Source organism: Cupriavidus taiwanensis (assembly GCF_900250075.1).
In the GTDB taxonomy this organism is placed as follows: domain Bacteria; phylum Pseudomonadota; class Gammaproteobacteria; order Burkholderiales; family Burkholderiaceae; genus Cupriavidus; species Cupriavidus taiwanensis_C.
The window spans coordinates 2,049,819-2,163,152 of the sequence record NZ_LT977070.1; the positions used below are offsets into that span (position 1 = coordinate 2,049,819).

At 68.2% G+C, this 113,334-nt stretch carries 101 protein-coding genes and 1 tRNA gene (2 of these 102 running past the window's edge); 37 read left to right on the forward strand and 65 right to left on the reverse strand.

The genetic code is table 11. From position 1 onward, the window contains the following. Both CBM2588_RS09475 and CBM2588_RS09480 read left to right on the forward strand, forming a co-directional pair. Positions 1-379, forward strand: partial view of an undecaprenyl-diphosphate phosphatase gene (locus CBM2588_RS09475; protein WP_115680325.1) — the 3' end only. Its footprint begins 437 nt before the window's first position; the window shows 379 of its 816 coding nt (coding positions 438-816); the start codon falls outside the window, past its left edge; its stop codon occupies positions 377-379. A gap of 195 nt (positions 380-574) precedes the next feature. After that, entirely contained in the window at positions 575-1,501 is a 927-nt protein-coding gene (locus CBM2588_RS09480) for a transcriptional regulator GcvA (protein ID WP_115680326.1), read from the forward strand. Positions 1,502-1,553: 52 nt separating this feature from the next. Here CBM2588_RS09480 and CBM2588_RS09485 read toward each other — a convergent pair whose 3' ends face one another. From CBM2588_RS09485 to CBM2588_RS09505, 5 genes are all read right to left on the reverse strand, one after another. Beyond that, complete coding sequence (locus CBM2588_RS09485) at positions 1,554-1,964, reverse strand: thioesterase family protein (RefSeq protein WP_115680327.1); 411 nt, start codon at positions 1,962-1,964, stop codon at positions 1,554-1,556. A gap of 17 nt (positions 1,965-1,981) precedes the next feature. After that, the gene (locus tag CBM2588_RS09490) at positions 1,982-2,908 is read right to left on the reverse strand and encodes an amidohydrolase family protein (protein WP_115680328.1); all 927 of its coding nucleotides are present in this window, start codon (positions 2,906-2,908) and stop codon (positions 1,982-1,984) included. A 4-nt stretch (positions 2,909-2,912) separates the two neighbouring features. Then, positions 2,913-3,893, reverse strand: a complete 981-nt coding sequence (locus tag CBM2588_RS09495; RefSeq protein ID WP_115680329.1) for a Bug family tripartite tricarboxylate transporter substrate binding protein — start codon at positions 3,891-3,893, stop codon at positions 2,913-2,915. Between the two features lie 47 nt (positions 3,894-3,940). Next, positions 3,941-5,173, reverse strand: coding sequence for a CaiB/BaiF CoA transferase family protein (locus CBM2588_RS09500; RefSeq protein ID WP_115680330.1), 1,233 nt, complete (start codon positions 5,171-5,173; stop codon positions 3,941-3,943). Positions 5,174-5,242: 69 nt separating this feature from the next. Beyond that, the gene (locus tag CBM2588_RS09505; protein ID WP_115680331.1) at positions 5,243-6,022 is read right to left on the reverse strand and encodes an enoyl-CoA hydratase-related protein; all 780 of its coding nucleotides are present in this window, start codon (positions 6,020-6,022) and stop codon (positions 5,243-5,245) included. A gap of 277 nt (positions 6,023-6,299) precedes the next feature. On the opposite strand from CBM2588_RS09505, the gene CBM2588_RS09510 reads away from it, so the two are divergent. The 9 genes from CBM2588_RS09510 to CBM2588_RS09550 all read left to right on the forward strand — a co-directional run bounded on the left by CBM2588_RS09510 (position 6,300) and on the right by CBM2588_RS09550 (position 15,348). Further along, on the forward strand, positions 6,300-7,439 hold the full coding sequence (locus CBM2588_RS09510; RefSeq protein WP_115680332.1) for an iron-containing alcohol dehydrogenase: 1,140 nt from the start codon (positions 6,300-6,302) through the stop codon (positions 7,437-7,439). Between the two features lie 46 nt (positions 7,440-7,485). Beyond that, positions 7,486-8,451, forward strand: a complete 966-nt coding sequence (locus CBM2588_RS09515) for a Bug family tripartite tricarboxylate transporter substrate binding protein (protein ID WP_115680333.1) — start codon at positions 7,486-7,488, stop codon at positions 8,449-8,451. A 1-nt stretch (position 8,452) separates the two neighbouring features. After that, complete coding sequence (locus tag CBM2588_RS09520; RefSeq protein ID WP_115680334.1) at positions 8,453-9,643, forward strand: fumarylacetoacetate hydrolase family protein; 1,191 nt, start codon at positions 8,453-8,455, stop codon at positions 9,641-9,643. Positions 9,644-9,716: 73 nt separating this feature from the next. Further along, positions 9,717-10,709 (forward strand): DctP family TRAP transporter solute-binding subunit, encoded by a 993-nt coding sequence (locus CBM2588_RS09525; RefSeq protein ID WP_115680335.1) that lies wholly within the window; start codon positions 9,717-9,719, stop codon positions 10,707-10,709. Positions 10,710-10,719: 10 nt separating this feature from the next. Continuing rightward, complete coding sequence (locus tag CBM2588_RS09530; RefSeq protein ID WP_115680336.1) at positions 10,720-11,661, forward strand: amidohydrolase family protein; 942 nt, start codon at positions 10,720-10,722, stop codon at positions 11,659-11,661. Positions 11,662-11,688: 27 nt separating this feature from the next. Next, complete coding sequence (locus CBM2588_RS09535; RefSeq protein ID WP_115680337.1) at positions 11,689-12,189, forward strand: TRAP transporter small permease; 501 nt, start codon at positions 11,689-11,691, stop codon at positions 12,187-12,189. A 16-nt stretch (positions 12,190-12,205) separates the two neighbouring features. Continuing rightward, positions 12,206-13,483, forward strand: a complete 1,278-nt coding sequence (locus CBM2588_RS09540) for a TRAP transporter large permease (protein WP_115680338.1) — start codon at positions 12,206-12,208, stop codon at positions 13,481-13,483. A gap of 40 nt (positions 13,484-13,523) precedes the next feature. Continuing rightward, a complete protein-coding gene (locus CBM2588_RS09545; RefSeq protein WP_115680339.1) occupies positions 13,524-14,681 on the forward strand; it encodes an alpha-hydroxy acid oxidase in 1,158 nt (385 codons plus the stop codon). A gap of 55 nt (positions 14,682-14,736) precedes the next feature. After that, the gene (locus CBM2588_RS09550) at positions 14,737-15,348 is read left to right on the forward strand and encodes a PPC domain-containing DNA-binding protein (protein WP_115680340.1); all 612 of its coding nucleotides are present in this window, start codon (positions 14,737-14,739) and stop codon (positions 15,346-15,348) included. A gap of 111 nt (positions 15,349-15,459) precedes the next feature. On the opposite strand, the gene CBM2588_RS09555 is transcribed toward CBM2588_RS09550, so the two are convergent. From CBM2588_RS09555 to CBM2588_RS09570, 4 genes are all read right to left on the reverse strand, one after another. Next, positions 15,460-16,401, reverse strand: a complete 942-nt coding sequence (locus tag CBM2588_RS09555) for a cyclase family protein (protein ID WP_172583614.1) — start codon at positions 16,399-16,401, stop codon at positions 15,460-15,462. Between the two features lie 20 nt (positions 16,402-16,421). Next, entirely contained in the window at positions 16,422-17,537 is a 1,116-nt protein-coding gene (locus CBM2588_RS09560; RefSeq protein WP_115680342.1) for an alkene reductase, read from the reverse strand. A gap of 96 nt (positions 17,538-17,633) precedes the next feature. Continuing rightward, positions 17,634-18,440: a 2,5-didehydrogluconate reductase DkgB gene (dkgB, locus tag CBM2588_RS09565; protein WP_115680343.1), complete on the reverse strand. Its 807-nt coding sequence runs from the start codon at positions 18,438-18,440 to the stop codon at positions 17,634-17,636. A gap of 153 nt (positions 18,441-18,593) precedes the next feature. Next, positions 18,594-18,917: a MoaF-related domain-containing protein gene (locus CBM2588_RS09570; protein WP_115680344.1), complete on the reverse strand. Its 324-nt coding sequence runs from the start codon at positions 18,915-18,917 to the stop codon at positions 18,594-18,596. A gap of 719 nt (positions 18,918-19,636) precedes the next feature. Here CBM2588_RS09570 and CBM2588_RS09575 point away from each other — a divergent pair. The 3 genes from CBM2588_RS09575 to CBM2588_RS09585 all read left to right on the forward strand — a co-directional run bounded on the left by CBM2588_RS09575 (position 19,637) and on the right by CBM2588_RS09585 (position 22,983). Beyond that, complete coding sequence (locus tag CBM2588_RS09575) at positions 19,637-20,746, forward strand: alkene reductase (RefSeq protein WP_115680345.1); 1,110 nt, start codon at positions 19,637-19,639, stop codon at positions 20,744-20,746. A gap of 23 nt (positions 20,747-20,769) precedes the next feature. Continuing rightward, positions 20,770-21,930 carry an MFS transporter gene (locus CBM2588_RS09580; protein ID WP_115680346.1) on the forward strand — a complete coding sequence of 387 codons (1,161 nt, stop codon included), beginning with the start codon at positions 20,770-20,772 and terminating at the stop codon, positions 21,928-21,930. A 114-nt stretch (positions 21,931-22,044) separates the two neighbouring features. Beyond that, the gene (locus tag CBM2588_RS09585) at positions 22,045-22,983 is read left to right on the forward strand and encodes a LysR family transcriptional regulator (RefSeq protein ID WP_115680347.1); all 939 of its coding nucleotides are present in this window, start codon (positions 22,045-22,047) and stop codon (positions 22,981-22,983) included. Here the strand turns inward: CBM2588_RS09585 and CBM2588_RS09590 are convergent. Both CBM2588_RS09590 and CBM2588_RS09595 read right to left on the reverse strand, forming a co-directional pair. After that, positions 22,976-23,290, reverse strand: a complete 315-nt coding sequence (locus CBM2588_RS09590) for an NIPSNAP family protein (RefSeq protein ID WP_115680348.1) — start codon at positions 23,288-23,290, stop codon at positions 22,976-22,978. The two genes, CBM2588_RS09585 and CBM2588_RS09590, sit on opposite strands and share 8 nt — an antisense overlap. A 55-nt stretch (positions 23,291-23,345) precedes the next feature. After that, a complete protein-coding gene (locus tag CBM2588_RS09595; protein WP_115680349.1) occupies positions 23,346-24,509 on the reverse strand; it encodes an iron-containing alcohol dehydrogenase in 1,164 nt (387 codons plus the stop codon). Between the two features lie 266 nt (positions 24,510-24,775). Between CBM2588_RS09595 and CBM2588_RS09600 the strand changes: the two genes are divergently transcribed. Together CBM2588_RS09600 and CBM2588_RS09605 are read left to right on the forward strand one after the other, a co-directional pair. After that, entirely contained in the window at positions 24,776-26,083 is a 1,308-nt protein-coding gene (locus CBM2588_RS09600; protein ID WP_115680350.1) for an MFS transporter, read from the forward strand. Positions 26,084-26,140: 57 nt separating this feature from the next. Beyond that, a complete protein-coding gene (locus CBM2588_RS09605; protein WP_115680351.1) occupies positions 26,141-26,929 on the forward strand; it encodes an SDR family oxidoreductase in 789 nt (262 codons plus the stop codon). 186 nt (positions 26,930-27,115) lie between these two features. Here CBM2588_RS09605 and guaA read toward each other — a convergent pair whose 3' ends face one another. The 3 genes from guaA to guaB all read right to left on the reverse strand — a co-directional run bounded on the left by guaA (position 27,116) and on the right by guaB (position 30,963). Continuing rightward, on the reverse strand, positions 27,116-28,735 hold the full coding sequence (gene guaA / locus CBM2588_RS09610) for a glutamine-hydrolyzing GMP synthase (RefSeq protein ID WP_115680352.1): 1,620 nt from the start codon (positions 28,733-28,735) through the stop codon (positions 27,116-27,118). Further along, the gene (locus CBM2588_RS09615) at positions 28,710-29,321 is read right to left on the reverse strand and encodes a hypothetical protein (RefSeq protein ID WP_115680353.1); all 612 of its coding nucleotides are present in this window, start codon (positions 29,319-29,321) and stop codon (positions 28,710-28,712) included. Before CBM2588_RS09615 ends, guaA begins: the two co-directional genes overlap by 26 nt. A gap of 178 nt (positions 29,322-29,499) precedes the next feature. Continuing rightward, positions 29,500-30,963: an IMP dehydrogenase gene (gene guaB, locus CBM2588_RS09620; protein WP_115680354.1), complete on the reverse strand. Its 1,464-nt coding sequence runs from the start codon at positions 30,961-30,963 to the stop codon at positions 29,500-29,502. Between the two features lie 123 nt (positions 30,964-31,086). Here guaB and CBM2588_RS09625 point away from each other — a divergent pair, with 123 nt between their 5' ends. Beyond that, positions 31,087-32,046, forward strand: coding sequence for a DMT family transporter (locus tag CBM2588_RS09625; protein WP_115680355.1), 960 nt, complete (start codon positions 31,087-31,089; stop codon positions 32,044-32,046). Positions 32,047-32,235: 189 nt separating this feature from the next. Then, positions 32,236-32,760 (forward strand): DUF4124 domain-containing protein, encoded by a 525-nt coding sequence (locus CBM2588_RS09630; RefSeq protein WP_115680356.1) that lies wholly within the window; start codon positions 32,236-32,238, stop codon positions 32,758-32,760. Positions 32,761-32,950: 190 nt separating this feature from the next. On the opposite strand, the gene CBM2588_RS09635 is transcribed toward CBM2588_RS09630, so the two are convergent. Then, positions 32,951-33,298 carry an RnfH family protein gene (locus CBM2588_RS09635; RefSeq protein WP_115680357.1) on the reverse strand — a complete coding sequence of 116 codons (348 nt, stop codon included), beginning with the start codon at positions 33,296-33,298 and terminating at the stop codon, positions 32,951-32,953. After that, the gene (locus CBM2588_RS09640) at positions 33,285-33,722 is read right to left on the reverse strand and encodes a type II toxin-antitoxin system RatA family toxin (protein WP_062800100.1); all 438 of its coding nucleotides are present in this window, start codon (positions 33,720-33,722) and stop codon (positions 33,285-33,287) included. Before CBM2588_RS09640 ends, CBM2588_RS09635 begins: the two co-directional genes overlap by 14 nt. Before the next feature lie 179 nt (positions 33,723-33,901). On the opposite strand from CBM2588_RS09640, the gene smpB reads away from it, so the two are divergent. Continuing rightward, positions 33,902-34,354: an SsrA-binding protein SmpB gene (smpB, locus tag CBM2588_RS09645; RefSeq protein WP_062800102.1), complete on the forward strand. Its 453-nt coding sequence runs from the start codon at positions 33,902-33,904 to the stop codon at positions 34,352-34,354. 50 nt (positions 34,355-34,404) lie between these two features. Here smpB and CBM2588_RS09650 read toward each other — a convergent pair whose 3' ends face one another. The 3 genes from CBM2588_RS09650 to ppsA all read right to left on the reverse strand — a co-directional run bounded on the left by CBM2588_RS09650 (position 34,405) and on the right by ppsA (position 38,417). Beyond that, complete coding sequence (locus CBM2588_RS09650; RefSeq protein ID WP_115680358.1) at positions 34,405-35,337, reverse strand: SPFH domain-containing protein; 933 nt, start codon at positions 35,335-35,337, stop codon at positions 34,405-34,407. 108 nt (positions 35,338-35,445) lie between these two features. After that, on the reverse strand, positions 35,446-35,880 hold the full coding sequence (locus CBM2588_RS09655) for an NfeD family protein (RefSeq protein ID WP_115680359.1): 435 nt from the start codon (positions 35,878-35,880) through the stop codon (positions 35,446-35,448). A gap of 152 nt (positions 35,881-36,032) precedes the next feature. Further along, positions 36,033-38,417 (reverse strand): phosphoenolpyruvate synthase, encoded by a 2,385-nt coding sequence (gene ppsA, locus CBM2588_RS09660; protein WP_115680360.1) that lies wholly within the window; start codon positions 38,415-38,417, stop codon positions 36,033-36,035. 406 nt (positions 38,418-38,823) lie between these two features. Between ppsA and ppsR the strand changes: the two genes are divergently transcribed. Beyond that, on the forward strand, positions 38,824-39,627 hold the full coding sequence (gene ppsR / locus CBM2588_RS09665; protein WP_010809585.1) for a posphoenolpyruvate synthetase regulatory kinase/phosphorylase PpsR: 804 nt from the start codon (positions 38,824-38,826) through the stop codon (positions 39,625-39,627). 56 nt (positions 39,628-39,683) lie between these two features. Here the strand turns inward: ppsR and CBM2588_RS09670 are convergent, their stop codons facing one another. The 16 genes from CBM2588_RS09670 to rpsB form a co-directional block, all read right to left on the reverse strand. Continuing rightward, the gene (locus CBM2588_RS09670) at positions 39,684-40,466 is read right to left on the reverse strand and encodes a TrmH family RNA methyltransferase (RefSeq protein ID WP_115680361.1); all 783 of its coding nucleotides are present in this window, start codon (positions 40,464-40,466) and stop codon (positions 39,684-39,686) included. Then, positions 40,463-41,236: a ribonuclease HII gene (gene rnhB / locus CBM2588_RS09675; protein ID WP_115680362.1), complete on the reverse strand. Its 774-nt coding sequence runs from the start codon at positions 41,234-41,236 to the stop codon at positions 40,463-40,465. Before rnhB ends, CBM2588_RS09670 begins: the two co-directional genes overlap by 4 nt. Next, a complete protein-coding gene (gene lpxB / locus CBM2588_RS09680; protein ID WP_373429540.1) occupies positions 41,236-42,378 on the reverse strand; it encodes a lipid-A-disaccharide synthase in 1,143 nt (380 codons plus the stop codon). The genes rnhB and lpxB overlap by 1 nt, the downstream gene beginning before the upstream one ends. Positions 42,379-42,465: 87 nt before the next feature. Then, positions 42,466-43,269, reverse strand: a complete 804-nt coding sequence (gene lpxA / locus CBM2588_RS09685; protein ID WP_111517880.1) for an acyl-ACP--UDP-N-acetylglucosamine O-acyltransferase — start codon at positions 43,267-43,269, stop codon at positions 42,466-42,468. Positions 43,270-43,414: 145 nt separating this feature from the next. After that, positions 43,415-43,864 carry a 3-hydroxyacyl-ACP dehydratase FabZ gene (gene fabZ, locus CBM2588_RS09690; protein WP_010809590.1) on the reverse strand — a complete coding sequence of 150 codons (450 nt, stop codon included), beginning with the start codon at positions 43,862-43,864 and terminating at the stop codon, positions 43,415-43,417. Between the two features lie 12 nt (positions 43,865-43,876). Continuing rightward, on the reverse strand, positions 43,877-44,968 hold the full coding sequence (lpxD, locus tag CBM2588_RS09695) for a UDP-3-O-(3-hydroxymyristoyl)glucosamine N-acyltransferase (RefSeq protein ID WP_115680364.1): 1,092 nt from the start codon (positions 44,966-44,968) through the stop codon (positions 43,877-43,879). Positions 44,969-45,021: 53 nt separating this feature from the next. Further along, positions 45,022-45,549, reverse strand: a complete 528-nt coding sequence (locus CBM2588_RS09700) for an OmpH family outer membrane protein (RefSeq protein WP_115680365.1) — start codon at positions 45,547-45,549, stop codon at positions 45,022-45,024. Between the two features lie 22 nt (positions 45,550-45,571). Beyond that, on the reverse strand, positions 45,572-47,905 hold the full coding sequence (bamA, locus tag CBM2588_RS09705; RefSeq protein ID WP_172581741.1) for an outer membrane protein assembly factor BamA: 2,334 nt from the start codon (positions 47,903-47,905) through the stop codon (positions 45,572-45,574). A 99-nt stretch (positions 47,906-48,004) separates the two neighbouring features. Beyond that, positions 48,005-49,408 (reverse strand): RIP metalloprotease RseP, encoded by a 1,404-nt coding sequence (rseP, locus tag CBM2588_RS09710; protein ID WP_115680367.1) that lies wholly within the window; start codon positions 49,406-49,408, stop codon positions 48,005-48,007. Between the two features lie 104 nt (positions 49,409-49,512). Continuing rightward, positions 49,513-50,694, reverse strand: a complete 1,182-nt coding sequence (gene ispC / locus CBM2588_RS09715) for a 1-deoxy-D-xylulose-5-phosphate reductoisomerase (protein ID WP_115680368.1) — start codon at positions 50,692-50,694, stop codon at positions 49,513-49,515. A gap of 11 nt (positions 50,695-50,705) precedes the next feature. Further along, positions 50,706-51,527 (reverse strand): phosphatidate cytidylyltransferase, encoded by an 822-nt coding sequence (locus CBM2588_RS09720; RefSeq protein WP_115680369.1) that lies wholly within the window; start codon positions 51,525-51,527, stop codon positions 50,706-50,708. A gap of 36 nt (positions 51,528-51,563) precedes the next feature. After that, the gene (locus CBM2588_RS09725; RefSeq protein WP_012352950.1) at positions 51,564-52,334 is read right to left on the reverse strand and encodes an isoprenyl transferase; all 771 of its coding nucleotides are present in this window, start codon (positions 52,332-52,334) and stop codon (positions 51,564-51,566) included. Positions 52,335-52,380: 46 nt separating this feature from the next. Beyond that, positions 52,381-52,941, reverse strand: coding sequence for a ribosome recycling factor (frr, locus tag CBM2588_RS09730; protein WP_018005692.1), 561 nt, complete (start codon positions 52,939-52,941; stop codon positions 52,381-52,383). A 141-nt stretch (positions 52,942-53,082) separates the two neighbouring features. Then, positions 53,083-53,793 carry a UMP kinase gene (gene pyrH, locus CBM2588_RS09735; protein WP_012352952.1) on the reverse strand — a complete coding sequence of 237 codons (711 nt, stop codon included), beginning with the start codon at positions 53,791-53,793 and terminating at the stop codon, positions 53,083-53,085. Positions 53,794-54,091: 298 nt separating this feature from the next. Next, positions 54,092-54,970, reverse strand: coding sequence for a translation elongation factor Ts (gene tsf, locus CBM2588_RS09740; RefSeq protein ID WP_115680370.1), 879 nt, complete (start codon positions 54,968-54,970; stop codon positions 54,092-54,094). A 284-nt stretch (positions 54,971-55,254) separates the two neighbouring features. Beyond that, positions 55,255-55,998, reverse strand: a complete 744-nt coding sequence (gene rpsB, locus CBM2588_RS09745; RefSeq protein WP_012352954.1) for a 30S ribosomal protein S2 — start codon at positions 55,996-55,998, stop codon at positions 55,255-55,257. 338 nt (positions 55,999-56,336) lie between these two features. On the opposite strand from rpsB, the gene map reads away from it, so the two are divergent. The 3 genes from map to CBM2588_RS09760 all read left to right on the forward strand — a co-directional run bounded on the left by map (position 56,337) and on the right by CBM2588_RS09760 (position 61,602). Continuing rightward, complete coding sequence (gene map, locus CBM2588_RS09750) at positions 56,337-57,155, forward strand: type I methionyl aminopeptidase (RefSeq protein ID WP_115680371.1); 819 nt, start codon at positions 56,337-56,339, stop codon at positions 57,153-57,155. A gap of 78 nt (positions 57,156-57,233) precedes the next feature. Then, a complete protein-coding gene (locus CBM2588_RS09755) occupies positions 57,234-59,816 on the forward strand; it encodes a [protein-PII] uridylyltransferase (protein WP_115680372.1) in 2,583 nt (860 codons plus the stop codon). Between the two features lie 22 nt (positions 59,817-59,838). Next, positions 59,839-61,602: a pseudouridine synthase gene (locus CBM2588_RS09760; RefSeq protein ID WP_115680373.1), complete on the forward strand. Its 1,764-nt coding sequence runs from the start codon at positions 59,839-59,841 to the stop codon at positions 61,600-61,602. A 234-nt stretch (positions 61,603-61,836) separates the two neighbouring features. Here the strand turns inward: CBM2588_RS09760 and def are convergent, their stop codons facing one another. From def to smc, 4 genes are read right to left on the reverse strand one after another with little or no spacing between them, the layout of a single operon-like run. Beyond that, complete coding sequence (gene def, locus CBM2588_RS09765) at positions 61,837-62,370, reverse strand: peptide deformylase (RefSeq protein WP_115680374.1); 534 nt, start codon at positions 62,368-62,370, stop codon at positions 61,837-61,839. A gap of 15 nt (positions 62,371-62,385) precedes the next feature. Next, positions 62,386-64,515 (reverse strand): NAD-dependent DNA ligase LigA, encoded by a 2,130-nt coding sequence (gene ligA, locus CBM2588_RS09770; protein ID WP_115680375.1) that lies wholly within the window; start codon positions 64,513-64,515, stop codon positions 62,386-62,388. A gap of 12 nt (positions 64,516-64,527) precedes the next feature. After that, positions 64,528-65,868, reverse strand: coding sequence for a cell division protein ZipA C-terminal FtsZ-binding domain-containing protein (locus CBM2588_RS09775; RefSeq protein WP_115680376.1), 1,341 nt, complete (start codon positions 65,866-65,868; stop codon positions 64,528-64,530). After that, the gene (gene smc / locus CBM2588_RS09780; protein WP_115680377.1) at positions 65,865-69,380 is read right to left on the reverse strand and encodes a chromosome segregation protein SMC; all 3,516 of its coding nucleotides are present in this window, start codon (positions 69,378-69,380) and stop codon (positions 65,865-65,867) included. The genes CBM2588_RS09775 and smc overlap by 4 nt, the downstream gene beginning before the upstream one ends. Positions 69,381-69,820: 440 nt before the next feature. On the opposite strand from smc, the gene CBM2588_RS09785 reads away from it, so the two are divergent. Beyond that, positions 69,821-70,648, forward strand: coding sequence for a ferritin-like domain-containing protein (locus CBM2588_RS09785; protein WP_115680378.1), 828 nt, complete (start codon positions 69,821-69,823; stop codon positions 70,646-70,648). Between the two features lie 12 nt (positions 70,649-70,660). Here CBM2588_RS09785 and CBM2588_RS09790 read toward each other — a convergent pair whose 3' ends face one another. After that, on the reverse strand, positions 70,661-71,629 hold the full coding sequence (locus CBM2588_RS09790) for a DMT family transporter (RefSeq protein ID WP_115680379.1): 969 nt from the start codon (positions 71,627-71,629) through the stop codon (positions 70,661-70,663). A gap of 207 nt (positions 71,630-71,836) precedes the next feature. On the opposite strand from CBM2588_RS09790, the gene dapC reads away from it, so the two are divergent. The 10 genes from dapC (at position 71,837) to CBM2588_RS09840 (ending at position 81,455) form a co-directional block, all read left to right on the forward strand. Beyond that, entirely contained in the window at positions 71,837-73,051 is a 1,215-nt protein-coding gene (gene dapC, locus CBM2588_RS09795) for a succinyldiaminopimelate transaminase (protein ID WP_115680380.1), read from the forward strand. A 202-nt stretch (positions 73,052-73,253) separates the two neighbouring features. Next, entirely contained in the window at positions 73,254-74,081 is an 828-nt protein-coding gene (gene dapD, locus CBM2588_RS09800) for a 2,3,4,5-tetrahydropyridine-2,6-dicarboxylate N-succinyltransferase (protein ID WP_012352965.1), read from the forward strand. Between the two features lie 89 nt (positions 74,082-74,170). Then, on the forward strand, positions 74,171-74,554 hold the full coding sequence (locus CBM2588_RS09805) for a hypothetical protein (protein WP_115680381.1): 384 nt from the start codon (positions 74,171-74,173) through the stop codon (positions 74,552-74,554). Between the two features lie 99 nt (positions 74,555-74,653). Further along, entirely contained in the window at positions 74,654-75,001 is a 348-nt protein-coding gene (locus CBM2588_RS09810) for an ArsC family reductase (RefSeq protein WP_115680382.1), read from the forward strand. 19 nt (positions 75,002-75,020) lie between these two features. Next, the gene (dapE, locus tag CBM2588_RS09815) at positions 75,021-76,172 is read left to right on the forward strand and encodes a succinyl-diaminopimelate desuccinylase (RefSeq protein WP_115680383.1); all 1,152 of its coding nucleotides are present in this window, start codon (positions 75,021-75,023) and stop codon (positions 76,170-76,172) included. Positions 76,173-76,197: 25 nt separating this feature from the next. Then, positions 76,198-77,091, forward strand: coding sequence for a 50S ribosomal protein L3 N(5)-glutamine methyltransferase (gene prmB / locus CBM2588_RS09820; protein WP_115680384.1), 894 nt, complete (start codon positions 76,198-76,200; stop codon positions 77,089-77,091). Positions 77,092-77,260: 169 nt separating this feature from the next. Beyond that, on the forward strand, positions 77,261-78,532 hold the full coding sequence (locus tag CBM2588_RS09825; RefSeq protein ID WP_115680385.1) for an MFS transporter: 1,272 nt from the start codon (positions 77,261-77,263) through the stop codon (positions 78,530-78,532). A gap of 182 nt (positions 78,533-78,714) precedes the next feature. After that, positions 78,715-79,713, forward strand: a complete 999-nt coding sequence (locus CBM2588_RS09830; protein ID WP_115680386.1) for a tripartite tricarboxylate transporter substrate binding protein — start codon at positions 78,715-78,717, stop codon at positions 79,711-79,713. A 30-nt stretch (positions 79,714-79,743) separates the two neighbouring features. Beyond that, the gene (locus CBM2588_RS09835) at positions 79,744-81,294 is read left to right on the forward strand and encodes a class I adenylate-forming enzyme family protein (protein ID WP_115680387.1); all 1,551 of its coding nucleotides are present in this window, start codon (positions 79,744-79,746) and stop codon (positions 81,292-81,294) included. Between the two features lie 84 nt (positions 81,295-81,378). Continuing rightward, a tRNA-Val gene (locus tag CBM2588_RS09840) sits at positions 81,379-81,455 on the forward strand. A 63-nt stretch (positions 81,456-81,518) separates the two neighbouring features. Here the strand turns inward: CBM2588_RS09840 and CBM2588_RS09845 are convergent. The 3 genes from CBM2588_RS09845 to CBM2588_RS09855 are packed head-to-tail and all read right to left on the reverse strand — an operon-like array spanning position 81,519 to position 84,727. Next, positions 81,519-82,670, reverse strand: a complete 1,152-nt coding sequence (locus CBM2588_RS09845; protein ID WP_115681451.1) for a CaiB/BaiF CoA transferase family protein — start codon at positions 82,668-82,670, stop codon at positions 81,519-81,521. Between the two features lie 25 nt (positions 82,671-82,695). Further along, a complete protein-coding gene (locus CBM2588_RS09850) occupies positions 82,696-83,709 on the reverse strand; it encodes an NADPH:quinone oxidoreductase family protein (RefSeq protein WP_115681452.1) in 1,014 nt (337 codons plus the stop codon). Between the two features lie 10 nt (positions 83,710-83,719). Then, complete coding sequence (locus CBM2588_RS09855; protein ID WP_115680388.1) at positions 83,720-84,727, reverse strand: Bug family tripartite tricarboxylate transporter substrate binding protein; 1,008 nt, start codon at positions 84,725-84,727, stop codon at positions 83,720-83,722. A gap of 183 nt (positions 84,728-84,910) precedes the next feature. On the opposite strand from CBM2588_RS09855, the gene CBM2588_RS09860 reads away from it, so the two are divergent. Continuing rightward, on the forward strand, positions 84,911-85,810 hold the full coding sequence (locus tag CBM2588_RS09860) for a LysR family transcriptional regulator (RefSeq protein ID WP_115681453.1): 900 nt from the start codon (positions 84,911-84,913) through the stop codon (positions 85,808-85,810). 25 nt (positions 85,811-85,835) lie between these two features. Here CBM2588_RS09860 and CBM2588_RS09865 read toward each other — a convergent pair whose 3' ends face one another. The 16 genes from CBM2588_RS09865 to CBM2588_RS09940 all read right to left on the reverse strand — a co-directional run bounded on the left by CBM2588_RS09865 (position 85,836) and on the right by CBM2588_RS09940 (position 103,234). Continuing rightward, the gene (locus tag CBM2588_RS09865; RefSeq protein WP_018005716.1) at positions 85,836-86,798 is read right to left on the reverse strand and encodes a phosphatidate cytidylyltransferase; all 963 of its coding nucleotides are present in this window, start codon (positions 86,796-86,798) and stop codon (positions 85,836-85,838) included. Next, entirely contained in the window at positions 86,795-87,421 is a 627-nt protein-coding gene (locus CBM2588_RS09870; protein WP_115680389.1) for a lysophospholipid acyltransferase family protein, read from the reverse strand. Before CBM2588_RS09870 ends, CBM2588_RS09865 begins: the two co-directional genes overlap by 4 nt. 6 nt (positions 87,422-87,427) lie before the next feature. Continuing rightward, complete coding sequence (locus tag CBM2588_RS09875; RefSeq protein ID WP_115680390.1) at positions 87,428-87,871, reverse strand: hypothetical protein; 444 nt, start codon at positions 87,869-87,871, stop codon at positions 87,428-87,430. After that, entirely contained in the window at positions 87,861-89,231 is a 1,371-nt protein-coding gene (locus tag CBM2588_RS09880) for a phosphatase PAP2/dual specificity phosphatase family protein (protein ID WP_115680391.1), read from the reverse strand. Before CBM2588_RS09880 ends, CBM2588_RS09875 begins: the two co-directional genes overlap by 11 nt. Next, entirely contained in the window at positions 89,228-90,997 is a 1,770-nt protein-coding gene (locus CBM2588_RS09885; protein ID WP_115680392.1) for a bifunctional alpha/beta hydrolase/class I SAM-dependent methyltransferase, read from the reverse strand. Before CBM2588_RS09885 ends, CBM2588_RS09880 begins: the two co-directional genes overlap by 4 nt. A gap of 6 nt (positions 90,998-91,003) precedes the next feature. Then, positions 91,004-91,630, reverse strand: coding sequence for a CDP-alcohol phosphatidyltransferase family protein (locus CBM2588_RS09890; RefSeq protein WP_115680393.1), 627 nt, complete (start codon positions 91,628-91,630; stop codon positions 91,004-91,006). 196 nt (positions 91,631-91,826) lie between these two features. Then, the gene (locus tag CBM2588_RS09895) at positions 91,827-92,897 is read right to left on the reverse strand and encodes a M14 family metallopeptidase (protein WP_115680394.1); all 1,071 of its coding nucleotides are present in this window, start codon (positions 92,895-92,897) and stop codon (positions 91,827-91,829) included. Positions 92,898-92,960: 63 nt separating this feature from the next. Next, positions 92,961-93,725 (reverse strand): hypothetical protein, encoded by a 765-nt coding sequence (locus tag CBM2588_RS09900; RefSeq protein WP_115680395.1) that lies wholly within the window; start codon positions 93,723-93,725, stop codon positions 92,961-92,963. Positions 93,726-93,801: 76 nt separating this feature from the next. Further along, positions 93,802-94,620, reverse strand: a complete 819-nt coding sequence (locus CBM2588_RS09905) for a M55 family metallopeptidase (RefSeq protein WP_115680396.1) — start codon at positions 94,618-94,620, stop codon at positions 93,802-93,804. Position 94,621: 1 nt separating this feature from the next. Further along, the gene (locus CBM2588_RS09910; RefSeq protein ID WP_115680397.1) at positions 94,622-95,665 is read right to left on the reverse strand and encodes a DmpA family aminopeptidase; all 1,044 of its coding nucleotides are present in this window, start codon (positions 95,663-95,665) and stop codon (positions 94,622-94,624) included. 2 nt (positions 95,666-95,667) lie between these two features. Further along, positions 95,668-96,582: a glutathione ABC transporter permease GsiD gene (gene gsiD / locus CBM2588_RS09915; protein ID WP_115680398.1), complete on the reverse strand. Its 915-nt coding sequence runs from the start codon at positions 96,580-96,582 to the stop codon at positions 95,668-95,670. A gap of 7 nt (positions 96,583-96,589) precedes the next feature. After that, positions 96,590-97,510 (reverse strand): glutathione ABC transporter permease GsiC, encoded by a 921-nt coding sequence (gsiC, locus tag CBM2588_RS09920; protein WP_012352988.1) that lies wholly within the window; start codon positions 97,508-97,510, stop codon positions 96,590-96,592. 237 nt (positions 97,511-97,747) lie between these two features. Further along, the gene (gene gsiB / locus CBM2588_RS09925) at positions 97,748-99,304 is read right to left on the reverse strand and encodes a glutathione ABC transporter substrate-binding protein GsiB (protein ID WP_115680400.1); all 1,557 of its coding nucleotides are present in this window, start codon (positions 99,302-99,304) and stop codon (positions 97,748-97,750) included. A 28-nt stretch (positions 99,305-99,332) separates the two neighbouring features. Continuing rightward, positions 99,333-101,237, reverse strand: coding sequence for a dipeptide ABC transporter ATP-binding protein (locus CBM2588_RS09930; RefSeq protein WP_115680401.1), 1,905 nt, complete (start codon positions 101,235-101,237; stop codon positions 99,333-99,335). Between the two features lie 48 nt (positions 101,238-101,285). Continuing rightward, positions 101,286-102,257, reverse strand: a complete 972-nt coding sequence (locus CBM2588_RS09935; protein ID WP_115680402.1) for an isoaspartyl peptidase/L-asparaginase family protein — start codon at positions 102,255-102,257, stop codon at positions 101,286-101,288. 14 nt (positions 102,258-102,271) lie between these two features. After that, the gene (locus tag CBM2588_RS09940) at positions 102,272-103,234 is read right to left on the reverse strand and encodes a MurR/RpiR family transcriptional regulator (protein ID WP_115680403.1); all 963 of its coding nucleotides are present in this window, start codon (positions 103,232-103,234) and stop codon (positions 102,272-102,274) included. A 299-nt stretch (positions 103,235-103,533) separates the two neighbouring features. Here CBM2588_RS09940 and CBM2588_RS09945 point away from each other — a divergent pair, with 299 nt between their 5' ends. After that, the gene (locus CBM2588_RS09945; protein ID WP_115680404.1) at positions 103,534-105,465 is read left to right on the forward strand and encodes an ATP-binding cassette domain-containing protein; all 1,932 of its coding nucleotides are present in this window, start codon (positions 103,534-103,536) and stop codon (positions 105,463-105,465) included. A gap of 231 nt (positions 105,466-105,696) precedes the next feature. Here the strand turns inward: CBM2588_RS09945 and CBM2588_RS09950 are convergent, their stop codons facing one another. The 4 genes from CBM2588_RS09950 to alr all read right to left on the reverse strand — a co-directional run bounded on the left by CBM2588_RS09950 (position 105,697) and on the right by alr (position 109,544). Continuing rightward, positions 105,697-106,182, reverse strand: coding sequence for a disulfide bond formation protein B (locus CBM2588_RS09950; RefSeq protein WP_115681454.1), 486 nt, complete (start codon positions 106,180-106,182; stop codon positions 105,697-105,699). A gap of 158 nt (positions 106,183-106,340) precedes the next feature. Then, positions 106,341-106,904 carry a GNAT family N-acetyltransferase gene (locus CBM2588_RS09955; protein WP_115680405.1) on the reverse strand — a complete coding sequence of 188 codons (564 nt, stop codon included), beginning with the start codon at positions 106,902-106,904 and terminating at the stop codon, positions 106,341-106,343. 3 nt (positions 106,905-106,907) lie between these two features. Beyond that, a complete protein-coding gene (radA, locus tag CBM2588_RS09960) occupies positions 106,908-108,269 on the reverse strand; it encodes a DNA repair protein RadA (protein WP_012352996.1) in 1,362 nt (453 codons plus the stop codon). Between the two features lie 153 nt (positions 108,270-108,422). Beyond that, the gene (gene alr / locus CBM2588_RS09965; protein WP_115680406.1) at positions 108,423-109,544 is read right to left on the reverse strand and encodes an alanine racemase; all 1,122 of its coding nucleotides are present in this window, start codon (positions 109,542-109,544) and stop codon (positions 108,423-108,425) included. A 601-nt stretch (positions 109,545-110,145) separates the two neighbouring features. Here alr and lplT point away from each other — a divergent pair. Continuing rightward, complete coding sequence (gene lplT, locus CBM2588_RS09970) at positions 110,146-111,465, forward strand: lysophospholipid transporter LplT (protein ID WP_115680407.1); 1,320 nt, start codon at positions 110,146-110,148, stop codon at positions 111,463-111,465. A gap of 42 nt (positions 111,466-111,507) precedes the next feature. Here the strand turns inward: lplT and CBM2588_RS09975 are convergent, their stop codons facing one another. Together CBM2588_RS09975 and CBM2588_RS09980 are read right to left on the reverse strand one after the other, a co-directional pair. After that, entirely contained in the window at positions 111,508-112,635 is a 1,128-nt protein-coding gene (locus CBM2588_RS09975) for a DUF1853 family protein (RefSeq protein ID WP_115680408.1), read from the reverse strand. Then, positions 112,616-113,334, reverse strand: partial view of a uracil-DNA glycosylase gene (locus CBM2588_RS09980; RefSeq protein ID WP_115680409.1) — the 3' portion only. The gene runs 148 nt beyond the window's last position; only the last 719 of its 867 coding nucleotides appear in the window; its start codon lies beyond the right edge, outside the window; its stop codon occupies positions 112,616-112,618. The genes CBM2588_RS09975 and CBM2588_RS09980 overlap by 20 nt, the downstream gene beginning before the upstream one ends.

The window sequence follows — 113,334 nt, forward strand, 5'->3', positions numbered from 1 at the left end:
CGGCTGGAAACAGGCCATCGGCATCGGCTTCGCGCAGTGCGTGGCGATGATTCCCGGCACGTCCCGCTCCGGTGCCACCATCATCGGCGGCATGCTGTCGGGCGTGTCGCGGCAGGCGGCGACCGAGTTTTCCTTCTTCCTTGCCATCCCCACCATGCTTGGCGCCGCCACCTACGACGCCATGCGGCACTACCACCTGCTCAGCCTACAGGACATCTGGTCCATTGCCGCCGGCTTCACCGCCGCGTTCCTCTCCGCGCTCTTTGTGGTCAATGCGCTGGTGCGGCTGGTGGCGCGGCATTCGCTGCGGGTGTTTGCGTGGTATCGGATCGGGTTGGGGGTGGTGATTGGGGTGGTGAGCCTGGGGTGGTCGGTTTGACCCAAGTGCCGTCGCGACGCATGGCGGCACCGCTGTCTACCGGTGCTCCCCAGGGTTGGTGGTGCACCAAGTGAAGTCACTACATCGGGATAGGCCCTATTCCCCCGCCCCGGCGTGAATGCTATCGTGCAGCGGCTTGCCGGTCCCGCCGCACCTCACGTCGGCAAGGCGTCAATAGGATTGCGTACCACCGCTATGTCGAGACAGATTCCCCCACTGAACCCGCTCAGGGCGTTCGAAGTGGCTGCCCGGCATCTGAGCTTCACGCGGGCCGCGGAGGAACTGTTCGTCACACCGTCGGCGGTCAGCCACCAGATCAAGGCACTGGAAGAAAGCCTGGGCGTGCAGTTGTTTATCCGCGACGCCAAGGCGCTGGTCCTGACCCCGGCCGGCACCGCCTACCTGCCCAGCGTGCAGCTGGCCTTCAAGCAGCTCGCCGATGCCACGCACCGCCTGCACAGCAAGGACCGCCCCGCGCTGAAGGTCAACATGCCGCCCACGTTCGCGGTCAAATGGCTGATCCCGCGCATGGACCGCTTCATGAAGGCGCACCCGGACATCGACCTGAAGGTATCCACCTCGAACCATCGCATCGACTTCGAGCGCGACGATTTCGACATGGCGATCCGCTATGGCCGCGGCGACTACCCCGGCCTGCACTGCGAGCTGTGCATGGCGGTCGAAGTCATCCCCGTGTGCAGCCCGGCGCTGCTGCGAGGCCCGCAGCCGCTCGAAACACCGTCCGACCTGAAGCACCATACGCTGCTGCACGACGACAGCACCTATACGGACGTGAGCAACCCCGACTGGGCGATGTGGCTGGAGCATGCGGGCGTGACCGATGTCGACGCCAGCCGCGGGCCGTCGTTCTGGCCTAGCCACCTGGTCATCAACGCCGCGCTCAATGGCCTGGGCGTGGCGCTGGTGAAGAAGAACTGGATCGAGCAGGACCTGGCTGAAGGCCGCCTGGTGCGCCTGTTCGAAGCGATCCGGCTGCCGGTCGAATTCTCTTACTTCGTGGTGTTCCCGAAGGAGCGGCTGGAGGATCGCCGCATCCGCAGCTTCACTGACTGGATCCGCGCTGAAGTGTCGGCGGAACAGCAGCAGCCGTCCCCCGTCTGAGCACAGCTTGCGGGGCGCGTCCCGCAAGCTGCACGCGCCTGGCCGCGCGAAGTCAGGCCGCGGCGGGCATCGATGCCGTCTTTTTCTGCACGCGTGCGCGCAAGCGCTCGACATCGACCACGAAGCGGCGATGCGTGCCGCTGCAAACCCGCTCCACCGCATCGTCGGCCGTCACGCTGAAGGTGACACTGCGGCCATCGATGGCCGTGACCTCGGCGTGGATGCGCACCTCGCCGCCCAGCGGCGTGGCACCGGTGTGTTGCACCGACACCTCAGCGCCCACCGAGCTTTCGCCATCCTCGAGAAAGCCTTGCAGGAAGTCGAGGCAGGTCTGTTCGATATCGCGTACGAGCTCGGGCGTGGCATAGATGCGCAGGCTCTCGCCAAGAAAATCGATGGTGCGCTGGCGGTCCACCGTCAGCGTGCGTGCGCAGGTTGCGCCAGGTTGCAATCCGTTATTCATCAGGGGTTCCTTTCAGGCTACAGGCGATAAAAGCGAGCGGCGTTGTCGTGCCACAGCGCGCGCTGCTGTTCGGGCGGATAGATGGCGATGGCGGCGCGGAAGCCCGCGACGATGGTGCCGTAGCTTGCCACCAGGCTGTCTACCGGGTAGTTGCTGGCGAACATGCAGCGTTCCGCGCCGAAGATGGCGATGGCGTCGCGGATCACGGGCACGTTGTCAGCCTGCGTCCACGGCTTGCCCGGCAATCCCAGGCCCGAGATCTTCACGGCGACATTGGGCTGCCCGGCCAGCTCGGCCATCGCGGCGCGCCAGCCGGCCAGGCCGGCTTCACTGCGATCGGCCGGCAGCCCGGTATGGTTCAGGATCAGCTGCGTGCCCGGGAAATCCCGTGCCAGCGCGGCCGCCTGATCCAGGTTCCACCACGGCGCCTGCAGGTCGAAGGACATGCCGTGCCGGGCCAGCAAGGCATAGCCACGCCGCCAGCGCGCATCGTCCATCGATCCCGGCACGCCGCGCCGCGCATCCTCGCGCCGCGCCGCGGTCACCGGCTTGTTGCGAATGCCGCGCATCATGGCGCAGGCGGCATGGCCCGCAAGCACTTCCTCGACATCGCCGCGGTCAAGCTGGGCATGGCCGACGATCACCGTTGGCCGTCCCGTCCGTGCGGCGAGCTGCGCCAGCCAGGCGGTCTCGTCGACGGGATTGGCGCGCGCCCATTCGGCCTCGACATGCACCGTCTTCACCGGCGCGCAGCCAGCCGTATCGCGGGCGAGATCCTCGGGCAGATAGCTCCTGCGCAGCGCCGAGTAATCGCCATAGCGGAAGTTCCGCACCGTTTCTTCCTGCAGCCACGGGTACGGGTTGCGCTGCAGGTCCCAGAAATGCTGGTGCGCGTCGATAAAGGGCTCGACGGACGCCGTGCCCTCCGCGGGTGTGTCGCGCATGGGCCTACTCCTTGACGCTGATGCGGCTGGCAAGCTGCCTGAACTGCGCTGACTCCTTCACCATGGCGGCCTGCAGCGTCACGTCATCGGCATAGGTATCGGTGCTGAAATGCAGCTTCTCCAGCGTCTGGCGCATCACCGGCTCCTGCACGGATTTCGCGATCGCCGTCTTCAGCACCGCGATCACCTCCGGCGGCGTGCCCTTCGGTGCCGAAATACCGCGCCAGATGCCCATCGACAGGTCGATATTGCGCTCCTTCAGCGTGGGCACGTTGTCGAAGCCGCTGACTCGCTTGTCGGCCATCACCGCCAGCACCTTGAGCTTGCCCGCGGCCACGTGCGTGAAGACCTCCGCCGTGCTGACCGTGACCGCATCGATATGCCCGCCCAGCAGCGCGAGCGTGGCGGGAGCGCCGCCGGCATAGGGGATATGGTTGAACTTCGCGCCAGTCTTGTCGGCCAGCGCGGCGGCCGCCATATGCCACGCGGAGCCCTGCCCCGCGTTACCCACGCGGATATTGGCGTCCGGCTTGCGCGCATCGGCGACAAACTGCTCGATCGTGGTCCACGGTGCATCGGCCCGCACCGCCACGGCGGCCGGGTCCGCGTTCAGGCGTGCGATGGGAACGAGGTCCTGGTAGGTGAACTTGGCCAGCCCGAGGTAATTCAGGAAGGTCAGCTCGCTGGACGACAGCACCAGCTTGTACCCGTCCGGCTTCGCGTTGACCACTTCGCCCAGGCCTACCGAGCCAGTGGCACCCGGCTTGTTTATCACGACGATCGGCTGTGGCAGGTGTTTCGCGGCCGCGGCAGCCAGCGCGCGCGCCACCACGTCCGCCCCGCCGCCTGTCTGCCACGGCACGATCAGTTCAATGCGCCGGCTGGGGTAGGTTTCCGCACTCGCCGTGGCCGTACCACCCAGCAGTCCGAGCACCACGGCCGCCGGCATCGCCCAGCGCCGCATCCGCGAACATGACATCGTCATGGTTGTCTCCTGTCTCTTATCGGTATAGATGATGACCGCGGCTGCGCTCAGGCAGCGCCGCGTTCCAGTTCCTTTGCGCGGGCCGGTGCGCCGAACGCCCCCTGCGCACGCAACCGCGTGACGGTGGCCGCGTCCAGGCCAAACTCGCCCAGCACCTCATCGGTATGCTGGCCAAGCAGCGGCGCCGGATAGCGCACCTGCTGCGGCGTGCCGCTCAGCTTGACCGGGAACCCGAGCGCCTTGACCCGCCCTTCGACCGGGTGATCGATCTCCAGCACCATGTCCCGCGCCACCGCCTGCTCGCTGGCCAGCGCTTCGTCGTAGGTGAAGATCGGCGCCGCCGGCACACCGGCCGCCAGCAGCGCATCGACCCACTGCGCCGCCGGCTTGCGCGCGAATTCTGCCTCAATTTCAGGGATCAGCGCGGCGCGGTTGCGGATGCGGGCGGCGTTGTCGGTAAAGCGCGGGTCGGCCAGCAGGTCGGGCCGCCCGATCACCTCGCACAGCGCGGCCCACAGCTTGGGGTTGGCCGCGCCGATGACAAAGTGCCGGTCGGCGGCGCGCACCGCCTGGTACGGCGCGCTCATGCGGTTGGCGCTGCCGATCGGCACCGGCACGTCGCCGGTGCCCCAGAATTCGGCCGACTCCCACACCGACAGCCCCAGCGCCGTCTCGAACAGCGACGCATCCACGTATTGCCCCTGCCCGGTATGCTCGCGCCCCATCAGTGCGCTCAGGACGCCATAGGCGGTGAACAGCCCCGCCCCCAGGTCGGCGATCGGCACGCTGGCCTTGACCGGCGGCGCGTCCGGATGGCCCATCACGCTCATCACGCCCGACATGGCCTGCGCGATCAGGTCCAGCCCAGGGCGCCGCGACCACGGCCCGGTCTGGCCGAAGCCGGAGATGCTGGCATAGACCAGGCGCGGGTTGATCTCGCGCAGCACCGCATAGTCGATCTTCAGGCGGGCAGCCACGCCTGGACGGTTGTTTTCCACCAGCACGTCGGCACCGCGCACCAGTTCATAGAAGGCCTCGAGGCCCGCCGGGTTCTTCAGGTCGATCTCGACACTGCGCTTGTTGCGGTTCAGCGCCAGGAAGCCGCCGCTGTCTTCGCCCTTGAGCCGGAAGCCCATCGACTTGCGGGTCTGGTCGCCGGCACCCGGCGCCTCGACCTTGATGACGTCGGCGCCCATGTCGCCCAGCAGCATGCAGCAGAACGGACCCGCCATGATCTGGCTGACGTCCAGGACCTTGATTTTCGATAACGGCAAATTCATGGATACCACCTGAGGTTGAGGCGGCCGCATTGGAATGGCGGCGCCGCGGTGTCTGGAAAAAAGGTGCTGTCAACGGCCCACGAACTGCGGCCGGGTCTTGTCGATAAAGGCGCGGTGCCCGATGCGGAAATCCTCGGTATCGAAGCAGGCATAGGACTCGGCATGCTCTTCCGGACGCAGCGGCGCGGGATCGAGCAGCCGGCGCACGAACTGCTTGTGCCAGCGCGCCACCAGCGGCGCGCCGGCGGCAATGCGCCGTGCCGCCGCGTAGGCTTCGTCCGGCACGGCCTCGTCCGCCACCACGCGGTTGACCAGGCGCTTGTGCAGGGCCTCGTCGGCGTCGAACACGCGGCCTTCCAGCACAATCTCGAGCGCGGTCGCGGGTCCCGCCAGCGCCACCAGCCCGCCGAGTTCGCCATACGACATCACCAGCCCAAGCCGGTTCACCGGCACGCCGAAGCGGCTCGACCTGCCGCAGATGCGCAGGTCGCACATCGACGCGATCTCCAGCCCGCCGCCGACGCAGGCGCCCTGGATCAGCGCGACGGTCGGGTGCCGGCATTCGGCGATGGCGCGCATGGTGGCGTTGGTGATCTCGCCATATTGCTGCGCCTGCGCGGCGTTGGCGCGCATGGTGTCGAACTCGGCGATGTCGGCGCCGGCGGCGAAGGCCTTGTCGCCGGCGCCGCGCAGCACCACGCAGCGCAGCGTGTCGTCGGCCGACAGGCCCTGGATGGCTTCGGTCAGCCCCTGCCACATGGACAGGTCCATGGCATTGAGCTTGTCCGGGTTGTTCAGCGTGATGGTGGCGACCTGCGCGTCGCGTTCGATCAGAATCGGTTGTCTCATGGTTGTCGTTGGTGTGGAGGAGGCCCGGATGGTGCGGGCGATGGTCCGGAGTCCGGCTGGTCTGCGCCAGTCTAGGGCCCGCGCCGCGCGCCGCAAAACGAGAAAATCTCAGCGCCGTTTCAAGAAAAACTAGGCGTCCGCTGCTGTGAGTTTTTCTTGGGCTGCCTTCAAGTAAATCCACGTTGTGACCCGCGGGCCTTGTTCCTAGACTTCGTCACCAATGCAGCCGGCCCGCCCCCCGGGGCACACGGCGCACCCCACACAGCATGGAGACAAGATGGCCCTGATCAACTACATCACCCAGATCCAGATCGACTTCGGCGCGATCGGGCTGCTGGCCCAGGAATGCGAGCGCATCGGCATCACGCGCCCGCTGGTGGTCACCGACGCCGGCGTCAAGGCCGCCGGCATCGTGCAGCGCGTGCTGGAGCAGCTGCGCCCCGGCTGCGAGGCAGTGATCTTCGACGGCACGCCGTCCAACCCGACCGAAGCCGCCATGCGCGAGGCCATGCGCCTCTATGGCGAGTACCGTTGCGACGGCATCATCGCGGTGGGCGGCGGCTCACCGATCGACCTGGCCAAGGGGGTGGCGGTCTGCGCCACCCACGACGGCCCGCTGCGCCAGTTCGCCGCGATCGAGGGCGGCGTGGCACGCATCACGGCTGCCACCGCTCCGGTGATTGCGATCCCCACCACCGCCGGCACCGGCAGCGAAGTCGGCCGCGGCGCCGTGCTGATCCTCGACGACGGCCGCAAGGTCGGCGTGCTGTCGCCGTACCTGGTGCCGCGCGTGGCAATCTGCGATCCGGAGTTGACACTGGGCCTGCCGCCGATACTGACGGCGGCCACCGGCATGGATGCCATCGCGCATTGCCTGGAAACCTTCATGGCCCCGGCCTTCAACCCGCCCGCCGACGGCATCGCGCTCGATGGCCTGCGCCGCGCCTGGCTGCATATCGAGCGCGCGCGCCGGGATCCGCAGGACCGTGCCGCGCGCCTGGCCATGATGAGCGCATCGATGCAGGGCGCGCTCGCGTTCCAGAAGGGGCTGGGCTGCGTGCACAGCCTGAGCCACGCCCTCGGCGGGCTGATGCCCACGCTGCACCACGGCACCCTGAACGCCGTGCTGCTGCCGGCGGTGATCCGCTTCAACGCCGACGCACCGTCGATGCGCGCCGACGACAAGCTGGGGCGCATCGCGCAGGCCATGGGACTGCCCGATGCCAGCGCCGTCGGCACGGCCATCACCGATATGAACCGGCGCCTGGACCTGCCCTCGGGCCTGCGCGAAATGGGCGTCGATCCGGCGCTGTTCCCGCGCGTCATCGACTACGCGCTGGCCGACCACTGCCACAAGACCAACCCGCGCGAGGCCAGCGCCCAGGACTACCTGGCGCTGCTGCAGGCGTCCTTGTAAGGCGCCGCCGTTTCCCTACACCAACAACAACCTCAGGAGACTACGCATGCGACGTCGCACCTTCCTTTGCGCGGGCGCGGCCACATTGGCCACGCCGCTGGCAGCCCGGTCCCAGGCACTGCCGACCAGTCCGATCCGCATCATCGTCGGCTTCCCGCCCGGCGGCGGCACCGACGTGATGGCGCGCGTGCTCGCGCAGCAACTGTCGGCGCTGTGGCGCGTGTCGGTCATCGTCGAGAACCGGCCGGGCGCCGCCGGCGTGGTCGCCGCCGAGTACACCGCGCGCCAGGCGCCGGACGGCACCACGCTGCTGATGACCAATATCAGCAACCATGCCATCGCGCCCAGCCTGTACCCCAAGCTGGGCTACTCGGTGGAAAAGGACTTCACCCCGATCATGCTGGTCGGCGTCACGCCCAACCTGCTGATCTGCCCTACCGGCGGGCGCGCGCGCTCGGTGGCCGACGTGGTCGCGCTGTGCCGCGGCCAGCCGGGCAAGATCACCTTCGGCTCGTCCGGCGCCGGCGCGGCGCAGCACCTGGCGCTGGAAATGTTCAAGCTCCGTGCCGGCGTGGATGCGCTGCATGTGCCGTATCGCGGCTCGGCGCCGATGCTGACCGACCTGATCGGCGGCCAGATCGACTTCAGCTTCGAGACCATGACCTCCGCCACGCCGCAGATCCAGGGCGGCAAGGTGGTGGCGATCGCGCAGACCCGCCCGCGCCGCGCGGCCAGCTATCCCAACGTGCCGACGCTGGCGGAATCCGGCTTTCCCGGCTTCGATGCCGGCACCTGGTACGGGCTGGTCGGCCCCGCCGGGCTGCCCACGCCCATGGTCCAGCGCATGAACGCGGACCTGAACAAGGTGCTGGCGCTGCCCGACGTGGCGGGCAAGCTGGCCGGCTTCGGTGCCGAGGACGGCGGCGGCAGCGCGGCGCGCTTCGCGCAGTTCATCGCCACGGAGCGCGCCAAGTGGGCGCGCGTGGTCAAGGACGCCAACGTCAAGGTGTGACATGACACGACGCATCTCGGTTGAGGAAACCCTGCCGCGCGACGCGGACCGCGCCTTGCTGGTGGGCCGCGCGTGGCTGCCCGGCCCGCACGGCGGCCCCGTGACGGTAGTCGTGCGCGGCGCGGAGCTGTTCGATATCACGGCCACCGCGCCCACGATTGCCGGCCTGCTCGCACTCCCGGAGTGCGCCGAACGCGTGCGGCAGGCCGTCGGGCCTTCGCTGGGCCCGCTGCAGGGCTGGCTCGACGCGACCTGCGCGCATGGGCCGGACCCGGAACACCGCCACCTGCTGGCGCCGAACGACCTGCAGGTGGTCAAGGCCGCCGGCGTGACCTTTGCCGCCAGCCTGGTCGAGCGCGTGATCGAGGAGCGCGCGCGCGGCGACGCGGCCAGCGCCGCCGCGGTGCGCGAGAGCGTCAGCGCCATCATCGGCACGGGCCTTGCCGCCATTCGCCCGGGTTCGCCCGAAGCCATGCGCATCAAGGATGTGCTGGTCGCGCAAGGGTTGTGGTCGCAATACCTGGAAGTCGGCATCGGCCCGGACGCGGAGATCTTCACCAAGGCCGCGCCGCTGTCATCGGTGGGCACCGGCGTGGATGTCGGCCTGCATCCGGCATCGACCTGGAACAACCCCGAGCCGGAGGTGGTGCTGGCGGTCTCGCCGCGCGGCAAGATCGTCGGCGCGGCGCTGGGCAACGACGTCAACCTGCGCGACTTCGAGGGGCGCAGCGCGCTGCTGCTGGGCAAGGCCAAGGACAACAACGCGTCCTGCGGCATCGGCCCGTGGATCCGGCTGTGCGATGCGCATTTCGGCATCGACGAGATCGCGCGTACCGAGATCGGCCTGACCATCGAGGGCGAGGATGGCTTCGTGCTGCATGGCGCCAGCGCCATGACGCAGATCAGCCGTTCGCCGCAGGAACTGGTGGCGCATGCGATGGGCGCGCACCACCAGTACCCCGACGGCATGATGCTGTTCTGCGGCACGCTGTTCGCGCCGGTGCAGGATCGCGACGCAGCTGGCGCCGGCTTTACCCATCACCTCGGCGACCGCGTCAGCGTCTCCGCGCCGCGCCTCGGCGGCCTGGTGAACTGGGTCGGCACCAGCGACGCGCTGCCGCCGTGGACCTTCGGCATCGGCGCACTGATGGACAGTCTGGCCCGGCGTGCCCTGCTGCATCCGCCGCCCTGATATCCGCCCCCGCACGGGGCACCGAGAGCCCGGCGCACATCGACCGGGCCGCATGACAAACCCAGGAGACACCATGAAACACGTTATCCCGCATATCGTGCTGGCAGCGCTATTGTCCGTTGCCGGCGTGGCACAGGCACACGCGCAGACACCGGCACCGGTAAAGCTGCGCTTCGCCCATACCGTTCCGGAAACCGATTCGCAGCACCTGGCCGCGCTCGCCTTCAGCAAGAAGGTCAGGGAGCGCACCCAGGGCGGCGTCGAGATCCAGGTCTTTGCCAACAGCCAGCTCGGCAACGACACCACGCTGGTGACCGGCGTGCGCAGCGGCACCATCGATATCGGCGCCACCGGCAATCCCTTTGTCACGGGCCTGGCGCCACGCCTGAACGTGCTCGACCTGCCCTACCAGTTCGAGGATGGCCCGTCGGCCTACAAGGTACTGGACGGCGCGATCGGCCGCTCGCTGCTGGACGAGCTGGGCGCCCACCGCATCAAGGGACTGGCCTTCTGGGAGATCGGCTTCCGCAGCCTTGGCAACAACAAGCGCCCGGTCAACAAGGCCGAGGACATCCGCGGCCTGAAGATCCGCACCACGCCCAACCCGTCGCATATCAAGGCCTTCCAGTTGCTGGGCGCGAGCCCGCAGCCGATGCCGTTCGCGGAAGTATTCGGCGCGCTGGAATCCGGCGCGGTCGACGGGCAGGAGAATCCGCCCACGCTGATGGTCTCGGCCAGGATGTACGAGGTGCAGAAGTACGTGTCGATGACGCGCCATGCCTATACCGCGCTGGTGGTGCTGATGAACAAGGCGAAGTTCGACGCGCTCAAGCCCGAGTACCAGAAAGTGCTGCTGGAAGAGGCCGCTGCCGCCGCCACCTACCAGCGCAAGCTGAACGCTGACAACGAGGCCACGGCGATCGCCGCGCTGCGCGCCAGGGGCGTGCAGGTCAACGAGCATCCCGACAACGCCGGCATCCGCAAGGTGGTGCGCGAGGAGACGCGCCAGCTGTTCGTGCAGAAGAACGGCGACGCCGTGCTGCGCGCCATGGACGCCCAGCGCTAGGAGGCCGGCCATGCCCGCATCGTCCACATTGCCAGCTGCCATCGTCGATGCCCACCACCACCTGTGGCGGCTTGGCCCGGCACGCTATCCCTGGCTACAGGAGCGGTATGACGCCGCCGCGTTCTTTCTTGGCGACTATGCCGCGCTGCGGCAGGACTTCGATCCTGCCGACTACCTGCGCCAGTGGGATGGCCTGCCCTTCGCTGCCAGCGTCCACGTGGAAGCCGAGCGGCATGCAGACGAGTCGGTGGCCGAGACCGCATGGCTGCATCAGGTCCACGCGCGCCATGGCTTTCCCAACGCGGTGGTGGCGCATGCCGACTTCAACAGCGACACGCTGGCGGAACAGCTGCGCGCGCACCAGGCCTTCCCGCTGGTGCGGGGCGTGCGGTGCAAGCCGCGCACCAGCCAGGCGGCGGATGGCAGCGTGCGCGGCCAGCGCGGCACGCTGCAGGATCCGCGCTGGCTGTCCGGGTTGCAGCGGCTGGCGGAGCACGGCCTGGCGTGGGACCTGCGGGTGCCGTGGTGGCACCTGGAGGAAGCCGCCGAGGCGATCGCGGCGGTGCCGGGCCTGGCCGTGGTGGTGGAACACACCGGCCTGCCGTGGGACCGCACCGAAACGGGCCTGTCCGGCTGGCGCCGCGGGCTGGCGGCCCTGGCCAGCCTGCCCGGCGTGCACCTGAAGCTGTCCGAGTTCGGCTTGCCGGGCGCGGCATGGGATCGCGCCGGCAATGTCGCCGTCATCCGCCAGGCGCTGGAGATCTTCGGCTGGCAGCGCTGCATGTTCGCCAGCAATCTGCCCGTGTCGGGGCTGCGCGCATCGCTGCATGAAATCGTCAATACCGTCGCCGCCGCGCTGGAAGGCCTGCCCGACGCCGCCGCGCAGGCGGTGTGGCACGACAACGCCATGCGCTTTTACCGGATCGGGACGCCCGGGGCGAGCCGGCGCTGAACCCCGTCCACCCAGGAGTCCTCAATCATGAACCGAATTACGCTGCGCCTGATCCAGGGCGCGATGGTCGCCATGATGGCCGCCATGATCGTGCTGGTCTTTGGCAACGTGGTGCTGCGCTACGTCTTCAATTCCGGCATTGCCTTTTCCGAGGAAGCCTCGCGCTTCATCTTCATGTGGCTGACGCTCACAGGCGCCCTGCTGGTCATGCATGACAAGGCCCACCTCGGCATGTCCACCCTGGTATCGCGGCTGGGCGAGACCGGGCAGCGTGCCTGCCGCCTGCTCGCCGACGCGGGCGCGCTGGGCTGCTGCCTGCTGCTGGCCCACGGAGCCTGGCAGCTGGTGGCGATCGGCATGGACGACCGCGCTCCCGTCACCGGCGTGCCGCTGGGCGTGGTCTATGCCTGCCTGCTGGTGTGCAGCGTCGGCATGGCAGCGATGCTGCTGCACGGGCTGTGGCGCCTCGCCAGCGGACGCATGGCGCAGCATGAACTGGTGCCGCAGTCCGGCGCCTCCGGCGAATAAGCGCAAGGAGCCTGTCATGACCATCTTTGTCTTTGTCGGCTCGCTGCTGGGCGCGATGTCGCTCGGCATGCCCATCGCCTTTGCGCTGCTCGCATCCGGGGTTGCGCTGATGCTGCACCTGGGCAACTTCGATACGCAGATCCTCGCGCAGAACATGCTCGAGGGCGTCAACAACTATCCGCTGATGGCGGTGCCGTTCTTCATGCTGGCGGGCGAACTGATGAATGCCGGCGGCCTGTCACGGCGCATCGTGGGCGTCGCCGACGCGGCGGTCGGGCACGTCCGCGGCGGCCTGGGCTACGTGGCGATCATCGCGGCGACGGCGGTGGCCAGCATCTCCGGCTCGGCCGTGGCCGATACCGCCGCGGTCGCCGCGCTGCTGATCCCGATGATGCGCAACGCCGGCTACAACGTGCCGCGCGCGGCGGGACTGATCGCGGCGGGTGGCATCATCGCCCCGGTGATCCCGCCGTCGATCGCCATCGTGGTGTTTGGCGTGGTCGCGCAGGTGTCGATCACCAAGCTGTTCCTCGCGGGCATCGCACCCGGCGCGATGATGGCGCTGACGCTCGCCGTCACCTGGCACTTCTGCGCACGCAAGGAAAAGCTGGCGCCCACCGAACCCTTCGATGCCCGCCGCCTGGCCAGAGCCGCGCTCGACGGCATCTGGGCCCTGGTGCTGCCGGTGGTGATCATCGGCGGCATGAAGATCGGCGCGTTCACGCCGACCGAGGCGGCGGTGGTGGCCGTGGTCTACGCGATGGTGGTCGGCCGCTTCGTCTACGGCGAACTGAAGCTGCGCGCGCTGCCGGAACTGATCGTCACCGCGGCCAAGACCTCCGCCACGGTGCTGTTCCTGGTGGCCTGCGCGCTGGTGTCGGCCTGGCTGATCACCATCGCCAATATCCCGGCGCAGGTGACCGACCTGCTCGAGCCGTTCATCGACAACAAGATCCTGCTGATGTTCGTCATCATGGTCCTGGTGATCGTGGTGGGCACCGCGCTCGACCTGATGCCGACGGTGCTGATCATGACCCCGATCCTGATGCCGGTGATCACCAAGGCAGGCATCGACCCGGTGTACTTCGGCGTGATGTTCGTGCTCAACAACGCCATCGGCCTGCTGACGCCGCCGGTGGGCACGGTGCTCAACGTGGTGGCGGGCACGTCGCGCTGCAGCCTGGACAGCGTGATCGGCGGGGTCTGGCCGTTCCTGCTTAGCCTGACCGCGCTGATGTTCCTGTTCGTGCTGTTCCCGCAGCTGATCCTGGTGCCGGCCGCATGGCTGCACTGAGGCCGGGCGCGCTCCATCTTCCTTCCTTGCAGGACACAAGATGCCATCCATCAACGAGATCGAGGACCTGCGCCGGCTCGCCCGGCAGCGGGTGCCGCGCATGTTCTATGAATACGCCGACTCCGGTTCGTGGACCGAGTCCACGTACCGCGCCAACCAGCGCGAGTTCGGTCGCATCCTGCTGCGCCAGCGCGTGGCCGTGGATATCGGCGAGCGCCGCGTCACCACGCGCATGCTGGACCAGGATGTCGCCATGCCGGTGGCGATCGCCCCGACCGGGCTGGCCGGCATGCAGCACGCCGACGGCGAGATCCTGGCCGCCCGCGCCGCGCGCGATTTCGGCGTGCCGTTCACGCTGTCCACGGTCAGCATCTGCTCGATCGAAGACGTGGCCGAGGCCACCGGCGGCCATCCGTTCTGGTTCCAGCTCTATGTGATGCGTGACCGTGCCTTCGTCGAACGCCTGATGGACCGCGCCCGCGCCGCGGGCTGCCCGGCGCTGGTGCTGACGCTGGACCTGCCGGTCAGCGCACAGCGCCACAAGGACCTGCGCAACGGCCTGTCGGCGCCGCCGCGCCTGACGCCGCGCAACCTGCTCAACATGATGGGCAAGCCGCGCTGGTGCCTGGGCATGCTGGGCACGCGCCGCCGCACCTTCGGCAACATCATCGGCCATGTGCAGGGCGTCGACGACATGAGCTCGCTGGCCGACTGGTCGAGCCGCCAGTACGACCCGACGCTGGACTGGGACGACGTGGCGTGGATCCGCCGCCGCTGGCCCGGCAAGCTGGTGCTCAAGGGCATCCAGGATGCCGAGGATGCGCGGCTGGCATGCCGGTCGGGCGCGGATGCGCTGATCGTGTCTAACCACGGCGGCCGCCAGCTCGACGGCGCGCCGGCATCGATCCGGGCCCTGCCCGCCATTGCCGAGGCCGTGGGCGACCGCATCGAAGTCCATATGGACGGCGGCATCCGCTCCGGGCAGGACGTGCTGAAGGCGGTCGCACTTGGCGCCAGGGGCGTCTATATCGGCCGCCCGATGTTGTACGGGCTGGGCGCCATGGGACAGGCCGGCGTGACGCGGGCGCTGGAGATCATCCGCAAGGAACTCGACCTGACCATGGCCTTCTGCGGCCACACCGACATCCGCGCGGTCGGCACGGACATCCTGCTGCCGCCGCATCCGCCTGCCTCGTAGTTTTCCTGACGTAGCCACCCACCCAACCGCAAACAAACCAGACCGGAGACAACAGATGACCATCGTTCGCCAAACCCTGCGCGCCCGCCGGGCGCTCGCCAGCCTCGCCGCGGCCACCGCCGTCGGCGCCATCGCCCTGATGCCCGCCCCAGCCGCGGCACAGCCCACGCCCTCCGCCGAATGCAAGGCGGCCCTGGACGCCCGTGCGCAGAACCCCAACTACCCGCGCGAGCGCGTGCCGCGCTACATCAAGACGCCCACCGGCTACCTGCTGGTGCTGCGCATGGGCGACAACGTGTTCGAGCAGATCGAAGCCTTTGCCCTCTGCGAGAAGGTGCCCAGCGCGAGCCTGTCCGCGATCGGCTTCGCCAACGTCACGTTCGGCTTCTGGGATGCCGCGAAGAAGCAGTTCAACCCGCGCACCTTCCGCAACGTGGAGATGGCCAGCATCGTCGGCAGCCTGGCGTGGAAGGAAGGCAAGCCGTCGATCCATGCGCATGGCGTGGCCGGCGACAGCAGCTTCGACACGTACGGCGGCCATATCCTGTCGATGGAGGTCGGCACCGGATCACTTGAGGTAACGGTCATCACGCATCCACAGCTACTGGAACGTGCGACCGATCCGCGTATCGGTGCCAATGTGCTTGGATTGCACGATACGCACTAAGTACGCTTCTGCGCGGCCTGGCAGATGCAAACTGCAAGTCCGACTCCACCGAAGGCAGGGCGGCGCGTCCTCAGGACTCGCCGCAGTGGCTTTTGCAAGCCGTATTCGAGTTCATCGGATGGCTACAGGATTGACGTTGACTTGCGTGGAACCCACGTACAGCGGCTGACCCAGCACAAAGAGGAACTCCCACGCCTTGTCACGTACGAGTGCGCGGCTGTCGATCAATTCCAGGTTGTAGATGCCGCGCTTGGCGAGCATGTACTGGTTAACCGGGAACTCCTCATTGCCGCGCGGGTTCGGATAGACTTCGGACGCCCATGTGTCGCCGCCGAACGCAACGATGCCCTGGTCGGCCAGCCACTGCGCGGCTTCCATGCCGATCCCGGGTTCCACTTCCAGGAACTGCTTGTTGTCCTTGCCGACCAGCTCCAGCCACCCCGTGTTGAACAGCACCACATCCCCTTTGCGCAGGGTCAGGCCCTCTTTCCTGAGAACCGCCTGGATGTCGGCGACGGTGAACTCGGTGCCGCCGGGGACGATCGCCTTGCCATAGTGCGCGGTCATGTCGAGCACGACGCCGCGGGTGACGATCGGCGGCACCTTCTCGACACCGAGCTTCTTCACGCCATCGACGCCGACAAAGTCGGCCGCCTTGTTGCCGTTGTAATAGACGTTGTCGATGCCGATGTGGCCGATGCCGTTGAGCTGCGTGCCGACACCCGTCCACGCGTTCACGAGTTCGTCGTTGAAGGTGAACTTGTTGGGCCCCAGCGACTTGCCAGCCTGCTGGCCCACCTGCACGTTGTAGAGCCGGAAGCTGCGGTGGCGGAATGCGGGCAGGTCCTTGTCCACCGGTACGGCCAGCGGGTAGGTTTTGCCGGTCTTCACCAGCGTGACGGCCTGCCTGACCACATCCGGGGTCAGCAGGTTCGCCGCGCCGATTTCATCCTTCTGCCCGTAGGCGGACGGATACCAGTCCGCCGCGGAGGCAGCGTGCATGGCAAGCGGCAGCATGGCAGCCAACGCGAGTTTCGCGAACGTCGTCTTCATCATCGATCTCCGGGTTCCGTTCAGGCTGCGGCTTCGGCCAGCGTAGGGTAGTCGGTCAGGCCTTGTGCACCGCCGCCGAAGAGCGTGCCGCGGTCATGCTGCGCGAGCGGCGCGCCAACGCGCAGGCGCTCGGGCAGATCCGGGTTCGCAACGAACGGACGGCCGAAGGCAATCAGGTCGGCCCAGCCCGCGGCGATGGCTTCGCGCGCGCGTTCCGCGGTGTACTTGCCCGCATAGATCAGCACGCCGGGGAACGCTTCACGCAGCTTGCGCTTGAATGCCGCCGGCATCAGCGGCGCATCGTCCCAGTCCGCTTCCGCGATATGGAGGTAGCCGACGCCGAGCTCACCGAGCAGCCTGGCCGCGGCAAGGTATGTCGTTTCGGGATCATCGTCGACGCAGCCGTTCAGCGTGGTCAGCGGCGCCAGGCGGATACCGACGCGCGACGCGTCGCCCGTGCCTTCGACCAGCGCCTGCGCGACTTCGCCCAGGAAACGCAGGCGGTTCTCCAGCGACCCGCCGTAGGCGTCGGTGCACGTGTTCGCGTTCGAGTCGATGAACTGGTTCACCAGGTAGCCGTTGGCGCCGTGCAGCTCGACGCCGTCAAAACCCGCCTCGATCGCGTTGCGCGCGGCGGCGCGGTACTGGTCCACGACTTCGCGGATCTCGTCGACGTTCAGCGCGCGCGGCGCGGAGGCCTGGACGAAGCCGGGCGTGCTGCCGTCCTCGCCGGCGATGAACACGTTTACGCCCTGCGCCTGGATCGGCGACGACGACACGGGTTGTTGCCCGCCGAGCAGGCTCTCGTGGCTCAGCCGGCCCACATGCCAGAGCTGCGCGAAGATGTGGCCGCCGGCGGCGTGCACGGCCTCGGTCACCTTGCGCCATCCGGCCACCTGCGCGGGCGTGTGGATGCCGGGCGTCCAGGCATAGCCCTTGCCGAGCGGGGCGATATAGGTGCCTTCGCTGACGATCAGGCCTGCGCCCGCGCGCTGCGCGTAGTACGCGGCCATCAGCGCATTGGCCTCGTCGCCGGGCTGGCTGGCGCGCGAGCGCGTCATCGGCGGCATCACGATGCGGTTCGGCAGCATCAGCCCGCCAAGTTGAAGCGATTGGAACAGCGGATCCTGGGTCATGGTGCGTGTGCTATCGGAGCCGCGGCCTGCGGGCCGCGGAGGGATCGATGAAAGACGGGTCGAAGAAAGACGGAACGAAAAAGGGGCGCTGCGGGTTCAGTCCCATTGCGGCGCGAGGCCGTCGGGGCTGACTTCGCGGCCGTTGCGCTCGAGCGCGGCGATCTGCGCCATGTCTTCGTCGCTCAGGCGCAGCGTCTGCGCGAGCAGGTTGCTGGCCAGGTTCTCGCGCTTGGTGGACGACGGGATCACCGAGTAGCCGAGCTGCAGCGCCCAGGCCAGCACCACCTGGGCCGGCGTTGCCTGGTGCCGCTGCGCGATCGCGCCGATCACCGGGTCGCCCAGCACCTTGCCGTATGCCAGCGTCATGTACGACGTGACGTGGATCACCTCTTGCTGCAGGAAGTCCACCAGCTTGCGGCCCTGCAGATAGGGGCTCAGCTCGATCTGGTTGGTCGCGATCGCGTCCTTGCCGACCGCGGCGATCGCCTGCCTGGTCAGGTCGATGTTGAAGTTCGAGATGCCGATCTGCCGCGTCAGGCCTTTTTCCTTCGCCTCGGCGAGTGCGGTCATGTAGGCCTCGAGCGGCACGCCGTTGCCGGGCGCGGGCCAGTGGATCAGGGTCAGGTCGACGTAGTCCGTGCGCAGCTTCGCCAGGCTTTGCTCGAGACTGGGCACGAGCTTGTCGCGGGCGTAGTTGTCGACCCAGATCTTCGTGGTCAGGAACAGGTCGTCGCGGCGCACGCCGGACGCGGCGATCGCCTCGCCCACGTCCGCTTCGTTGCCGTAGATCTGGGCGGTGTCGATCGCGCGGTAGCCGAGCTCGAGGCCGTTGCGGACCGAGTCGATGACAAGCTGGCCTTGCAGGCGGAACGTGCCGAGGCCGAAGGCGGGGATATTGCGCATGGTGTGCTCCTTGATGGGGACCGGTTTGATCTGGAGGAGATTCTGCCGGTAGAAACTGATGAAATAAACGCCGTTACTGGACAAAAATATTTGATCCAAAATCAAGTATTGATGCCGACCGCAACGGGTTCGAACCCGGTTCGATGGCGCCGTTCACAGGGCGCGCAGGCTGCCTTCGAGCCTGTAGAAGTCCAGCGACGGCGCGGTGAAGAACGAACGCGAAGTGCCGGCGGCAAAGTCGTCGAGGTGGACGACCGTGGCACGGTCGGCTTCCTGCCATGAGATCGCATAGATCTCGCCGGCTACGTGCCGCCACGTGTAGGCGACTTCGCCGGTGGCACCGGCGAAGTCGCCTTCGGTGATCTCGTAGCGCATGTGGATGCCGTCTTCGGCATAGGCGTTGATTGCGGTCAGCCCGGCGTAGCGGACTTCGAACGTCTTGCCGGCAAACGGCGGGCGACGGGTCGGTTCGTGCATGGATGGTTTCCTGCGAAGGCGTGAAACAACAAGCAATGGACCGCAGTGTGCCCGCTTAACTCTTGCTCAAAAAGTGGTCTATGAACCAAACTGTCTTGATTCAAGATCAACAATGAACGCAGCCGGGTTGGCCTCTTGCACGCGCGTTCTTCCTGGCGTGTCGCGCCTGGACAGTAAGAGAGCGTGAGCACGCCTCGAGACGCCTAAACCGACGACGCCCGCGTCACCAATCGGATGGCTACGTTGCCACCCGCAAGGTCGACCCCTACCTGGACGGTGCGCGCGGCAATGACCGTCGCAACCCGTTCTACGACGGCGCCAACGCAGCTGATTCGCATCCCGACCTGCAAGTGGTTGCCGGGCTAGACCGAACCGGTGTCTCGGCCAGTCCTGCGCGCAAGGCAGACCCGTACCTGGATGGCGCACCCGGCAACAGCCCGCGCGCCCCCTATTCAGAACGGGCCCGCGACGCCAATGGCTCCGCTGAGCACGTTTCGGCATAACCGCCGGGTTTATCGCGAGCACCATGCCTGGTCTGGGCGGTGGCCTCCGCTGCTACCTCCTGGGTCATGACACTTGAGATGAAATCAAAAGTATTTGACCCATACACGGCTTAATCAACAAATATAAACCGCGCAAACTACGGTCCATCGACGAACTTCCCGAGCCCGCGGCCACTACCCCCGGTGGCCGCACCCCTCCCTGATCAAGGTCCAAAAATGAGTCTACTGTTCAAGCCCTTCACCATGGGCGAGCGCCAGCTCGCTAACCGGATCGCCATGGCCCCGCTGACCCGTTCCCGCAATCCGGACGGGGTTCCCAACGACCTCAACGCGCTCTATTACAGCCAGCGCGCCGACGCCGGCCTGATCGTGACCGAGGGCACGGTGATATCGCCCAGCGCCCAAGGCTTCCTGTTCAACCCGGGTCTGTACACACCACAACAGGTCGATGGCTGGCGCAAAGTCACTGACGCCGTCCACGCCAAGGGCGGCACGATCTTCACCCAGCTCTGGCATGTCGGCCGTGTGAGCCATGTTTCGATCCAGCCCGGCGGCATTCAGCCGGTCAGTGCCACCGGCCAGACCGCGAAGAACACCAAGGCCTGGGGTTACACCGCCGACGGCACGCCGGGTGCGGTCGATGTGTCCGCGCCCCGCGCACTGACGACCGGCGAGGTCTATGGCGTGATCGCCGATTTTGCCGAGGCCGCCGCCAATGCCATGGAGGCCGGCTTTGACGGCATCGAGCTGCACGGCGCAAATGGTTACCTGATCGAACAGTTTTTGAACCCGACGGTGAACGATCGCACCGATGAATTCCGCGGCGACACCGTGGAGAGCCGCACCCGTTTCGCCCTGGCAGCCATCGACGCGGTCGCGGCGCGGATCGGTGCGCAACGCACGGCCATCCGTTTGTCGCCCTATGGCGGCCTCGGCGACATGGCCGCCTACCCTGAGCTCGAGGAAACGTACCTCCATCTCGCCGATGAACTCTCAAAGCGCAATATCGCTTACGTCCACCTGATGGATCAGAGCACGCGGGGCAGTTCGGCCACGCCAGGTGACTTCCTTGCAAAATTCCGCCGCCAGTTCACGGGCGTGCTGATCCTTGCCGGAGGCATGACGCGCGCACGCGCCGATGGCCTCATCGCCGATGGCCTGATCGATATTGCGGCATTCGGCGAGCCGTTCATTGCCAACCCCGACCTGGTCGCACGCCTCGAGAATGACTGGCCCCTGGCCATGTCCGATCGCGCGCTCCACTATGGCGGCGGCGCCGAAGGCTACACCGACTATCCCGCCTACGACGGCAAGGCCGCGGCATAAGGCACCTGCCAGGATCTGCCACGATGAAATCCAATACCGCACTGCTAGCGCTCGCCATCGGCGCCTTCGGCATCGGCACCACCGAATTCGCCCCGATGGGGTTGCTCCCCGTGATCGCCGAAGGCGTCGACGTCAACATCCCAACCGCTGGCATGCTGATTACCGCGTACGCGGTTGGGGTGATGGTCGGCGCGCCGGTGATGACCCTGCTGTTCAGCCGCTTCGGCAAGCGCACCGCACTGATGGCGCTGATGGCCATCTTCACCGTCGGCAACCTGCTGTCGGCGCTGGCGCCGGGATACGCCACGCTGCTGGCGTCGCGCCTGGTCACCAGCCTCAACCATGGCGCCTTCTTCGGCCTTGGGGCCGTGGTGGCCGCCAGCGTGGTGCCGAAGGAAAAGCAGGCCAGCGCCGTGGCAACGATGTTCATGGGACTGACCATCGCCAACATCGGCGGCGTGCCGGCGGCGACCTGGATCGGGCAGCAGGTCGGCTGGCGCCTGGCGTTCGCCGGCACCGCAGTGCTGGGGCTGGTCGCCATTGCCGCGCTTTGGCTGGCGTTGCCGCAGGGCGAGCGCGGCACCCCGCCCAATGTGCGCCGCGAACTGGCGGTGCTCACCCGCCCGCCGGTGTTGCTGGCGATGGCGACAACGGTGCTGGGCGCGGGCGCCATGTTCACGCTCTACACCTATATCGCGCCGGTGCTTACGGATCTCACCGGGGCATCCGACACCTTCGTCACCGTCTCGCTCGTGCTGATCGGCATTGGCTTCACGGTCGGCAATCACGTGGGCGGACGGCTCGCGGACTGGTCGCTCGATGGCGCGACGAAGCTCGTCCTGTCGGCGCTCGCCGTCATCATGCTGGCGCTCCCCTTCGCCCTCTCCCACCACGTCACCGCGGCCCTTGGACTACTGGCATGGGGCGCTGCGACCTTCGCCGTCGTCCCGCCAGTGCAGATGCGGGTGATGGCAGCCGCGGCGGAAGCACCGGGACTCGCCTCGTCGATCAACGTCGGCGCGTTCAATCTCGGCAATGCCCTGGGTGCCGCGCTGGGTGGCGGGGTCATCAGTCTGGACCTCGGCTACAGCGCAGTGCCAGTCGCCGGCGGCCTGCTGGCTGCGGCGGGATTCCTGGTGGTGTGGCTCAGCCGGGCAGACAGGCGCGCCCTGGTCACGTCGTGAGTGCTGTGCCGGCGCCCACGCGGCGGCAGGAGAAGTGAGAAGTGAGATGTCGCAGACGAGCGCCGTCCAACGCCGCAAAAAGCTATAGTGTCGGCTTTCGGTCCTGTCGTTGCCATGAAGCCGCTGGCTGTCCCTTCCCTCGCCAACATTGCATCGCGCCTTCGCCTCAAGCAGTTGAGGCTGTTGATCGCGCTGGAGAACCATGGCTCGCTGCACAAGGCGGCCGAGGAAATCGCCATCTCGCAACCCGGCGCGACCAAGGTGCTGCGCGAGATCGAGGACATCCTTGGCATGCCGCTGTTCGAACGGCAGCCGAAAGGACTGGTCGCCAATGATCTCGGGCGCTGCGTCACGCGCTATGCGCGCCTGATCTACAGCGACTTGGAACACCTGCACGCCGAGGTCACTGCCCTGACGCAGGGACACGGCGGCCACCTTGCGGTCGGCGTCATCATGGGCGCGGTGCCGCTGCTGACACGGGCGCTGACCGACCTGCGCCATCGTCAGCCGCATCTTTCGATCGAGATCGTGGAGGGGACCAGCACCAGCCTGCTGGCCCTGATCGACGAGGGGCGCGTCGATCTTGCCATCTGCCGCAGCGGCGGCAGCCGGCGTCCGGAGGCTTACGACTGCGTGCCGCTCGAATCCGAGCCGCTGGCGGTGGTGGCCGCGCGCGCGCATCCTCTCGCCCGCAGGAAGACGCTGAGCTTGCGCGACCTCGCGGAGGCGTCATGGGTAGCCTACCCTGTCAACACGCCGATGCGGTTCGCGCTCGAGCGCGTGCTCGCCGATGCCGGCATCGACGTGCCACGCTATCCGATCGAGACCGCATCGACCTTTGCAGCCCTCACCCTGTTGCAGGCGAACGCCGAACTGGTCGCCGTGATCCCGCGCGAAGTGGCGGCGTTTGGCGAGCAGTTCGGACTGGTGGCGCGCCTGCCGGTCGCGATCCCGGTCATCGAGGAGCCCTACGGCGTGGTGACCCGCGCCGGCGCGCACCTGTCACCAGGTGCAAGGCTGCTTGCCGAGGCGCTGCAGCAACATCTCATCTGATCGGCGAGAACGCCGCCGGCATCAGCAGCTTCGACTCCATCTTCTCGAGCATCGGGAAGGCCTTGGGAATGAATTTCTCGAGCCAGTCGCGATCTTCATAGAGTGCCGCACGCCGCTTGATGCGGTCGTCCAGGCTTTCGTAGGCCCAGATATGGACCACCTGGTTGAGTTCGCCGATCTCCGTGTACCACCAGCCGACGAGCGTGGCATAGCGGGAAATCACCGGCAGGCCTTCTTGTTCGAAGTGCTGCAGGTATTCCTTCATCTTGCCGATCTGGACCGTATAGGTCCGCATTTCATAAAACATGGAGACTCCTGTTTGCTGGGATGATGGATGAAATGACCCGGCCGCTGCGGGCCGCTCAAAGGTTGCCGGCATGCGCGGCGAGGATGATCCGCTCGATATCGCCCGCCGTGGTCAGGCGCGGGTTGACCAGGACGTTGCCGCTGCGCATCGAATCGGCGACCATCTGCGGCAGGTGCTCAAGGTCGACACCGAGCTCGCGGATGTTCGAAGGAATGCCGAGCGCGCGGTTGAGCTCGACGATCTGCGCCACCAGGCGGCGCGCCGCGGTTTCGGCATCGACGCCCGCCACCTCGGCACCGAGCGCGTCGGCAATGTCGCGATAGCGCTCCGGGCAGGCGGGCCCGTTGAACGCGATCACGTAGGGGAGCAGCGCCGCATTGGCGATGCCATGGGCGATGTTGAACACGCCGCCCATCGTGTGCGAGATCGCATGGACGTTGCCCAGCTTCGACTGCGAGAAGGCGACGCCGGCAAGGAACGACCCCACCAGCATGTCTTCCCTGGCTGCGAGGTCCGAACCGACGTAGTAGGCCTTGCGCAGGCTGCGCCCGATCAAGCGCACCGCGCCCAGCGCCAGCGCCTGGCTGACCGGATTCGCCTGCTTCGATACATAGGATTCGATCGCATGGGTGAGCGCGTCCATGCCGGTCGCGGCGGTGATGGCCGGCGGCAGCTTCAGCGTCAGCTCGGCGTCCAGGATCGCCAGTTGCGGAAACAGCCGCGGACTGATGATCACGGTCTTGAACAGCGTCTCCTTGTTCGTGAAGACCGTCGACGCGGTGCACTCGCTGCCCGTGCCTGACGTCGTCGGAATCGCGAAGATCGGCAGCGGCGCGTTGGGAATCCTGTCGTAGCCTTCGTAATCCAGGATGGTGCCCGCGTTGGTCGCCATCGCGGCGACACCCTTGGCGGTATCGATGCTGCTGCCGCCGCCGACGCCGATCACCGCGGTGCAATCGTGGTCCTTCAGGAAGGCCACGGCGCGCTCCAGCACGGTGGTGCTGGGATTTGCCTCGACGCCCGAGAAGACGTCATAGGCCACGTCAGCAGTGCTGAGGGAGGCAAAGAATCCTTCCAGCACACCGCTCTTGATCAGGCCTTCGTCGGTCACCACCAGCAGCTTGCCGCGGAACAAGGGCTTGAGCAGCTCGCCGGCCCGGTTGGCCAGGCCGTTGCCGAACTTCAGCGTGGTCGGGAAAAAATATTGGAATGGAATCATGGGGCTTTCTCCGTTCGATGTCTCCGAGCCCCGAACAGTACAAAGCCCCCCGCCAATCCCGGTAATGAAAAGAATGGATTGGCCGATAACGGTCCCTTATGCGGTTACCGTGCGGCTACCCGTGCTGCCAGCCAGCGCTGGCGCGCGCCATCCTGCTGGTTATCACGCAATCACGAAGAGTCATTAGGCAAGGCCTGGCGGCGGCCCTACAGTGCCCGGCGGCAATGAAGCAACACGCCGCACCATCACAACGAAGCGAGACAACCATGCCGTCCTTACCCTCCCCTGCCCTGTCGTCGCCATCGGCCAGCGAAGCCGTGCGCCCCACCAGCGTGCGCTGGCGCATCTTCCTGATCATGCTGCTGCTGACAGCGATCAACTACATCGACCGGGCCTCGCTGTCGGTCGCGCTGCCGTTGATCGCGCCGGAATTCAATTTGTCGCCGGCGCTCGAAGGCCTGATGCTGAGCGCGTTCTTCTGGTCGTACGCACTGATGCAGATCCCAGCCGGCGTGCTGCTGGACCGGTATCACACGCGCGGCATCATCGCCGCGGCGACGGTTGGCTGGGGTGCCTTCCAGGCGCTCGGTGCCGCCTCCCACAACTGGATCGTGCTGCTGCTCACGCGCATGGGCCTCGGCGTGTCCGAGTCGCCGATCATGCCGGCCGGCGCCAAGCTGATCGGTAGCTGGCTGACCCCGCACGAGCGCGGCCGCGGCGCCGTGCTCGTCGACGGCGGCGCCCCGCTTGGCAGTGCCCTGGGCGCGATCCTGATCTCCGGGTTGATCGCCTGGTTCGGCTCGTGGCGCATCGCGTTCGTGATCGCCGGCGTCGGTACGATGCTGGCGGGCGTGCTGGCGTGGCGCTACATCCGCAATCATCCGTCGGACCACCCCGGCGTCAACGCTGCCGAGCTGGAGCACATCACGCGCGGCAACGCGCGCGCCAGCACCGCCGCCGCGCGCGTGCCGCTGCGCGAACTGGTGCGGGACCGCTCGGTGCTGGCCATGTTCGCCGGCTACAGCTGCATCCTCGCGGTCTTCTATGGCTTGCTGACCTGGATGCCGAGCTATCTGCACAAGGCGCACGGCTTCAACATCGCCGCCATGGGCGGGGCCACCTTCATCATCTTCATGTCGGGCTTCGTCGGCGAGCTCATCGGCGGCTATATCGGCGACCGGTGGAAGGCGTCGGGCGCATCGCCCAATGTCGTCATGCGCACGATGTTCAGCGGCTCGTCACTGGTGGCAGCGGCCTGCATTCTCGCGGCGGCCTACATCCCCGACTCCGGCACGGTCGTCCTGCTGCTGTGCGTGGCGATGTTCTTCATCCGCTTCTGCGGCATGTACTGGAGCCTGCCGGCCATCGTCGGCGGCCCGGAACGCAGCGGCGTGCTGGGCGGTACCATGAACTTCTGCGGCAACATGGCCGGCGTGGTGGTGCCGATCCTGATCGGCGTGATCGTCCAGTGGTCGGGCTCCTACTTCCTGGCGCTGCTGTTCTTCGTCGTCATGGCGGTGCTGATCGCCGTGTTCTCGAGCCTGATCGACTACCGCCCGCGTGCGCACGGCTAGCCGGCACCGCCGCCTGGCAACGGATATCCGCCACCCCTGCAAAAGGAGAGCAACGAAATGGATCTGGGACTGCATGGCAAGCGCGCGCTGGTCTGCGGCGCAAGCAAGGGCCTCGGCTTTGCCTGTGCCGACGCACTGGCCGCCGAGGGTGTGGATGTGGTGATCGTGGCGCGCAATGCCGATGCACTGGAGCAAGCCGCCAGCGACATCCGTGCGCGCCACGGCCACCGCGTGGTCGCGGTGGCCGCCGACATCACCAGGCCCGAGGGCCGCGCCGCCGCGCTGGATGCGGTGGCTGGCCTGGGCGATCTCGACATCCTGGTCACCAATGCCGGCGGCCCGCCGCCGGGCAACTTCCGCGACTGGGACCGCGACGCGTGGATGGACGCGCTCAACGCCAATATGCTGACGCCGATCGACCTGATCAAGGCCACCGTCGACGGCATGATCGCGCGCAAGTGGGGCCGCATCATCAACATCACCAGCGGCGCGGTCAAGGCACCGATCGACGTGCTGGGCCTCTCCAACGGCGCGCGCTCCGGCTTGACGGGCTTTGTGGCGGGACTGGCGCGCGAGGTCGCCCGGCACGGGGTCACGGTGAACAACATGCTGCCAGGGCCGTTCCGTACCGACCGCCTCGGCAAGACCATCGAAGGCGCGGCCCGGCAGGCCGGGCTGACCGCGCAGGCCATGGCAGAGCGCCGCGCCGCCGAGAACCCCACCCGCCGTTTCGGCGATCCCGCCGAGTTCGGCGCCACCTGCGCTTTCCTGTGCAGCCGCCAGGCCGCCTACATCACCGCGCAGAATATCCTGCTCGATGGCGGCGCCTACCCTGGCACGTTCTGAAGCCCCGCGCGGGAATCGGCAGACGGCTGGCGGCCCGGCCTCCAGGTTCAGGTTCTACCGCCACTCACCGTCAACCTGTTCCGCTGGCCGGTGATGATCATCGATAGGTGCCGCAACGCGTCTTTGAAAATCAACGCGTTACGGCAACCTTTCGATAGCTGGCGATGGTCCCCGAAAGACGTCTTATCACTCCCACTCAATCGTCGCCGGCGGCTTCCCCGACACGTCATACACGACCCGGTTCAAACCCCGGACTTCGTTGATGATGCGGTTGGAGCAGCGGCCCAGCAGCGCATACGGCAGGTGCGCCCAGTGCGCGGTCATGAAGTCGGTGGTCTGGACCGCGCGCAGCGCGACCACGTAGTCGTAGGTGCGGCCGTCGCCCATCACGCCGACGGACTTGACCGGCAGGAACACGGCGAAGGCCTGGCTGGTCAGGTCGTACCAGCTCTTGCCGACCTGGTCGGGTTCGCACAGGCCGGCGGCGGCGTCGTGTTCGGTGGCGATGGTCTTGCGCAGTTCTTCGATGAAGATGGCATCGGCGCGGCGCAGCAGGTCGGCGTAGTCGCGCTTGACTTCGCCGAGGATGCGCACGCCCAGGCCCGGGCCCGGGAACGGGTGGCGGTACACCATTTCGGGCGGCAGGCCGAGCGCCACGCCCAGTTCGCGCACTTCGTCCTTGAACAGGTCGCGCAGCGGCTCCAGCAGCTTCAGGCCCAGCGTCTCCGGCAGGCCGCCGACGTTGTGGTGGCTCTTGATGGTGGTGGCCTTCTTGGTCTTGGTGCCGCCCGACTCCACCACGTCCGGGTAGATGGTGCCCTGCGCCAGCCACTTGGCGTTGGTCAGCTTGCGCGCCTCGGCCTGGAACACCTCGACGAACTCGCGGCCGATGATCTTGCGCTTCTGCTCGGGATCGGTGACGCCGGCCAGGTGGCCCAGGAACTGGTCGGAGGCGTCGACATGGACCACCTTGGCGTGCAGCCGGCCGACGAACATTTCCATCACCAGCTTGCCCTCGTCCTGGCGCAGCAGGCCGTGGTCGACGAACACGCAGGTCAGCTGGTCGCCGATGGCGCGATGGATCAGCGCCGCCGCCACCGACGAATCGACGCCGCCGGACAGGCCCAGGATGACCTCTTCATCGCCGACCTGCTCGCGGATCTTGGCGACCGCTTCCTCGATATGGTCGCGCATGACCCAGTCAGGCTTGCAGCCGGCGATCTGCAGCACGAAGCGCTCCAGCATCTGGCGGCCCTTGACCGTGTGCGTGACCTCGGGGTGGAACTGCACGGCGTAGTAGTGGCGCGTCTCGTCGGCCATGCCGGCGATCGGGCAGCTCGGCGTGGAAGCCATCAGCTTGAAGCCGGGCGGCAGGCCGGTGACCTTGTCGCCATGGCTCATCCACACCTTGAGCATGCCGTGGCCTTCCGGCGTGCGGAAGTCCTCGATGTCCTTGAGCAGTTCGGTATGGCCATGGGCGCGCATCTCGGCGTAGCCGAACTCGCGATGATCGCTCCACTCGACCTTGCCGCCCAGCTGCACCGCCATGGTCTGCATGCCGTAGCAGATGCCCAGCACCGGCACGCCCAGGTCCCACACCGCCTGCGGCGCGCGCAGCTGGTGGTCTTCATAGGTGCTGGCGTGGCTGCCGGACAGGATGATCGCCTTGGGGGCGAATTCGCGCACGAACGCGTCGCTGACGTCGTTCGGGTGGATTTCGCAATAGACGTGCGCCTCGCGGACGCGGCGGGCGATCAGCTGCGTGACCTGCGAGCCGAAATCAAGAATGAGGATTTTGTCGTGCATGATGGGCCGATGGCGTGTCTTCCGGGATGGGCTCGGTCACGACTTCCGTGCCGGGGCCATAGCCCGGCGGCGGCGTGATGACCGGCTCGCGCCGGTATTCTGGGGTATTCGTGGGGCGCGCCGCGGGGGCAACGCCGGGTTCCTTCCTGCTTTCCTGTTCCTGCAGCGCGCGTTCCATCTTCCGTTGCTGTTCGCGCACGCGCACGCGCTTGGCCGCCGGGATCTGCACCACGGCAAAGAACAGCAGCACCACCGCCATGGTCGGCAGCCAGAGCTTGCCGGCGCCTTCCAGCGGCAGCTCCAGGAACACCATCCAGGCGATGATGAGCACCGCGCTGGCGAGGTTCACGTAGCCTGCGGTGCGCGCCACCGGCACCGTCAGCTGGCCATTGAAGGCGGCCTGCCACAGCAGTACCGACAGCCCCACCAGCGCCACGCCCAGTAGCTGCCCGAACAGCGCCGGCTGCGGCTGGGGCAGCTGCAGCGCTGCGTACAGCGTGGTGAACGGGGACATCAGCAGCAGCACGCCCAGCAGCAGGTCCACCAGGGCATCGAAAAACAGCACGGCTCGCAGCAACACCTTCATTGGCGCTCCTCGTCTTGGCCCCGGCCGGTGGTGCGGCGGGCATCAGGACAACGCCTGCGTGGCGCGCGGCCAGGTTCGGATGGGATGGCGGGTCGGGCGCGGGCACGCGCCGGCGCGCCCTCGCCCCGATGCCGGCGGCCGCGCACCGCCTGCAGGGACGGTGCGCGGCCGCGGGGCATCAGTCGATATGGTAGTTCGGCGCTTCCTTGGTGATCTGCACGTCGTGCACGTGCGATTCACGCATGCCGGCTGCCGTGATCTGGACGAACTGCGCGCTCTCGTGCCAGTCGGCAATCGACTTGCTGCCGCAATAGCCCATCGAGGCGCGCACGCCGCCGGTCAGCTGGTGGATGATGGCCATCACCGAGCCCTTGTACGGCACGCGCCCTTCGATGCCTTCGGGCACCAGCTTGTCGACGTTGGCGGTGTTGTCTTCCTGGAAGTAGCGGTCGGCCGCGCCGTCCTTCATCGCGCCTACCGAACCCATGCCGCGGTAGCTCTTGAACGAGCGGCCCTGGAACAGGAAGGTCTCGCCCGGCGCTTCCTCGGTGCCGGAGAACATGCCGCCCATCATCACGGTGTGCGCGCCGGCCGCGAGGGCCTTGGCCACATCGCCGGAATAGCGCACGCCGCCGTCGGCGATCAGCGGCACGCCGGTGCCCTTGAGCGCTTCGGCCACGTTGGAGACGGCGGTGATCTGGGGCACGCCGACGCCGGCAACGATACGCGTGGTGCAGATCGAGCCCGGGCCGATGCCAACCTTGACGCCGTCGGCGCCATGCTCGACCAGCGCGCGCGCGGCGTCGCCGGTGGCGATGTTGCCGCCAACCACCTGCACCTGGGGGAAGTTCTGCTTGACCCAGCGCACGCGGTCCAGCACGCCCTGGCTATGGCCGTGCGCCGTATCCACCACAATCACATCGACGCCGGCCTTGACCAGCAGTTCGACGCGCTCGTCGTTGTCCGGGCCCACGCCGACCGCGGCGCCGACGCGCAGCTGGCCATGGTCGTCCTTGCTGGCGAGCGGGTTGTCCACCGCCTTCTGGATGTCCTTCACGGTGATCAGGCCACGCAGCTCGAAGGCCTGGTTCACCACCACCACGCGCTCGAGGCGGTGCCGGTTCATCAGCCGCTTGGCTTCTTCCAGCGGCGCGCCCTCGGCCACGGTCACCAGCTTGTCGCGCGGCGTCATCTTGGCGCGCACCGGCGCGTCGAGCTCTTCCTCGAAACGCAGGTCGCGGTTGGTGATGATGCCGACCACGGCCTTGCCCTCGACCACCGGGAACCCGGAAATGCCGTGCTGCTGCGACAGCGCGATCACATCGCGGATCTTCATGTCCGGCGAAATGGTGATCGGGTCACGCAGCACGCCCGATTCGTAGCGCTTGACGCGCGCGACTTCGCGGGCCTGATCGGCGGGCTTCAGGTTCTTGTGGATGATGCCGATGCCGCCGGCCTGCGCCATGGAAATCGCCAGGCGCGCTTCCGTCACGGTGTCCATCGCCGCGGAGACCAGCGGGATGTTCAGTTCGATGGAGCGGGTCAGGCGGGTGCGGAGGGAAACATCCCGGGGAAGGACGGCCGAATAGGCCGGAACGAGCAGCACGTCATCGAATGTGAGTGCTTTCTGGACAAGACGCATAGCAAATCCTCTAGGCGCAAAACCGAATTATACAGGAATGCGCGATTTGCTGATGCCCGCCAACGGCCTTTCCGAGGTGCCGTCTGCTATGCTCGTTGTCTTTTTATCCGGGCACGGCGAAGTATGGGAATCGGCGTAATGTGCGGGCTGCTGGCTGGCGCGTTCTGGGGCATGGTGTTCATCGCCCCCAAGCTGCTGCCCGCGTTTTCGCCGTGGGAACTGGCCATCGGCCGCTACCTGGCCTACGGGCTGGTGGCCTGCGTGGCGGCGCTGCCGCTGCTGCGGCGCATCGCGCGCAAGCTGACCCGCGCCGACTGCGTGGCGCTGCTGCGCCAGGCGTTTACCGGCAACCTGCTCTACTACGTGCTGCTGGCCTTTGGCGTGCAGCTGGCCGGGGTCGGCCCGACCTCGCTGATCATCGGCATCCTGCCGATCTCGGTCACCATCATGGGCCGGCGCGACCACGGCGCGGTGCCGCTGGCGCGGCTGCTGTGGCCGCTGCTGGTGGTGGCCGCGGGCATAGCCTGCATCAATATCGACCTGTTCGGCGGCGGCCAGGGCGCCCATGCCGCGGCGGCGGGCGCGGTGGCGCGGCCGGTGTGGCAGAAGCTGGCCGGAGTCGGCTGCGCTGCCGGTGCGCTGGTCTGCTGGACCCTCTATGCGGTGGACAACGCGCGCTACCTGCAGCGCAACCCGCATTACAGCGGCAATGAATGGTCGGCGCTGTACGGGCTGTCGACCGGCGCCGTGTCAGCGGTGCTGGCGGCAGTCGGCTGGCTGATTGCCGGCGACACCCTGGGCGCCGCCGACAGCGGCCGCGACTGGCAGTGGTTCTGGATGGTCAACGCCGCGGTGGCGCTGGGCGCTTCGCTGATCGGCAACAACCTGTGGAATATCGCCAGCCGGCGCCTGCCGCTGACGCTGTCGGGCCAGATGATCGTGTTCGAAACGCTGTTCGCGCTGGCCTATGGCTTTGTCTTCGACCAGCGCTGGCCCCGCCCGCTGGAAATCGCCGCGATCGTGTTGCTGATGGTCGGCGTGGCCTGGTCGGTGCGCTTGCACGCCACCGACAAGTCTGCGTAGACTAGCGAACCAGGCGCGGGAGTCACACGCGCCGCATAAAAATACCAGGCATTTACCAGGGTCAGACCGGCGCTACGCATTGCATTGCAAGCAAGCGCCCGAGCAATTGCCGCGGCTTCGTGCCGCGGCAATTGCTAACGCATGCAGCCGGCGGCCCGTGCTTCCAGAGCCACTTTGAGACGTCCCGCCATGCAACGATCGTCCGCGCCGTGCCTGCTTGCCGCTGCCCTTGCCGCCCTTCTGGCCACGCCTGCGCCGGCCCTTGCCTACTGGCAGTGGCGCGATGCCAACGGCCACATGGTCTACAGCGACGTGCCGCCGTCCACGGCTGCGGCGAGGGTCTTGCGCGCACCGGGCCGCCATGCCGGCGACTTACAACCGGTCCAGGCAACCCAGCCTGCTGACGCCGCCACACCTGCACCGGCTCCGGCCAAGGCATCGTCGACCAAGCCCACCGCACCGACGCCCGAGGAAGCCTTCCAGAAGCGCCGCGAAGCCAGCCTGAAAGCCGCCGCCGAGGACGCCCGCAAGGAAGCCGAGACGGCCGAGCGCACCGCCCGTTGCGCGCAGTTGCGCAACTACGCCACCGGCCTGCAGCAGGGCATGCGCGCCGCGGTCGCCGGCCCGGATGGATCGCTGCAGCACCTGAACAGCGAGCAGCGCCAGGCGGAAATCCTCAGGACCAGCGCCAACCTGGAAAAGCACTGCAACTGAAGCCATGAAAAACGGGGCCGCCCGGGCTAATGCTGTTCAGTTAACCACTGTCGTTCCCGCGTAGGCGGGAACCCAGCGACTTCAAAAGACGCTGGATTCCCGCCTACGCGGGAATGACGGTAGTGTTTGATGACTTAACTGAACGGCATTAGCCCGCCCGGGCCCGTTTGCGTTGGCGGCAATGCGCGGCTCAGCTGTTGCCGCGCAACCATTTCTGGCCCTCGCGCGTGCCGCCGGCGCGCTGCTTCTGCACCCGCTTGCGGCGCGCCTGCTTCGGATCCGCCGTCAGCGGCCGGTACACCTCGATGCGATCGCCGTCGCGCACCACCGTCTCCGGGGTCTTGAGCTTGCCGAAAATCCCCACGCGCATGGTGGCCGGATCGACCTCCGGGCAAGCCTGCTGCAGGCCCGAGCCGACGATCGCCGCGGCAATCGTGGTGCCCGCGGGCACGTCGATAGCCTTCAGGAACACGGCATCCGGACGCGCGTAGCAGACCGCGATATGCACCGTGGCGGCGCTGCGTTCAGCTGGTGCCATAGACCACCTCGGCGCGCTTGACGAAGGCATCGACAAAGGTATTGGCGATCATGCTGAAGACCGGGCCGATGAGCTTTTCCAGCAGCAGGCTGGAAAACTCGTAGTGCAGGTGGAATTCGATCTTGCAGGCGTCTTCGCGCAGCGGCGTAAAGCGCCATGACCCGTTGAAGGTCTTGAACGGCCCGTCGGCAAAGGTCATGTCGATACGCGTGGGACGTTCCTGGGTATTGCGCGTATGGAAGAACTGCTGGATGCCCTTGAAGTGGATATGGATCTTGGCGTCGAGCGTGGTCTCGGTCTGCTCGAACACCTCCACGCCGCCGCACCATGGCAGGAACTTGGGATAGTCCTCCACGCGGGTGACCAGGTCATACATCTGCGCGGCGGAGTAACCGAGCAGGACGGATTTATGGACGTCTGCCATGTAAGGGGAAATCTGGCTTGCGGCCCTGCCGCGCGCGCTGCGCGGCAGGCATGCGCCTGTGCCGGGGGCTGGTTTGCTAGAATCCCGATTTTAGCCGACCCGCGCGCCCCGCGGCATCCCGCCATGTGGCGCTGCAGCGAACCGGCCAGCATCCACCCTACCGCACCCCACCCGCACGCATGACCATTGCAGACAACAAGAAGGCCTTCTTCGACTATTTCATCGAGGAACGATACGAGGCCGGAATCGTGCTGGAAGGCTGGGAGGTCAAGGCGATCCGCGCCGGGCGAGTGCAGATCAAGGAAGGCTACGTGGTCGTGCGCGACGCCGAGATGTTCCTGATCGGCGCCCATATCAGCCCGCTGCAAAGCGCCTCCACCCACGTCAAGCCCGATCCGGTGCGCACCCGCAAGCTGCTGCTCAAGGCCGACGAAATCAAGAAGCTGATCGGCAAGGTCGAGCAACGCGGCTATACGCTGGTGCCGCTGAACCTGCATTACACGCGCGGCCGCGTGAAATGCGAGATCGGGCTGGCCAAGGGCAAGAAGCAGTTCGACAAGCGCGAGACCGAAAAGCAGCGCGACTGGCAGCGCGAGAAGGCCCGCATCATGAAGGGCGACAACAAGGACTGAACCGCCGCGCCGCGCGCCCTTCGTTCAGCCGCCCTTCGTTCAGCCCTGCCTCAAGCGGCTTTCTGCTGCCCCTTCACGATCTGCAGCGCCGTGGCGATCATGCTGCTCATGTCGCCCATATTGCCCGGCACGATCAGCGTATTGCCCTGCTTGGCCAGGTTGCCGAACGCGGCGACATATTCCTCGGCCACCTTCAGGTTGACCGCATCCATGCCACCCTCGGTGCGGATCGCATTGCCGATCTTCTGGATTGCCTGCGCATTGGCCTCGGCCACCGCCAGGATCGCACTGGCCTCGCCCTGGGCCTTGTTGATCGCCGCCTGGCGCTCGCCCTCCGACTTCTGGATCGCCGCCTCGCGCGCGCCGGTGGCCAGGTTGATCTGTTCCTGGCGCTTGCCTTCGGAGGCCGCGATCAGCGCGCGCTTTTCACGCTCGGCGGTGATCTGCGCCTGCATCGCATGCAGGATCTCCTTGGGCGGGGTCAGGTCCTTGATCTCGTAGCGCAGCACCTTTACGCCCCAGTTGGAGGCAGCTTCGTCCAGCGCATTGACCACGCTGTGGTTGATGAACTCGCGCTCCTCGAAGGTTTTGTCCAGCTCCAGCTTGCCGATCACCGAGCGCAGCGTGGTCTGCGACAGCTGCGTGATCGCGACCACGAAATTGCTGGAGCCGTACGACGCCTTCATCGGGTCGGTGACCTGGAAGTACAGCACGCCGTCGACCTGCAACTGCGTGTTGTCCTTGGTGATGCAGACCTGGCTGGGAACATCCAGCGGGATTTCCTTGAGCACATGCTTGTAGGCGACGCGGTCGACGAACGGCACCACGATCGACAGCCCCGGCGTCAGGGTCGCGTGATAGCGGCCCAGGCGCTCCAGCACCCAGGCGTGCTGCTGCGGCACGATCTTGATGCCCTTGGCAATCAGCACGATAACGGCGACAAGGATGATCAGCGGCAGCAAACCAAGCTGAAAAGCAAGCATGTAACGACCCTCCAGGCAGAACACATCGGTACGGCGCCGCCGGTCGGCGGCAGGCGGAACACACCGCGGCCGTGGCCGCGATGCGCAAAGGATCCGGAAGACAGGGCTTCAGCGGGGCGACACCACCAGCGTGCTGCCGCGCACCGCGACGATGCGGTAGCGCCCCGGCGCGAGCGCTCGCTCGGGGGGACAATCGGGCGCCAGCTCGACGGTCCAGTCGGCGCCGCGATACGGCACGCGGGCGCGCCGGTTGGCGTCCCACGCCGGTACCTCGAGTTCCTGGCCGATATCGAGGTTGACGTTGGGATCGGCCGCGGCATTGCCGCGCCGCAGCTTGCCGAAGCGGGTGCGGCGCAGCCCGGCGATCAGCACCGCCGCCACCAGCGCCCCGGTCAGGGCCTGCGCCGCGGGCGAGGCGCCAAGCAAGGCCGCCACCCCGGCGGCGGCCAGGCCCACCGCCACCATCAGCAGATAGAAGGTGCCGGTGTTCAGTTCGACGATCACCAGCAGCACCGCCGCCACGAACCAGATGTAGTACGCCATCCAAGCTCCCGTTCGACCACGGATTTCCCGAAAAAGTAAAAACCCCGCAGCGCCATACAGCGTCTGCGGGGCTTTGCAACACCTGACGCAGGGCCGGTGCTTCCGCCGGCTACCCGAAGGGGCCGGCAGTCGTTATTGTGACGTCAAATGCCTCAGGAAGCCAGCTGTTGCCAGGTCTCGACCACCGAGTCCGGGTTCAGCGAGATCGACTTGATGCCTTCCTTGGCCAGCCATGCGGCAAAGTCCGGATGGTCCGAAGGACCCTGGCCGCAGATGCCGACATACTTGTCCAGGCGGATGCACGCCGAGATCGCGCGCGACAGCATGAAGCACACCGCCGGGTCGCGCTCGTCGAAGTCCTTGGCCAGCAGCTCCATGCCCGAGTCGCGGTCCAGGCCCAGCGTCAGCTGGGTCAGGTCGTTTGAACCGATCGAGAAGCCGTCGAAGTATTGCAGGAACTCTTCGGCCAGGATCGCGTTGGACGGCACTTCGCACATCATGATGATGCGCAGGCCGTTCTCGCCGCGCTTCAGGCCATGCCTGGCGAGCAGCTCGATCACCTTCTCGGCCTGGCCCAGCGTGCGCACGAACGGCACCATGATCTCGACGTTGGTCAGGCCCATTTCGTCGCGCACGCGCTTCATGGCCTTGCATTCCATCTCGAACGCTTCGGCGAAGTCTTCGGCGATGTAGCGCGAGGCGCCGCGGAAGCCCAGCATCGGGTTTTCCTCGTCCGGCTCGTAGCGCGAGCCGCCGATCAGCTTCTTGTACTCGTTGGACTTGAAGTCCGACAGGCGCACGATCACGGGCTTCGGGTAGAAGGCTGCACCGATGGTGGCGATGCCCTCGGCCAGCTTGTCGACATAGAACGCGCGCGGGCTGGCATGGCCGCGGGCCACGCTTTCGACGGCCTTCTTCAGGTCGGCGTCGACTTGCGGGTAGTCGAGGATGGCCTTCGGGTGGACGCCGATATTGTTGTTGATGATGAATTCCAGGCGGGCCAGGCCGACGCCGTTGTTCGGGATCTGGGCGAAGTCGAACGCCAGCTGCGGGTTGCCGACGTTCATCATCAGCTTGACGTCGATTTCCGGCATCTCGCCGCGCTGGACCTCGGTCACTTCGGTTTCGAGCAGGCCGTCGTAGATGCGGCCTTCGTCGCCCTCGGCGCACGACACCGTCACCAGCGTGCCGTCCTTGAGCACGTCGGTGGCATCGCCGCAGCCGACCACCGCCGGCACGCCCAGTTCACGCGCGATGATGGCGGCGTGGCAGGTGCGGCCGCCACGGTTGGTGACGATGGCGGAGGCGCGCTTCATCACCGGCTCCCAGTTGGGGTCGGTCATGTCGGCCACCAGCACGTCGCCGGGCTGCACGCGCTCCATCTCGGACGGGTCGTTGATCACGCGCACCGGGCCGGTGCCGATCTTCTGGCCGATGGCGCGGCCGCTGGTCAGCACGGGCGCGGTGCCTTTGAGCTTGAAGCGCTGCTCGGCCTTGCCGGCCGACTGGCTCTTCACCGTTTCCGGGCGGGCCTGCAGGATGTAGATCTTGCCGTCCTTGCCGTCCTTGCCCCACTCGATATCCATCGGGCGGCCATAGTGCTTCTCGATGATCATCGCGTAGCGCGCCAGCTCGGTCACATCTTCGTCGGTGATCGAATAGCGGTTGCGCAGTTCGGCGGGCACGTCGACGGTCTTCACGCGGCCGGCTTCGCCCGGCTTGGTGAATTCCATCTTGATCAGCTTGGAGCCGATCGAGCGGCGGATGATCGGGTACTTGCCGGCCTGCAGCGTCGGCTTGAACACGTAGAACTCGTCCGGGTTGACCGCGCCCTGCACCACCGTTTCGCCCAGGCCATAGCTGGAGGTGATGAAGACCACGTCGGGGAAGCCGGATTCGGTGTCGATGGTGAACATCACGCCGGAGGCGGCCAGGTCCGAACGGACCATGCGCTGGATGCCGGCGGACAGCGCCACCACGTCGTGGGCAAAGCCCTTGTGCACGCGGTAGGAGATGGCGCGGTCGTTGTACAGCGAGGCGAACACGTGCTTGATCTTGTCGAGCACGTCGTCGATGCCGCTGACGTTCAGGTAGGACTCCTGCTGGCCGGCGAAGGAGGCGTCGGGCAGGTCTTCGGCCGTGGCCGACGAACGCACCGCGAACGAGGCCTCGGCGCCTTCGCGCTCGGCCACGCGGGCATAGAACTCGCGGATTTCCTGTTCCAGGCGCGGCTGGAACGGCGCCGTGGCGACCCAGTCGCGGATCTCGGCACCGGCTTCGGCCAGGGCCTTGACGTCGTCGACGTTCAGGGTCTTCAGGCGCTGCGAGATGCGCTCGGTGAGGTTGTTGTGGGCGAGGAAGTCGCGGAAGGCGAGCGCGGTGGTGGCAAAGCCGCCCGGAACCCGGACGCCGGCTTCGGCCAGCTGGGAGATCATCTCGCCCAGCGACGAATTCTTGCCGCCGACGATTTCCACGTCAGCCATGCGCAACTGCTCGAACGGCAGCACATAGGCGCCGTTATCTGCCTGGTTAGTCATGAGAGCCTCAAAACAAAGTAGAAAACTGGTTGCGCATGCCCGGTATGTTGTTGATGTTCTGTTCCCGGACGGATCGCTTGGCTAAGCAACCCCGAACTGGCGCTGCGGACCTGGCGCTACGGCTCTCATCGCGTAGCGCGCATTGTCAACAATTCCGGGCGCGGTTTGTGGCGTGGGCATGTTGCGCAGCCGGCCACCCTATGGAATTGCTTAGCGAAAAGATCGCCGCTATTCTACCGTGCTGCGCCGCACTTTTCTGCGGAAGATTCAATCTATTTATTCCACCCTCCCCATGTCCCAGCCAGAAGCGCCCGGAACGGCGACACCCGGGTCCCCGCCTGGAACGCAAGCCGCAACCCCTGCGGCGCCCACGCCTCAGGCGGCCGAGCGCCCCGCGGTGCGCACCGTGTTTATCGTCTCGGATGGCACCGGCATCACCGCCGAGACCTTCAGCCATTCCATCCTGGCCCAGTTCGAAATGCGCTTCCGCAAGGTGCGCATGCCCTTCGTCGATACCCCGGAAAAGGCACATATCGCCGTCGGCAAGATCAACGAGGCGTTCCACAACGAGGGCGTGCCGCCGATCGTCTTCACCACGCTGGTCAACCAGGAAGCGAACAAGGCACTGCGCCGCGCCAAGGCGATGATCCTGGACATGTTCCAGACCTTTATCGAGCCGCTCGAAAAGGAACTTGGCCTGAAGTCCACCCACGCCATCGGCCGCTTCCACCAGAACGCGGACACCGAGGCGTACAAGAACCGGATCGAGGCGATCAACTTCTCGCTGGCGCATGATGACGGCCAGTCACACAAGAACCTGGAAGAAGCCGACGTGATCCTGGTGGGCGTGTCGCGCAGCGGCAAGACCCCGACCAGCCTCTACCTGGCGATGCAGTACGGGCTGAAGGCGGCCAACTATCCGCTGATTCCCGACGACTTCGAGCGCGGCAGGCTGCCGTCGGCGCTGTATGCGTTCAAGCCGAAGATCTTCGGCCTGTCGATCGACCCGCAGCGCCTGACCGAGATCCGCAACGAGCGCCGCCCCGGCAGCAAGTACGCCGCGCTGGAAAACTGCCGCTACGAGGTCAACGAGGCCGAGGCGATGATGCGCCGCGAAGGCATCAAGTGGCTGTCGTCGACGCACAAGTCGATCGAAGAGATCGCGACCACGATCCTGCAGGAGATCAAGGTCGACCGCGACAACTACTGAAGCAGGAAAAGAAAAGCGGCCGCCGGGCCGCTTTTTTTGTGGCCGCGCCGGCGCGGTCAGCCGGCGCGCCGCTGGCGCACCGCCTCGAACAGGCAGATCGCCGTTGCCGCGGCCACGTTCAGCGACTCCATCCCGCCCGGTTGCGGAATGCCGACCTTGCGCGTGACATGCGCCATCCAGCCCTCGCTGACCCCTGCCCCTTCGTTGCCGACCACCCACGCCACCGGTGCGCGCAGGTCGGTATCGAACACCGCGGCCTCGGCGTGCGACGAGGTCGCCAGCAGCGGGATCGCCAGCCGCGGCGCCAGGGACTCGAGCGTGCAATGCTCGACGATATTCAGGTGGAAGTTCGCACCCATGCCGGCGCGCAGGGTCTTGACCGACCACGCGAAGGCGCAGCCGGTGGCGAGGAAGGCGTCGCGGATGCCCGCCGCCGCCGCGCTGCGCAGGATCGAGCCGACATTGCCCGCGTCCTGCACCCCGTCCAGGATGATGCAGTCCTGCTCGATGCGCGCGGGCAGGTGGCCCGCCGGGGTCTCGATCACCAGCATCAGGTCGATGCCGTTGACCACGCCGCTGATCTGCGTGAACAGCGCATCGGCCAGCACCACCACGCGCTCACTGTCCATCCGGGCCAGAAGCGGCGCCACTTCGGCGTGGTCGTAGTGGCGCTCCGACACCAGGCAGGTCACGGGCTGGCCGCGCGCGGCCACGTAGGCCTGCGCCAGGTGCACGCCGTCGAGCAGCGACTGGCCGGCCTTGCGGCGCTGGTGCGTGGAACCGGCAAGCGCCTTCAGGTGCTTGAACAGCGCGTTGTCGCGCGAGGTGACGTGCTTCACGATGCTTCGGGTGGCAGGAAGGTGCCGAACTGGGTGGCGGCTTCGGTCGCGGCACCGGCGAGGATGCCGGCGTCAGCGACCGCAATGTCGTCGGTCACCGGCGCGGCGGCGACCATGGCGGTAAACAGCGGGCGTTGCGCCAGCGCCTCGCGCACGGGCGCGAACGAGCGGCGATGGTGCGGGGTCGCGCCGAATTCGGCCAGCGCCGCCATATGCTGCGGCGTGCCGTAGCCCACGTGCGAATCGAAGCCGTACTGCGGGTAGGCCGCGTGCAGCTCCATCAGGGCGCGGTCGCGCGCCACCTTGGCCAGGATCGAAGCGGCCGAGATCGCCTTGACCAGCGCATCGCCCTTGACGATGGCCTCGACCGGGTACGCGACCTGCGGGCAGCGGTTGCCGTCGACCTGCACCAGGTCCGGCACCACGCCGCTGGCGGCCAGGCCCTGCACGGCCCGCTGCATCGCCAGCATGCTGGCGTGCAGGATATTGATCGTATCGATTTCCTCGACCGTGGCGAAGGCGATATGCCAGCCCAGCGCGCGCTCGCAGATCTTCTCGTACAGCGCCTCGCGCTTGGCCGCGGTCAGGATCTTGGAGTCGGCCAGGCCACGGATCGGGCGTTTCGGGTCCAGCACCACCGCGGCGGCATAGACCGGCCCCGCGAGCGGGCCGCGGCCCGCCTCGTCGACGCCGCACAGGCGCTGGATGGCGCCGGCAGCCGGCGCCAGGTCCAGTCCCAGCTGCGGTGATGCGGCATTGCGCCGTGCCATCAGACGGTCCCCCGGCTGCGCATCAGGTCGACCACGACATCGGCCGCCAGCTGCGCGGTATTGCACTTGAGCGTCTCGTGCATGCGCGTGAAATGCTCGTACAGGAAGGCGGTATTGCCCTCGTCGTTGAGCTGCAGCAGGGTCTCGCGCGCCAGCGCCTCGGGCGTGGCGTCGTCCTGCAGCAGCTCGGGCACGACAAAGCGCCCTGAAAGGATATTAGGCAATCCCACGTAGGGCAGATAACCCTGGCGCTTCATGATCTGCGCGGTCAGCCAGGGCACCTTGTACGAGATCACCATCGGCTTCTTGTACAGCGCCGCCTCGAGCGTGGCGGTGCCGCTCGCCAGCAGCACCACGTCGGCGGCTTCCATGGCCTGGTGCGACTTGCCGTCGACAATGGTGAGGCACAGTTCCGGATGCTGTTGGTGCAGGTCTTCGACGATGGCGCGCAGCGGCGCGCTCGCCGCCGGCAGCACGAACGCCAGCTTCGGGTCCATGCGCTGCATGCGAGCCATCGCGGCGAAAAAGGTGGCGCCGAGATTGCGCACCTCGGACTGGCGGCTGCCCGGCAGCACCGCCACCACGCGGTGCCCGGGCGGCAGCTTGAGCGCCGCGCGCGCGCCGGCGACGTCGGGCACCATCGGGATCACGTCGGCGAGCGGATGACCCACGTAGGTGGCCGGAATGCCGGCCCTGGCGTAGATCTCGGGCTCGAACGGGAACAGGCACAGGATGTGGTCGACCGCGCGCGCGATGGTGCGGATGCGCCCGCCGCGCCAGGCCCAGATCGACGGGCTGACGAAATGCACCACCGGGATGCCGGCGCGGCGCAGCGGCACTTCCAGGCCGAAATTGAAGTCCGGCGCATCGACCCCGATAAAGCACAGCGGCGGCTCCGCCAGCAGCCATTCGCGCACCGCGCGCCGCGTGGCAAGGATCTCGCGCAGCGAGCCCAGCACCTCGACATAGCCGTTGACCGACAGCGTTTCCATCGGCCAGCGCGAGACGAAGCCCTGCGCCATCATGCGCTTGCCGCCGATGCCGGCGTAATCGACCGCCTCGCCGGTCTCGGCCAGGCGGGCCTGCAGCCCGCCCATCATCAGCGAAGCCAGCAGGTCGCCCGAGGCCTCGCCGGCCACCATGGCGATGGTGCCGCGCTTGCCCGCGGCGCTGCCGTTGCCCGCGGGCAGGTCCTTCCGAATCGCGGCGTCAGCCATGTGGGACCGGTCTCAGCGCACGATGCCGCGCTGGGTGGCGGCAAGGAAGTCGACAAAGGCCTGCAGCGGCGCCGCGGTGCCGGCATCCACCTGGGCCAGCAATGCGGAAATCTCGTTGCGCGCCTCGTCGAAGCTGAGGTCGGACTTGTAAAGCAGCTTGTAGGCCTGGCGCAGCGCGGCGATCTGGCCGGCATCGAAGCCGCGGCGGCGCAGCCCTTCGACATTGATGCCGTGCGGCGTGGCCTTGTTGCCGCTCTTGTCGCTGGCCGCGATCACGAACGGGGGCACGTCCTGCACCAGCGCCGAGGCGCCGCCCAGCATCGCATGGGCGCCGATGCGCACGAACTGGTGCACGCCGCTCATGCCGCCCAGGATGGCCCAGTCGCCCACCTCGACGTGGCCGGCGATCTGCGCGTTGCTGGAGAACACGGTGTGGTTGCCGACCATGCAGTCATGGGCGATATGGACGTAGGCCATGATCCAGTTGTCGTTGCCGATGCTGGTCAGGCCGCGGTCCTGCACCGTGCCGGTGTGGATCGTGGTGAATTCGCGGATGGTGTTGCGGTCGCCGATCTCGAGCCGGGTCGGCTCGTTGCGGTACTTCATGTCCTGCGGCACGCCGCCGACCGAGGCATAGGGGCCGATGGTGTTGCCCGCGCCGATCGTGGTATGGCCCTCGACCGTCGTATGCGAGCCGATCCGGGTGCCGCTGCCGATCCGCACGTTGGGGCCGACGATCGAGAACGGGCCGACGCTGACGTCGGCGGCCAGTTCTGCCTTCGGGTCGACCAGTGCGGTGGGGTGGATTTGCGTCATGCGTACTGTCCTGTGATGGGTCTGGTGGAGGATGGGCCAATGCGCCGGGCAAAGGTTCCCGTCCGGGCCGTGCACCCCCGCGGCGCGGAGGACGCGAGGGGGTGCGGCAGTCAGCCCGCGGCAGTGCCGAAGGCCGCGGGCGGCCTCACTCGGCCTGCTTCACGGTGCACATCAGCTCCGCCTCGCAGGCCACCTTGTCGTCGACCGTGGCGAACGCCTTGAACTTCCAGATGCCGCGGATATAGCGCTCGACCGTCACGTTCATGTGCAGCTGGTCGCCGGGGTACACCACCTGCTTGAAGCGGGCGCCGTCGATGCCGACGAAGTAGTACAGCGCGCCTTCCTTGCGCTCCATGTCGGCGCCGAAGGTCAGCAGGCCGGCCGACTGCGCCAGCGCTTCCAGGATCATCACGCCCGGCATCACCGGCTGCTCGGGGAAATGGCCCTGGAAGTACGGCTCGTTGATGGTGACGTTCTTCAGGGTCTTGATCCGCTTCTGCGCCTCGAACTCCAGCACGCGGTCGACCAGCAGGAACGGGTACCGGTGCGGCAGCAGCTTGAGGATCTTGCGGATATCGATTTCGGCCGCGCTCATGATGATTTCTCTTCAGTCTTGTGAGGATTGGGACCCGGCGGCCTGGCCGCGCAGGCGGCGCTCCAGCGCCACCACCCGTTCGCGCAGCTTGCTCAGGCCGCGCACGATGGCTGCATTGCGCTCCCACTCGCCGTGCGGCAGGAACGGGAACACGCTGGTGAAATGGCCGCCGGGCTTGGTAATGGATTTGGTGATCGAGGTGCCGCCCGACACCGTGGTGCGGTCGGCAATGGTCAGGTGGCCGGCAAAGTTGGCGGCGCCGCCGATCACGCAGAAGCGCCCGATGCGGGTGCTGCCCGACACCGCGGCGCAGCCGGCGATGACCGTATGCGCGCCGACCCGCACGTTGTGCGCGATCTGGACCTGGTTGTCGATCTTGCAGCCGTCCTCGATCACGGTGTCGGCCATGGCGCCGCGGTCGATCGCGGTATTGGCGCCGACCTCGACGTCCTGGCCCAGCACCGCGCGTCCGGTCTGCGGGATCTTCACGTATTCGACGCCGGTCGCGCTGATGTCCGGCGCGAAGCCGAAGCCGTCCGCGCCGATCACCACACCGCTGTGCAGGATGGCGCGGGCGCCGACCACGCAGTGGTGGTAGACCGAGACATTGGCGTAGAGCAGTGAATCGTCGCCGATCTGCGCATGCGCGCCGACATAGCCGTTGGCCAGGATGCGCACGCGCTCGCCCAGGCGCGCGCCGGCTTCGATGACCACGTTGGGGCCGATGTAGCACGAGGCCGGCACCACCGCGTCGGGCGCCACGGTGGCGCGCGCGTCGATGCCGGTGCGCGCATCGGTATTGGCGGCACGGTCGAAACGCTGCGCCACGCGGGCAAAGCATACGTAGGGATTGCGTGCCACCAGCCAGTTGCGGCCGTCGGCCCTGCCTTCGGCGCGCACGCGCTCGAGGTCGGCGGCCGAGACGATCACGGCGCCGGCCCTGGCATCCAGCGCCTGCTGCAGGTAGAGCGGATTGGACAGGAACGAGAGCTCGCCCGGTCCGGCCTGGTCCAGGGGGGCCAGGCCGGTGATCGCCAGGTCGGGGTCACCCACAACCTGCGCGCCGTTCTCGGTGGCGAGCTGACCCAGTGTGGGTGTCTGCATGGCGGTACTTCCTGATGAAAGAACGAAGGAACGAACGACGAAGCGGCGCAGGCTTACTTGCCGCCGGCGTTCAGCACCTTCATCACGTCGTCGGTGATATCGATGCGCGGATTCACGTACACGGCTTCCTGCACGATCAGGTCGTACTTGCGCTGTTCGGCAAGCTGACGGATCACGCGGTTGGCGCGTTCCAGCACCTGGGCCAGCTCCTCGTTGCGGCGCTGGTTCAGGTCCTCGCGGAACTCGCGCTGCTTGCGCTGGAACTCGCGGTCCAGGTCAGCCACTTCGCGCTGGCGGCGCTGGCGGTCGGAATCGGCCAGCACGGCCGTGTCCTTGTCCAGCTTGTCGGCCATGCCCTTGATCTTCTGGGCCATGTCCTGCAGCTCGCGGTCGCGCTTGGAGAACTCCTGCTCCAGCTTGACCTGCGCCGCCTTGGCCGGCTGCGAATCGCGCAGGATGCGCTCGGAATTGACCGCGGCGATGCGCGCTTCCTGGGCCGAGGCCGGCAGCGCGGCACACAGCGCCGCGCCGGCGAGCGCGGCGGCGCCCAGGGACTTGACCAGTTTGGATGTTGTAGTCATGAAAACAGATCCTTTTTCAGAATCAGAATGCCGTGCCGATCTGGAACTGGAAGCGCTGGACCTTGTCGTTGGTGTCGCGCCTGAGCGGGAAGCCCATGCTGAGCTTCAGCGGCCCGATCGGCGACAGCCACGACATGCCGAAGCCGGTCGAGTACTTCAGCTCGCTGAAGCTCAGAGGCTCGCCTTCCTGATAGACGTTACCGAAGTCGAAGAAGGTGAACAGGCGCAGCGTGCGGTCCACGCCCGAGCCCGGCAGCGGGAAGATGAACTCGATGTTGCCGATCATCTTGGAGGCGCCGCCCACCGGGTTGCCGTTCTGGTCCTTCGGGCCCAGCGTGCTGGTCTGGTAGCCGCGCACCGAGCCGATACCGCCGGCGTAGAAGTACTTGAACACCGGGAACGGCGTGTTGCCGTAGCCGTGGCCGTAGGCGACCTCGCCGTTCAGTGCCAGCGTGAAGGCCTTCGAGATCGGGTAGAAGTACTGCTGCTGCACGCTGGCGCGGTAGTACTGCGTATCGCCGCCCGGCAGGCCGACTTCGAGGTTGGCCTGCGTGTACGGGCCCTTGGTCGGGACCAGTGCGCTGTCGCGGCGGTCACGCGCCCAGCCGATCGTGAACGGGAAGTTGTTGATGCCGTCGCCGGAGCTCTTGCCGATCTGGTTCAGCCAGTTCGTGTACTGGGTCGGCGTGTTGACCGAGGTGTACACCTGGGTGCGTTCGTAGCCGATGCCGAAGAACACGGTATCGACTTCCGAGAACGGCACGCCGAACTTGAAGCCGCCGCCGGCCGAGACGATCTTGTAGTCCTGGTCGCCGGTGTAGTACAGCGGGCGCGAGGTACGGTAGTAGATATCGGTCGAGCGGCTGATGCCGTCCACCGTGAAGTACGGGTCGTACTGCGTCAGCGCAATGGTGCGGAACGACTTGGCGGTGTTCACGTCCAGGCCCAGGCTGGTACCCGAGCCGAACACGTTGTCCTGGCGCAGGCCGGCCTGCAGCACCAGCTTGTCGGTCGACGAGAAGCCCACGCCGAGGCTGATCTGGCCGGTCGGCTTTTCGGTCACGTTGACGTTCACATCGACCTGGTCGGGCGCGCCGGGCACGTCCTCGGTGGTGATGTTGGTGTCGGTGAAGTAGCCGGTACGGTTGATACGCGCCTGCGACTGCTGCAGCTTTTCGCTGTCGAACCAAGAGCTTTCCATCTGGCGCATCTCGCGCCGCACCACTTCGTCACGGGTCTTGCTGTTGCCGACCACGTTGACGCGGCGCACGTAGACGCGGCGGCCTGGATCAACCATCAGCGTCAGCGCGACTTCGCGCTTTTCCTTGTCGATCTGCGGCTGCGGGTTGATGGTGGTGAACGCGTAGCCATAGGTCCCGAGCAGGTCGGTAATGGCCTTGGTGCTCTGCGTCAGCTTCTCGGACGAGAAAATATCGCCCTTCTTCAGCTGCAGCAGTTTTTCCATTTCCTCCTGCTTGCCCAGCAGCTCGCCGGCCAGGCGCACGTCGGAAACCTTGTACTGCTCGCCTTCCTTGATGTTCAGCGTCAGGAAGATGTCTTTCTTGTCGGGCGTGATCGAGACCTGGGTCGATTCGATGGCGAATTCCAGGTAGCCGCGGTTCAGGTAGTACGAGCGCAGCGCTTCCAGGTCGGCGGTCAGCTTCTGCTTCGAGTACAGGTCGTTCTTGGTGTACCACGACAGCCAGTTCGGCGTGGACAGCTGCATCTCGTCGCGCAGCGTGCTTTCCTTGAAGGCCTTGTTGCCGACGATATTGATCTGGCGGATCTTGGCCACCGGGCCCTCGTCGACGTTGAACACCACCGAGACGCGGTTGCGGTCCACCGGCGTGATGGTGGTCTGCACGTCGGCGGCATAGTAGCCGCGCGCGACGTACTGGCGCTTGAGTTCCTGCTCGGCCTTGTCGATCAGGGCCTTGTCGTAGTAGCGGGCCTCGGCCACGCCGACCGCGCGCAGCGAGCGGCGCAGCGTGTCCTTGTCGAATTCCTTGATGCCGACGAACTCGAGCTGCGAGATGGCCGGACGCTCTTCGACCTGCACCACCAGCACGCCTTCCTCGGCGCGGATCTGCACGTCCTTGAAGAAGCCGGTATTGTAGAGGGCACGGATGGCATCGGCACCCTTGTCATCGGTGAAGGTTTCACCGACGCGCACCGGCAGGTAGCCAAACACGGTACCCGGTTCGACGCGTTGCAGTCCCTCAACGCGGATGTCCCTGACGACGAACGGATCGGCAGCCCAGCCCGCCGGGCTCCAGGCTGCAATAACGGCACTCGCCAGCAAACCCAGCGAAATGCGCTTATGTCTGATCAATGTTGATCCCCTCTTTGATTCCATCCAGGATTGCGCTCCGATGCCTCATTGGACTGCGCCTGGCAAATGGCGTCCCCGGCGACGGTGTCCGACGACACCACCACCCCTTGCCGACACACGTTTCTAGCCGTTCGCCAGAAACATTCGGCTGACGTCATTGAACAAAGCGAGCGAAGTCAGGAGCAAGATGCAAGCGATGCCAACCTTCTGCAGCATTGCCTGCCAGTGGTCTGGGACGGGCCGGCCAGTCAAAAATTCCACGCAATAATACAGCAAATGCCCCCCATCCAGAACCGGAATGGGTAACAAATTGAGTACGCCAAGACTAACGCTGACCAGCGCCAGGAAGCTGACAAAGGCCTGTATGCCGAGGTTTGCGGCACGTCCGGCGTAGTCCGCCACGGTCAGCGGACCGCTCAGGTTCTGCAGCGAAGCCTGCCCCACCAGCATCTTGCCCAGCAGCTTGAGCGACAGTGCGCTGGTATCCCAGACCTGCCCCACCGCGCGTGCCAGCGCCTGGTCCGGCCGGTAGCGCACGGTCTCCATCTGCACCGCCTGGCTCAGCGCCGCGCCCAGCTTGCCCGCCGGCGCCGGCGCGGCGCCGCTGGCATCCGTGGCGCCATCGCGCGCCGCGGCAGTGTCGAGCGTGACCGGCACGTCCAGGCGCTGGCCGTCGCGCTCGATGCCCAGCGTCACGGCCTGGCCCGGCTGGCTGCGCACCGCCTTGATCAGCGCGCTGGCCTGCGTCAGCGGGCTGCCCTGCCAGGCCACGATGCGGTCGCCCTTGCGCAGGCCGGCGCGTTCGGCGGCCGAATCGGGCAGCACCTCGGTGATCGTCACCGGCCCGCCCTTCAGGTTCAGGCCGAGCGTGGCGAGCGGATCCTGCTCGGGATTGCCGCCGGTATTGGGCAGGCGCGGCAGCGTGACATCGCGTTCGGCGCCGTCGGCGCCGCGCAGGCGCAGCACCGCGCGCGCATCGCCGAAGCCTTCGGCAAACACCGCCATGCGCAGGTCGTTCCAGGAGCGGACCGGCTCGGTGTGGCCGTTGGCGGTCAGCGACAGCACCCGGTCGCCCTCGCGCACGCCGGCCTGCGCCGCCATGGTGCCGGCCGCGGGCGCCGCCACCACCGGCACGGGCTCGCGCATGCCGCCGGCGAACAGCGCGAAATACAGCACGATCGCCAGCGCGAAGTTGGCCAGCGGGCCGGCCGCGACGATGGCGAAGCGCTTGCCCACCGGCTGGCGGTTGAAGGCACGCGGCAGGTCGGCGGGGTCGATGGGAGTGTCGCGCGCGGGATCGAGCTCGCGCTCGTCGAGCATCTTGACGTAGCCGCCCAGCGGGATCATCGCCACCGTCCACTCGGTGCGGTCGCGGCTCTTCGAGATCCAGCGCAGCAGTGGCCGCCCGAAGCCGATGGAAAAACGCAGCACCTTTACGCCGCAGGCGCGCGCGGCCAGGTAGTGGCCCATTTCGTGCACGTAGATCAGCACGCACAGGGCAACGATGAAAGCGAGTACGGTTTGCATGGTGCGGGACGTCGGTAAGGTCGCTGTGGCCGGCCCGCGCGGTCCCCGGGGGACCGGCCGGCGCAGCCGCTATTGTCGCAGATGCGGCAGACCGGCCCGCCGGATCAGCGGGCCGCGGCGCGCGCGGTGACGCCGGCCCGGGCCGCCTCGCGCGCCAGCGCGTCGGCCGAGAGCACGGCCTCGAGCGTATCGGCGGGCCCGTTCGGTGCTGCCTCAAGCACCTCGCGCACGATGCCGGCGATATCGGTAAAGCGCACCTGGCCCGCGAGGAATGCCTCGACCGCCACTTCATTGGCCGCATTGAGCACCGCCGGCGCCACCCCCGCCGCGCGCAGCGCGTCGAAAGCCAGCCCGAGGCACGGGAACCGCGCCAGGTCCGGCTTCTCGAAATGCAGACCGCCGGCAAGGGTCAGGTCGAGCGGGGTCACGCCCGCGTCGATCCGTTCCGGATAGGCCAGGCCATAGGCGATCGGCGTGCGCATGTCCGGATTGCCCAGCTGCGCCAGCACCGAGCCATCGGCGTAGGCCACCATCGAATGCACGATGCTCTGCGGGTGGATCAGCACCTCGATGCGCTCGGCCGGGGCGCCGAACAGCCAGTGTGCCTCGATCACCTCGAGGCCCTTGTTCATCATGGTGGCGGAGTCGACCGAGATCTTGCGGCCCATGACCCAGTTGGGATGGGCGCAGGCCTGGTCGGGCGAGATATCGTGCAGCGTGGCCGGGTCGCGCGTGCGGAACGGCCCGCCCGACGCGGTCAGCAGCACCTTGGCCACGCCGCGGCCGTAGCGGGGGTCGTCGGCGGGCAGGCACTGGAAGATGGCGTTGTGCTCGCTGTCGATCGGCAGCAGCGTGGCGCCGTGCTCGCGCACCGCGTCCATGAAGATGCGCCCGGACATGACCAGGGCTTCCTTGTTGGCCAGCAGCACGCGCTTGCCCGCGCGCGCCGCCGCCAGCGTCGGACGCAGGCCCGCCGCGCCGACGATGGCGGCCATCACCGCATCGGTCTGGGCATCGGCGGCGATGGATTCGAGCGCGGCTTCGCCGTAGCCGACCTCGGTGGCCACGCCGGCAGCGCGCAGCAGCGTTTCCAGCTCGCGCGCCGCCTCGGCCGTTCCCACCACGGCGCGTGCCGGGCGGAACTCGATGCACTGGTCGGCCAGCTTGCGCACCTGCCGGTGGGCGCTGAGAGCATGCGCGGCGTAACGGCCGGGATGGCGCCGGATTACGTCGAGCGTGCTTTCTCCGATGGAGCCGGTGGCGCCCAGGATGGTGATGCGATGCATAGCAGACGGCTTCAGAGAAAAATCAGCATCAGGGCCGCCAGCGGGAACACCGGCAGCAAGGCGTCGATGCGGTCCAGCACGCCGCCATGGCCGGGCAGCAGCCGGCTGCTGTCCTTCTTGCCGACCTGGCGCTTGAGCAGGGATTCGAACAGGTCGCCCACCACGCTGGCCGCGACCAGCAGCGTGGTCAGCACGGCGACATAACCCAAACCGCCGCGATCGCCCATCGCCGAGAACCAGGTCGGGGCAAAGGCGTGGGTGGCCGCCAGCGCGAGGCCGATCACCAGCGCCAGCACCCAGCCGCCGATGGCGCCCTCCCACGACTTGCCCGGGCTGATGCCGGGCGCCAGCTTGCGCCGGCCGATCGCCTTGCCGGTGAAATACGCGCCGATATCGGCGGCCCATACCAGCACCGCGGCGGTCAGCAGCACGCCGATGCCGGCGCCGCGCAGGATCATGGTGGCATGGACGAACGCGGGCAGCATCACCAGCCCCAGCACCGCGCCCAGCGCGGTGAAGGCCGGGGTGGCGGTGCGCACGCCGCGCGCCAGCAGCAGCACGGCCACGCCCCAGCACACCACCGCGGCCTCGAGCAGCCAGGTGGTGGCGTGGCGCAGCGGCAGGTCATGCCAGGTGATGGTGGCGATCAGGCAGGCCAGCGCATAGACATAGGGCCACGGCCCGCGCAGTCCGATCAGGCGACCGAATTCCCAGCCGGCCAGCAGCACGATCACGCCGAGCAGTCCCGCCAGGCCCGCCGGCGGCGCCAGGAACAGGATTGGAAGGATCAGCAGCAACAGGCACAGGGCGGTAATGACGCGGGTGAGGAGCATGCGCTGCGGTCCCGTGAAGAGTTGGAGTGGCCGGGCTCAGGCCGTGCCAGAAAGTCCGGGCGCGACCAGCTGCGCACTGGTGCGGCCGAAGCGGCGTTCGCGCTGGCGGTACGAGGCAAAGGCCTTGTCGAGTTCCGCGGCGTCGAAATCCGGCCAGTAGACGTCGGTGAAGTACAGCTCGGAATAGGCGAGCTGCCACAGCAGGAAATTGCTGATGCGCTGTTCGCCGCCGGTGCGGATGAACAGGTCCGGCTCCGGTGCATAGGCCATGGCCAGGTGCGGGGCCAGCAGCGATTCGTCGATGGTTTCGGGATCGAGCATGGGCGAGCGCGCCAGCATCTTGCGCATGGCCTGCAGCAGGTCCCAGCGCCCGCCGTAGTTGGCGGCGATGGTGACGGTCAGGCCGGTATTGCCGGCGGTGCGCGCCTCGGCATCCTTGATCAGCCGCTGGATGCGCGGGCTGAAGCGGCTCAGGTCGCCCACCACCCGCAGCCGGATGTTGTTGGCGTGCATCTTCACCACTTCGCGCCGCAGCGACATCATGAACAGCCGCATCAGGAACGAGACCTCGTCGGCCGGACGGCGCCAGTTCTCGGAGCTGAACGCGAACAGCGTCAGGTACTGCACGCCCCGCGCGGCGCAGGCTTCCACCACCGCGCGCACGGCGTCCAGCCCGCGGCTGTGCCCCGCCACGCGCGGCAGGTGCCGCTGGGTCGCCCAGCGGCCGTTGCCGTCCATGATGATGGCAACGTGCCTAGGCACGTAGGAAGTATCGGGTACGGCAAGCGTCGAGCTGATGTGCTGCATGGGCGTGAGACGGTCGCTGACAGACCCGGCCAGGCCGGGACGGACGTCAGACCGTCATGATCTCCTTCTCTTTTTCGGCGACCATCTTGTCGATCTCGGCCACGTACTTGTCGGTCAGTTTCTGCACCTCGTCCTGGCCGCGGCGCTCTTCGTCCTCGGAAATGGTCTTGTCCTTGACCAGCTTCTTGAACTGTTCGTTGGCATCGCGGCGCAGGTTGCGCACCGCCACCTTGGCACCCTCGGCCTCGCCCTTCACGACCTTGGTCAGCTCCTTGCGGCGCTCTTCGGTCAGTGCAGGCATCGGCACACGGATCACTTCGCCCATGGTGGCCGGATTCAGGCCCAGGTCGCAATCGCGGATGGCCTTCTCGACCGCGCCCACCATTTTCTTTTCCCACGGCTGCACCGTGATGGTACGGGCGTCGGCCAGGCCGATCGCCGCCACCTGGCTGATGGGCACCATCGAGCCGTAGTAATCCACCTGAACGTGGTCGAGCAGGCCGGTATGGGCACGGCCGGTGCGGATCTTGGCCAGATCGGCCTTGAAGGCTTCGATCGACTTCTGCATTTTCTGCTCGACGCTCTTCTTTGTGTCGGCGACGCTCATTTTTACCTCCGGAAATCAGCCAACCAAGATCCCCTCTGGTGGGGATCGAAAATGAATCATTCTACTCTTTGCCCGGCTGGATACCAGCGCCGCGGCGCGGCCTCCGTTACCGGACTCACAGATGCGGCTCAGCGATGAAGATCACACATGCACCAGCGTACCCTCATCCTCGCCCAGGATGACGCGCTTGAGCGCGCCGGGCTTCACGATCGAGAACACCTTGATCGGCAGCTTCTGGTCGCGGCACAGCGCGAACGCGGTGGCGTCCATCACCTGCAGGTTGCGCGAGATGGCCTCGTCGAAGCTGATGGTGGTGTAGCGCGTGGCGCTCGGATCCTTCTTCGGGTCGGCGGTGTAGACGCCGTCGACCTTGGTCGCCTTCAGCACGATCTCGGCGCCGATCTCGGAGCCGCGCAGCGCGGCCGCGGTGTCGGTGGTGAAGAACGGGTTGCCGGTGCCGGCGGCGAAGATCACCACCTTGCCCTCTTCCAGCTGGCGGATCGCGCGCGGGCGGATATAGGGCTCGACCACCTGGTCCATGCGCAGCGCCGACTGCACGCGGCCTTCGATATTGGCGTGGCGCATGGCGTCCTGCAGCGCCAGCGCGTTCATCATGGTGGCCAGCATGCCCATGTAGTCGGCGGTGGCGCGGTCCATGCCGGCAGCGCCGCCGGCCACGCCGCGGAAGATATTGCCGCCGCCGATCACCACCGCCACCTGCACACCGAGCTTCACGATCTCGGCAATGTCGTTCACCATCGCCTCGATGGTGGAGCGGTTGATGCCGAAGGCATCGTCGCCCATCAGGGCTTCACCGGACAGTTTCAGAAGGACGCGCTTGTAGGCTGGCATGTTCACCCTCGGAAGGAGCAGTTCGCTCGGTTGAGACGGCTCGGTCGAGACGACTCGGTTGAGACACTGGGACGTATGTTTTGGCACCGGCAGCACGGGTCATCGTGCCGCCGGCAGGAGAAAAGCCGGTTTTCGGGGTGCCCCGGCCGAAACCGGACCACCGCGGAAACAGACTGCTGCAATGCAACGCCGGCCGCGCCGTGCTGCACTACTTATGCAGAGGGGCACCTTGCGGCGCCCCTGCGGCATTATAGGCGCCCGCGCCGGCCCTGACGGCCGGCCCGGCGCGCCCCGGACATCAGCCCTTCTGGGCAGCGGCCACCTGGGCGGCCACTTCAGCGGCGAAGTCGTCCTGCTTCTTCTCGATGCCTTCGCCCACCACGTACAGGGTGAAGCCCTTCACGGTCGTGTTGGCGGCCTTCAGCATCTGCTCGACGGTCTGCTTGTCGTTCTTCACGAACGGCTGGTTGAACAGCGAGACTTCCTTCAGGTACTTCTGCACAGAACCTTCGACCATCTTGGCGGCGATCTCGGCCGGCTTGCCCGATTCGGCAGCCTTCTGCTCGGCGATGCTGCGCTCCTTGGCGATCAGGTCGGCCGGGACCTGCTCGGCCGACAGCGACACCGGCTTCATCGCGGCCACGTGCATGGCGACGTCCTTGGCGGCGGCTTCGTCGCCGTCGAACTCGACCATCACGCCGATGCGAGTGCCGTGCAGGTACGAGACCAGCTTGCCGCCGTTGGCGTAGCGGGTGAAGCGGCGGATCGTCATGTTCTCGCCGATCTTGCCGATCAGGGCAGCGCGGGTGGCTTCGACGCTGACGCCGTCGATTTCCAGCGCCGACAGCGCGGCCACGTCGGCCGGGTTCTGCTTGGCGATCAGTTCAGCCACCTTGGCCGAGAAGGCCAGGAAGTCGTCGTTCTTGGAGACGAAATCGGTCTCGCAGTTCAGCTCGACCAGCACGCCGGTGGTGCCGTCGATGAACGATGCCACCACGCCTTCGGCGGTCACGCGCGAGGCGGCCTTGCTGGCCTTGTTGCCCAGCTTGACGCGCAGCAGCTCTTCGGCCTTGTTCAGGTCGCCGTCGGCCTCGGTCAGGGCCTTCTTGCATTCCATCATGGGCGCGTCGGTCTTCGCGCGCAGTTCTGCAACCATGCTTGCGGTAATTGCCGCCATTTGTCACTCCTTGAATGGTTCGCGCCGGCTGCCGGCAGTCGCCCGCGGCACCCGGTCGGTGGGTCTTCAGCGCACCCGCGGCAGATCTTGCCTGCGGCGGATGACAACAATTCAAATTCGAAAAAAGGGGGCGCCAGATGTGCCCCCTTTTTTGCCCTGCTGCCGAAGTACCCCGGCTTGCGCCCTGCGCGCTGCCCGGCGTGCCGGGCGGCAGGCGATGCCTGCCTTGTCGTGTGTTGACGTGCGCGCTATCGGGTTCCTTTCAGCAGCGGGCCGGGAGGCTATCAGCCTTCCTGCACTTCGACGAATTCGTCGTCGCCGCGGGCGGCTTCAACGACTTCCTGCACGGCGTTGGCACGGCCTTCCAGGATCGCGTCGGCCACGCCGCGCACGTACAGGGCCACGGCCTTGCTCGAGTCGTCGTTGCCCGGGATCACGTAATCGATGCCTTCCGGCGAGTGGTTGGTATCGACCACGCCGATCACGGGGATGCCCAGCTTGTTGGCTTCGGTCACGGCAATCTTGTGGTAGCCGACGTCGACCACGAAGATCGCGTCAGGCACGCCGCCCATTTCCTTGATGCCGCCGATCGACTTTTCCAGCTTGATCATCTCGCGCTCGAACATCAGCGCTTCCTTCTTGCTCATGGTTTCCAGCGCGCCGGCTTCCTTGGCGGCTTCCATGTCCTTCAGGCGCTTGATCGAGGTCTTGACCGTCTTGAAGTTGGTCAGCATGCCGCCGAGCCAGCGGGCGTCGACGTAGGGCATGCCGGCACGGCCTGCTTCTTCAGCCAGGATTTCGCGCGACTGGCGCTTGGTGCCCACGAAAAGGATGGTGCCGCGATTGGCCGCCAGCTGACGCACGTACTTCATGGCGTCCTGGAACATCGGCAGCGTCTTTTCGAGGTTGATGATGTGGATCTTGTTGCGATGGCCGAAGATGAAGGGGGCCATCTTCGGGTTCCAGAAGCGGGTCTGGTGGCCGAAGTGGCAACCGGCTTCCAGCATTTCGCGCATGGTCACGGACATGAAAATCTCCAAAGGGTTAGGTCTGAAGCCCGCCCCGACATTCCTGAAAAGGAACACCCCGGATAGGCGGGCCAGCGATTTCAAGCGACAGGATAGGATCCTGCCAAAATAACCGACCTGGCCGGCGCAATTGCTGCGGCGCAACCAAATCAGCCCGCTATTCTAGCAACAAAAGTACCGCCCGCTCAAGCCGCTGTGCTCGGTTCCGCCTCTGGCGGCCGATTCCGGGCGGCCCGGAACAGGCTGCGATCCGGCCTCGATGGTGCGATAATCCCACTTTGATCCTTCGATTCCGGCGTGGCCAGTGGCCCCGCCATCACTTTTTCTGGCGACGCAGCATGAGCATTTACCTGAACACCGCCGAAGACATCGCCCACATGCGCGTGGCCTGCCGCCTTGCCTCCGAAGTCCTCGACTACATCACGCCCTTCGTGCAGCCCGGCGTCACCACCGGCGAACTGGACCGCCTGTGCCACGCCTACATGCGCGACGTGCAGGGCACCGTGCCGGCGCCGTTGAATTATGCGCCCCCGGGCTACCCGCCCTTCCCCGGCGCGATCTGCACCTCGGTCAACGACGTGATCTGCCACGGCATCCCCGGGGAGCGCGTGCTCAAGAGCGGCGACGCCGTCAATCTCGACATCACCGTCATCACCAAGGACGGTTACTACGGCGACACCAGCCGCATGTTCATCGTCGGCGAGGGCTCGATCCTGGCCAAGCGCCTGGCGCAAGTGACCTACGAGTGCATGTGGAAAGGCATCGCGCAAGTGCGCCATGGCGCGCGCCTGGGCGATATCGGCCACGCCATCCAGGCGCATGCCGAAGCCGCCGGCTACAGCGTGGTGCGCGAGTACTGCGGCCACGGCATCGGCAAGAACTTCCACGAAGACCCGCAGATCCTGCACTACGGCCGCCCCGGCACCGGCGCCGAGATCAAGGCCGGCATGATCTTCACGGTGGAGCCGATGATCAACGCCGGCAAGCGCGATATCCGCACCATGCCCGACCAGTGGACCGTGAAGACCCGCGACCGCAGCCTGTCGGCGCAGTGGGAGCACACCGTGCTGGTCACCGAGACCGGCTACGAGGTGCTGACGGTGTCCGCCGGCACCCCGGCGCCGCCGGCCTTCATCACCGATTCCGTGGCGGCCTGACGCCGCGCAGAAGCCAGGGGCGCCTGACCGGGCGCCCTTCTTTTTCCAGCCGTGCCGACGAATCCTTCCGCCCTCTCCATGGACACCACGCCGGAACTGCTGCTGGCCGCGCGCGTGCGCGACCAGCTCAAAATCGACAAGCAGGCGCTGTTTGCGGACTTCAACGCCAGCGCCAATGCCGGCACGCTGACCACGCGGCTGCGCCGCGCCGTCGATGCCGCGCTGGGCGAGGCATGGCGCGGGCTGGCGATGCCGGCGGACGCGGCGCTGGTGGCGGTGGGCGGCTACGGCCGCGGCGAGCTGTTCCCGTACTCGGACGTCGACGTGCTGTTGTTGCTGCCCGCCGAGCCCGACCGGGAGACTGCCGGCAAGCTGGAACGCTTTATCGGCCTGTGCTGGGACCTGGGGCTCGAAATCGGCTCGGCCGTGCGCACCGTCGATGACTGCATCCGCGAGTCGCGCCAGGACGTCACCATCCAGACCTCGCTGCTCGAGGCGCGCCTGCTGACCGGCAACCGCAAGCTGTTCGAGGCGCTCCGCAGCCGCTACCAGGCCGACCTGGACCCGGCCGCGTTCTTCCAGGCCAAGCTGCTGGAAATGCGCCAGCGCCACGCCAAGTACCAGGACACGCCCTACGCGCTCGAGCCCAACTGCAAGGAAAGCCCGGGCGGCCTGCGCGACCTGCAGGTGATCCTGTGGATGACCAAGGCCGCGGGCCTGGGCGACAGCTGGAAGGAGTTGTTCGAGAAGGGCCTGCTGACGCAACGCGAAGCCCAGGAGCTGGCCCGCAACGAGCGCCTGCTGAAGACTATCCGCGCGCGCCTGCACCTGGTCGCCGGGCGCCGCCAGGACGTGCTGGTGTTCGACCTGCAGACCGCGCTGGCCGAGGCCTTCGGCTACCGCCAGAGTGCCCACAAACGTGCCAGCGAGCAGCTGATGCGCCGCTACTACTGGGCCGCCAAGGCGGTGACCCAGCTCAACAGCGTGCTGCTGCTCAATATCGAGGCGATGCTGTTCCCGAGCGAATCGCAGGTGACGCGCGTGCTCAACGAGCGCTTCGTCGAGCGCCAGGGCATGCTGGAAATCACCAGCGACGACGTCTACGAGCGCGACCCCCACGCCATCCTGGAAACCTTCCTGCTGTACGAGCGCACGCCTGGCGTGAAGGGGCTGGCGCCGCGCACGCTGCGCGGCTTGTACAACGCGCGCACGGTGATGGACGCGCGCTGGCGCAACGATCCAGAGAACCGCCGGCTGTTCCTGGCCATCGTGCAGGAGCCGCAGGGCATTACCCATGCGCTGCGGCTGATGAACCAGACCAGCGTGCTGGGCCGCTACCTGATCAACTTCCGGCGCATCGTCGGGCAGATGCAGCACGACCTGTTCCACGTCTACACCGTGGACCAGCACATCCTGATGGTGGTGCGCAACATGCGCCGCTTCGCCATCGTCGAGCACACCCACGAGTTCCCGTTCTGCAGCCAGCTGATGGCCAGCTTCGACAAGCCCTGGGTGCTGTGGGTGGCGGCGCTGTTCCACGATATCGCCAAGGGCCGCGGCGGCGACCATTCGCGGCTCGGCACCGTCGATGCGCGCCGCTTCTGCCGGCAGCACGGCATTGCGCGCGAAGACGCCGACCTGATCTGCTGGCTGGTCGAGCACCACCTCACCATGAGCCACGTCGCGCAGAAGCAGGACCTGACCGATCCGGACGTGGTCCATGCCTTCGCCGAAGTGGTCGGCAGCGAACGCTACCTGACCGCGCTCTACCTGCTGACCGTGGCCGATATCCGCGGCACCAGCCCCAAGGTGTGGAATGCGTGGAAGGGCAAGCTGCTGGAAGACCTGTACCACATCACGCTGCGCGTGCTGGGCGGCGCGCGGGTCGACTCGCATTCGCTGTGGTCGCAGCGCAAGCAAGACACCATCTCGGAACTGCGCCTGAAGGCCTTCGACCCGGCGCTGGGCAAGTCGCTGTGGGCACAGCTGGACGTGGCCTTCTTCCTGCGCCACGATTCGCACGACATCGCCTGGCTGACGCGCCACCTGTACAACAAGGTCGACAGCCCGGTGCCGGTGGTCAAGGCGCGCGTGTCGCCGGCCGGCGAAGGCCTGCAGGTGGCGGTCTACATCAAGGACCAGCCTGACCTGTTCGCGCGCATCTGCGGCTATTTCGAGCGCAAGGCGTTCTCGATCCAGGACGCCAAGATCCACACCACGCGCCACGGCTACGCGCTCGATACGTTCCAGGTCACCGACCCCGGCATGGCTGGCGATGGCGGCAATTACCGCGACATCATCGCGCTGGTCGAGCACGAGCTGTGCGAGCGGCTGCGCCTGCAGGGCGCGCTGCCCGAGCCCACGCAGGGGCGGCTGTCGCGCCAGTCGCGCAGCTTCCCGATCAAGCCGCGCGTCGACCTGCGCCCGGACGAGCGCGGCCAGTATTACCTGCTGTCGCTGTCCGCCAACGACCGCACCGGCCTGCTGTACGCCATCGCCCGCGTACTGGCACGGCATCGCGTGTCCGTGCACACGGCACGCATCAACACTTTGGGCGAACGCGTCGAAGACGTGTTCCTGGTAGACGGCAGCCGCCTGGCCGCCGACAACCGATTGCAGATTCAGCTTGAACAGGACTTGCTCGCCGCCCTCGCCATCTGAGGCGGGCGGGCATCATCAACCTATGACCGACAGCAATTCGCCGAAGCGCAAGACGCTAGGCATCAAGGCCGCCAGCGATACCGGCACGGCCGCGCGCAAGGGCGGCACCCGCCCCGTGCGCGTGTCTGACCTCAACCGCAAGCGCGTGCAGGCCGTCTCCGAGGGCATCAAGCGCGCCCAGCAGCGTGCCGGCAAGACCGGTGCCAGCGGGGCCCAGGGCGAAGCGCCGGCGCAGCCGCGCCAGCCGCGCACGCCCCGCCCTGCCGACGCCGAACGCCAGGCGCGTCCGCGCCGCTTCGAGGGCGGCGAGTCGCGCCCGCCGCGACGCTTTGGCGACGACGACAACCGTCCGCGCCGCACCGGCGACGAGCGCGGCGAAGCGCGCCCGCGCCGCTTCGAAAGCAACGAGTCGCGTCCGCCGCGACGCTTCGGCGATGACGACAACCGTCCGCGCCGTTTCGAAGGCAGCGAATCGCGCCCGCCGCGCCGCTTCAGCGATGACGACAAACGTCCGCGCCGTTTCGAGGGCAGCGAAGCGCGCCCGCCGCGCCGCTTCAGCGATGACGAGAACCGCCCGCGCCGCACTGGCGGCGAACGCGGCGAAGCGCGCCCGCGCCGCTTCGAAGGCAACGAAGCGCGTCCGCCGCGACGCTTCGGCGATGACGACAACCGCCCACGCCGCACCGGCGACGAGCGCGGCGAAGCGCGCCCGCGCCGTTTCGAAGGCAACGAGTCGCGTCCGCCGCGCCGCTTCGGCGACGACGACAATCGTCCACGCCGCTTCGAAGGCGCCGACTCGCGCCCGCGCCGCCATGGCGACGACGAGCGGCGCACGCGGCCCGCGCCGTCGGGCGAGCGCCGCCGCGAAGGCACGGCGCCGGCACGCCGCTTCAGCGACGCGGCCGACCGCATCCGCACCGCCGGCCCCGCTCGCCCGGAACGCCCGGAACGCGCACCAGCGCCGGCTTCGCGCCGCGAAGCTCCCGCGGCGCCGCGCGACGAATCCAGCCACGACGACGGCCTGGTACGCCTGTCCAAGCGCATGTCCGAACTCGGCCTGTGCTCGCGCCGCGAGGCGGACGAATGGATTCCGCGCGGGTGGGTGCTGGTCGATGGCAAGCCCGTGACCGAACTGGGCAGCCGCATCCGCCCGGACGCCGAGATCGAGATCCTGCAGGAAGCGCGCTCCGAGCAAGGCGAGCGCGTCACCGTGCTGCTGAACAAGCCGGTCGGCTACGTTTCGGGCCAGGCCGAGGACGGTTACGAGCCCGCCGCGGCGCTGTTTGCCCCCGAGAACCAGTGGGAAGGCGATCCCACGCGCAAGCGCTTTGCGCCGTGGCAGCGCAAGAACCTGGCGCCGGCCGGCCGCCTCGATATCGACTCCACCGGCCTGCTGGTGCTGACGCAGGACGGCCGCGTCGCGCGCGCGCTGATCGGCGAGGATTCGACCGTCGAGAAGGAATACCTGGTGCGCGTGGTCTGGCACTCGCCGCACGGGCCGGTCGAGCGCAACATCAGCGCGGAATTCCCCGCCGATGACCTGGAACTGCTGCGCCACGGCCTGTCGCTGGACGGCGTGCCGCTCAAGCCGGCCAAGGTCAGCTGGCAGAACGAAGAGCAGTTGCGCTTCGTGCTGCGCGAGGGCCGCAAGCGCCAGATCCGCCGCATGTGCGAACAGGTGGGGCTGCAGGTGGTGGGCCTCAAGCGCGTGCGCATGGGACGCGTGGTGCTGGGCGACCTGCCGCCGGGCAAGTGGCGGTTCCTGGGGCAGTTCGAGAAGTTCTGATGTGAAAAAGCGGCCGTGATGGCCGCTTTTTTCGGGGGTTTTGGCAATTGCCACCGCCTCATCCCTGTACCGATTGCGTGCTCCCTCTCCCGCTTGCGGGAGAGGGTTGGGGAGAGGGCCGGTGTGTCGACGAAGTCAAGCCGTCGGTATGCCAGCGCCCGCCCTCTCCCCCGGCCCCTCTCCCGCTAGCGGGAGAGGGGAGCAAACCAGCAGCGTGCCGACTGGCATCGCCATTCAATCGTCGCTGTTCGCCGGCAAATCCGGAAACAGAACCTCGGTAAACCCGAAGTTCGAAAAATCCCTGATCCGCATCGGATAAAGAATCCCCTGCAGGTGGTCGCACTCGTGCTGCACCACGCGCGCATGGAAGCCCTCGGCCACGCGTTCGATGCGGTTGCCCATCAGGTCGTAGCCGCTGTACTTCAGCCGCAGGTGGCGCGGCACCACGCCGCGCAGGCCCGGCACCGACAGGCAGCCTTCCCAGCCGTCCTCCATCTCGTCGGACTGCATTTCCAGCACCGGGTTGATCAGCACCGTCTTGGGCACGGTGGGCGCGTCCGGGTAGCGCGGATTGCGGTCGAAGCCGAAGATCACCACCTGCAGGTCAACGCCGATCTGCGGCGCGGCCAGGCCCGCGCCGTTGGCGTGGTCCATGGTGTCGAACATGTCTTCGATCAGCGTGCGCAGCTCCGGCGTGTTGAAGCGCTCCACCGGCCGCGCCACCTGCAGCAGGCGCGGATCGCCCATCTTGAGAATCTCGCGGATCATGGTTCCGTTCCCCGGTTATTCCTCGGCCGGCGCGGCGCCGGCTTGCGCCAGCAGCGCCAGCATGCCGGCCTCGTCCAGCACCGGCACACCCAGCGCCTCGGCCTTGTCCAGCTTGCTGCCGGCCTCGGCGCCGGCGACCACGTAGTCGGTCTTCTTCGACACCGACCCCGCCACCTTGGCGCCGGCGGCTTCCAGCAGTTCCTTGGCGTCTTCGCGCGACAGCGTCGGCAGCGTGCCGGTCAGCACAAAGGTCTTGCCTGACAGCGGCGCCGGCGCCTTCGCCACCGGCTCGCTTTCCGGCCAGTGTACGCCGGCGGCGCGCAGTTGCTCGATGACCTCGACGTTGTGCGGCTCGGCGAAGAAGTGCGCGATCGACTGCGCCACAACCGGACCGACGTCGTTGACCTCTAGCAGTGCGGCTTCGTCGGCCACCATCAGCGCATCGAGCTTGCCGAAGTGCCGGGCCAGGTCCTTGGCGGTGGCTTCGCCGACGTGGCGGATGCCGAGCGCGAAGATAAAGCGGTTCATGGTGGTCGCGCGCGACTTGTCGATCGCCGCGACCAGGTTGGCGGCCGACTTGTCGGCCATGCGCTCGAGCGCAGCCAGCTTGGCAATGCCGAGCTTGTACAGGTCGGCCGGCGTGCGCACGATGCCCTGGTCGACCAGTTGCTCGACCAGCTTGTCGCCCAGGCCTTCGATGTCCATGGCGCGCCGCTGCGCGAAATGCAGCAGCGACTGCTTGCGCTGCGCCGCGCAGATCAGGCCGCCGGTGCAGCGGGCAATGGCCTCGTCCTCGAGCTTCTCGATATGCGAGCCGCACACCGGGCAGGCGGTCGGCATCACGAAGGCGCGGGCATCGGCCGGGCGCCGCTCGGCCACCACGGCGACGACTTCCGGGATCACGTCGCCGGCGCGGCGCACGATCACGGTGTCGCCGACATGCACGTCCTTGCGGCGGATCTCGTCCTCGTTGTGCAGCGTGGCATTGGTCACGGTCACGCCGCCGACGAACACCGGCCTGAGCCGCGCCACCGGCGTGATCGCGCCGGTGCGGCCGACCTGCACCTCGATGTCCTCGACGATGGTGGTCATCTCCTGCGCCGGGAACTTGTGCGCCAGCGCAAAGCGCGGCGCGCGCGAGACAAAGCCCAGGCGCTCCTGCTCGGCCAGCGCGTTGACCTTGTAGACCACGCCGTCGATGTCGTAGGGCAGCTCGTCGCGGCGCTTGCCGATGTCGCGATAGAAATCGAGCAGCCCTTGCGCGCCCTTCACCACCGCACGGTCCTTGCACACCGGCAAACCCAGCGCGGCAAAGCCGTCGAGCATGGCGCTGTGGGTCGGCGGCCGCTCCACGCCCTGCAGTTCGCCCAGGCCGTAGGCGAAGAACGACAGCGGACGCCGCGCGGTGATGCGCGGATCGAGCTGGCGCAGGCTGCCGGCGGCGGCATTGCGCGGGTTGACGAAGGTCTTCTCGCCGGCCTCGGCCTGGCGCGCGTTGAGCTTGTCGAAGTCGCGGCGGAACATGAAGACCTCGCCGCGCACCTCCAGCACCGCGGGCGCCTGGCCCCGCAGCTTGAGCGGAATTGCCTTGATGGTGCGCACGTTGACGGTGACATCCTCGCCGGTCTCGCCATCGCCCCGGGTCGCGGCCTGCACCAGGCGGCCGTCCTCATAGCGCAGCGACATGGCCAGGCCGTCGAACTTCAGCTCGCACGCGTACTCGACCGCGTCGGCGGCGCTGAAGAGGTCGGCCTCGCCCGCCGCGGGCGCGCTGCGGCCCAGCCCCTGCGCGCAGCGGCGGTCGAAGTTCAACACATCGTCGTCGGCGAAGGCGTTGTTGAGCGACAGCATCGGCACCCGGTGCCGCACCGAGTCGAACGCCGCCAGCGGCTCGCCGCCCACGCGCTGCGTGGGCGAGTCCGGGGTCTGCAGCTCGGGATGCTCGAGCTCCAGCGCCATCAGCTCGCTGAACAGCGCATCGTATTCCGCATCGGGAACGGTGGGCGCGTCCAGCACGTAATACTGGTAGTTGTGGCGGTCCAGCTCTTCGCGCAGCCAGGCCACGCGGCTGGCGGCGGCGTCGGCCGGCAAGGCGCCGGCGGGCGCGGAGGCATCTGCCTGCGCGCCGCGGTGTGTTGCGGTCATGGCAGGCTCCGGCTAGTTGCTGAACAGGCGCAGCGCCACCGGCGAACCGGCCGGCATGCCGCGCGCTTCCAGCTTCTGGTACAGCGCCTCGAGCTGGTTGAAGATGGCGACGAACGAGGCTTCGGTCAGCGGCCGCATATTGTCGTCGACCAGTTGCGCGCCCATGCGCTGGGCCAGCGTATGGCCGTACTCGCACACGGTCTTGAACGGCCTGGCGGCCTGGTCGGCCACCGGCACGTCGAGCAGCAGCGTGATCTGGCGGCCGGACTTGACGGTGAGGTCGTCGCGCAGGAAGTTGGTGTCGCCGAACTGCAGCGTGAACAGCGGGCGCTGCACGCCCTCGGCATTGGCCTGGTAGCGGATAAAGCGGGTGCCGTCGCGCGACAGCACCAATCCGTCCTGCGTCGCCACGTTCTGCACGTAGGCGGCCGACCATGGCGCGCCGTCGGAGATCACGTTGACGCCCAGCTGCACGTCGCAGGCGGCGGCAAAGGCGTCGAGCTCGCGCGCGTTGGCGACGGTCTCGCCCATGTCCGGCAGGTCCGCCGAGGCGTCGAGCGACTCGGCCAGCGACTCGACCGCGGTGACGAATTCGGAGAACTCCAGCGCATTGAGCGGGCCGCCGCGGTTGGCCAGCTGCACGCCGACCTGCAGGTCTTCGTACTGATGGCCGGCGGTGACGGGCTCCCACGCGTTGGCTTCGGCACGCAGGCCTTCGATGTGGACCGGCTTGGTGCCGGCGCGGCGCAGCCGGCCGGTCAACGGCAGGATACGGTCGCCGGACGCCTTGCGTTCCAGGTGCAGCGGCACGATGCAGTCGATCAGCGGATCGACGATGGCTGGCGCGGGCTGGCCGTCCGGTACCGCAGCGACCGGAGCCGGTGCAGGCGCCGGCTCGGGCGCAGGCGCAGGCGTGGGAGCGGGAGCTGGCGCCGGGGCCACGGCGATAGCGGCATCCGCCTCGTCCTCCGATGCGCGCGACGCCGCGGCCCCGACCGCGACTTCCTCGGCGACGGCTTCGTCGGCATCGGCGCTGCTGGCCGCCGCGGCCGCGGCCGCGGCGACGTGGTTGTTGCCGGCCACGGCGGCGCCGGTGCCGGCCGGTGCCTGCGCCAGCGTGGGCTCGCGCCGCGGCGGCTGCTCGGCGGCGGCTTCGTGCAGGCGCGCGGCGGTTTCCGGCGCGGTGCTCTGGCCGACCACCGGCTCGCGCATCGGCGGCAGGTCGTCTTCGGGCCGCAGCTCGCGCGGGCGGCGCGCCTTGCGGATCTGCCACTGGTTGTAGCCGAACACCAGCACCACGAAAACCAGGCCCGCGACGATCAGCGCGGTCTGCAGGTCCATATTGAGCTTCATGCTGCCTCCGCCATCGACACGGCTGCATCCATATCCACGGCCACGATCCGTGAAACGCCCTGCTCCTGCATGGTCACGCCAATCAGTTGATGAGCCATTTCCATGGCGATCTTGTTATGTGAGATGAAAACGAATTGGGTCTTGTCCGACATGCGCGCCACCATATTGGCGTAGCGCTCGGTATTGGCGTCGTCCAGCGGCGCATCCACCTCGTCCAGCAGGCAGAACGGCGCCGGGTTCAGCTGGAACATCGCGAACACCAGCGCGATCGCGGTCAGCGCCTTCTCGCCACCCGACAGCAAGTGGATGGTCGAGTTCTTCTTGCCCGGCGGCTGCGCCATCACCTGCACGCCGGCATCTAGGATTTCCTCGCCGGTCATGATCAGGCGCGCCTGGCCGCCGCCGAACAGCGACGGGAACAGCTCGCCGAAATGGTGGTTGACCTGGTCGAAGGTGCCTTGCAGCAGCGCGCGGGTTTCCTGGTCGATCTTGGCGATCGCGTCCTCGAGCGTGCCGATGGCGTCGTTCAGGTCGGCCGACTGCGCGTCGAGGAAGGTCTTGCGCTCGCGCGCCGCGGCCAGTTCGTCGAGCGCGGCCATGTTGACCGGGCCGAGCGCGTTGATGGCGTTGTTGATGCGCGTGACTTCGCCCTGCAGGTAGGACGGCTTGAGCTCGCCGGTCAGCTTTTCGGCCAGCGCGGCCTCATCCACCGCGGCGGCGCTCAGCTGCTCGCTGAACTGCTCCTGGTTCAGGCGCGCCGCCTGTTCCTTGAGCTGCAGCTCGGTGATGCGGTCGCGCAGCGGCTGCAGGCTGCGCTCGGCGGCCAGGCGCTGCTCGTCGTGCTGGCGCAGCTGCGCCGACAGCGCATCGAGCTCGGTGCGCGCGATGGTCAGCTTCTCTTCCTTCTCGGCACGGCGCTCCAGCGCTTCCTGCAGGCCGGTATGCGCGGTCTGCTCGTTGATGGTCTCGAGTTCGGCGCGGGCGTTCTCCAGCGATTCGGCGATGCGCTCGGCCTGGTCCGCCGCCACCTGGATATTGCGGCGCAGCTCGTCGATGCGGCTGGCCAGATTGCGCTCCGCGAACAGCGCCTCCTGCGCGGCGCGCTCGAGGTCGCGCAGCTGGTGGCGCGCGCCGGAGAGCTTGCTGTCCAGCGCCTCGAAGGCCATCTGCTGGTCTTCGTGGGTGGCCTGCATCTCGGCCAGCGCGGCGTCGTGCTGCTCGAAGCTGGCTTCGGATTCTGCGCGGATCGCGCGCTGCTCTTCGATCTGCGCGTGGATCTCTTCCAGTTCCTCGCGGATCTGGCCGCTGCGGGCGGCATAGCGCTCCATCGCCTGCGACAGCTTGAGCACGTCCATCTGCAGCGTGTGCACGCGGCGGGTGGCCTGCTCGGCACGGGCACGGGCGTCGCCCAGCGCCTGGCTGGCCTGGGTGTAGGCCGCTTCGGCGCGCACCGCTTCGGTCTTGGCTTCATCGGACAGCAGCAGCTGCGCGCGCGCCTGCTTCTGCAGGTTTTCGATTTCCTGCTCGCGCGCGAGCATGCCGGCCTGCTCGGAATCGGCGGCATAGATCTGGATCGCGTTGCGGCCCACCAGGTGGCCTTCGGCGACCACGAACGAGGCGCCTTCGGGCAGCGTATTGCGCGCGGCCAGCGCCTGCGCCATGTCGGTGGCGACATAGACGTCGGCCAGCCAGTCCTGCATCACCGCGCGGATCCCCGGCTCGGTGATCTGCACCAGCGCCATCAGCGGGCGCAGGCCCGCAGGCGTTTCCAGCGGACGGGCCGCGGCCGGCGGCGAGTAGAACGCCAGCTTGGCCGGCGGCGCGTCGGACAGGAAGGCCTTGACCCAGTCCAGGTTCGACACTTCCAGCGCGGCCAGCTTCTCGCGCAGCACGGATTCGAGCGCGTTCTCCCAGCCCGGCTCGATATGGACCTTCTTCCACAGCCGCGGCAGCTCGGCCAGTTCATGTTTGGCGAGCCACGGCTGCACCTTGCCGTCGGTCTGCACGTTTTCCTGCAGCTGGCGCAGCGCCGACAGGCGCGCCTCGAGCGTGGCGATGGCGGCGGCTTCGCTGTGCACGCGCGCCTGCGCGGCGCGGCGCGCCTCATCCAGGCGCGGCACGTTCGCTTCGGCGTCGGCGAGCACGGCCTGGGCTTCCTCGACCAGCGCTTCCTGCTCGGCCAGCTCGGCCCGGGCCTGCTCCAGCCGGGTTTCGTCGGGGCGGTCCAGGCCCTTGTCTTCGGCCGACAGCCGTTCGCGGCGCTGTTCCAGCTGCTGCAGCATCTGGTCGGCGCTGCGCTGCTGCGCGGCTTCCAGCTTCAGCGCCTGCTCGGCCTGCATGATGCCGGCGCGCTGCTCGTTGAGCAGCTGCTGGGCGTCGCGCCATTGCGCTTCCAGCGTCGGCAGCTCGTCGTTCTGCTGCGCCACGGCCTCCTGCGCCTCGACCGTGCGGCCTTCGGCCACGGCCAGGTTTTCCTCGGCCTGCGCGAGCTCGTCGGTGGCCTGCTCGGCCTTGCCCTGCCATTGCTCGCGCTGCGCGGTCAGCGCGGCGATCTGGGCCTGCACGCGGTTGCGCGACTCGACCACGTAGCGGATCTCGGCCTCGAGCTTGCTGACCTCGGCATTGGCTTCGTACAAGGCGCCCTGGGCCGCGTGCATGCCATCCGACGCGGCATAGTGCGCGGCGCGCATGGTTTCCAGCTCGGCCTCGACATGGCGCAGCTGCGCGGTCTGCGCTTCGAGGTCGATCTGGGCCTGCTCGATGGCGCGCTGGTGGCGTTCCTGCTCCTGCTGCGCCTCGCGCTTGCGCAGCAGCCACAGCAGGTGCTGCTTTTCTTCGCCGTCGGCCTGCAGCGTCTTGAAGCGCTGCGCCACTTCGGCCTGGCCTTCGAGTTTTTCGAGATTGCTGCCGAGCTCGCGCAGGATGTCTTCGACCCGGGTCAGGTTTTCGCGGGTGTCGGACAGCCGGTTCTCGGTCTCGCGGCGGCGCTCCTTGTACTTGGACACGCCCGCCGCCTCTTCCAGGAAGATGCGCATGTCATCGGGCTTGGCCTCGATGATGCGCGAGATCATGCCCTGGCCGATGATGGCGTAGGCGCGCGGGCCCAGGCCCGTGCCCAGGAAGATGTCCTGGATGTCGCGCCGGCGCACCGGCTGGTTGTTGATGTAGTAGGACGAGGTGCCGTCGCGGGTCAGCACGCGCTTGACCGCCACTTCGGCGTACTGGCTCCACTGGCCCGCGGCGCGGCCTTCGGCGTTGTCGAACACCAGCTCGACGCTGGCTCGGCCGGCCTGCTTGCGCGCGGTCGAGCCGTTGAAGATGACGTCCTGCATGGACTCGCCACGCAGCTCGGACGCGCGTGACTCGCCCAGCACCCAGCGCACCGCATCGATGATGTTGGATTTGCCGCAGCCGTTGGGACCGACGATGCCGACCAGTTGGCCCGGCACCTGGAAATTGGTGGGATCGACGAATGACTTGAAGCCCGCCAGCTTGATCGAGGATAGTCGCACGGTTTCTCGTGTGGTATCGGCCACTCCGGCGGTAAAGCGGGGGGCGGCCTGGTATCGGGTATCGGGGCTATTGCACGGTTTGGAAAAGCCGGGCTGCGCGGGGACCGGCGCGGCGTGACGCCAGCACCTCAAAACACCCCTTCAGCCCGAGAATTGGGGCTAATCATACCATCGCAGATGCCTTCGCCGGCCCGTTTGGGGTCGTCCCCGGGTGTTCGCCGGGCAGTGGAATTCCCTTGCCTTTCCGACCCTTACAAGCGGTTTCGCAAGCACTTTGGCAAACCACGCGTGGGCGGCCCGCCACGCGTGCCCTGGCCCGCGCCCTGAAACTAATTAGGGTAAATGCTAGTCTCTGCTCTGTCGGCGTGATGCCGGATGCGCTCCGGTCCCACGCGCCATGAACGCCCCTTGCAGCCTTTGGCCAACCAGGAGGACAGAGCATGAGTGAACCGTCAGCGGCCGAGCGGCCGTGGTCTGTCGACGACATCCGATACGAGGCGATCGACGTCGCGCGCGTGCGCGGCGACCGCGACCTGTTCTACCTGCTGGTATCGGCCTCGTTCATCGAGAGCGGCTCCGACACCTATGCCGGCAACCTGGCCACTTATTACGCCCGCGTGCCCGAAGCCGCCGGCTGGCTGTCCGAGCACTGGGAAGCCGAGGAGCTGCAGCATGGCCTGGCGCTGCGGCGCTATGTCGAGCATGTCTGGCCGGAATTCGACTGGGAGCGAGGCTATGCGCGCTTCTTCGCCGAATACAGCCAGACCTGCTCGATCGACCAGTTCGAGCCCACCGAGGCGCTGGAAATGGCGGCCCGCTGCGTGGTGGAAACCGGCACGGCCGCCTACTACCGGGCGCTGGAGCGGGCCAGCGACGAACCGGTGCTGCGCGACCTGACGCGGCGCATTTCCAACGACGAGGTGCGGCACTACAAGCACTTCCTCCACTTCTTCAACCGCTTCGCCGAGGCCGAGCGCCTGGGCCGGCTGCGCGTGCTGGGTGCGGTGGCGCGCCGGCTGCTGGAGATCAAGAACGAGGACGCGGCGATCGCGCTGCGCAACGTACTGCGCATGGAACGCGGGGTCGAGTCGGTGCCGGAAGCGGAAGTGCGGGCGCTCAATAGGCGCGTGTCAGGCGTGATCCGCCGCAACATCCCGATCGAGATGACGGTCAAGATGCTGCTGCGGCCGCTGCAGCTGCACCGCGGCGTGGAGCGCGCGGTGCGCGCGCCGCTGGTGGCGATGGTTTCGCGGGTGATCCTGCACTGAGTTGCGCCGGAGCTAGTGGCAGGCCGCGGCCTCGGCGCCCGCGGCCGGCGCGGGCGCGGCGCGGCTGCGGTGCACCAGCCCGGACAAGGCGCCGGCGGCGATGATGCACAGGCCGCCCGCGGCCTCCTTCCAGCTCAGCACCTCGGTCGCCAGCCACCATGACGACACCGCGGCGATAACGATCTCGAACAGCATCAGCAGCGACACGCGGTTGGCCGGCAACCGCTGCAGCCCGTACTGCACCACCGAGTTGCTGACCACCAGCACCGCCGCCAGCCCCAGCACCAGCATCGCCGCGCTGACCTGCGCGCCCGGCACCACCGCCACCGCCGGACCGTCGAGCAGCAGCGCGGCCGGCACACCGACCACGGTGCAGCCGAGGTAGACCACCACCGTGCGTACGCGGGCGTCGGTGTCCGGAAAGCGCTGCCCGGCGCGGCGCGACAGCACATTGTTGACGGCAAAGCCCATGCCGCCGATCAGCCCGGACCATTCCGCGGCCGAGCCGGGCAGCGGCACGCCCACCTCCGGCGTCCACAGCATCAGCCCGGCGCCGAACAGCGCCAGCCCCACCAGCGCCAGCCCGGCCGCGGACAGCCGCTCGCCCAGGAACAGCCGTGCGAACAGCGCGGTCCAGACCGGCGTCAGGTAGAACAGCAGCAGCACGCGCATCACATGCCCGTTGACGCTGCCCCAGACGAAGCCGGCGTTGGTCACGCCCGCCGCCAGGCCGATCGCCAGGAACAGCCAGTGCGGCCGCAGCCCGCCCAGGTGGCGGCGGAACGCCAGCAGCGACAGCACCGCCGCGACCGCGCTGACCAGCGCCGCGGCATGCATGCCGCCCAGGCCCCAGCCGGCCAGCACGCGGTACGGGAACCAGGCGATGCCCCACACCGAGGCGCCGATCAGGATGGAAAGCGATGCCTTGACCGCATGGCGGTCGGCCGGCGCCAGCGGCGCCGCAACTGTCTTTGTGCTCATAAAGGGAATCGGTGCGAGGCGAGCCGGCCCGCCCGCCATGCGCGGCAGGCAGCGTCCGGACGGCGCCGGCGGCATCACCGTGGCGTGATGCCCGCCATCCGTGGCGGCCCAGCCCTCGCCAAAGACCGCCTGGCGGGCCGGGCCGGCGCACGGAAACCCGCGCCGTTCCTCTATAATGCGTCGTTTTAACCGGCCCCGACTGACACCGTGAATCCGCGCCTCGACCTGCTCCAGCCCTACCCGTTCGAGAAACTGCGGGTGCTCTTTGCGCAAGTAAAGGCTGCCGACAAGCCGGCCATCAGCTTCGGCATCGGTGAACCCAAGCATCCGACGCCTGCATTCATCAAGCAAGCGCTGGCAGAGTCGCTTGCGGGGCTGGCGAATTATCCCACAACGGCCGGCTCCGATGCACTACGGCAGTGCATCGCAGGCTGGCTGGAGCGCCGCTACGGCCTGCCCAGGGTCAATGCCGCCACCGAAGTGCTGCCCGTGACCGGCTCGCGCGAGGCGCTGTTCGCCTTCGCCCAGACCGTGGTCGACGGCACCCGGCCGGGCGCGCTGGTGCTGTGCCCCAACCCGTTCTACCAGATCTATGAAGGTGCGGCGCTGCTGGCCGGCGCCACCCCGGTGTTCGCCAACAGCGATCCGGCGCGCAATTTCGCCCCGGCCTTCGACCGCATTGCCGACGAGGTCTGGCAGAAGGTGCAGCTGCTCTTTGTCTGCACCCCCGGCAACCCGACCGGCGCGGTGCTGTCGCTGGAAGACTGGCGGCAGCTGTTCGCGCTGTCCGACCGCTACGGCTTCGTGATCGCCTCCGACGAGTGCTATTCCGAGATCTATTTCGACGAGGGCCGCGCGCCGCTGGGCGCGCTCGAGGCCGCGCACAAGCTCGGCCGTGCGAACGGGGCCAACCCCTTCGAGCGCCTGGTGGTGTTCTCCAGCCTGTCCAAGCGCTCCAACGTGCCGGGCCTGCGCTCGGGTTTCGTCGCCGGCGACGCCGCGCTGCTGAAGCAGTTCCTGCTCTACCGCACCTACCACGGCGGCGCCATGAACCCGGCGGTGCAGAGCGCCAGCATCGCCGCGTGGAACGATGAAGCGCATGTGCGCGAGAACCGCGCCGCCTACGTGCGCAAGTTCAGCGAAGTCACGCCGATGCTGGCGCAAGTCCTCGACGTGGCGCTGCCCGATGCCGGCTTCTACCTGTGGGCCGACGTCTCGCGCACCGGCCTGTCGGATACCGAATTCGCCGCGCGCCTGCTGGCCGAGCAGAACGTGACCGTGCTGCCGGGCAGCTACCTGGCGCGCGAAGCCGACGGCATCAACCCCGGCGCCAACCGCGTGCGCATGGCGCTGGTGGCGACGCCGGAGGAATGCGTGGAGGGGGCGCGGCGGATCGTGGAATTCTGCAAAGGGCTCGGCTGAGGCCTGATTGTCCAATTGTGTTCTCCCTCTCCCCTCAAGGGGAGAGGGTCGGGGTGAGGGGTGGTTTGGCAAGGCACCACGCCCGTAGAACCGCCCACCCTCACCCCCTGCTCTTCTCCCGCAAGCGGGAGAGGAGAGCAAACAAGAGGTCGAGGCTGAGACTCGACGACCGAACATCAACATCAACCCTGAGAATCCAACCATGACGCAAGCTCTGCAAGCCCTGATCGACCAGGCCTGGGAAGACCGCACCAGCCTGTCGCCGAAGTCCGCCCCCAATGACATCCGCGAGGCCGTTGCCAACGTCATCGGCCAGCTCGATGCCGGCACGCTGCGCGTGGCCGAGAAGCAAGGCAAGGACTGGATCGTCAACCAGTGGGTCAAGAAGGCCGTGCTGCTGTCGTTCCGCCTGGAAGACAACGCGCCGATGAGCGCCGGCGGCTTCGCCCAGTTCTACGACAAGGTGCCGACCAAGTTTGCCAACTGGAGCGGCGACGACTTCGCCAAGGCGGGCTTCCGCGTGGTGCCGCCCGCGGTGGCGCGCCGCGGTTCGTTCATTGCGAAGAACGCGGTGCTGATGCCGTCGTACGTCAACATCGGCGCCTATGTCGATGAAGGCACCATGGTCGACACCTGGGCCACGGTCGGTTCGTGCGCGCAGATCGGCAAGAACGTGCACCTGTCGGGCGGCGTGGGCATCGGCGGCGTGCTGGAGCCGCTGCAGGCCAACCCCGTGATCATCGAAGACAACTGCTTTATCGGCGCGCGCTCGGAAGTGGTCGAAGGCGTGATCGTCGAGGAAAACTCGGTGATCTCGATGGGCGTGTACCTGGGCCAGTCGACCAAGATCTACGACCGCGAAACCGGCGAGATCCATTATGGCCGCGTGCCGGCCGGCTCGGTGGTGGTGGCGGGCAACCTGCCGTCCAAGGACGGCAAGTACAGCCTGTACTGCGCCGTGATCGTCAAGAAGGTCGACGCTCAGACCCGCGCCAAGACCAGCCTGAACGACCTGCTGCGCGGCGACTGAGCGCCGCTCGCGGCCCGCATGGGCCGCGACGCCCCGGGGCCTGGCTCCGGGGCTGATTTCCCGTCGTCACCCGCCTGGCCAGGCTGAACATGCCCTCCCTCCGCAAGCGACTCATGGCCCTGGATCCCACCACCGTCAGCACCGTGCTTTCCCTGCTGCCCACCATTCTCGAGCAGGCCAACAAGACCCTCGAGAAACTGAAGAAGAACAAGCGCAAGGACGGCACGCCCGAAGGCGCGGTGGCCGACGCGCGCGACCCGGCGGCCCGCATCGCCGAACTGGAAGCCGCGCTGGTGCAGCAGGCCGAGGCCGTCAAGCTGCTGGCCGAGCAACATGCCATCACCATCGACGCGCTGCGCAAGGAAGCTGCCCGGCTGGACCGGCGCCTGCGGCTGATGACGGCGGTGGCGATGGGCGGCGTGGCGCTGGGCCTGGGCGGCCTGGTGATCGCGCTGAACCTGCTGTTGCGCTGAACCCATTCGTCGTTCCCGCGCAGGCGGGAACCCAGTGACTTCAAACGACGCTGGATTCCCGCCTGCGCGGGAATGACAGTGAAAGTAACGAGACTTGCCATGACCGTCCTGCTCTACGGCATTCCCAACTGCGATACCGTCAAGAAGGCCCGCACCTGGCTGGATGCCAACGGCGTGGCCTACACCTTCCACGACTTCAAGAAGCAGGGCGTGGATGAAGCCATGCTGCGCGGCTGGCTCGGGCACGTGCCGCTGGCCACGCTGCTCAACCGCAAGGGCACCACCTGGCGCGCGCTGTCCGATGCCGACAAGGCCCGCGCCGAAGACGAAGCCGGCGCGATCGCGCTGATGCAGCAAAGCCCGTCGCTGATCAAGCGCCCGGTGCTGGCCCACGATGGCAAGGTGATGGTGGGCTTCTCCGCCGACCAGTACGCCAGCCAGTTCTGATTTTTTATTCCGCCGCCCGATGAACCCCACCCTCGCCCTTACCGAAGACCTGATCCGCCGCCGCTCCGTCACGCCCGCCGACGAAGGCTGCCAGGCCATCCTGGAAACCCGCCTCAAGGCGCTTGGCTTCGATTGCGAAGCGCTGGTCAGCGGGCCCGACGATTTCCGCGTGACCAACCTGTGGGCGGTCAGGCGCGGCACCCAGGGCAAGGACGCCAAGCTGCTGGTGTTCGCCGGCCATACCGACGTGGTGCCGACCGGTCCGCTGGAGCAATGGCATTCCGACCCGTTCGCGCCGACCCACCGCGACGGCAAGCTGTACGGCCGCGGCGCCGCCGACATGAAGACCTCGATCGCCGGCTTCGTGGTGGCGGTGGAAGAGTTCGTCAAGGCCCATCCCGCGCATGCCGGTTCGATCGGCTTCCTGATCACCAGCGACGAGGAAGGCCCCGCGCACGACGGCACCGTCAAGGTGGTCGAGGCGCTGTCCGCGCGCGGCGAACGCCTGGACTACTGCGTGATCGGCGAGCCGACCTCGGTCAACGCGCTCGGCGACATGGTCAAGAACGGCCGCCGCGGCTCGCTGTCGGGCAAGCTCACGGTGAAGGGCATCCAGTGCCATATCGCCTACCCGCACCTGGGCCGCAACCCGATCCATGACGCCGCCCCGGCGCTGGCCGAACTGGCCGCCGAAGTATGGGATGCGGGCAACGAGTACTTCCCGCCCACCAGCTGGCAGATGTCGAACATCCACGGCGGCACCGGCGCCACCAACGTGATCCCGGGCCACGTCACCATCGACTTCAATTTCCGCTTCTCGACGGCAAGCACGCCCGACGGCCTGAAGGCGCGCGTGCACGCCATCCTGGACCGCCACAGCCTCGACTACGCGCTCGACTGGACCCTGGGCGGCGAGCCCTTCCTGACCCCGCGCGGCGAGCTGTCCGAGGCGCTGTCGTCGGCGATCAAGGCCGAGACCGGCTTCGACACCGAGCTATCGACCACCGGCGGCACCTCGGACGGACGCTTTATCGCCAAGATCTGCCCGCAGGTGATCGAGTTCGGCCCGCCCAACGCCAGCATCCACAAGATCGACGAGCACGTCGAAGTGCGCTTCATCGAGCCGCTGAAGAACGTGTACCGTGGCGTGCTGGAACGCCTGATCGCCTGATTTTTTTTGCAAAGACAACCATTCCATGGCAACGCCCTCTCCCCTGCGCACCGTGCGCGACCTGCTGCGCCTGGCCGTGTCGCGCTTTACCGCCGCGCGCCTGTCCTTCGGCCACGGCAGCGCCAACGCCTATGACGAGGCGGCCTACCTGGTGCTGCATACGCTCAACCTTCCGCTCGATACGCTCGACCCGTTCCTCGATGCGCGGCTGCTGCCCGAGGAAGTCGAGGCCGTGCTGAAGGTGATCGACCGCCGCGTCAACGAGCGCGTGCCGGCCGCCTACATCACCCACGAGGCCTATATGCACGGCCTGCGTTTCTACGTCGATTCGCGCGTGATCGTGCCGCGCAGCTTTATCGGCGAACTGCTGCAGGAAGGGCTGGAGCCCTGGGTCGGCGAAAGCAGCAGCATCGGCCCGGTGCTGGAGCTGTGCACCGGCTCTGGCTGCCTGCCGATCGTGGCCGCGCATGTGTGGCCGAACGCGAAGATCGACGCGGTCGACATCTCGCCCGACGCGCTTGCCGTGGCGCGCCGCAACGTCGCCGACTACAAGATGGACGACCGCATCCGTCTCTACCAGGGCGACCTGTATGCGCCGCTGCCGCATGGCGCGACCTACGATGTGATCCTGACCAACCCGCCGTACGTCAATGAGGCGTCGATGCAGGCGCTGCCGGCGGAATACCAGGCCGAGCCGCGCATCGCGCTGGCCGGCGGCGACGACGGCATGGACGTGGTGCGGCGGATCATCGCCGGCGCCAGGGCGCGCCTGAATCCGGGCGGCGTGCTGGTGGTCGAGATCGGCAACGAGCATGCCAATGTGGAAGCGGCGTTCCCGGAACTGGAGATCGTGTGGCTGCCGGTCAGCGCCGGGGATGAGCAGGTGTTCCTGCTGACGTACGACGCCCTGCCGGGCTGATGCGGTAAATCCCGCGCCGGTTTGCTCCCCTCGCCCACTTGCGGGAGAGGGAGCACCCAATCGGTATCGCAGCGCGTCGCCCGCGCAATCTGGGCGAACACCGGCCAACCGTTGATCCGGCAACGCGCGCAGGCCCTACACTCGCTGCAGAGACAGCGCCACTGACGCCGTGACCCCCAGCAATATCCCCCCTTCCGGATCGCCTCCGGGCGCCGCCGCCCTGCCTGCGCGCAGCCCGGCCGCGTATGCCGTGCGCGGCATCGCCATCCTGACCTTTGCGTTCGCGCTCAGCCAGTTCTTCCGCTCGTGCCTGGCGGTGATGGCGCCGGAGCTGCAGCACGATTTCGGCTTGTCGCCGGCAGGCTTCGGCGCGCTGTCGTCGTCGTTCTTCCTGGCCTTCGCCGTGGCCCAGATTCCGGTCGGCATCGCCTTCGACCGCTATGGCGTGGGCCGTCCGACCGCGCTGCTGCTGGCGGTGGGCGCGCTGTCGTCGATCCTGTTCGTGCTGGCGCCCAACGGCGGCGCCGCCACGCTGGCGCAGATGGGCCTGGGGCTGGCGTGCGCGCCGGTGTTCATGGGCCTGCTGCATTTCGCCTCGGAGCAGCTGTCCGAACGCGACTACACCCGCGTGGTCAGCCGCTCCAACGCCACCGGCATGATCGGCTCGCTGTGCGCGACCGCGCCGCTGGGCTGGGCCATCTCGGTGGCGGGCTGGCGGCCGTCGATGGCGGTCTCGGCGCTGGGCATGGTGGCGGCCTGCTATGGCGTGTGGCGCTGCGTGCGCGACCAGGGCCATGCCGAGGCCCGCAGCGCATCGTGGCCGGCGATGCTGTCGGAAAGCCTGCAGCTGCTCAAGCTGGCGCCGCTGTGGACGCTGATCCCGCTGTGCGTGGCGATGGCCGCCGGCACCGCCTTCCGCAACGCCTGGAGCGGGCCCTACCTGGCCGACGTGTTCAGCCTGGGCTCGGCGCCGCGCGGCGTGGCGCTGACGCTGCTGAGCCTGGCCGGCTTCCTGACCGCCTTCGTGCTGCCGGTGCTGGTGCGGCGCAGCACACTCAAGGCGGCCATCGCGGGCTGGTCGTGCCTTGCCATGGCCGGGGGCGTGCTGCTGTCGCTATGGCCGGACCGCGGCATCGGTTATGGAGTGGCGATGATGGCGCTGCTGTCGACCATCGGCATGCTGCATCCCCTGGTGATGGCGCAGGGCCGCGGATTGATCCCGCCTTCGCAGCGCGGGCGCGGGCTGGGGCTGCTTAATACCTTCGTGTTCCTGGGCTCGGCATTGACCTCATGGGCCTTCGGCCTGATCGCCAATGCCGGCCATGTGCGCGGCTGGCCGCTGCCGTCCACCTATGCGGCCATCTTCCTGTCGGCGGCGGTGCTGATCGCCGCCGCGCTGGTGCCCTACTGGTTCAGCCCGCCCCATCCGACCAGCCATTAGTCGAAACCGGTTGCCGGCCCGCGGATTCCCGGTACCGCTTCGCCCGCAAAAAGCCAGACTTATCGATTTAAGAATTCCGCTAGCAGCCTGACGCCATTACCGTTGGTGACATCCACTTCCCCGCCGGCTCCGGCGCAGGGATCCCGGCTGCGTGCGCGGCCGGCACAACGAGGAGACAACCGATGGCATCCACTCCGCGCCCCGCCCGGGGCCGCCGCGCATGGCTGGCCGCCATGCTGGCCACCGCAGCCGCAGCCGCGCTGCCCGCCGGCGCCGCCGCCGAGACCTGGCCGGCGCGCCCGATCCAGCTGCTGATCCCCTACCCGCCCGGCGGCAGCGCCGACCTGCTGGCGCGCCCCGTCGCCGCGAAGCTGCAGGAACGGCTGGGCCAGCCGGTGGTGCTGGAGTACCGGCCGGGCGCCGGCGGCACCATCGCCAGCCAGGCGCTGGCGCGCGCCAAACCCGACGGCTACACGCTGATCATGGTGCTGGCCGCGCATGCCATCAATGCCAGCCTGTATCCCAAGCTGCCGTACGACACCCGCAAGGATTTCGCGCCGGTGTCGCTGGTGGCCAACCTGCCGATGATCCTGGCCGGCAGCCCGTCGCTGCAGGCCACCAATGTGAAGGAGCTGATCGCCGAGGCCAAGGCCGCGCCCGGCAAGCTGACCTTTGCCTCGGCGGGCAATGGCAATACCGGCCACCTGGCGGGCGAACTGTTCGATTCGGTGGCGGGCATCAAGATGACCCACGTGCCGTACAAGGGCAGCGCCCAGGTGGTGACGGCGATGCTGTCCGGCGAAGTCCAGCTTACCTTCGACAGCATCTCGACCACGCTGCCGCATGTGAAGAGCGGCAAGCTGCGCGCGCTCGCCGTCACCGGCAGCCAGCGCGCCGCCGTCGCCCCCGAAGTGCCGACGCTGGCCGAGGCCGGCGTGCCCGGCATCAGCATCACCGGCTGGTACGCGATGCTGGCACCGGCCGGCACGCCGCAGCCCGTGATCGACCGGCTCAGCACCGAGATTGCCACCGTGCTGCGCCAGCCGGAGCTCAAGGCCACGCTGGCAGCCAACGGCTATGAACCGGTGGGCTCGACACCCGCCGCGCTGCGCACCCATATCGACGCCGAGATCAACCGCTGGAGCAAGGTGGTGAAGGACTCCGGCGCGCAGATCCAGTAAGGCTTGCCGCATCCACCCACACTGCCCCACATGACCCAACCGACTCCGCTCCAACGTCCTTTCACCACCATGTCCGTGCTCGTGCGCGAGCATGCCGCGCAGCGCCCGGCCCAACCCGCGCTGATGCATGGCGAACGCGTGCTCGACTACGCCGGGCTCGACGCGGCCATGGACCGCATTGCCGCGGCGCTGGCGCGCGATGGCGTGCGGCCCGGCGAAGCCATCGCCATCTGCGCCGCGTCGTCGATCGAATACGCCGCGGTATACCTGGGCGCGGTGCGCGCCGGCGTGGTGGTCGCGCCGCTGGCGCCGTCATCCACGCCCGACAGCCTGGCGGGCATGATTGCCGACGCTGGCGCGCGCATCCTGTTCACCGACGCCAGCGTCGCCGACGTGCTGGCGCCGGTGCGCGCCAAGCTGGCCGGCACGCCGGTGGTCGCGCTCGACGGCAGCGACGCGGGCGTGCCGTACGCGGACTGGCTGGCGCCCGCCGGCACGCCCGTGGCGGAGCCCGAGATCCGCCCGGAGCTGCCGCTCAACATCATCTATTCGTCCGGCACCACCGGCGCGCCCAAGGGCATCGTGCAGTCGCACGGCATGCGCTGGGCCCACGTGTCGCGCGGCGCCGCCACCGGCTATGGCACGCACGCGATCACGCTGCTGTCGACGCCGCTGTATTCCAACACCACCCTGGCCAGCTTCTTCCCCACCATCGGCCTGGGCGGCACGGCCATCCTGATGGCCAAGTTCGATGCGGGCCAGTACCTGGCGCTGGCGCAGCGGCATCGCGTCACCCACACCATGCTGGTGCCAGTGCAGTACCAGCGCCTGCTGGCGCATCCGGCGTTCGACCAGCACGATCTGTCCGCCTTCCAGCACAAGTTCTGCACCAGCGCGCCGTGCAGCCCGGCGCTGAAGGCCGAGGTCCTGCGGCGCTGGCCCGGCGCGCTGACCGAGCTCTACGGTATGACCGAAGGCGGCGGCGGCTGCCTGCTGTTCGCCGACCAGTTCCCGCACAAGCTGCACACCGTCGGCCGCCCCGCCACCGGTGCCGACGTGCGCATCATCGACGAGGACGGCCGCGAGCTGCCGCCCGGCAGCACCGGCGAAGTGGTGGGCCGCTCGGCGGCGATGATGAACGGCTACCACAACCAGCCCGAAAAGACGGCCGAGACCGAATGGCATGATGCACAGGGCCAGCGCTTTATCCGCACCGGCGACATCGGCCGCTTCGACGAAGACGGCTTCCTGGTGCTGCTGGACCGCAAGAAGGACATGATCATCTCGGGCGGCTTCAACATCTACCCGAGCGACCTGGAGGCGGTGGTGCGCGAGCACCCGGCGGTGTCCGACGTGTCGGTGGTGGGCGTGCCGTCGGAGCGCTGGGGCGAGACCCCGGTGGCCTTTGTCGCGCTGCGCGCCGACGGCGGCGCCAGCGCGCAGCAGGTGCTGGCGTGGGCCAACGAGCGGCTGGGCAAGACCCAGCGGCTGGCACAGATCCACGAGGTGGAGAGCCTGCCGCGCAGCGCCATCGGCAAGGTGCTGAAGCGCGAACTGCGCGATCGCGTCGCAGCGGCCTGAGGCGCCCTGGCAGGCACCCGCGCAAAAAGTCGCACGGGGTGCTTGCGCAATCTTGCAGGGCTCTCTATAATTCGCGCCTTCGCTAGGCTCGTAGCTCAGCTGGTTAGAGCACCACCTTGACATGGTGGGGGTCGTTGGTTCGAGTCCAATCGAGCCTACCAACGCACAAGGGAACACGGACGGTACGCATCGCGCACCGTCCGTTTTTCTTTTGCGGATCCGCTTCAGGCGCCGATGCCGAACTCGGCCAGCACCGCCCCGGTATGCTGGCCAAGCACCGGCGCATTCCCTGCCGGCCCCTCTCGTCCAGCCATGCCCGGCAGGTTGGCCCACGGCACCTCGCCTATCCCTGCCAGCGGCAGCCGGCCGAACACGCCCGCCTGCGCGCACTGCGCGCTCTGCAGCAGGTCGCGCGCATGGCCGACGCGCGCGAACAGCACATCGTGCTCGGTCAGCAGCGCCTCCCAGTGCGCCAGCGGCTGCGCGGCCAGCGCCTGCGCCACGCGCCGGCCGAGCTCCGCCGCCCGCGGCAGCCGGCCCGCGCTGCTGTGCAGCGTGGTATCGGCAAGCCAATCATCGCATCCGAGCAGCGCGGCCAGCCGCAGGAACATCGCGTCGTTGAGCATGCTCAGGTACAGCGCGCCATCGGCCGCCTCGAACAGCCCGGTGGGCGCGTTGGCCGCCGCCAGCTCGGCGTCGGGGAACATGGCGTCGTCCACCATCAGGTAGGACTGCAGCGCGGCGCTGGTCTCCAGCAGCGACAGCCGCACATGGCGGCCGTGGCCGCTGCGCGCGGCCTTGTACAACGCCGCCGACGCCTGCTGCGATGCGTACAGCCCGGTGGCCAGGTCGACCATGAAGAAGGCGATGCGGCGCGGCTGGCCGGCGCCATCGCGGTTCAGGTGCATCAGGCCGCTGTAGGCCTGCATGGTGGTATCCACCGCGGGCCGGTTTGCCAGCGGCCCGGCATGGCCGTAGCCCGAGATCGAGACATAGACCAGCGCCGGTTTGTGCGCGGCCAGCGCCTCGTAGCCGACGCCCATGCGCTCGGCCACACCCGGGCGGAAGTTCTGGATCACCACGTCGGCGCACTGCGCCAGCCGGCCGATGGCGGCGCGGCCGTCGGCGCTGCGCGCATCCAGCACCACGCTTTCCTTGCCCGCGTTGCAGGCGACCGCGATCGCGGTCTGGCCGGCGCGGATGCGCCCCATCTGCCGCGACCAGTCGCCGCCCGGCGGCTCGACCTTGATCACGCGCGCGCCCTGCTGGCGCAGGATCAGCCCGCAGTACGGGCCGGCAATGCCCTGGCTCAGGTCGAGCACGGTCAGGCCCTCGAACATGGCGTCGTCCTCGGTCGTCGCTGCTGTATCGTGCATGACATCGTGCATAAGTTGGCTCCGTTCAGATATCCAGCATGACCTTGCCGATGGCACGGCGCGACATGACGGTGTCGACCGCGTCGAGCCAGTCGCCCAGCGCAAAGTGCTGCAGTACCGGCGGCGCCAGCCGGCCGCTGGCGGCCGCCTGCATGATCTCGCCGACCATGGCCTGCACCCGCGGCGCAAAGCGCCGGCGCTCGTCGGTCAGGCCCCAGCCGATGTAGTAGCCGTAGTTGAAGCCGACCAGCGTCAGGTTCTTGACCAGCAGCAGGTTGGCTGGCACCGAGGGGATACGGCCGCTGGCATAGCCGATCGACAGCAGCCGCGCGCCCGGTGCCGCGCAGCGCAGCGAGGCATCGAACAGGTCGCCGCCGACCGGGTCGAACACCACGTCGGCGCCGCCAGCCGGGCACAGCGCCTTGACCGATGCCGCCAGCGTCTCGGCATCGGCAGGCAATGCATGCGCAGCGCCGTTGGCGAGCGCTGCTTCGCGCTTGGCCGCGGTGCTGGCGGTGGCGATCACGCGCGCGCCCATCAGCTTGCCCACCTGCACCGCCGCCGTGCCCAGCGCGCCGCTGGCGCCGTGGACCAGCATGGTGTCGCCCGGCTGCAGCGCCGCGCGCCAGGCCAGCGCGGCCCACACCGTGCCGCAGGTGATCGGCAGCGCGGCGGCGTGCGCGAGGGCGAGCCCATCCGGCACCGGATAAACCGTGTCCGCGGTCGTCACGACTTCTTCGGCAAGGCCGCCCCAGTCCAGCGCCGCCGCCACGCGCTGCCCCACGTGCAGCCGCGTCACGTCCGGCGCGACCTCCAGGATCTCGCCAGCCGCTTCGGTGCCTGGCGTGAACGGCAACGGCGGCTTGCGCTGGTACTTGCCCGACACGAACAGGCTGAGCGCAAAGCCGACGCCCGCATGCCGCACGCGGATGCGCACCTGTCCCGGCCCGAGCGGCTGGCGCGGCAGGCGCTGCAGTTCCAGTTCGCTCCAGTGGCACCAGCGCGAGCAGACCAGTCCCAGATAGTCATTGTCCTGCATGGTCAATCCCTTACTCCAGCGTGATGCCGACATCGCGGATGATGCGGCTCCATTTGTCGCGGTCGTTCTTCATCACCGTGGCGAAGGCCTCCGGCGTGCCGCCCACCGGCACCAGGTTCAGGTCCTGCATCTTCCTGGCGACCTCCGGCAGGCGCACGATGCGCGCGACCTCGCGCGACAGCGCGTCGACCCTCGCCCTGGGCACGCCGGCCGGGAACAGCAGGCCCATCCACGCATCCGGCTCGAAGCCCTGGTAGCCGGCCTCGCGGAAGGTCGGCACCCTGGGCAGCAAGGCCGAGCGCTCGGCGCCGGCAAGCGCCACCGGCACCAGCTTGCCGCCCTGCAGCAGCGGCATCGCCGTGCCCACCGCAATAAAGCCGAGCTTCACATGCCCCGCGGCCAGGTCGGTGGCAAGCGGCGCGCCGCCCTTGTAGGCCACGTGCTCCATCTGCAGGCCGGCCTCGCGCTTGAACAGCTCGCCCAGGATATGCCCGGTGGTGCCGGCGCCGTAGGAACCATACGGGTACTTGCCGGGATTGGCCTTGAGCAGCGCCACCACCTCCGGCAGCGTGCGCGCGGGAAAGTCCGGCGACACCGCCAGCATGGTCGACGAGATCGCCACCTCGCTGACCGGCGTGAAATCCGCGATCGGGTCATAGCCGATGCCGCGGTACAGCGACGGGTTCTGCACGTGCGCGGTAAAGGTCAGCAGCGCGGTGTAGCCGTCCCGGGCCGCCCTGGCGACGTACTTGGTGCCAGTGGTGGTGCCCGCGCCGGGCTTGTTGTCGACGATCACGGGCTGGCCCCAACTTTTGGTCAGTTCGTGCCCGATCAGCCGCGCCACGGCGTCGTTGACGTTGCCCGCCACCGAGGGCACCACGATGGTCAGCGGCCGCGACGGATAGGGTTCGCCAGAGGCGGGATCGGCGGCCGCGGCTGCGGCCGGCATCAGGGTGGGAACGGTGGCCAGCAATATGGCGGCCATGGCTGCGCGCAGCAATGCGGAACGGTATGGCATCGATGGGTCTCCTGTCTGGCTCCCTTCTGTGGTGTCCGCCGCAGTGTCCACTGCAGTGCGGTGCGCGAGGGATGCCACGCAGTCTAGGCCAGCGTCCGGGCCGGCGCGATTCCCGCGCGGCGCGAGCCAAGTCCTGCCAGGCATGGCGCTACAATGGCCCGCACCCCCAGCGCCATTCCGCCCATGCGATTCGAGGATCTAGAAGCCTTCCTGGTGGTGATCGACCAGGGCAACCTGCACCGCGCCGCCGACACGCTGGGCATGACCCAGTCCGGCCTGTCCAAGACCCTGGCGCGGCTGGAAGGCGAAGCCGGCATGCCCCTGTTCGAGCGCACCCCGCGCGGGCTGGTGCCGACCGGCGCGGGCCGCACCCTGGCCGCGCATGCGCGCCGGATCTCGCTGGCCGCCGGCGACATGCGCAGCGAACTGGCCGAGCAGCGCGCCGCGCGCGCGGGCACCGTGCGCCTGGGCGCCATCCCCTACCTGCTGCCGTCGCTGCTGTCGCCGCTGCTGGCGCAGTTCTTCCTGAGCCGGCCGCTGGCCACGTTCTCGATCGAGACCCACCTGAGCGCGCGCCTGCTGGCGATGCTGCAGAACGGCGAAGCCGACCTGATCCTGGCGGCGCGCCCCGCCAGCGTGCCGGCAGGCGTGGCCTGGCTGCCGCTCGGGCCGCTCAGCATGCAGATCGTGTGCCGCAGCGCCCACCCGCGCCGCGACGGCATCCGCACGCTGGCCGACCTCGCTGGCGAACGCTGGGTGGTGCCGGCCAGCTCGCTGTACCTGCGCCAGTGGCTGGAACAACGGTTTACCGCGGTCGGGCTGCCGCCGCCGCGCGTGGCGGTGGAAAGCACGGCGTCGCCGGTCGCCTTCGGCGAACTGCTGCGGCACTCCGACCTGCTCGGCATCATGCCGCCGCGCATGCTGCGCCAGGCCGAGGGCCAGGGACTGGCCGCGATCGACGCTCCGGGCACGTGCTGGCAGCACGAGCTGGCCGTGCTGTGGCGCGCGGACGGCTACCTGTCGCCGATCTGCCAGGACTTCCGCGATGCCGTGGTGGCGTGGTGCGCGGAAACGGCGCTGTGAGGTCGCCGCGGCGCAGCGCTTGCGCTCAGGGCACCCACCAATAGCGCGTGATGTGGAAGAACACCGGCGCGGCGAACACCACCGAGTCGAGCCGGTCGAGCATGCCGCCGTGGCCCTGGATCATGTGGCCCCAGTCCTTGATGCCGCGATCGCGCTTGATCGCCGACATCACCAGGCCGCCGAGGAAGCCCATCAGCGCGATCACCAGCGCAATCGCGCCGGCCTGCCACGGCGAGAACGGCGTGATCCACCACAGCGCGGCGCCGAGCGCGGTGGCGCTGGCAACCCCGCCGACAAAGCCCTCGACGGTCTTGGACGGCGACAGCAGCGGCGCGATCTTGCGCTTGCCGCACAGCTTGCCCCACACGTACTGCAGCACGTCGCTGCCTTGCACCACGATCACCAGGAAGGCGATCAGCAGCAGGTTGCGGCCATCGAAGCCCGGGATCGGCAGCGTCAGCAGCGCCGGCACGTGCGAAATGCAGAACACGCACACCATCACCGCCCACTGCACCCCGGCGCAGCGCTCCAGGAAGCGCGTGGTCTCGGACGACAGCGCGGCCAGGATCGGCAGCACCAGGAAGGCATAGACCGGGATCAGGATCGAGAACATGCCGTACCAGCCGATATAGACCAGCACGTACTGCAGCGGCAGGAACACGAAGAACGCGGCGACGATGGCGCGATGGTCGCCGCGCCGCGTGGTGATGATGGTGACGAACTCGCGCAACGCAAAGAACGACAGCAGGTAGAACAGCACGATCACCGCAGTGCGCCCCAGCGCAAAGGCGACGCCCATGATGCCGATCATCCACCACCAGGCCGACACGCGCTGGCCCAGGTTGTCGATCACCGCGTGCTGGCCGCCGCCCGCCACGCGCCAGCGCAGCAGCGCGGTCACGGTGGAAGCCAGCAGCAGCACACCGAACAGGCCGCCGAACAGCAGCCAGGTTTCACGGCTCCAGTGCAGGGTGGGCATGGCATTCATTCCAGTTCGGGGGCCAGCGCGAGCAGGCCGTCGCGGCAGCGCGCAAGGAACGCTTCCTTGCTGTCGTCGGCGGCCAGCCGCAGCGGCTGGCCGAAGGTCACGGTGCACAGCAGCGGCACCGGCACCACTTCGCCCTTGGGCATCACGCGGTTCAGGTTGTCGATCCACACCGGCACGAACTCGACCTCCGGGCAGGCCCGCGCCAGGTGGTAGATGCCGCTCTTGAACGGCAGCAGGCGCGCGTCGGTGGTGTTGCGCGTGCCTTCGGGAAACAGGATCAGCGAATCGCCCGCCGCCAGGCCCGCCTGCATCAGTGCCACCGGGTCGCTGCCAGGATCGCTGCGGGTGCGGTCGATCAGCAGCGCGCGGAACACATCCCGGCCGATAAAGCGGCGCAGTGGCGATGTCTGCCAGTAATCCGCGCCCGCCACCGGCCGCGTGGCCGTGCGCAGGTCGGGCGGCAGGCAGCCCCAGATCAGCACGAAATCGCCGTGGCTGCTGTGATTGGCAAAGTAGACGCGCTGCACCGCGGCCGGGATGCAGCCCTGCCAGTTGGCGCGCATGCCCGTCAGCAGCCGGGCGAAGACGATGATGGCGCGCGCGGTCGCGCGGGCAAGCCACATGGTTGGTTACCTCAGGATCAGCGATAGCAAGGCCAGCAGCAGCTGGCACACGGTCAGCGCGGCGCTGGCGCGCACCAGGCGCAGTGCGCCGCGGGCGCGCTCGGGCAACGGGCGTGCGGCGCGCGCGGCGGGCATCCAGCCCAGTTCGAGCAGCGCGGCATCGAGCCGGGTCAGCTCGGGCTGGTCCGGGGCGCCGGCCGCGAGCGCGCCGAACAGGCGCTGGTCGATGGCAACGCGCAGCAGCAGCCACAGCTGCGGCAGCGCCAGCAGCAGCGCCAGCGCCGCCGGCCAGCGCGCGCTTGCGGCGCCCGCACCCAGCCCGGCCGCCAGCATGGCCAATGCCAGTCCGGCCGCGCCGAGCCACGCGGCCCCCGCCAGCGCGCCCGTCACGGCGTGCGCAATCCAGGCATCGGTGCGGCGCGCGAGGTCAGCGTCCCGGTCAGCCGCCATCGGCAGGCTCCTGCGTGTCAGCACGGTCGAGGCAATGCTGCAGCGCCGCAGCATGTTCCGGACCGAGCACCACGGCGGGCCGATGCTGGCGCAGCAATGCCAGCGCGGCGCCGGCGTCGCGCTGCCCCTGCCGCCGCGCCAGCCAGGCTGCCGCGACCAGTGCGCTGCGCGAATAGCCCAGCGCGCAGCTCACCAGCACGCGGCGTCCCTGCCGCTGCAAGGCATCGAGCTGCGCCACCGCCTGCGCGAGCTGCTGCGGCGTGGGCACGGTCAGGTCCAGCACCGGTACGCAGCGATACGCCAGGCCGGGCAGAGTGGCCGCGCGCGGCAGCTCGGCGCTGAGGTCGAGCACCGCATCCGCGCCGAGCGCGCGCAGCTCGGACGGCGTCGGGTAGCGTCCCACCCAGACCCCCGGCGCGATCGCGCTGGCCTGCGGCGCACGCCGCGTCCACCAGCGTGAATTGAGAAAGGCGCCCAGCAGGTAAGGCGCCAGCACCCAGCGCGCGCCCGGCGCCATGGTGCCGTCGCCGTCCTTCTGGAACCACGCCGGCGCCGTCAGCGCGTAGATGCGCGCCACGCAGGCCAGCGCCAGCGCGGCCCACAGCAGCAGGAACGCCAGCGTCACCGATGCGCCCACCGCGAGCACCGCGCACAACAGGGCCACCAGCGCCCCCACGCCGTAGCGGCGCGACAGCTGCCGCGTGCGTGCATCGGGCACGCCCGCGGCGGCCGCGGGCAGCCGCATCGGCAACAGGTAAACGCACAGCCAGCCCACCAGCGCGCCGGTGGGCACGTCGATCAGGTGATGCTGCCAGGTGGTCAGCACCGACACCCCGATCAGCGCAAACCAGCCATGCAGCAGCCAGCGCCAGCCGCCGCGCAGGTGCGCCGCGAAGGCGACCCACAGGATCACCAGCAGGCTGATATGCAGCGACGGCGCCTGGTTGAACGGCAGGTCGAAGCCGCCCAGCAGCGTGAACAGCTGGCCCGGCAGGCCGTCGGCAGCGGGCCGCGCGAAGCTGAAGCGCAGCGGGAAGGCGATAAAGCACGCCACCGACACCAGCTGCGCCAGCACCAGCCGCTTCACGTGCGTCAGCAGCGCCGCGCGGCTGCGCCACAGGAAGAACGAGATGCCGTACAGCAGGTCGATCGACCAGTACGGCACGATGGTCCAGGGCAGGAATGGAATGCCGCGCTCCCATTCGTAGTAGAACGACGGCACGTCGGCGCGCTGGCTCGCCAGCCAGTTGGCAAAGCCATAGCTGGAGAAGAAGAACGCACCGGCCAGCGCGAGCAGCAGGCAGGCCAGGCCCCATGGCCGCCGGAGGTGCGCGGCGGCGCCGGCAGGCACCGTGCTCATGCGCCGCGCCTGCGCGCCAGGCTGACGGTGAAGATGCCCCACGGGTCGATGCGCTGCGTGACCTTGTCGAAGCCCGCGGCCCGCACCAGTTCATCCATCTCGGCCTGCGAGCGGCGCCGCATCACCCAGGCGGCGCCGGCCCGATGGCTGGTCAGCGCGCGCGCGATGAACTCCAGCTGCGGATGCCAGGGCTGGCCGGTATAGACCAGGTAGCCTCCCGGCGGCACCGCGCGCGCCAGGCCATCGAGCGAGCGCCGCACCATGGCGTTGTCGGGAAACAGCTCGTACAGGCCGGACACCACCGCCAGGGTCGGTGGCGGCGCCAGCGCGGCCAGGCTGTCGCCGTCAAAGGCATCACCCTGCTCGAAGCGGGCCACGTGCTGCAGGCCCTTGGCAGCGATCAGCGCACGGCCCTGCTCCACGTTCAGAGCGCTGTAGTCGCGCAGCACGATCGACTCGACCGCGGCCGCGCCGCCCTCCAGCGCGCCCAGTGCTTCGAGCACGTAGCGCCCGTGCCCGGCGGCGATATCGACCATGCGCACCGGCATGCCGGCCGCGCGCAGGCGCCGCACGGCCTCGGCGATCAGCGCCTCGGCGTGGACCTTGCGCTGGCGGATGCCGCGCCAGCCGATCGCGTCGAGGTATTGCCGGTCGGCCAGCCGACCCAGCGCGCCGCGGCCGGACGGCGTGTTGCGGTAAACGTAGTCGAGCGTGGAGCCCGAGTCGAAGCCGGTCTCATGGCCCAGCCGCACCCCGTCCGACAGCATCCCGCCCAGCTTCAGGTTGGCCCGCGCCGCGCGCCAGTACCAGGAGGCCAGTGCGCCCGGCGCCGACGCGAGCCGGTCCGCCTCCTCGCGGAACGGGCCGATCTGGTCGGCATCCAGCAGCGAGCGCGGCGCCGACGGCGTGTCGAATTCGCGCAGGATAAAGCCGCGCGCGGCATCGACTGCCCGCTTGCGGTCGCGCTCGCCCAGGGTGTCGTGGTAGAAACCGTCCAGCACGATGCGTTCCTTGGTGCGCGAACCCAGGCGCTCGAAAAAGCGGTCCTGCGGCCCGCGGTGCACGACCCAGTCGGCGCCGGAGATCAGCAGCTGCGTCGGCACCGTGATGGCGGCCGCATCGGCGACGATGCGCTCGGCGGTCTGGTACAGGTCCAGCAGGATATTGACCGCGATCGGGCGCGTGATCAGCGGATCGCTGTCATAGCTGGCAATGCGCCCGGGATCGTGCGTCAGGAATTTTGCCTTGACGTAGCTGTTGACGAAGAACTTGCCGCGCAGGCGCTGCATCAGCTTCAGCCCCGGCCGCGCGAACGGCACGTAGAGCTTGACCTTGAACGCCGGCGACGCCAGCACCAGCGCGCGGATCGGCGGCGCGTAGTCGTGCACCCAGGTGGCGGCCAGCACCGCGCCCACGCTTTGCGCGATCACCGCGGTGCGTTCCAGCGGGATGCCGTGGACTTCGGCGATATGCGCGGTGAAGGTCTGGATGTCGCGCACCGAATCCGCCAGGCTGGGGCTGTAGCCGCGCTCGCCCGGCGATTGGCCATGGCCGCGCGCGTCCCAGGCGAAGATGTCGTAGCCGGGCAGGTTGAGCTCGTCGGCGAGGTGGGCGACCCGGCCGGAATGCTCGTGGCCGCGGTGGAACAGCACCACGGCGCCGCGCGCGGGCCCCTCCACCGCCGGCCAGTGGCGATAGAACAGCGCCTGGCCGTCATGGGTCTCGAATTGCCGCTGCAGCGGCTGGCGGGTCGACAGTCGGTCCATCTCTCGCTACTCCGCAAGGCGGGACTGCGCCTCGGCAATGCCGCGGCGCACCCGGTTGGCCATGGTCATCAGCGACAGCAGCGACAGCAGCAGCCACAGCCAGCTGGCGGCCGCGCCGAAGCCCAGGCCCAGGCCGGCCCACAGCGCGATCGCGCCCACCGCGAAGGCCCGGTCGCTCTTGCCCAGCGGGCCGTCGTAGCGCCGGCTGGCGCCGGCCAGCGGCCCGATCAGTCCGGCCGCTTCGACCAGCAGCGCCAGCAGCGCGAAGGTGCCCACCTGCCCGAGGCTGAAACCGGGCAGCGCGGCCAGCGGCAGGATCAGCGCCAGGTCCGAGACCATGTCGCCAAGCTCGTTCAGGTAGGCGCCCAGCACGCTTTGCTGGCCATGCTCGCGCGCCAGCATGCCGTCGATGGCATTGAGCGCCATGCGCGCGAACAACCACAGGGGAAACAGCAGGAACAGCGCCGGCGTTTCGGCCACCAGCATGGCCAGCGCGGCCAGCACGCCGACCGCGAGCGAGCCCGCGGCGGCGGCCAGCGTGACCTGGTTGGCGGTCACGCCGCGCTGGGCCAGGTCTTGCACCATGGGACGGAGCCAGGCCTGGAACCTGGGCTTCAGTTCGTAGAGCGTCATCGCACCGGCCTCCCTGCCGAGCTGATGCCGGAAGCGCTCCGCGCGGCGGTCGCCTCCGTCTTGTTCTTGGTGTTGGTATGGCTCCTGGCCCGGCCGCGGCACGCCCCGGCCAGGGCATGGCGGCAGTGCCTGGCTCGGCACTCTATCGCCAAGCCCGGACAATACCAGATGACGCCTGCGGCCTGAACCCCACTCGCTAGGCCGATGCGATCGTGCTGCGCACGGCGTCGGTCACCTGCGCCACCACGCCGTCGCGCCAGTCGTCGGCATCGCCGTAGAAGGCGCGCCACATCGCCTGGCGCACCAGCGCGCGCTGGTTCTCGTCGGCCTCGGGATGCCGGTGCAGCCAGTGGTCGCCGCGCAGGGCGTCGAGCACCTCGCCCACCGGCAGCGTGCCGAACTCGAGCGCGATGCCGGCGTAGTCCACCGCCGGCAGGGTCTGCGGCACGGCGTGCCAGGCCAGCCCGGTCAGGTTGGCCGAGGTCGACGAGCCATCGTAGATCGAGGTCACGCGCTCGCCCCAGATCGCGCGCGTGCGCGTGATCGATTCGGGCGTGTCCGGGCCCATGTGGATGGGCTCGCCGTAGCCCCACGGGCCCAGGCCGGTATGGACGTCGATCCAGCGCAGCGCCGCGCGGCCGGCGCCGAAGCGCGCCAGGATGCGGCACAGCGTGTAGTTGCTCCAGGTGGCCTTGTCGCCGCCGTAGAACATGCCGCCCGGATCCTGGTACTGGCCACTGCTGACCGCGGCCTGGTACCACGCCATGCCGCGCTCGGCGACCGCCTTCATCAGCCGTGCCTGGTCGGCCTCCGACGGCGGCCATTGCGCCGGCAGCAGCAGCGGCGCGATCTCGGCATAGGCGGCGTTATGCGGCAGCGGCTGCGTGAAATCCATGAAGTTGCGGTTCAGGTCGACGTTGTCCTCGTTGACCCGGCGCAGATGGGAGAAGCCATAGGGATTGACCGCATGCACCAGCAGCAGGCAGGCATCGGCGGCGGCGCAATCGGCAAGCAGCGCGGCGTCGTGCAGCAGCGCCGCCTGCGCCCCGGAGCCGGCAAAGCCCTCGGCACCGTGCGTGCCCGAGGTCACCATGATGCAGCGCCCGGCCTCGGGCGCGCCGGCCAGCGCGACGTCGATCGCCAGGTCTTCGCCGGCGCTGCCGCGCCGGGTGGGATGCGGAAATTGCGCCAGCGCGGCGCCGGCGCCGCGGGCGGCGTCCAGGAAGGTCTTGCGCGCTTCGGCGTAGCTGCGAGAAAAATGGCTCATGGCGTCACCCGCGGATGCGATGCAGGCATTAGACGCCAATTCGGCGGGTCTCGCCAGTCGCGGCTAGAACAGCGTCCCGGACTGGAATCTGCCCGCCGCGGCCGGCGGTTCGGCTTCCGGCCCCCAGATGCCGGCCGACGTAAACGCCTGCGGATGCATCGCGATCCCGGCCGCGGCCAGTTGCCCCGCGGTCAGCACCAGGTGCCGCGCCAGCCAGTCATGCAGGCTGCGCAGGAAGCGGATGTTGTCGACGCTGGTGGATGCCGCGATCAGCCGTTCCAGCTTCACATGCGCGGTATAGACGTCGAGCAGGTTGATCGCGCGCAGGCGCGGCGGCGTCGACGGGCTGCGCTCGATCGCCAGGATGCGGCGCACCTGCGCCGGCGCGATGTCGCCGCTGCGCTGGTATTGCGCGTAGACGTCCTCGAGCGCCGGGAAGCGCACGGTGGGCTGCACGCGCGGCACCGCGGCCACCTTCTCCATGCGCAGCACCAGGTAGCGGATCGCCGCGGCGTGCTCGGCCGCCCGGGCCTGCGCGGGGTCGCGCCGGCGCGGGCCCGGCGCCGGCTCCGGCCAGGCCGTGCGCGGCACCATGTCGCGTTCGGTATAGTCCGGCACCAGCCCCAGCAAGCCCGGCTGCGCCAGCGCGGCGCGCGCGCAGTCCTCGCCGAACGGGTATTCGTGCCCGGCGGCGTCGCGCAGGATGTAGGCACGGCCATCCGGAAAGCCGTGATGGCGGCGGCTGGCGCCGCGCGCGTGGCAGCGCGTGGCGGGATCGACGAAGTCCTTGCGTACGGGGATCCAGCCCCCGCCGTGTGCCTGGGTCATGCGTTGCGTATTGCCTGCCTGTTGCTCGACCCGCCATTGTCGCCGATCCGCGCGGCGCGCCCCAAGCAGGGCCGGCCTACTTCAGCATGAACGACATCGCCGACAGGCAGTTCAGCATGCGCACCGCGGCCTGCACCGAATCGGCCTGGAACGACAGCGTCACGCCGTCGCGCCGCTCCAGCGTCGGCCACTGGCAGAACAGGTCGGCGTGCGCCGGCGTCTGCGTCTGCAGCGTGCAGGCCACCGGCGCGGCGATGCGCAGGCATTGCGCCTGCGCGCGCCCGCGCACCGCGCTCGCTGCCGCCGCGGCAATGGCTTCGCGCGCGGCCGCCGGCGACAGCGAGGCGCCACTGCCGAAGCCGCCCGCGGTCTTGGTCTCGACATAGCGCACCCACGGCATCAGCGCATGGGTTTCCTGGACGAACACGTCGTCGCCGCTGGCCATCAGCACCGGCACGCCGAACTCGCCGGCCAGCGCCGCGTACAGCCCGGCCTCGCCGAGCTCCTTGCCGTTGAGCCAGACCCGCGCAAAGGCGCTGCTGTTGATGGTGTGCGCCAGCACGCCGCGGCTCTGCGCGCGGCCGTGGTAGCCGATCATCAGCACGCCGTCCACGCCGGACTCGACCCCCGCCATCATGCCCAGGTAGCGCGGCTTGCCCAGCACCACCCGCGCGCGCGGGTCGAGCTGGTCCGGCAGCAGGTTGCGGAAGCCGCCGTGCGAATCGTTGACCAGCACTTCGGCCGCGCCGCCGGCAAAGGCGCCGTCGATAGCCGCGTTGGCCTCGCCGGTCATCCAGGCGCGGGCGCGTTCGTATTCGCCGTTGCCGGCGCGGGTCTGCTCGGCGTGGAACACGCCGGCGACGCCTTCGATATCGGTGGAAACAAGGATCTTCATCTCAGCTCTGGCGCAGTTCAGGCATCACGTCGAGCAGCGCGGCGCGGCCGTGGCCGTCGCGGCCCTGCACCGGCGCGGCATGCCACAGGGCATGCAGGATGGCCTGCTCGACGCTGTCCGCGGCGGCACGGAACAGCGGGTCGAGCAGGGTTTCATGCAGCAGCGCCAGCGCCGGCATCGGCCGCGCGGCGTCGTCGGGCACGGTGTAGGCCGTCGAGAACGCCAGCGCGATATCGCCCGAGCCATGCCCGAATACCGAACCGGTGCGCGCCAGCCCCGCGCCGGCGCGCAGCGACAGCCGGCGCAGCTGGCGCGCGTCCAGCGGCGCATCGGTGGCAACGATCATGATGATCGAACCCTTCTCCGGATGCGCCGCGCTGCCGGGCAGCGCCAGTCGCCGCGCCAGCTCCGGGCCGACCAGCCGGCCGGTCACGGTGAGCGATTCCGGCGTGCCGAAATTGGCCAGCACCAGCGCGCCGACGCAATGGCCGCCCGCCAGGCGCGAAGCCGAGCCGATGCCGCCCTTGACGCCGAACGCCGACATGCCGCGCCCCGCGCCCACGGCACCCTGCGCGACCTCGGGTCCCGCGCTGGCGAGCGCTGCGTCGTAGTGTTGGCCGGCTACGGCCATGCGCTGGATATCGTTCAGGTAGCCGTCATTGCACTCGAACACCAGCGGATTGACCGTGGGCAGCGCCCGGCCGATGTCCGGATTGGCCGCCACCGCCGCGCGGATCTGCGCCTGCGCCACCGCGCCGACCGCAAAGGTGTTGGTCAGCGCTACCGGTGTCTCGAGCACGCCCAGCTCGTCCACCTGCACCAGCCCCACGCTCTTGCCAAAGCCATTGAGCACGGTGGCCGCGGCGGGCACCTTGTCGCGGTACGGATCGCCGCCATGCGGGCGGATCACGGTCACGCCGGTCTGCACGCCGCCCTCGGCCAGCGTGCAGTGGCCGACGGTGACGCCGGTGACGTCGGCAAGGCTGTCCAGCGGCCCCGCGGGAAGGCGGCCGACGCGCGGCACGCCCAGGGTGGAAGCAGTCATCTTCAGCGGCGGTCGATCTTGGGGTCGAGCGCGTCGCGCAGGCCGTCGCCCAGCAGGTTGAAGGCCAGCACGGTCAGGAAGATCGCCAGGCTGGGGAAGATCGCCACGTGCGGCGCGGTGACCATGTCGGCGCGCGCCTCGTTGAGCATCGCGCCCCATTCCGGCGTGGGCGGCTGCGCGCCCAGGCCCAGGAACGACAGGCTGGCGGCGGTGATGATCGAGGTGCCGATGCGCATCGAGAAATACACCACGATCGACGACACCGTGCCGGGCAGGATATGGCGCATCAGGATGGTCCAGTCCGACGCGCCGATGCTGCGCGCGGCCTCGACATAAGTCAGCCGCTTCAGCATCAGGGTATTGCCGCGCACCAGCCGCGCGAACGCCGGGATGCTGAAGATGGCCACGGCAAAGATCACGTTGGTCATGCCGTTGCCGAGGATGGCGACGATGCCGATCGCCAGCAGGATGCCCGGGAAGGCGAACAGCACGTCGGAGATGCGCATCACGATGCGGTCCCACCAGCCTTCGTAGTAGCCGGCCAGCAGGCCCAGCACGGTGCCGATCACCGCGCCGATGATCACCGACAGGAAACCCGCCGCGAGCGAGATGCGGGTGCCGGCCAGGATGCGGCTGAAGATGTCGCGGCCGAGCGAATCGACGCCCATCCAGTGCGCGGCCGATGGGCCGGCGTTGAGCGCATCGTAGTCGAAGAAGTTCTCGGGGTCGTACGGCACGATGTGCGGCGCCATGATGGCGATCGCCACCAGCACCAGCACGAACGCGCCGGCGCCCAGCGCCAGGTGCTGCTTGCGGAATTTGCGCCAGAACTCGGTCCAGGGTGTGCGCACGGCTTCCGGCGCGGAGGCGGTAGCGGATGCCGCTGGCGCTGCGGCGGGCGTGGAAAGCTCAGTCATGCCGGCCTCACTTGTAGCGGATGGTGGGATTGATCACGGTGTAGAGCATGTCCACCACCAGGTTGATCAGGATGAATTCGAGCGAGAACAGCAGCACCTCGGCCTGGATCACGGGGTAGTCGCGCATCTCGACGGCATCGACCAGCAGGCGTCCCAGGCCAGGCCAGTTGAACACCTTCTCGACCACGATCGAGCCGCCCAGCAGGAAGCCGAACTGCAGGCCCATCATGGTCACCACCGGGATCATGGCGTTGCGCAGGCCGTGCTTGGCCACCACCAGGGTCTCGCGCACGCCCTTGGCGCGGGCGGTGCGGATAAAGTCTTCCTGCAGCACCTCGACGAACGAGGCGCGGGTAAAGCGCGCCATCACCGCCGCCACCGCGGCGCCCAGCGTGACCGAGGGCAACACGTAGTGCTGCCAGGTGTCCGCGCCGATCGACGGCAGCCAGCCCAGCTGCACCGAGAACACCTCCATCAGCAGCATGCCCAGCGCGAAGGCCGGGAAGGAAATCCCGGAAACCGCCAGCGTCATGCCGAAGCGGTCCGGCCAGCGGTTGCGCCACACTGCCGAGCCGATGCCGATGGCCATGCCGAACACCACCGCCCACGCCATCGACGCCACCGTCAGCAGCAGCGTCGGCATGAAGCGGTCGCCGATCTCCTCGCTGACCGGGCGCTTGGTGCGCAGCGAATGGCCGAACTCGCCGCGCAGCGCGTTCGAGAAGAAATTGACGAACTGCTCGTGCAGGGGCCGGTCCAGGCCCAGGTCCTTGCGCACCAGTTCGACCGTGGCCGAGTCAGCCTCCGGACCCGCCGCCAGTCGCGCCGGATCGCCCGGCAGCAGGTGGACGAACAGGAACACCAGCACGGCCACGATCAGCAGCGTGGGGATCACGCCCAGCACGCGTTTGAGGAAGTAATTCAGCATCACACACCATGAAGAAAGGCCGCGGGCCGCCCGCCTGCGAACCCCGCGTCGCGAGGCAGGCGGCCGCTCTCGGCTTACTGCTCTACTGCTTGCTGCCAGGTACTGCGATACCCGTGGACTTGTTCGTCGTTCCCGCGCAGGCGGGAACCCAGCGTCTTTCGCTTGTGAACCACCAAAAAAGACACTGGATCCCCGCCTTCGCGGGGATGACGGTCATCCTGGAGCCGTCGCATCGATTTACTGCTTGATATCGATCTCATCGAAATTGAACGACCCGTCCGGCATCACATAGGCGCCGCTCATGCGCTTGCTGCGTGCGAACAGCACCTTCTCGGTCACCAGGAAGGCCCACGGCGCATCCTTCCAGATGCGTTCCTGCGCGTCCTTGTACAGGCGCGCCTTCTCGCCGCGGTCGGTGGTGCGCAGCGCGCCGGCGATGTCCGCGTCGACTTGATCATTCTTGTAATAAGCGGTGTTCAGCAGCTTGGGCGGCATCGACTCCGAGGCCAGCAGCGGACGCAGTGCCCAGTCGGATTCACCGGTCGACGACGACCAGCCCACGTAGTAGATGCGCACGCCGGCGTCCTCTGGCTTCGGCACGCTCTCGACCTTCTCCACGCGCTGGCCGGCTTCCAGCGCCTGCACCTGCGCCTTGATGCCGACCTGCTGCAGCTGCTGCTGCACGAACTGGATCACCTTCTGCGCGGTGGTGTGGTTGTAGGCCGACCACAGCGTGGTCTCGAAGCCGTTGGGGTAGCCGGCTTCCTTCAGCAGCGCCCGCGCCTTGGCCGGGTCGTACGGCCACGGGCCCAGCTTCTCGGCATAGTCCACGCCGTGCGGCACCACGCCCTCGGCCGGCACCGCGTAGCCGGCAAAGGCGACCTTGGCCAGCGCCTCCTTGTTGATGGCGTAGTTGATGGCCTGGCGCACCTTGGGGTCGTTGAACGGCTTGACCATGGTGTTCATGGTCAGGTAGCGCTGGATGATCGACGGCGCGGCGATCAGGTCCACCTTGGGGCTGCTCTTCAGCACCGCGGCCTGCTCGAACGGAATGCTGAAGGCAAAGTCCGCCTCGCCGGTCTGCATGATGGCGGCGCGGGTGTTGTTGTCGACCACCGGCTTCCAGGTGATGGTGTCGATCTTCGGGTAGCCGGTCTTCCAGTAGCCGGCAAACTTCTTGCCCTTCAGGTGGTCGGGCTGCTTCCATTCGACGAACTCGAACGGGCCCGTGCCCACCGGGTGGAAGGCGATGTCCTTGCCGTACTTCTGCAGCGCGGCCGGCGAGATCATCACCGCCGACGGATGCGCCAGCACGTTGATGAACGGCGAGAACGGCTCCTTCAGCGTGACCTTGACGGTGTTGGCGTCGACCACGTCGGTCTTGGCCACGCGATTGAACAGCGTGTAGCGCTTGAGCTTGTTGGCCGGGTTGGTGACGCGGTCCAGGTTGGCCTTGACGGCGGCGGCATCAAACGTAGTGCCGTCGTGGAACTTGATGCCCTTCTTCAGCTTGATGGTGTAGACCAGGCCATCCTTGCTGACGTCATAGCTGTCGGCCAGCACGTTGACCAGCTTCATGTCCTTGTCCAGCCCGAACAGGCCCTGGTAGAAGGTCTTGCCGACCGCCTGCGACAGCGTGTCGTTGGAATCGTACGGGTCCAGCGTGGTGAACGTGGAAGCGACCGCCATCACCGCGTCCTTGGCGGCATAGGCGGACACCGGCGCCAGCGCGCCCACCGCGCCAGCCATAAGCAGCCCGGCCAGCAGCCTGGGCGAAACCATCCGTGCAGACATCTCGATTCTCCTTGGATTGACTTCCGTTTCAGTAGGCGCCGCCAACGGCGTGCCGCGCAACAAAATGGCCGAGCGCACCGCTGCCCGCGACCTGCACCAGCGGCTGCACCACCGGCTCGTCGCCGACCGCGCGGATCGGGCTGGGGATCTCGTCGTTCAACGGCTCGCGCCGCAGGTGGCGCCGCGCCGGGTCGGCGATCGGCACCGCCGACATCAGCTTCTTCGTGTACGGATGCTGCGGGTTCTCGAAGATCGCGCGGCGCGGGCCGATCTCGACGATCTGGCCCAGGTACATCACCGCGACGCGATGGCTGACGCGCTCCACCACCGCCATGTCGTGCGAGATGAACAGGAAGGCGATGCCCAGCTCGCGCTGCAAGTCCAGCATCAGGTTGACGATCTGCGCCTGGATCGACACGTCCAGTGCCGACACCGATTCATCCGCCACCACCACCTTGGGATTCAACGCCAGCGCGCGCGCAATGCAGATGCGCTGGCGCTGGCCGCCGGAAAACTCGTGCGGATAGCGCGCCGCGTGCGACGGGTCCAGCCCCACCTTGTCGAGCAGCCAGGCCACGCGCTGCTCGGCCTCCTTGCCGCTGGCGACCTTGTGCACCAGCAGCGGCTCCATGATCGAATAGCCGACCGGCACGCGCGGATCGAGCGAGGCGAACGGGTCCTGGAAGATGAACTGGATATTGCGGCGCAGGGTCTGCAGCGCCGGCCCTTCCATCTTGCTGATGTTCTGGCCGTTGAACTCGATAGTGCCGCTCTGGCTTTCCACCAGGCGCAGCAGCGAGCGGCCGGTGGTGGACTTGCCGCAGCCGGATTCCCCCACCAGCGCCAGCGTCTCGCCGGGATAGAGGTCGAAGCTGACCTGCTCGACCGCATGCACGCGCCGCGTGACGCGGCCGAACAGGCCGCCGGGCACGTCGAAACGCGTGACCAGCTCCTGCACCCGCAGGATCGGCGCCACGCCGGGCGCTACCGTATCCTGCGGCGCGGTCGCCTCGGGGCTGGCGCTGTCCAGGCGCAGCAGCGGGAACTTGGCCGGCAGGTCGGTGCCGCGCATGGCGCCCAGGCGCGGCACCGCCGACAGCAGCGCGCGCGTGTACGGATGCGCCGGCGCGCGGAACACGTCGTCGGAGGTGCCCTCTTCCACCTTCTCGCCGCGGTACATCACCAGCACGCGGTCTGCCACTTCTGCTACCACGCCCATGTCGTGGGTGATGAACACCACCCCCATGTGCATCTCGGCCTGCAGGCCGCGGATCAGCTGCAGGATCTCGGCCTGGATGGTCACGTCCAGCGCCGTGGTGGGTTCGTCGGCGATCAGCAGCGCGGGCTTGCACGATAGTGCCATCGCGATCATCACGCGCTGGCGCATGCCGCCGGAAAGCTGGTGCGGATAGCGCTCGAGCACGCGGCGCGCTTCCGGGATGCGCACCAGCTCCAGCATGCGCAGCGCCTCGGCCCGTGCCGCCGCGCGGCTCTTGCCCTGGTGCAGGCGGATCGATTCCGCGATCTGCTCGCCCACCGGGAACACCGGGTTGAGCGAGGTCATCGGCTCCTGGAAGATCATCGCCACGTCGGCGCCGCGCACGCTGCGCAGCGTGGCGTTGTCGGTGCGCGCGAGGTCGATCACTTCGCCGCCGCGCCGGCGCAGCGCCATGCTGCCCGTCGCGATCTTGCCACCGCCATGCTCGACCAGCCGCATCAGCGCCAGCGACGTCACCGACTTGCCCGAGCCCGACTCGCCCACCACCGCGAGCGTCTCGCCGCGATCGACATGGAAGGACAGGTTGCGCACGGCCTCGACAGTGCGCTCCGACGTGGCGAAGCGCACGCTGAGCCCGTCCACCTGGACGACGCGTTCGGGCGGCAGGACGATGCCGGAAGCGGGAACGCGCGCTGGCGCTGAGGTAGTGACCACGGGTACTCCTTGTATGGCGGGATGCGGGACGGCCTGGCAGGCGGCGCGTCAGCCGTAGATCGACACGTCGACGGCCTCGCCCACCCGGGCGACACCGCGGTACATGCCTTCGGTGTTGAAGGGCAGCGTGACGTTGCCGGCCCGGTCCACCGCGATCAGGCCACCGCGCCCCTGGATCGCGGGCAGCTTTTCCATCACCACGCGCCGCGCCGCCTCGTCGAGCGGCAGGCCGGCATAGCGCATCTGCGCCGCGACGTCGTGCGCGGCCACGGTGCGGATAAACATTTCGCCGGTGCCGGTGGCGGACACCGCCGCGACATCGTCGGCATAGCAGCCGGCGCCGATCAGCGGGGTATCGCCGACGCGGCCCACCTGCTTGTTGGTGACGCCGCCGGTGGACGTGGCCGCCGCTAGGTTGCCGCGGCTGTCGCAGGCGACCGCGCCCACGGTGCCGAACTTGCTGTCGGGATCGATCGGTTCCGTGCCGCCCGCCTGCTGCGCCGCCAGCGTGGCGGCGTCGTGATCGAGCAAGGCCATGCCGGCGTTGCCGCGCGCGCGCTGCCACTGGTCGTGGCGGGCGTGGGTGAAGTAGTAATCCGGCGCTACCAGCTCCAGCCCCTGCGCCTGCGCGAAGGCCTCGGCGCCGGCGCCGGCAAACAGCACATGTTCGCTGTGCTCCAGCACCGCGCGCGCGGCCAGCACCGGGTTGCGCAGGCGCGTGACGCAGGCCACCGCGCCGGCATTGAGGGTGGCACCGTCCATTACCGCCGCATCCAGTTCATAGGTGCCGGCATGGGTCAGCACCGCGCCCTTGCCGGCGTTGAACAGCGGGCATTCTTCGAGCAGGCGCACCGCCTCGGTAACGGCGTCGAGCGCGCTGCCGCCATCGGCCAGGATGCGCTGGCCGGCTTGCAGCACGTGTTGCAGCGCTTCGATGTATTCGCGTTCGCGGGCCGCATCCATCGCCGCGCGGGTGATGGTGCCGGCGCCGCCGTGGATGGCAATGACAGCTGCTTGCATAAGGAGACTTGGACTCAGGACTTGCGGGTGTTGGACGACCGCGCGCGGCGCGCGCCGGTCTTGGCTGCGGTGGGTTGCACGGGCATCGGCGCGGACCGGCGCGCGGGCTCGGCCTCGGGCGTGCCATATAGCCACGGCAGCAGGAATTCGGTCATTTCGGCGGCGGCCTTGACCGGGCGTTCGGCCCGATGCGCCACCGCGCCGCACAGCGCCTCGATCAGCGCCAGCACGGTGGCATCCGAGTTGGCCGAGAGCCGGTTGCCGGCCTGCGCATACAGCGCGATATCGGCCAGCGGCGCCAGCGGCGAGGTCGGGCCGTCGGTCAGCGCCAGCACCTGGCCGCCGTGCGCCTTGACGCGCTGGGCCAGTTCGATGGAATCGGTCACATAGCGCGGGAAGGCGATCACGATCAGCAGGTCGCTCGGCTGCAGCTTGAACAGCTGGCGCGCCGCGTGCGAGGCGCCGCCCGCACCCGCCACCGACGTGACCATGCGGCAGTGCATTTCCAGGCCGTGCTGCAGCAGTCCCGCCAGGAAGCCGCTGGCGCCGAAGCCCGCCACGTAGACGCGCTGCGCCCCAAGGATGGCCGAAACCGCGCGCTCGCACGCCTGCGCATCGATGCCGCGCCGCGTGGCTTCGGCATTGGCGGCCGCGTCCTCGAGCGAGGCGGCGAACACTTCGGCCACGGTGGCGGGTCGTTCCAGCTCGCTGCGCAGCCGCTCGACCGGCGCCAGCGTGGCTTCGAAACCGCGCACCAGCTCGGCCCGGAACTGCGGATAGCCATCGAAGCCGAGTGCGCGGGCAAAGCGGTTGGCCGTCGCTACCGATACCTCCACCGCCGCGGCGAATTCGTCGATGCGCATGGTCGCTGCGCGAAACAGGTTGGCCAGCACGTATTCCGCCATGCGGCGGTGCGCCGGCGTCAGCGACGGCAGGCTGCGTGCAATGCGGTCCGAGATCGAATGGCCAATGGGCATGGTGGAAGCGGTTGATCAGCGCATCAGGGTGCGCGTCGTTGTGAAAATGAATTTACACGCAATCGACTTCCAAGAAAATAGAGTTTTGCCAGACCAAGGGTAATCCCTAGATTCACCCTATTTCGCGGCACTTTCACGGTGCATGTATCGACGCGCTTCTACCCGCTTTGGCGCACCCCCTGCACCGGCACGGCGTGCGCCGCACCGGAAACGCTACAATGCGGGCCAGCGCCACAGCGCCGGCCGCGGCCCGCGTTCAAGGCGCTTTTTCTGTTTTTCACTCAGGCATTTCCCCTCTCGTGATCCGAATCGACCAGCTAGTCCTTCAGCGCGGCACCAAGGTGCTGTTCGACCATACCAGCGTGACGCTCAACCCGGGCGAGCGCGTGGGCCTCGTCGGCGCCAACGGCAGCGGCAAGTCGACGCTGTTCGCGCTGCTGCGCGGCGAACTGCATCCGGACGGGGGCGATGTCAGCGTGCCGGCGCAGTGGCGCGTCGCCCACGTGGCGCAGGAAACGCCGGCGGTCAGCCGCACCGCGGTGGACTACGTGATCGACGGCGACACCCGGCTGCGCGAGATCGAGGCCGCGATTGCCGCGGCCCAGGCCAGCGGCGACGGCAGCGCCGAAGGCGAAGCCCATGCCGCCTATGCCGACGCCGACGGCTATACCGCGCCGGCGCGCGCCGAGGCCCTGCTGCTGGGCCTGGGCTTCACGCTGGCGCAGGTGTCGCAGCCGGTGGCATCGTTTTCCGGCGGCTGGCGCATGCGCCTGAACCTGGCGCAGGCGCTGATGTGCCCGTCGGACCTGCTGCTGCTCGACGAACCGACCAACCACCTGGACCTGGACGCCATCGTCTGGCTGGAAGACTGGCTGGCGCGCTACCCGGGCACGCTGGTGATGATCTCGCACGACCGCGAATTCCTCGACGCGATCTGCAATGTCACGGTGCATATCGAGAACCAGCAGCTGCGCCGCTACGGCGGCAACTACACGCTGTTCGAGACCCTGCGCCTGCAGCAGATGGCGCAGCAGCAGGCCGCCTACGTGCGCCAGCAGAAGGAAATCGCGCACCTGGAATCGTTCATCACCCGCTTCAAGGCCAAGGCCACCAAGGCGCGCCAGGCGCAGAGCCGGGTCAAGGCGCTGGAAAAGATGGAGCGGCTGGCGCCGGTGCACGTCGCTGCCGGCTTTGCCTTCGAGTTCCGCGAGCCCGATGCCGCGCCCAACCCGATGATGGTGCTCGACGGCGTCGATTGCGGCTATGCCGAGGCCGATCCGCCCGTCACCATCCTGCACAACCTGGCGCTGTCGATCCAGAACGGCCAGCGCATCGGCCTGCTGGGCGCGAACGGCCAGGGCAAGTCGACGCTGGTCAAGACCCTGGCCGGCACCCAGGATCCGCTCACGGGCAACCTGCGCCTGGGCAAGGGCCTGCAGATCGGCTACTTCGCCCAGCACCAGCTGGAAACGCTGCGCGACCACGACTCCGCGCTGCAGCACCTCGCGCGCCTGGCGCCCGACGTGCGCGAGCAGGAGCTGCGCGACTTCCTCGGCAGCTTCAACTTCCGCGGCGACATGGCGACCACGCCGATCGAGCCCTTTTCCGGCGGCGAAAAGGCCCGGCTGGCGCTGGCCCTGATCGTCTGGCAGAAGCCTAACCTGCTGCTGCTCGATGAACCGACCAACCACCTCGACCTCGACACGCGCGAGGCGCTGACCATGGCGCTGGCGCAGTTCGAAGGCACGCTGATCCTGGTCTCGCACGACCGGCACCTGCTGCGCGCCACCGCCGACCAGTTCATGCTGGTCGCCGACGGCACCATCCGGCCGTTCGACGGCGACCTCGACGATTACCGCGACTGGCTGCTGCAGCAGGCCGCGGCTAAGCGCAACGCCGCCACGGCCGCGCACCTGGCAGAGAACGGTGGCGACGCCACCACGATCAACCGCAAGGACCAGCGCCGCGCCGAGGCCGACGAGCGCCAGCGGCTGTCGGCGCTGCGCAAGCCGCTCACCAAGGAACTGGAAAAGGTCGAGAAGCGCATGGCGGTGCTGCAGACTGCCCGGGAGGAGATCGACCAGTTCATGGCCGACGAAGCCAGCTATGCCGAGGCCAACAAGACGAAGCTGATGGAGATGCTCAAGCGCCAGGGCGAGGTCAACGGCGAGCTCGAGACGCTGGAAGAGAAGTGGCTTGAGCTGCAGGAGCAGATCGAGCAGATTGCCTGACGTCTGCCGCGACGATTTGCTCCCCTCGCCCGCTTGCGGGAGAGGGGCCGGGGGAGAGGGCCGGCGCGTGGCAAGCATCGAGCCGCGTCACTTCGTGGATGCACTGCCCTCTCCCCCGCCCCTCTCCCAGAGGGAGAGGGGAGCAAACCCGCCGGTGGGATGCCGCTGTGGCCCCACGAAAAAAAACGGCGCACAGAGCGCCGGTTTTTTTCATTCGAACGCCCCCACCCCTCAGCGGAAATTCTTCTCCCTCCGGATCAGCCCCACCGCCAGCGTCAGCGTCAGCACAAACAGCCAGATCAGCGACCATGCCGGCACCGACAGCCCCAGCACCGGCGGCAGCGGCGCGGTGCACAGGCCGTCGGAGTAGAACAGCTGCGGCAGCACCTTGGCGGTGGGCAGCGCATTGACCCAGTTCTCGAGCGGATCGATGCCGCACGAGGCCTTGGGATTGAGCAGCAGCGACACATGGTAGACCGCGACCGCGATGCCGGCGATGCCGGACAGCATGCCCAGGCCCTGCCACAGCGAGCGCGTGTTCTGCGCCACCGCGGCCAGCAGTGAGAACAGGCCGATGCCGATGAAGGCGAAACGCTGCATCACGCACAGCGGACAAGGCTGGTAGCCCTTTTCGATCTGCAGGTAGAGCGCGACGCCGACCAGGGCGAACGAGACGATGGCAATCAACAGGAAATAGGCGCGGGAATTGGCTTGCATCATTGGAACTCAGGTGATCCGGTAAATCGTTGCCGTCAGTGCGAGGGCGCGGCTGTGCTGCGCATTATTACCGATTTTGCCGCGCCTGCCGTCAGCGCCACATCCGCCGCCACATGCGGCGCCGGCCCGCTGCCCCACGGCGGATCGACGCATCGGCATCATGTGCCCGCTGCCAGCCATGCCGCGCGCGGCAGGCGGTACAGGCAATGCGGCCGCAACGGGTGCCCCGGCGGCAAGGCCGGATGGTCGAAACCCACCGCATCCTCGCGCATGCCGAGGCGCTCCATCACCGCGCGCGAGCGGGCATTGGCAAGCGTGGTGAAGGCGACGATTTCCTCCAGCCCGAGCCGGCCGAAGCCGTAGGCGAGCGCGCCGCGTGCCGCCTCGGTGGCGTAGCCCTGGCCCCAGGCGTTCCGCGCCAGCCGCCAGGCGATTTCCACGCACGGCGCGAACGGCAGCGTAGCGGCGGGCTCGTGCAGTCCGACAAAGCCCAGGAAGTTAGCGTCCGCCATGCGTTCGACCACCCAGACGCCCCACCCCCTCTCCGCGATCAGGCCGCGGCAGCGCGCGGCCATCGCATCGCTTTCGGTGCGCGTCAGCGGTGCCGGGAAATAGCGCATCACCTGCGCATCGGCATTGAGCGCGGCAAACGGCGCATAGTCTTCATCACGCCACTGGCGCAGCCGCAAGCGGCTGGTCTCGAAAGCGATGCCGGTGTCCATGGCTCAGTCCAGGTGGCGCACGCGGTCGATGGCCTGCTCGATGCGCTCCACCGCGATCACTTCGAGCCCGTCGATCTTTTGCTTGGGCGCATTGGCCTTTGGAATCACGGCCAGCGTAAAGCCCAGCTTGGCGGCCTCCTTCAGGCGCTCCTGCCCGCGCGGGCTGGGGCGGATCTCGCCGGCCAGCCCTACTTCGCCGAACACCACCAGGCCGCGCGGCAGCGGCTTGTTGCGCATCGACGAGTGGATCGACAGCAGCACCGCCAGGTCCGCCGCGGGTTCGGTAATCTTCACGCCGCCCACCGCGTTCAGGAACACGTCCTGGTCAAAACAGGCAATGCCAGCGTGCCGGTGCAGCACCGCCAGCAGCAGGGCCAGCCGGTTCTGTTCCAGCCCCACCGCCAGCCGGCGCGGGTTGGGCACGTGCGCGGTATCGACCAGCGCCTGGATTTCCACCAGCAGCGGCCGCGTGCCTTCCTGCGTCACCAGCACGCACGAGCCCGGCACGGTCTCTTCATGCTGCGACAGGAACAGCGCCGACGGATTGCTGATGCCGCGCAGGCCGCGCTCGGTCATGGCGAACACGCCCAGTTCGTTGACCGCGCCGAAGCGGTTCTTGAAGGCGCGGATCAGCCGGTGCGAGGAATGGGTATCGCCTTCGAAATACAGCACCGTATCGACGATATGCTCGAGCACGCGCGGCCCCGCCAGGCTGCCCTCCTTGGTCACGTGGCCGACCAGGATGATGGTGGTGCCGCTGCTCTTGGCGATGCGCGTGAGCTGCGCCGCGCATTCGCGCACCTGCGCCACCGACCCCGGCGCCGAGGTCAGCGCCTCGGAATACAGCGTCTGGATCGAATCGATCACCGCGACCTCGGGCTTTTCCACTTCCAGCGTGGCCTGGATCTTCTCCAGCTGGATTTCGGCGAGCAGCCCCAGCGACGGGCTTTCGACGCCCAGGCGCTGCGCGCGCAGCGCGATCTGCGCGCCCGATTCCTCGCCGCTGACATAGAGCACGCGGCGCTGCCCGGCCAGGTTGGCCAGCGCCTGCAGCAGCAGCGTCGACTTGCCGATACCGGGATCGCCGCCGATCAGCACCACGCCGCCCGATACCAGGCCGCCGCCCAGCACCCGGTCGAACTCGTCGATGCCGCTGGAAAAGCGCGGCACGTCGGCGGCTTCGATCTCGGCCAGCTTGCGCACCGTGGCCGATGCCGCCAGCGGCTGGAAGCGCTTGTTCGCGGCGGATTCCGCCACGGTCTCCACCAGCGTGTTCCACTGCTGGCAATGCGGGCACTGGCCGGCCCAGCGCGGCGTGGTGCCGCCGCATTCGGTACAGGTATAGACAGTCTTGCTCTTGGCCAACGGAGGTCCTTGCAGAAAGAATCGGGCCGGGCCGGAAACGACCCGGCCCGCGGAGGTAGCGCAGTGGGCTTGGCGGCCTGGGGACGCGTGCAGAGCGTAACCGTGCGGCGCTGCGCCCGCACCGCGCTGCCTAGGTACGCGCGTCAGGCCACATCAGGCGATCGCCGGCGCGGCGCTGTCCGATGCGGTGATGGTCGCCACCGTGGTCGGCACGCGCGGCGCCAGCGCGCACATCAGCTCGTAGCCGACCGTGCCGCTGGCCTGCGCCACCTCGTCGATCGGCAGGCCCTGGCCCCACAGCGTGACCGGGCTGCCGACGCGCGCCTTCGGGCACGGCGTCAGGTCGACGCACAGCATGTCCATCGACACGCGCCCGACCAGTTCGGTGCGCACGCCGTCGACCAGCACCGGCGCACGCTGCTCGCCCCAGCCCGAGGCGTGGCGCGGGTAGCCGTCGGCATAGCCGCAGGCGACCACGCCGATGCGCATCGGCCGCTCCGCGGTGAAGAGCGAACCATAGCCGACGGTATCGCCCGGCTGCAGGTCCTGCACCGCGATCAGCTCGCTGTGCAGCGACATCGCCGGCTGCAACCCGGTGCCGGCGATATCGGCATCGCGGCCGGTGGGCGAGGCGCCGTACAGGATGATGCCGGGGCGCACCCAGGCGCGGTGCGCCTGCGGATGCCACAGCACCGCGGCGGAATTCGACAGGCTGGCCTCGCCCGGCAGGTTGGCGGTGGCGACGTCGAAGGCCTCGACCTGGTGGGCGATGCCGCGCGGGCCGTCGGCATCGGAGAAATGCGTCATGTGGACGATGCTGCCCACGCACGGCATGGCGCGCGCGCGCTCCCAGGCGGCGCGGTATTCCGCCGGATGGAAGCCGAGCCGGTTCATGCCGGTGTTGAGCTTGAGCTGGATCGCCAGCGGGCCCTTGGGGCGCGCGCTTTCCAGCATGCGCAGCTGCTCGTCGCAGTGGATCGCGGTAGTGAGCCGGTATTGCTCGATCAGGGCGATGTCCTGCGGCTGGAAGAAGCCCTCCAGCAGCAGGATCGGGCCCTGCCAGCCGAGGTCGCGCAGCAGCACGGCCTCATTCAGGTCCAGCAGGCCGAAGCCATCGGCACCACGCAGTGCAGCAAAGACGCGGCGGATGCCATGGCCGTAGGCATTGGCCTTGACCACCGCCCAGACGCGCGAGTCAGGCGCCTTGCGGCGGATCACGTCGAGATTGTTGGCCAGGGCGGGTTGGTGGATGACGGCTTGGATCGGTCTTGGCATTGGAAGTCACATCAGGGTAGCGGACAAAGCCGGCAGCGGCGCGGGCGGCCTATGGCGCGGCGGGCTGGAGGGACGGCTCTGTCTCAGTATCGATGGCGCAAACGTCACCTGTCGGTGTGCCGCAGCACGGACCGGCGACCCACGGGGGCGACGGCTGCGCGACAGTTATGGTGATGGATATGCGGGATGCCCTCAATTGGCACGCCCAGGTATCCCAGTCACCATATCTCGCCGGGCGCACACCAGATCAGGGAAAGACCGGTCCGGCGGGCCGCGGTGGCAGCCGTTATTTGAACACATTCGGATGCTGTTGCCGGGGGTCATCGGGGAATCGGCAAGGCAATTTGCGGTCAAAAAGAGCCGTTGCCGGGGTTCGGGAATGTCATGTTTTCGTGATATAAAGCCGGACGCTCCGGCCATGTTCTAAAAGCGAAGCATTATGTCAATGACTGTCAGGCAGGCCTCACGGCGCCGCAGCGCAGCACCTACGACACAATTCGACACGGCCGCGGCACAAGGTTCCCTGCAAACCATGGCCTCTGCGGCCGGCACCAGCCTGCCTACCCTGAATGGAGCGCGCGATGGAGAGAAAGTCGACAGCATGAAGAAGGGTTTTTACACCATCATGGCCGCGCAGTTTTTTTCCTCGCTGGCCGACAATGCCTTACTGATCGCCGCCATCGCCCTTCTCACCGAATTGCATTCCCCGCAGTGGATGACCCCGCTGCTCAAGCTGTTCTTCGTTCTCTCCTACGTCATTCTTGCCGCCTTCGTCGGCGCCTTCGCCGACTCGATGCCCAAGGGTCGGGTGATGCTCATCACCAACGCCATCAAGGTGGTCGGCTGCGCCATCATGATGTTCGGGCTGCATCCGCTGCTGGCCTACGGCGTGGTCGGCTTCGGCGCGGCGGCGTATTCGCCCGCCAAGTACGGCATCCTGACCGAGCTGCTGCCGCCCGAAAAGCTGGTGATGGCCAATGGCTGGATCGAGGGCCTGACCGTCGGCTCGATCATCCTGGGCACGGTGGTGGGTGGCGCGCTGATCTCGGTGCATGTGTCCGGGCTGCTGCTGCGCCTGGACGTGCCTTTCATCAATACCGGCATCGACACGCCGGCCGAGGCCGCGATGGTGGTGATCATGCTGTTCTATGTGATCGCTTCGCTGTTCAACCTGTTTATCCCCGACACCGGCGCGCGCTATCCGGCGCAGGAAAAGAACCCGATCAAGCTGATCGCCGAGTTCGGCGACTGCTTCCTGGCGCTGTGGCGCGACAAGCTGGGCCAGATCTCGCTGGCGGTGACCACGCTGTTCTGGGGCGTGGGCGCGACGCTGCAGTTCATCGTGCTGAAATGGGCCGAGAAATCGCTGGGCCTGAATCTGTCCCAGGGCGCGCTGCTGCAGGCCGTGGTGGCGGTGGGCGTGGCCGTGGGCGCAATCCTGGCGGCGGCGCGCATCCCGCTGCGCAAATCGCTGTCGGTGCTTCCGTTCGGCGTGGCGATGGGCGCCACGGTGATGCTGATGGCGTTCTACACCAAGGACGCGATGCCGCAGGTCACGCTCGACGTGCTCGGTTTGCACATGCCGCTGTACATGGCCATCGCCTACGTTTTCCTGATGCTGGTGGGCGCGATGTCGGGCTATTTCGTGGTGCCGATGAACGCGCTGCTGCAGCACCGCGGCCATGTGCTGCTGTCGGCCGGGCACTCGATCGCGGTGCAGAACTTCAATGAGAACGTCTCGGTGCTGCTGATGCTGTGCCTGTACGCGCTGCTGATCAAGCTCAACGTGCCGATCGGCGTGGTCATCATCGCGCTGGGCCTGTTTATCTGCGTGACCATGGCGCTGGTGCTCAAGCTGCACAAGTACAACGTGCGCACCTTCAACTCGCTGGCGATGATCGGCGAGGACAAGCACCACTAGCACCCTCACGGCGCGGCCGCGGCGGCGGCCTGCCAGCCTGCGTCAGGCGGCGTCCTGGCCGGCTTGCGGGCCCGCCCGCGGCGGCTCTTCAGTGCGCGCCAGCGCCCGCTCCTGCCATCCCGGCGGCACCACGAACCCGCGCGAGCATTCGCGCCACCAGCCTGGCGCCTGCGGCCCGGCCGGCTCCAGCTCGCACAGCATCACCGGCGACTCGCGGCGCCAGCCGTGGTCATGGCGCGGATCGGCAAAGCGCTGCGCCAGCAGCGCGTGCAGCGTGCCGACGTCCGCCGTGCCGGCTTCCGGCACCAGCGCGCCCGACAGCCACCCCGTACGTGGCAGGCGGCACCAGCGCAAGCCAGGGCGCGCAGCCGCGCGCCCGGCCCAGGCATCGAGCGTGGACCACCAGCCGTGCAAGTGGTCCGGCGCGATCCCCAGCGGCTCCAGTCCGGCCGGCACCTGGCCGTCGCGATAGAACAGCCAGCCCAGCAGGTAGACCTCGCTGCGGTCGACGGTATGGCCCAGCGCGGCGCGCGCTTCGGCGGTATGCCCGAGTGGCAGCTGGCGGTGCACGATATGGCCGAGCTTGTCGCCGAGGCGGTCGACCAGGTTCGGGCCGACGAAATCCTGCGCCCGCGGCGGCTGGCCGCCGGCGGCCGCCATCAGGTAGAACTTGGCCGCCATCTCCCAGTGCACCACCGCGCCCGAGTCCAGCTCGCGCCAGACGAAATCCAGCTCGCCCAGCGTGCGCACGCCGTGGCGGCCGGCGCGCCGCACCGGCACGTTGGCGGCCAGCAGCGACAGCCCCTGCATATGGCGCAAGGCGAAATGCAGCAGCCGTTCGGCATGCCGCCCCAGGCGCAGGCTGCGGTTGGCAGGGTCGTGGTCGGCATCGGCGGCAAGCGCGGCGTGGCCGTCGGCCAGTTCGTCGATGGTGGCGGGCAGCGCGGCCGGATCGGCGCCTTCGAGCCAGCGCTGCCAGGCCTCGAGGGTGCCGGCCGGCCAGCGCGCCAGCGCGGCCCCCGGCACGGCATCCAGCAGCGGCGGCGACAGCGTGGTCCAGGCCAGGTCGCGCGCGCGCGCCGACGCGGCACGGCGCCACAGCGGCGCGTGCGACGGCCCATGGCCGTCGCCGCCGCGGGTCAGGGAAAGATCAGGCCCCAGCTCCCGCACGGTCGTGGACCTCCCGGGCCAGGCACAGGTCTTCCCAGGCGCGCGCCTTGTCGGTCAGCGTGCGCAGCAGGTAGGCGGGATGGTAGGTCACCACCACGGGAATGCCTTCGTACGCATGCACGGTGCCGCGCAGCTTGCCGATCGGCGTGGTGGTGCGCAGCAGCGATTGCGCGGCGAAGCGGCCCAGCACCACGATCACGCGGGGCCTGACCAGCGCGATCTGCCGGCGCAGGAAGGGCTCGCACTGCGCCACCTCTTCCGCTTCGGGATTGCGGTTGCCGGGCGGGCGGCACTTGAGCACGTTGGCGATGAACACGTTGCGCCCGCGCGCCAGCCCGAGCGCGCCGAGCATATTGTCGAGCAGCTTGCCGGCCTGGCCGACGAAGGGCTCGCCTTGCAGGTCTTCGTTCTCGCCGGGGGCCTCGCCCACCAGCATCCATTCGGCCTGGCGCGCGCCCACGCCGAACACGGTGTTGGTACGGGTCTGGCACAGGCCGCAGGCCGTGCAGCCCGCTACCGCGGCCTCCAGCGCCGGCCAGTCCATCGCGGCGATAGCCGCTTCACGTTCCGCTTGCGCAGCGCCGGGCGCCGGCCCGGCGGGAACCAGCGCCGGCGCGGCTCGATCGGGGGCTGGCGGTGCCAACGGGACAGCCGGCGGCGCCTCGGGATGCGTAACCGCAGCAGCCACCGGAGCAGCCG

Bases quoted from the DNA above. Each gene is read 5' to 3' on its own strand.
- CBM2588_RS09480 (WP_115680326.1), top strand. From the start codon at position 575: ATGTCGAGACAGATTCCCCCACTGAACCCGCTCAGGGCGTTCGAAGTG.
- CBM2588_RS09485 (WP_115680327.1), bottom strand. From the start codon at position 1,964: ATGAATAACGGATTGCAACCTGGCGCAACCTGCGCACGCACGCTGACG.
- CBM2588_RS09490 (WP_115680328.1), bottom strand. From the start codon at position 2,908: ATGCGCGACACACCCGCGGAGGGCACGGCGTCCGTCGAGCCCTTTATC.
- CBM2588_RS09495 (WP_115680329.1), bottom strand. From the start codon at position 3,893: ATGACGATGTCATGTTCGCGGATGCGGCGCTGGGCGATGCCGGCGGCC.
- CBM2588_RS09500 (WP_115680330.1), bottom strand. From the start codon at position 5,173: ATGAATTTGCCGTTATCGAAAATCAAGGTCCTGGACGTCAGCCAGATC.
- CBM2588_RS09505 (WP_115680331.1), bottom strand. From the start codon at position 6,022: ATGAGACAACCGATTCTGATCGAACGCGACGCGCAGGTCGCCACCATC.
- CBM2588_RS09510 (WP_115680332.1), top strand. From the start codon at position 6,300: ATGGCCCTGATCAACTACATCACCCAGATCCAGATCGACTTCGGCGCG.
- CBM2588_RS09515 (WP_115680333.1), top strand. From the start codon at position 7,486: ATGCGACGTCGCACCTTCCTTTGCGCGGGCGCGGCCACATTGGCCACG.
- CBM2588_RS09520 (WP_115680334.1), top strand. From the start codon at position 8,453: ATGACACGACGCATCTCGGTTGAGGAAACCCTGCCGCGCGACGCGGAC.
- CBM2588_RS09525 (WP_115680335.1), top strand. From the start codon at position 9,717: ATGAAACACGTTATCCCGCATATCGTGCTGGCAGCGCTATTGTCCGTT.
- CBM2588_RS09530 (WP_115680336.1), top strand. From the start codon at position 10,720: ATGCCCGCATCGTCCACATTGCCAGCTGCCATCGTCGATGCCCACCAC.
- CBM2588_RS09535 (WP_115680337.1), top strand. From the start codon at position 11,689: ATGAACCGAATTACGCTGCGCCTGATCCAGGGCGCGATGGTCGCCATG.
- CBM2588_RS09540 (WP_115680338.1), top strand. From the start codon at position 12,206: ATGACCATCTTTGTCTTTGTCGGCTCGCTGCTGGGCGCGATGTCGCTC.
- CBM2588_RS09545 (WP_115680339.1), top strand. From the start codon at position 13,524: ATGCCATCCATCAACGAGATCGAGGACCTGCGCCGGCTCGCCCGGCAG.
- CBM2588_RS09550 (WP_115680340.1), top strand. From the start codon at position 14,737: ATGACCATCGTTCGCCAAACCCTGCGCGCCCGCCGGGCGCTCGCCAGC.
- CBM2588_RS09555 (WP_172583614.1), bottom strand. From the start codon at position 16,401: ATGAAGACGACGTTCGCGAAACTCGCGTTGGCTGCCATGCTGCCGCTT.
- CBM2588_RS09560 (WP_115680342.1), bottom strand. From the start codon at position 17,537: ATGACCCAGGATCCGCTGTTCCAATCGCTTCAACTTGGCGGGCTGATG.
- dkgB (WP_115680343.1), bottom strand. From the start codon at position 18,440: ATGCGCAATATCCCCGCCTTCGGCCTCGGCACGTTCCGCCTGCAAGGC.
- CBM2588_RS09570 (WP_115680344.1), bottom strand. From the start codon at position 18,917: ATGCACGAACCGACCCGTCGCCCGCCGTTTGCCGGCAAGACGTTCGAA.
- CBM2588_RS09575 (WP_115680345.1), top strand. From the start codon at position 19,637: ATGAGTCTACTGTTCAAGCCCTTCACCATGGGCGAGCGCCAGCTCGCT.
- CBM2588_RS09580 (WP_115680346.1), top strand. From the start codon at position 20,770: ATGAAATCCAATACCGCACTGCTAGCGCTCGCCATCGGCGCCTTCGGC.
- CBM2588_RS09585 (WP_115680347.1), top strand. From the start codon at position 22,045: ATGAAGCCGCTGGCTGTCCCTTCCCTCGCCAACATTGCATCGCGCCTT.
- CBM2588_RS09590 (WP_115680348.1), bottom strand. From the start codon at position 23,290: ATGTTTTATGAAATGCGGACCTATACGGTCCAGATCGGCAAGATGAAG.
- CBM2588_RS09595 (WP_115680349.1), bottom strand. From the start codon at position 24,509: ATGATTCCATTCCAATATTTTTTCCCGACCACGCTGAAGTTCGGCAAC.
- CBM2588_RS09600 (WP_115680350.1), top strand. From the start codon at position 24,776: ATGCCGTCCTTACCCTCCCCTGCCCTGTCGTCGCCATCGGCCAGCGAA.
- CBM2588_RS09605 (WP_115680351.1), top strand. From the start codon at position 26,141: ATGGATCTGGGACTGCATGGCAAGCGCGCGCTGGTCTGCGGCGCAAGC.
- guaA (WP_115680352.1), bottom strand. From the start codon at position 28,735: ATGCACGACAAAATCCTCATTCTTGATTTCGGCTCGCAGGTCACGCAG.
- CBM2588_RS09615 (WP_115680353.1), bottom strand. From the start codon at position 29,321: ATGAAGGTGTTGCTGCGAGCCGTGCTGTTTTTCGATGCCCTGGTGGAC.
- guaB (WP_115680354.1), bottom strand. From the start codon at position 30,963: ATGCGTCTTGTCCAGAAAGCACTCACATTCGATGACGTGCTGCTCGTT.
- CBM2588_RS09625 (WP_115680355.1), top strand. From the start codon at position 31,087: ATGGGAATCGGCGTAATGTGCGGGCTGCTGGCTGGCGCGTTCTGGGGC.
- CBM2588_RS09630 (WP_115680356.1), top strand. From the start codon at position 32,236: ATGCAACGATCGTCCGCGCCGTGCCTGCTTGCCGCTGCCCTTGCCGCC.
- CBM2588_RS09635 (WP_115680357.1), bottom strand. From the start codon at position 33,298: ATGGCACCAGCTGAACGCAGCGCCGCCACGGTGCATATCGCGGTCTGC.
- CBM2588_RS09640 (WP_062800100.1), bottom strand. From the start codon at position 33,722: ATGGCAGACGTCCATAAATCCGTCCTGCTCGGTTACTCCGCCGCGCAG.
- smpB (WP_062800102.1), top strand. From the start codon at position 33,902: ATGACCATTGCAGACAACAAGAAGGCCTTCTTCGACTATTTCATCGAG.
- CBM2588_RS09650 (WP_115680358.1), bottom strand. From the start codon at position 35,337: ATGCTTGCTTTTCAGCTTGGTTTGCTGCCGCTGATCATCCTTGTCGCC.
- CBM2588_RS09655 (WP_115680359.1), bottom strand. From the start codon at position 35,880: ATGGCGTACTACATCTGGTTCGTGGCGGCGGTGCTGCTGGTGATCGTC.
- ppsA (WP_115680360.1), bottom strand. From the start codon at position 38,417: ATGACTAACCAGGCAGATAACGGCGCCTATGTGCTGCCGTTCGAGCAG.
- rnhB (WP_115680362.1), bottom strand. From the start codon at position 41,236: ATGGCACGGCGCAATGCCGCATCACCGCAGCTGGGACTGGACCTGGCG.
- lpxB (WP_373429540.1), bottom strand. From the start codon at position 42,378: ATGGTGGCCGGCGAGGCCTCGGGCGACCTGCTGGCTTCGCTGATGATG.
- lpxA (WP_111517880.1), bottom strand. From the start codon at position 43,269: ATGACGCAAATCCACCCCACCGCACTGGTCGACCCGAAGGCAGAACTG.
- fabZ (WP_010809590.1), bottom strand. From the start codon at position 43,864: ATGAGCGCGGCCGAAATCGATATCCGCAAGATCCTCAAGCTGCTGCCG.
- lpxD (WP_115680364.1), bottom strand. From the start codon at position 44,968: ATGCAGACACCCACACTGGGTCAGCTCGCCACCGAGAACGGCGCGCAG.
- CBM2588_RS09700 (WP_115680365.1), bottom strand. From the start codon at position 45,549: ATGACTACAACATCCAAACTGGTCAAGTCCCTGGGCGCCGCCGCGCTC.
- bamA (WP_172581741.1), bottom strand. From the start codon at position 47,905: ATGGAATCAAAGAGGGGATCAACATTGATCAGACATAAGCGCATTTCG.
- rseP (WP_115680367.1), bottom strand. From the start codon at position 49,408: ATGCAAACCGTACTCGCTTTCATCGTTGCCCTGTGCGTGCTGATCTAC.
- ispC (WP_115680368.1), bottom strand. From the start codon at position 50,694: ATGCATCGCATCACCATCCTGGGCGCCACCGGCTCCATCGGAGAAAGC.
- CBM2588_RS09720 (WP_115680369.1), bottom strand. From the start codon at position 51,527: ATGCTCCTCACCCGCGTCATTACCGCCCTGTGCCTGTTGCTGCTGATC.
- CBM2588_RS09725 (WP_012352950.1), bottom strand. From the start codon at position 52,334: ATGCAGCACATCAGCTCGACGCTTGCCGTACCCGATACTTCCTACGTG.
- frr (WP_018005692.1), bottom strand. From the start codon at position 52,941: ATGAGCGTCGCCGACACAAAGAAGAGCGTCGAGCAGAAAATGCAGAAG.
- pyrH (WP_012352952.1), bottom strand. From the start codon at position 53,793: ATGCCAGCCTACAAGCGCGTCCTTCTGAAACTGTCCGGTGAAGCCCTG.
- tsf (WP_115680370.1), bottom strand. From the start codon at position 54,970: ATGGCGGCAATTACCGCAAGCATGGTTGCAGAACTGCGCGCGAAGACC.
- rpsB (WP_012352954.1), bottom strand. From the start codon at position 55,998: ATGTCCGTGACCATGCGCGAAATGCTGGAAGCCGGTTGCCACTTCGGC.
- map (WP_115680371.1), top strand. From the start codon at position 56,337: ATGAGCATTTACCTGAACACCGCCGAAGACATCGCCCACATGCGCGTG.
- CBM2588_RS09755 (WP_115680372.1), top strand. From the start codon at position 57,234: ATGGACACCACGCCGGAACTGCTGCTGGCCGCGCGCGTGCGCGACCAG.
- CBM2588_RS09760 (WP_115680373.1), top strand. From the start codon at position 59,839: ATGACCGACAGCAATTCGCCGAAGCGCAAGACGCTAGGCATCAAGGCC.
- def (WP_115680374.1), bottom strand. From the start codon at position 62,370: ATGATCCGCGAGATTCTCAAGATGGGCGATCCGCGCCTGCTGCAGGTG.
- ligA (WP_115680375.1), bottom strand. From the start codon at position 64,515: ATGACCGCAACACACCGCGGCGCGCAGGCAGATGCCTCCGCGCCCGCC.
- CBM2588_RS09775 (WP_115680376.1), bottom strand. From the start codon at position 65,868: ATGAAGCTCAATATGGACCTGCAGACCGCGCTGATCGTCGCGGGCCTG.
- CBM2588_RS09785 (WP_115680378.1), top strand. From the start codon at position 69,821: ATGAGTGAACCGTCAGCGGCCGAGCGGCCGTGGTCTGTCGACGACATC.
- CBM2588_RS09790 (WP_115680379.1), bottom strand. From the start codon at position 71,629: ATGAGCACAAAGACAGTTGCGGCGCCGCTGGCGCCGGCCGACCGCCAT.
- dapD (WP_012352965.1), top strand. From the start codon at position 73,254: ATGACGCAAGCTCTGCAAGCCCTGATCGACCAGGCCTGGGAAGACCGC.
- CBM2588_RS09805 (WP_115680381.1), top strand. From the start codon at position 74,171: ATGCCCTCCCTCCGCAAGCGACTCATGGCCCTGGATCCCACCACCGTC.
- CBM2588_RS09810 (WP_115680382.1), top strand. From the start codon at position 74,654: ATGACCGTCCTGCTCTACGGCATTCCCAACTGCGATACCGTCAAGAAG.
- dapE (WP_115680383.1), top strand. From the start codon at position 75,021: ATGAACCCCACCCTCGCCCTTACCGAAGACCTGATCCGCCGCCGCTCC.
- prmB (WP_115680384.1), top strand. From the start codon at position 76,198: ATGGCAACGCCCTCTCCCCTGCGCACCGTGCGCGACCTGCTGCGCCTG.
- CBM2588_RS09830 (WP_115680386.1), top strand. From the start codon at position 78,715: ATGGCATCCACTCCGCGCCCCGCCCGGGGCCGCCGCGCATGGCTGGCC.
- CBM2588_RS09835 (WP_115680387.1), top strand. From the start codon at position 79,744: ATGACCCAACCGACTCCGCTCCAACGTCCTTTCACCACCATGTCCGTG.
- CBM2588_RS09845 (WP_115681451.1), bottom strand. From the start codon at position 82,670: ATGCACGATACAGCAGCGACGACCGAGGACGACGCCATGTTCGAGGGC.
- CBM2588_RS09850 (WP_115681452.1), bottom strand. From the start codon at position 83,709: ATGCAGGACAATGACTATCTGGGACTGGTCTGCTCGCGCTGGTGCCAC.
- CBM2588_RS09855 (WP_115680388.1), bottom strand. From the start codon at position 84,727: ATGCCATACCGTTCCGCATTGCTGCGCGCAGCCATGGCCGCCATATTG.
- CBM2588_RS09860 (WP_115681453.1), top strand. From the start codon at position 84,911: ATGCGATTCGAGGATCTAGAAGCCTTCCTGGTGGTGATCGACCAGGGC.
- CBM2588_RS09865 (WP_018005716.1), bottom strand. From the start codon at position 86,798: ATGAATGCCATGCCCACCCTGCACTGGAGCCGTGAAACCTGGCTGCTG.
- CBM2588_RS09870 (WP_115680389.1), bottom strand. From the start codon at position 87,421: ATGTGGCTTGCCCGCGCGACCGCGCGCGCCATCATCGTCTTCGCCCGG.
- CBM2588_RS09875 (WP_115680390.1), bottom strand. From the start codon at position 87,871: ATGGCGGCTGACCGGGACGCTGACCTCGCGCGCCGCACCGATGCCTGG.
- CBM2588_RS09880 (WP_115680391.1), bottom strand. From the start codon at position 89,231: ATGAGCACGGTGCCTGCCGGCGCCGCCGCGCACCTCCGGCGGCCATGG.
- CBM2588_RS09885 (WP_115680392.1), bottom strand. From the start codon at position 90,997: ATGGACCGACTGTCGACCCGCCAGCCGCTGCAGCGGCAATTCGAGACC.
- CBM2588_RS09890 (WP_115680393.1), bottom strand. From the start codon at position 91,630: ATGACGCTCTACGAACTGAAGCCCAGGTTCCAGGCCTGGCTCCGTCCC.
- CBM2588_RS09895 (WP_115680394.1), bottom strand. From the start codon at position 92,897: ATGAGCCATTTTTCTCGCAGCTACGCCGAAGCGCGCAAGACCTTCCTG.
- CBM2588_RS09900 (WP_115680395.1), bottom strand. From the start codon at position 93,725: ATGACCCAGGCACACGGCGGGGGCTGGATCCCCGTACGCAAGGACTTC.
- CBM2588_RS09905 (WP_115680396.1), bottom strand. From the start codon at position 94,620: ATGAAGATCCTTGTTTCCACCGATATCGAAGGCGTCGCCGGCGTGTTC.
- CBM2588_RS09910 (WP_115680397.1), bottom strand. From the start codon at position 95,665: ATGACTGCTTCCACCCTGGGCGTGCCGCGCGTCGGCCGCCTTCCCGCG.
- gsiD (WP_115680398.1), bottom strand. From the start codon at position 96,582: ATGACTGAGCTTTCCACGCCCGCCGCAGCGCCAGCGGCATCCGCTACC.
- gsiC (WP_012352988.1), bottom strand. From the start codon at position 97,510: ATGCTGAATTACTTCCTCAAACGCGTGCTGGGCGTGATCCCCACGCTG.
- gsiB (WP_115680400.1), bottom strand. From the start codon at position 99,304: ATGTCTGCACGGATGGTTTCGCCCAGGCTGCTGGCCGGGCTGCTTATG.
- CBM2588_RS09935 (WP_115680402.1), bottom strand. From the start codon at position 102,257: ATGCAAGCAGCTGTCATTGCCATCCACGGCGGCGCCGGCACCATCACC.
- CBM2588_RS09940 (WP_115680403.1), bottom strand. From the start codon at position 103,234: ATGCCCATTGGCCATTCGATCTCGGACCGCATTGCACGCAGCCTGCCG.
- CBM2588_RS09950 (WP_115681454.1), bottom strand. From the start codon at position 106,182: ATGCAAGCCAATTCCCGCGCCTATTTCCTGTTGATTGCCATCGTCTCG.
- CBM2588_RS09955 (WP_115680405.1), bottom strand. From the start codon at position 106,904: ATGGACACCGGCATCGCTTTCGAGACCAGCCGCTTGCGGCTGCGCCAG.
- alr (WP_115680406.1), bottom strand. From the start codon at position 109,544: ATGCCAAGACCGATCCAAGCCGTCATCCACCAACCCGCCCTGGCCAAC.
- lplT (WP_115680407.1), top strand. From the start codon at position 110,146: ATGAAGAAGGGTTTTTACACCATCATGGCCGCGCAGTTTTTTTCCTCG.